General features: G+C 55.3%; 126 protein-coding genes, 6 tRNA genes and 3 pseudogenes (2 of these 135 only partly in view). 59 read left to right on the top strand and 76 right to left on the bottom strand.

Features of this window, described 5'->3' with window-relative positions; all coding sequences use genetic code 11:
- The 3 genes from fliS to amyA all read left to right on the top strand — a co-directional run.
- Positions 1-244, top strand: partial view of a flagellar export chaperone FliS gene (gene fliS, locus AB6V08_RS09050; protein ID WP_368542359.1) — the 3' portion only. The gene continues 167 nt to the left of window position 1, outside the view; only the last 244 of its 411 coding nucleotides appear in the window; its start codon lies off the left edge, out of view; its stop codon occupies positions 242-244.
- Positions 244-615, top strand: a complete 372-nt coding sequence (fliT, locus tag AB6V08_RS09055; protein WP_368542360.1) for a flagella biosynthesis regulatory protein FliT — start codon at positions 244-246, stop codon at positions 613-615. Before fliS ends, fliT begins: the two co-directional genes overlap by 1 nt.
- Positions 616-713: 98 nt before the next feature.
- Positions 714-2,201 (top strand): alpha-amylase, encoded by a 1,488-nt coding sequence (gene amyA / locus AB6V08_RS09060; RefSeq protein ID WP_368542361.1) that lies wholly within the window; start codon positions 714-716, stop codon positions 2,199-2,201.
- Between the two features lie 89 nt (positions 2,202-2,290).
- Here the strand turns inward: amyA and yedD are convergent, their stop codons facing one another.
- Complete coding sequence (yedD, locus tag AB6V08_RS09065) at positions 2,291-2,704, bottom strand: lipoprotein YedD (RefSeq protein WP_368542362.1); 414 nt, start codon at positions 2,702-2,704, stop codon at positions 2,291-2,293.
- 261 nt (positions 2,705-2,965) lie between these two features.
- On the opposite strand from yedD, the gene AB6V08_RS09070 reads away from it, so the two are divergent.
- On the top strand, positions 2,966-4,804 hold the full coding sequence (locus AB6V08_RS09070) for an acyltransferase family protein (RefSeq protein ID WP_368542363.1): 1,839 nt from the start codon (positions 2,966-2,968) through the stop codon (positions 4,802-4,804).
- Between the two features lie 252 nt (positions 4,805-5,056).
- On the opposite strand, the gene AB6V08_RS09075 is transcribed toward AB6V08_RS09070, so the two are convergent.
- Positions 5,057-5,446 carry a HumD family translesion DNA polymerase gene (locus AB6V08_RS09075; protein WP_368542364.1) on the bottom strand — a complete coding sequence of 130 codons (390 nt, stop codon included), beginning with the start codon at positions 5,444-5,446 and terminating at the stop codon, positions 5,057-5,059.
- A gap of 311 nt (positions 5,447-5,757) precedes the next feature.
- Here AB6V08_RS09075 and AB6V08_RS09080 point away from each other — a divergent pair, with 311 nt between their 5' ends.
- Genes AB6V08_RS09080 through AB6V08_RS09090 form a run of 3 tightly spaced genes read left to right on the top strand, consistent with a single transcriptional unit; the run spans position 5,758 to position 8,296 of the window.
- Positions 5,758-6,120, top strand: a complete 363-nt coding sequence (locus AB6V08_RS09080) for a GtrA family protein (protein WP_368542365.1) — start codon at positions 5,758-5,760, stop codon at positions 6,118-6,120.
- Positions 6,117-7,034: a glycosyltransferase family 2 protein gene (locus tag AB6V08_RS09085; RefSeq protein ID WP_368542366.1), complete on the top strand. Its 918-nt coding sequence runs from the start codon at positions 6,117-6,119 to the stop codon at positions 7,032-7,034. Before AB6V08_RS09080 ends, AB6V08_RS09085 begins: the two co-directional genes overlap by 4 nt.
- A complete protein-coding gene (locus tag AB6V08_RS09090) occupies positions 7,031-8,296 on the top strand; it encodes a DUF6056 family protein (protein ID WP_368542367.1) in 1,266 nt (421 codons plus the stop codon). The genes AB6V08_RS09085 and AB6V08_RS09090 overlap by 4 nt, the downstream gene beginning before the upstream one ends.
- A 36-nt stretch (positions 8,297-8,332) precedes the next feature.
- Here AB6V08_RS09090 and AB6V08_RS09095 read toward each other — a convergent pair whose 3' ends face one another.
- The 47 genes and pseudogenes from AB6V08_RS09095 to AB6V08_RS09330 all read right to left on the bottom strand — a co-directional run bounded on the left by AB6V08_RS09095 (position 8,333) and on the right by AB6V08_RS09330 (position 39,223).
- Positions 8,333-10,387 (bottom strand): pyocin knob domain-containing protein, encoded by a 2,055-nt coding sequence (locus tag AB6V08_RS09095; RefSeq protein WP_368542368.1) that lies wholly within the window; start codon positions 10,385-10,387, stop codon positions 8,333-8,335.
- 58 nt (positions 10,388-10,445) lie between these two features.
- A complete protein-coding gene (locus tag AB6V08_RS09100) occupies positions 10,446-12,923 on the bottom strand; it encodes a host specificity factor TipJ family phage tail protein (RefSeq protein ID WP_368542369.1) in 2,478 nt (825 codons plus the stop codon).
- A complete protein-coding gene (locus tag AB6V08_RS09105; protein ID WP_368542523.1) occupies positions 12,910-13,275 on the bottom strand; it encodes an NlpC/P60 family protein in 366 nt (121 codons plus the stop codon). Before AB6V08_RS09105 ends, AB6V08_RS09100 begins: the two co-directional genes overlap by 14 nt.
- 13 nt (positions 13,276-13,288) lie before the next feature.
- A complete protein-coding gene (locus tag AB6V08_RS09110; RefSeq protein WP_368542370.1) occupies positions 13,289-13,759 on the bottom strand; it encodes a hypothetical protein in 471 nt (156 codons plus the stop codon).
- Complete coding sequence (locus AB6V08_RS09115) at positions 13,759-14,256, bottom strand: hypothetical protein (RefSeq protein ID WP_063618534.1); 498 nt, start codon at positions 14,254-14,256, stop codon at positions 13,759-13,761. Before AB6V08_RS09115 ends, AB6V08_RS09110 begins: the two co-directional genes overlap by 1 nt.
- Complete coding sequence (locus AB6V08_RS09120; RefSeq protein ID WP_368542371.1) at positions 14,256-16,847, bottom strand: tape measure protein; 2,592 nt, start codon at positions 16,845-16,847, stop codon at positions 14,256-14,258. Before AB6V08_RS09120 ends, AB6V08_RS09115 begins: the two co-directional genes overlap by 1 nt.
- A 12-nt stretch (positions 16,848-16,859) precedes the next feature.
- Positions 16,860-17,531: a DUF6246 family protein gene (locus AB6V08_RS09125; RefSeq protein ID WP_368542372.1), complete on the bottom strand. Its 672-nt coding sequence runs from the start codon at positions 17,529-17,531 to the stop codon at positions 16,860-16,862.
- 57 nt (positions 17,532-17,588) lie between these two features.
- Positions 17,589-18,332 (bottom strand): phage tail tube protein, encoded by a 744-nt coding sequence (locus AB6V08_RS09130; RefSeq protein WP_368542373.1) that lies wholly within the window; start codon positions 18,330-18,332, stop codon positions 17,589-17,591.
- Between the two features lie 62 nt (positions 18,333-18,394).
- Complete coding sequence (locus tag AB6V08_RS09135) at positions 18,395-18,778, bottom strand: phage tail termination protein (RefSeq protein ID WP_368542374.1); 384 nt, start codon at positions 18,776-18,778, stop codon at positions 18,395-18,397.
- Positions 18,775-19,239: an HK97 gp10 family phage protein gene (locus AB6V08_RS09140; RefSeq protein WP_368542375.1), complete on the bottom strand. Its 465-nt coding sequence runs from the start codon at positions 19,237-19,239 to the stop codon at positions 18,775-18,777. The genes AB6V08_RS09135 and AB6V08_RS09140 overlap by 4 nt, the downstream gene beginning before the upstream one ends.
- Before the next feature lie 2 nt (positions 19,240-19,241).
- The gene (locus AB6V08_RS09145; protein WP_368542376.1) at positions 19,242-19,589 is read right to left on the bottom strand and encodes a hypothetical protein; all 348 of its coding nucleotides are present in this window, start codon (positions 19,587-19,589) and stop codon (positions 19,242-19,244) included.
- A complete protein-coding gene (locus tag AB6V08_RS09150; RefSeq protein ID WP_368542377.1) occupies positions 19,589-19,762 on the bottom strand; it encodes a hypothetical protein in 174 nt (57 codons plus the stop codon). Before AB6V08_RS09150 ends, AB6V08_RS09145 begins: the two co-directional genes overlap by 1 nt.
- Positions 19,759-20,142, bottom strand: coding sequence for a DUF7370 family protein (locus tag AB6V08_RS09155; RefSeq protein WP_368542378.1), 384 nt, complete (start codon positions 20,140-20,142; stop codon positions 19,759-19,761). The genes AB6V08_RS09150 and AB6V08_RS09155 overlap by 4 nt, the downstream gene beginning before the upstream one ends.
- A gap of 2 nt (positions 20,143-20,144) precedes the next feature.
- Positions 20,145-20,546: a hypothetical protein gene (locus tag AB6V08_RS09160; RefSeq protein ID WP_368542379.1), complete on the bottom strand. Its 402-nt coding sequence runs from the start codon at positions 20,544-20,546 to the stop codon at positions 20,145-20,147.
- Between the two features lie 9 nt (positions 20,547-20,555).
- The gene (locus tag AB6V08_RS09165; RefSeq protein ID WP_312284662.1) at positions 20,556-21,632 is read right to left on the bottom strand and encodes a major capsid protein; all 1,077 of its coding nucleotides are present in this window, start codon (positions 21,630-21,632) and stop codon (positions 20,556-20,558) included.
- 11 nt (positions 21,633-21,643) lie between these two features.
- On the bottom strand, positions 21,644-22,084 hold the full coding sequence (locus tag AB6V08_RS09170) for a hypothetical protein (RefSeq protein WP_368542380.1): 441 nt from the start codon (positions 22,082-22,084) through the stop codon (positions 21,644-21,646).
- 3 nt (positions 22,085-22,087) lie between these two features.
- Positions 22,088-23,473: a DUF2213 domain-containing protein gene (locus AB6V08_RS09175; protein WP_368542381.1), complete on the bottom strand. Its 1,386-nt coding sequence runs from the start codon at positions 23,471-23,473 to the stop codon at positions 22,088-22,090.
- 52 nt (positions 23,474-23,525) lie between these two features.
- Positions 23,526-23,798 carry a hypothetical protein gene (locus AB6V08_RS09180; RefSeq protein ID WP_368542382.1) on the bottom strand — a complete coding sequence of 91 codons (273 nt, stop codon included), beginning with the start codon at positions 23,796-23,798 and terminating at the stop codon, positions 23,526-23,528.
- 25 nt (positions 23,799-23,823) lie between these two features.
- Entirely contained in the window at positions 23,824-24,810 is a 987-nt protein-coding gene (locus tag AB6V08_RS09185; RefSeq protein WP_368542524.1) for a phage minor head protein, read from the bottom strand.
- Positions 24,764-26,215 (bottom strand): DUF1073 domain-containing protein, encoded by a 1,452-nt coding sequence (locus AB6V08_RS09190; protein WP_368542383.1) that lies wholly within the window; start codon positions 26,213-26,215, stop codon positions 24,764-24,766. The genes AB6V08_RS09185 and AB6V08_RS09190 overlap by 47 nt, the downstream gene beginning before the upstream one ends.
- An 11-nt stretch (positions 26,216-26,226) precedes the next feature.
- The gene (locus AB6V08_RS09195; protein WP_368542384.1) at positions 26,227-27,699 is read right to left on the bottom strand and encodes a terminase; all 1,473 of its coding nucleotides are present in this window, start codon (positions 27,697-27,699) and stop codon (positions 26,227-26,229) included.
- Positions 27,699-28,214, bottom strand: a complete 516-nt coding sequence (locus AB6V08_RS09200; protein WP_368542385.1) for a hypothetical protein — start codon at positions 28,212-28,214, stop codon at positions 27,699-27,701. Before AB6V08_RS09200 ends, AB6V08_RS09195 begins: the two co-directional genes overlap by 1 nt.
- A gap of 354 nt (positions 28,215-28,568) precedes the next feature.
- The gene (locus tag AB6V08_RS09205; RefSeq protein ID WP_368542386.1) at positions 28,569-28,781 is read right to left on the bottom strand and encodes a hypothetical protein; all 213 of its coding nucleotides are present in this window, start codon (positions 28,779-28,781) and stop codon (positions 28,569-28,571) included.
- A gap of 94 nt (positions 28,782-28,875) precedes the next feature.
- Entirely contained in the window at positions 28,876-29,061 is a 186-nt protein-coding gene (lysC, locus tag AB6V08_RS23230; protein WP_439649867.1) for an Rz1-like lysis system protein LysC, read from the bottom strand.
- Positions 29,045-29,422, bottom strand: coding sequence for a DUF2570 domain-containing protein (locus AB6V08_RS09210; protein ID WP_368542387.1), 378 nt, complete (start codon positions 29,420-29,422; stop codon positions 29,045-29,047). The genes lysC and AB6V08_RS09210 overlap by 17 nt, the downstream gene beginning before the upstream one ends.
- Positions 29,419-29,871: a lysozyme gene (locus AB6V08_RS09215; RefSeq protein ID WP_368542525.1), complete on the bottom strand. Its 453-nt coding sequence runs from the start codon at positions 29,869-29,871 to the stop codon at positions 29,419-29,421. The genes AB6V08_RS09210 and AB6V08_RS09215 overlap by 4 nt, the downstream gene beginning before the upstream one ends.
- A 55-nt stretch (positions 29,872-29,926) precedes the next feature.
- The gene (locus AB6V08_RS09220; protein ID WP_032141950.1) at positions 29,927-30,247 is read right to left on the bottom strand and encodes a hypothetical protein; all 321 of its coding nucleotides are present in this window, start codon (positions 30,245-30,247) and stop codon (positions 29,927-29,929) included.
- 179 nt (positions 30,248-30,426) lie between these two features.
- A tRNA-Thr gene (locus tag AB6V08_RS09225) sits at positions 30,427-30,501 on the bottom strand.
- A gap of 5 nt (positions 30,502-30,506) precedes the next feature.
- Positions 30,507-30,581, bottom strand: a tRNA-Asn gene (locus AB6V08_RS09230).
- A 98-nt stretch (positions 30,582-30,679) separates the two neighbouring features.
- Positions 30,680-31,369 carry a bacteriophage antitermination protein Q gene (locus AB6V08_RS09235; protein ID WP_368542388.1) on the bottom strand — a complete coding sequence of 230 codons (690 nt, stop codon included), beginning with the start codon at positions 31,367-31,369 and terminating at the stop codon, positions 30,680-30,682.
- Positions 31,370-31,468: 99 nt separating this feature from the next.
- Positions 31,469-31,669: a hypothetical protein gene (locus tag AB6V08_RS09245; protein WP_368542390.1), complete on the bottom strand. Its 201-nt coding sequence runs from the start codon at positions 31,667-31,669 to the stop codon at positions 31,469-31,471.
- Positions 31,666-32,271 (bottom strand): recombination protein NinG, encoded by a 606-nt coding sequence (locus tag AB6V08_RS09250; protein WP_368542391.1) that lies wholly within the window; start codon positions 32,269-32,271, stop codon positions 31,666-31,668. Before AB6V08_RS09250 ends, AB6V08_RS09245 begins: the two co-directional genes overlap by 4 nt.
- The gene (locus AB6V08_RS09255) at positions 32,264-32,434 is read right to left on the bottom strand and encodes a NinE family protein (protein WP_368542392.1); all 171 of its coding nucleotides are present in this window, start codon (positions 32,432-32,434) and stop codon (positions 32,264-32,266) included. The genes AB6V08_RS09250 and AB6V08_RS09255 overlap by 8 nt, the downstream gene beginning before the upstream one ends.
- Complete coding sequence (locus AB6V08_RS09260; RefSeq protein WP_368542393.1) at positions 32,431-32,868, bottom strand: recombination protein NinB; 438 nt, start codon at positions 32,866-32,868, stop codon at positions 32,431-32,433. Before AB6V08_RS09260 ends, AB6V08_RS09255 begins: the two co-directional genes overlap by 4 nt.
- A 211-nt stretch (positions 32,869-33,079) precedes the next feature.
- Entirely contained in the window at positions 33,080-33,313 is a 234-nt protein-coding gene (locus AB6V08_RS09265; RefSeq protein WP_368542526.1) for an eaa protein, read from the bottom strand.
- A gap of 31 nt (positions 33,314-33,344) precedes the next feature.
- Entirely contained in the window at positions 33,345-33,752 is a 408-nt protein-coding gene (locus tag AB6V08_RS09270; RefSeq protein ID WP_368542394.1) for a hypothetical protein, read from the bottom strand.
- A 286-nt stretch (positions 33,753-34,038) separates the two neighbouring features.
- A pseudogene (locus tag AB6V08_RS09275) lies at positions 34,039-34,257 on the bottom strand (hypothetical protein); the annotation flags it as partial.
- Positions 34,258-34,260: 3 nt separating this feature from the next.
- On the bottom strand, positions 34,261-34,665 hold the full coding sequence (locus tag AB6V08_RS09280) for a hypothetical protein (RefSeq protein WP_368542395.1): 405 nt from the start codon (positions 34,663-34,665) through the stop codon (positions 34,261-34,263).
- Complete coding sequence (locus AB6V08_RS09285) at positions 34,662-34,865, bottom strand: Lar family restriction alleviation protein (RefSeq protein ID WP_368542396.1); 204 nt, start codon at positions 34,863-34,865, stop codon at positions 34,662-34,664. The genes AB6V08_RS09280 and AB6V08_RS09285 overlap by 4 nt, the downstream gene beginning before the upstream one ends.
- Positions 34,862-35,092: a hypothetical protein gene (locus AB6V08_RS09290; RefSeq protein ID WP_196356837.1), complete on the bottom strand. Its 231-nt coding sequence runs from the start codon at positions 35,090-35,092 to the stop codon at positions 34,862-34,864. The genes AB6V08_RS09285 and AB6V08_RS09290 overlap by 4 nt, the downstream gene beginning before the upstream one ends.
- The gene (locus AB6V08_RS09295) at positions 35,089-35,535 is read right to left on the bottom strand and encodes a hypothetical protein (RefSeq protein WP_368542397.1); all 447 of its coding nucleotides are present in this window, start codon (positions 35,533-35,535) and stop codon (positions 35,089-35,091) included. Before AB6V08_RS09295 ends, AB6V08_RS09290 begins: the two co-directional genes overlap by 4 nt.
- Positions 35,532-35,876, bottom strand: a complete 345-nt coding sequence (locus AB6V08_RS09300; RefSeq protein ID WP_368542398.1) for a transcriptional regulator — start codon at positions 35,874-35,876, stop codon at positions 35,532-35,534. Before AB6V08_RS09300 ends, AB6V08_RS09295 begins: the two co-directional genes overlap by 4 nt.
- Complete coding sequence (locus tag AB6V08_RS09305) at positions 35,876-37,309, bottom strand: DnaB-like helicase C-terminal domain-containing protein (RefSeq protein ID WP_368542399.1); 1,434 nt, start codon at positions 37,307-37,309, stop codon at positions 35,876-35,878. Before AB6V08_RS09305 ends, AB6V08_RS09300 begins: the two co-directional genes overlap by 1 nt.
- The gene (locus AB6V08_RS09310; RefSeq protein ID WP_368542400.1) at positions 37,299-38,198 is read right to left on the bottom strand and encodes a DNA replication protein; all 900 of its coding nucleotides are present in this window, start codon (positions 38,196-38,198) and stop codon (positions 37,299-37,301) included. Before AB6V08_RS09310 ends, AB6V08_RS09305 begins: the two co-directional genes overlap by 11 nt.
- On the bottom strand, positions 38,191-38,337 hold the full coding sequence (locus AB6V08_RS09315) for a hypothetical protein (protein WP_015571544.1): 147 nt from the start codon (positions 38,335-38,337) through the stop codon (positions 38,191-38,193). The genes AB6V08_RS09310 and AB6V08_RS09315 overlap by 8 nt, the downstream gene beginning before the upstream one ends.
- An 83-nt stretch (positions 38,338-38,420) precedes the next feature.
- The gene (locus tag AB6V08_RS09325; RefSeq protein WP_368542401.1) at positions 38,421-38,966 is read right to left on the bottom strand and encodes a toxin YdaT family protein; all 546 of its coding nucleotides are present in this window, start codon (positions 38,964-38,966) and stop codon (positions 38,421-38,423) included.
- Positions 38,967-38,995: 29 nt separating this feature from the next.
- Entirely contained in the window at positions 38,996-39,223 is a 228-nt protein-coding gene (locus AB6V08_RS09330) for a hypothetical protein (RefSeq protein ID WP_033817243.1), read from the bottom strand.
- Positions 39,224-39,292: 69 nt separating this feature from the next.
- Between AB6V08_RS09330 and AB6V08_RS09335 the strand changes: the two genes are divergently transcribed.
- The 21 genes and pseudogenes from AB6V08_RS09335 to AB6V08_RS09435 all read left to right on the top strand — a co-directional run bounded on the left by AB6V08_RS09335 (position 39,293) and on the right by AB6V08_RS09435 (position 51,648).
- Entirely contained in the window at positions 39,293-40,015 is a 723-nt protein-coding gene (locus AB6V08_RS09335; RefSeq protein ID WP_230065601.1) for an XRE family transcriptional regulator, read from the top strand.
- 11 nt (positions 40,016-40,026) lie between these two features.
- Positions 40,027-40,614, top strand: coding sequence for a hypothetical protein (locus tag AB6V08_RS09340; protein WP_059347400.1), 588 nt, complete (start codon positions 40,027-40,029; stop codon positions 40,612-40,614).
- Positions 40,615-41,456: 842 nt separating this feature from the next.
- Positions 41,457-41,771: a hypothetical protein gene (locus AB6V08_RS09345; protein ID WP_063151430.1), complete on the top strand. Its 315-nt coding sequence runs from the start codon at positions 41,457-41,459 to the stop codon at positions 41,769-41,771.
- Between the two features lie 148 nt (positions 41,772-41,919).
- Positions 41,920-42,129 (top strand): hypothetical protein, encoded by a 210-nt coding sequence (locus tag AB6V08_RS09350; protein WP_368542402.1) that lies wholly within the window; start codon positions 41,920-41,922, stop codon positions 42,127-42,129.
- Position 42,130: 1 nt separating this feature from the next.
- A complete protein-coding gene (locus AB6V08_RS09355) occupies positions 42,131-42,289 on the top strand; it encodes a hypothetical protein (RefSeq protein ID WP_047727208.1) in 159 nt (52 codons plus the stop codon).
- Positions 42,286-42,492 (top strand): cell division protein FtsZ, encoded by a 207-nt coding sequence (locus AB6V08_RS09360; RefSeq protein ID WP_368542403.1) that lies wholly within the window; start codon positions 42,286-42,288, stop codon positions 42,490-42,492. The genes AB6V08_RS09355 and AB6V08_RS09360 overlap by 4 nt, the downstream gene beginning before the upstream one ends.
- Positions 42,493-42,568: 76 nt before the next feature.
- On the top strand, positions 42,569-43,540 hold the full coding sequence (locus AB6V08_RS09365; protein WP_368542404.1) for a hypothetical protein: 972 nt from the start codon (positions 42,569-42,571) through the stop codon (positions 43,538-43,540).
- Between the two features lie 7 nt (positions 43,541-43,547).
- Positions 43,548-43,832, top strand: coding sequence for a host nuclease inhibitor GamL (gene gamL / locus AB6V08_RS09370; protein WP_368542405.1), 285 nt, complete (start codon positions 43,548-43,550; stop codon positions 43,830-43,832).
- Positions 43,833-43,850: 18 nt separating this feature from the next.
- Positions 43,851-44,696, top strand: coding sequence for a phage recombination protein Bet (bet, locus tag AB6V08_RS09375; protein ID WP_368542406.1), 846 nt, complete (start codon positions 43,851-43,853; stop codon positions 44,694-44,696).
- On the top strand, positions 44,693-45,373 hold the full coding sequence (locus AB6V08_RS09380; RefSeq protein ID WP_232938078.1) for a lambda exonuclease family protein: 681 nt from the start codon (positions 44,693-44,695) through the stop codon (positions 45,371-45,373). The genes bet and AB6V08_RS09380 overlap by 4 nt, the downstream gene beginning before the upstream one ends.
- A complete protein-coding gene (locus AB6V08_RS09385) occupies positions 45,370-45,798 on the top strand; it encodes a regulator (RefSeq protein ID WP_368542407.1) in 429 nt (142 codons plus the stop codon). The genes AB6V08_RS09380 and AB6V08_RS09385 overlap by 4 nt, the downstream gene beginning before the upstream one ends.
- Entirely contained in the window at positions 45,795-45,947 is a 153-nt protein-coding gene (locus AB6V08_RS09390; protein WP_032619397.1) for a DUF1317 family protein, read from the top strand. Before AB6V08_RS09385 ends, AB6V08_RS09390 begins: the two co-directional genes overlap by 4 nt.
- Positions 45,944-47,359: pseudogene (dcm, locus tag AB6V08_RS09395) on the top strand (DNA (cytosine-5-)-methyltransferase); the annotation flags it as partial. The gene AB6V08_RS09390 and the pseudogene dcm, both read left to right, overlap by 4 nt.
- On the top strand, positions 47,348-47,950 hold the full coding sequence (locus AB6V08_RS09400; RefSeq protein ID WP_368542527.1) for a phage N-6-adenine-methyltransferase: 603 nt from the start codon (positions 47,348-47,350) through the stop codon (positions 47,948-47,950). The pseudogene dcm and the gene AB6V08_RS09400, both read left to right, overlap by 12 nt.
- Positions 47,947-48,165, top strand: a complete 219-nt coding sequence (locus AB6V08_RS09405; RefSeq protein ID WP_368542408.1) for a hypothetical protein — start codon at positions 47,947-47,949, stop codon at positions 48,163-48,165. The genes AB6V08_RS09400 and AB6V08_RS09405 overlap by 4 nt, the downstream gene beginning before the upstream one ends.
- Positions 48,162-48,548, top strand: a complete 387-nt coding sequence (locus tag AB6V08_RS09410; RefSeq protein ID WP_368542409.1) for a phage protein NinX family protein — start codon at positions 48,162-48,164, stop codon at positions 48,546-48,548. Before AB6V08_RS09405 ends, AB6V08_RS09410 begins: the two co-directional genes overlap by 4 nt.
- Before the next feature lie 91 nt (positions 48,549-48,639).
- Positions 48,640-48,855, top strand: coding sequence for a TraR/DksA family transcriptional regulator (locus tag AB6V08_RS09415; protein ID WP_368542410.1), 216 nt, complete (start codon positions 48,640-48,642; stop codon positions 48,853-48,855).
- Positions 48,855-49,259 carry a phage protein NinX family protein gene (locus AB6V08_RS09420; RefSeq protein ID WP_368542411.1) on the top strand — a complete coding sequence of 135 codons (405 nt, stop codon included), beginning with the start codon at positions 48,855-48,857 and terminating at the stop codon, positions 49,257-49,259. Before AB6V08_RS09415 ends, AB6V08_RS09420 begins: the two co-directional genes overlap by 1 nt.
- Positions 49,237-49,476 carry a DUF4222 domain-containing protein gene (locus tag AB6V08_RS09425; protein WP_368542412.1) on the top strand — a complete coding sequence of 80 codons (240 nt, stop codon included), beginning with the start codon at positions 49,237-49,239 and terminating at the stop codon, positions 49,474-49,476. The genes AB6V08_RS09420 and AB6V08_RS09425 overlap by 23 nt, the downstream gene beginning before the upstream one ends.
- A gap of 585 nt (positions 49,477-50,061) precedes the next feature.
- Positions 50,062-50,307, top strand: a complete 246-nt coding sequence (locus AB6V08_RS09430) for an excisionase family protein (protein ID WP_063308747.1) — start codon at positions 50,062-50,064, stop codon at positions 50,305-50,307.
- Between the two features lie 45 nt (positions 50,308-50,352).
- Positions 50,353-51,648, top strand: a complete 1,296-nt coding sequence (locus tag AB6V08_RS09435) for a tyrosine-type recombinase/integrase (RefSeq protein ID WP_368542413.1) — start codon at positions 50,353-50,355, stop codon at positions 51,646-51,648.
- Between the two features lie 26 nt (positions 51,649-51,674).
- Here AB6V08_RS09435 and fliE read toward each other — a convergent pair whose 3' ends face one another.
- Complete coding sequence (fliE, locus tag AB6V08_RS09440) at positions 51,675-51,989, bottom strand: flagellar hook-basal body complex protein FliE (RefSeq protein WP_368542414.1); 315 nt, start codon at positions 51,987-51,989, stop codon at positions 51,675-51,677.
- Between the two features lie 228 nt (positions 51,990-52,217).
- On the opposite strand from fliE, the gene fliF reads away from it, so the two are divergent.
- The 14 genes and pseudogenes from fliF to rcsA all read left to right on the top strand — a co-directional run bounded on the left by fliF (position 52,218) and on the right by rcsA (position 63,763).
- A complete protein-coding gene (gene fliF / locus AB6V08_RS09445; RefSeq protein WP_368542415.1) occupies positions 52,218-53,897 on the top strand; it encodes a flagellar basal-body MS-ring/collar protein FliF in 1,680 nt (559 codons plus the stop codon).
- Positions 53,890-54,888, top strand: a complete 999-nt coding sequence (fliG, locus tag AB6V08_RS09450) for a flagellar motor switch protein FliG (protein ID WP_089599455.1) — start codon at positions 53,890-53,892, stop codon at positions 54,886-54,888. Before fliF ends, fliG begins: the two co-directional genes overlap by 8 nt.
- A complete protein-coding gene (gene fliH, locus AB6V08_RS09455; protein ID WP_368542416.1) occupies positions 54,881-55,588 on the top strand; it encodes a flagellar assembly protein FliH in 708 nt (235 codons plus the stop codon). Before fliG ends, fliH begins: the two co-directional genes overlap by 8 nt.
- The gene (gene fliI, locus AB6V08_RS09460) at positions 55,588-56,958 is read left to right on the top strand and encodes a flagellar protein export ATPase FliI (RefSeq protein ID WP_368542417.1); all 1,371 of its coding nucleotides are present in this window, start codon (positions 55,588-55,590) and stop codon (positions 56,956-56,958) included. Before fliH ends, fliI begins: the two co-directional genes overlap by 1 nt.
- Before the next feature lie 21 nt (positions 56,959-56,979).
- The gene (gene fliJ, locus AB6V08_RS09465) at positions 56,980-57,423 is read left to right on the top strand and encodes a flagellar export protein FliJ (RefSeq protein ID WP_014170734.1); all 444 of its coding nucleotides are present in this window, start codon (positions 56,980-56,982) and stop codon (positions 57,421-57,423) included.
- Positions 57,420-58,661, top strand: coding sequence for a flagellar hook length control protein FliK (gene fliK / locus AB6V08_RS09470; protein ID WP_368542418.1), 1,242 nt, complete (start codon positions 57,420-57,422; stop codon positions 58,659-58,661). The genes fliJ and fliK overlap by 4 nt, the downstream gene beginning before the upstream one ends.
- A 106-nt stretch (positions 58,662-58,767) precedes the next feature.
- Positions 58,768-59,238, top strand: a complete 471-nt coding sequence (gene fliL / locus AB6V08_RS09475) for a flagellar basal body-associated protein FliL (RefSeq protein WP_368542419.1) — start codon at positions 58,768-58,770, stop codon at positions 59,236-59,238.
- A 4-nt stretch (positions 59,239-59,242) separates the two neighbouring features.
- A complete protein-coding gene (gene fliM, locus AB6V08_RS09480; RefSeq protein ID WP_368542420.1) occupies positions 59,243-60,247 on the top strand; it encodes a flagellar motor switch protein FliM in 1,005 nt (334 codons plus the stop codon).
- On the top strand, positions 60,244-60,657 hold the full coding sequence (gene fliN / locus AB6V08_RS09485) for a flagellar motor switch protein FliN (RefSeq protein WP_368542421.1): 414 nt from the start codon (positions 60,244-60,246) through the stop codon (positions 60,655-60,657). The genes fliM and fliN overlap by 4 nt, the downstream gene beginning before the upstream one ends.
- 2 nt (positions 60,658-60,659) lie before the next feature.
- Positions 60,660-61,034, top strand: coding sequence for a flagellar biosynthetic protein FliO (gene fliO, locus AB6V08_RS09490; protein WP_368542422.1), 375 nt, complete (start codon positions 60,660-60,662; stop codon positions 61,032-61,034).
- Entirely contained in the window at positions 61,034-61,771 is a 738-nt protein-coding gene (fliP, locus tag AB6V08_RS09495; RefSeq protein WP_368542423.1) for a flagellar type III secretion system pore protein FliP, read from the top strand. Before fliO ends, fliP begins: the two co-directional genes overlap by 1 nt.
- 10 nt (positions 61,772-61,781) lie before the next feature.
- Positions 61,782-62,051, top strand: coding sequence for a flagellar biosynthesis protein FliQ (gene fliQ, locus AB6V08_RS09500; protein WP_003859587.1), 270 nt, complete (start codon positions 61,782-61,784; stop codon positions 62,049-62,051).
- A gap of 7 nt (positions 62,052-62,058) precedes the next feature.
- A pseudogene (gene fliR / locus AB6V08_RS09505) lies at positions 62,059-62,851 on the top strand (flagellar biosynthetic protein FliR); the annotation flags it as partial.
- Positions 62,852-63,139: 288 nt separating this feature from the next.
- Positions 63,140-63,763 carry a transcriptional regulator RcsA gene (gene rcsA, locus AB6V08_RS09510; RefSeq protein WP_368542425.1) on the top strand — a complete coding sequence of 208 codons (624 nt, stop codon included), beginning with the start codon at positions 63,140-63,142 and terminating at the stop codon, positions 63,761-63,763.
- Between the two features lie 103 nt (positions 63,764-63,866).
- Here rcsA and dsrB read toward each other — a convergent pair whose 3' ends face one another.
- On the bottom strand, positions 63,867-64,055 hold the full coding sequence (dsrB, locus tag AB6V08_RS09515) for a protein DsrB (RefSeq protein ID WP_003859583.1): 189 nt from the start codon (positions 64,053-64,055) through the stop codon (positions 63,867-63,869).
- 128 nt (positions 64,056-64,183) lie between these two features.
- Here dsrB and yodD point away from each other — a divergent pair, with 128 nt between their 5' ends.
- Positions 64,184-64,411, top strand: a complete 228-nt coding sequence (gene yodD, locus AB6V08_RS09520; protein WP_368542426.1) for a YodD family peroxide/acid resistance protein — start codon at positions 64,184-64,186, stop codon at positions 64,409-64,411.
- 300 nt (positions 64,412-64,711) lie between these two features.
- A complete protein-coding gene (locus tag AB6V08_RS09525; protein WP_368542427.1) occupies positions 64,712-65,521 on the top strand; it encodes a mannosyl-3-phosphoglycerate phosphatase-related protein in 810 nt (269 codons plus the stop codon).
- Here AB6V08_RS09525 and dgcQ read toward each other — a convergent pair.
- The 3 genes from dgcQ to AB6V08_RS09540 all read right to left on the bottom strand — a co-directional run bounded on the left by dgcQ (position 65,506) and on the right by AB6V08_RS09540 (position 68,495).
- A complete protein-coding gene (dgcQ, locus tag AB6V08_RS09530; protein WP_368542428.1) occupies positions 65,506-67,206 on the bottom strand; it encodes a cellulose biosynthesis regulator diguanylate cyclase DgcQ in 1,701 nt (566 codons plus the stop codon). The genes AB6V08_RS09525 and dgcQ overlap by 16 nt on opposite strands.
- 116 nt (positions 67,207-67,322) lie before the next feature.
- Positions 67,323-67,505: a YodC family protein gene (locus tag AB6V08_RS09535; protein WP_368542429.1), complete on the bottom strand. Its 183-nt coding sequence runs from the start codon at positions 67,503-67,505 to the stop codon at positions 67,323-67,325.
- 78 nt (positions 67,506-67,583) lie between these two features.
- On the bottom strand, positions 67,584-68,495 hold the full coding sequence (locus AB6V08_RS09540) for a DUF808 family protein (protein ID WP_368542430.1): 912 nt from the start codon (positions 68,493-68,495) through the stop codon (positions 67,584-67,586).
- Positions 68,496-68,673: 178 nt separating this feature from the next.
- Between AB6V08_RS09540 and yedA the strand changes: the two genes are divergently transcribed.
- Positions 68,674-69,588 (top strand): drug/metabolite exporter YedA, encoded by a 915-nt coding sequence (gene yedA, locus AB6V08_RS09545; RefSeq protein ID WP_368542431.1) that lies wholly within the window; start codon positions 68,674-68,676, stop codon positions 69,586-69,588.
- Here yedA and AB6V08_RS09550 read toward each other — a convergent pair.
- From AB6V08_RS09550 to AB6V08_RS09560, 3 genes are all read right to left on the bottom strand, one after another.
- A complete protein-coding gene (locus tag AB6V08_RS09550; protein WP_368542432.1) occupies positions 69,548-70,051 on the bottom strand; it encodes a very short patch repair endonuclease in 504 nt (167 codons plus the stop codon). The two genes, yedA and AB6V08_RS09550, sit on opposite strands and share 41 nt — an antisense overlap.
- Positions 70,032-71,447, bottom strand: a complete 1,416-nt coding sequence (locus tag AB6V08_RS09555) for a DNA cytosine methyltransferase (RefSeq protein ID WP_368542528.1) — start codon at positions 71,445-71,447, stop codon at positions 70,032-70,034. Before AB6V08_RS09555 ends, AB6V08_RS09550 begins: the two co-directional genes overlap by 20 nt.
- A gap of 61 nt (positions 71,448-71,508) precedes the next feature.
- Positions 71,509-72,210: a phosphohydrolase gene (locus AB6V08_RS09560; protein WP_368542433.1), complete on the bottom strand. Its 702-nt coding sequence runs from the start codon at positions 72,208-72,210 to the stop codon at positions 71,509-71,511.
- Between the two features lie 531 nt (positions 72,211-72,741).
- On the opposite strand from AB6V08_RS09560, the gene AB6V08_RS09565 reads away from it, so the two are divergent.
- On the top strand, positions 72,742-73,815 hold the full coding sequence (locus tag AB6V08_RS09565; protein ID WP_368542434.1) for a porin: 1,074 nt from the start codon (positions 72,742-72,744) through the stop codon (positions 73,813-73,815).
- A gap of 55 nt (positions 73,816-73,870) precedes the next feature.
- Here AB6V08_RS09565 and AB6V08_RS09570 read toward each other — a convergent pair whose 3' ends face one another.
- Positions 73,871-74,734 (bottom strand): N-acetylmuramic acid 6-phosphate etherase, encoded by an 864-nt coding sequence (locus AB6V08_RS09570; protein ID WP_368542435.1) that lies wholly within the window; start codon positions 74,732-74,734, stop codon positions 73,871-73,873.
- A 165-nt stretch (positions 74,735-74,899) separates the two neighbouring features.
- Between AB6V08_RS09570 and AB6V08_RS09575 the strand changes: the two genes are divergently transcribed.
- Together AB6V08_RS09575 and dcuR are read left to right on the top strand one after the other, a co-directional pair.
- Positions 74,900-76,528 carry a sensor histidine kinase gene (locus AB6V08_RS09575; RefSeq protein WP_368542436.1) on the top strand — a complete coding sequence of 543 codons (1,629 nt, stop codon included), beginning with the start codon at positions 74,900-74,902 and terminating at the stop codon, positions 76,526-76,528.
- Positions 76,525-77,244, top strand: a complete 720-nt coding sequence (gene dcuR / locus AB6V08_RS09580) for a two-component system response regulator DcuR (protein ID WP_368542437.1) — start codon at positions 76,525-76,527, stop codon at positions 77,242-77,244. Before AB6V08_RS09575 ends, dcuR begins: the two co-directional genes overlap by 4 nt.
- On the opposite strand, the gene AB6V08_RS09585 is transcribed toward dcuR, so the two are convergent.
- Both AB6V08_RS09585 and AB6V08_RS09590 read right to left on the bottom strand, forming a co-directional pair.
- Positions 77,225-78,187 (bottom strand): FAD:protein FMN transferase, encoded by a 963-nt coding sequence (locus tag AB6V08_RS09585; RefSeq protein ID WP_368542438.1) that lies wholly within the window; start codon positions 78,185-78,187, stop codon positions 77,225-77,227. The two genes, dcuR and AB6V08_RS09585, sit on opposite strands and share 20 nt — an antisense overlap.
- Before the next feature lie 90 nt (positions 78,188-78,277).
- The gene (locus AB6V08_RS09590) at positions 78,278-81,058 is read right to left on the bottom strand and encodes a flavocytochrome c (RefSeq protein WP_368542439.1); all 2,781 of its coding nucleotides are present in this window, start codon (positions 81,056-81,058) and stop codon (positions 78,278-78,280) included.
- Positions 81,059-81,666: 608 nt separating this feature from the next.
- Between AB6V08_RS09590 and AB6V08_RS09595 the strand changes: the two genes are divergently transcribed.
- Complete coding sequence (locus tag AB6V08_RS09595) at positions 81,667-83,175, top strand: anion permease (protein WP_368542440.1); 1,509 nt, start codon at positions 81,667-81,669, stop codon at positions 83,173-83,175.
- 54 nt (positions 83,176-83,229) lie between these two features.
- A complete protein-coding gene (gene fumA / locus AB6V08_RS09600) occupies positions 83,230-84,879 on the top strand; it encodes a class I fumarate hydratase FumA (protein ID WP_368542441.1) in 1,650 nt (549 codons plus the stop codon).
- Positions 84,880-84,895: 16 nt separating this feature from the next.
- Here fumA and AB6V08_RS09605 read toward each other — a convergent pair whose 3' ends face one another.
- Positions 84,896-85,801, bottom strand: a complete 906-nt coding sequence (locus AB6V08_RS09605) for a LysR family transcriptional regulator (protein ID WP_368542442.1) — start codon at positions 85,799-85,801, stop codon at positions 84,896-84,898.
- Positions 85,802-85,907: 106 nt separating this feature from the next.
- On the opposite strand from AB6V08_RS09605, the gene AB6V08_RS09610 reads away from it, so the two are divergent.
- The 3 genes from AB6V08_RS09610 (at position 85,908) to AB6V08_RS09620 (ending at position 88,359) form a co-directional block, all read left to right on the top strand.
- The gene (locus AB6V08_RS09610) at positions 85,908-87,203 is read left to right on the top strand and encodes a serine hydrolase domain-containing protein (protein WP_368542443.1); all 1,296 of its coding nucleotides are present in this window, start codon (positions 85,908-85,910) and stop codon (positions 87,201-87,203) included.
- A gap of 182 nt (positions 87,204-87,385) precedes the next feature.
- Positions 87,386-88,183: a DgsA anti-repressor MtfA gene (gene mtfA, locus AB6V08_RS09615; RefSeq protein ID WP_368542444.1), complete on the top strand. Its 798-nt coding sequence runs from the start codon at positions 87,386-87,388 to the stop codon at positions 88,181-88,183.
- 100 nt (positions 88,184-88,283) lie between these two features.
- Positions 88,284-88,359, top strand: a tRNA-Asn gene (locus tag AB6V08_RS09620).
- A gap of 46 nt (positions 88,360-88,405) precedes the next feature.
- Here the strand turns inward: AB6V08_RS09620 and AB6V08_RS09625 are convergent.
- From AB6V08_RS09625 to nac, 4 genes are all read right to left on the bottom strand, one after another.
- Positions 88,406-88,708 carry a transcriptional regulator gene (locus AB6V08_RS09625; RefSeq protein WP_368542445.1) on the bottom strand — a complete coding sequence of 101 codons (303 nt, stop codon included), beginning with the start codon at positions 88,706-88,708 and terminating at the stop codon, positions 88,406-88,408.
- Between the two features lie 4 nt (positions 88,709-88,712).
- On the bottom strand, positions 88,713-89,066 hold the full coding sequence (locus AB6V08_RS09630) for a type II toxin-antitoxin system RelE/ParE family toxin (RefSeq protein WP_368542446.1): 354 nt from the start codon (positions 89,064-89,066) through the stop codon (positions 88,713-88,715).
- Positions 89,067-89,276: 210 nt separating this feature from the next.
- Positions 89,277-90,227, bottom strand: coding sequence for an HTH-type transcriptional regulator Cbl (gene cbl, locus AB6V08_RS09635; protein ID WP_368542447.1), 951 nt, complete (start codon positions 90,225-90,227; stop codon positions 89,277-89,279).
- A gap of 96 nt (positions 90,228-90,323) precedes the next feature.
- Positions 90,324-91,241, bottom strand: coding sequence for a nitrogen assimilation transcriptional regulator NAC (nac, locus tag AB6V08_RS09640; protein ID WP_234675498.1), 918 nt, complete (start codon positions 91,239-91,241; stop codon positions 90,324-90,326).
- Between the two features lie 320 nt (positions 91,242-91,561).
- Here nac and AB6V08_RS09645 point away from each other — a divergent pair.
- Positions 91,562-91,637, top strand: a tRNA-Asn gene (locus AB6V08_RS09645).
- A 66-nt stretch (positions 91,638-91,703) separates the two neighbouring features.
- Here the strand turns inward: AB6V08_RS09645 and ldtA are convergent.
- Positions 91,704-92,603, bottom strand: coding sequence for a L,D-transpeptidase (gene ldtA, locus AB6V08_RS09650; RefSeq protein WP_368542448.1), 900 nt, complete (start codon positions 92,601-92,603; stop codon positions 91,704-91,706).
- A gap of 229 nt (positions 92,604-92,832) precedes the next feature.
- Between ldtA and shiA the strand changes: the two genes are divergently transcribed.
- From shiA to AB6V08_RS09665, 3 genes are all read left to right on the top strand, one after another.
- On the top strand, positions 92,833-94,161 hold the full coding sequence (gene shiA / locus AB6V08_RS09655) for a shikimate transporter (RefSeq protein ID WP_368542449.1): 1,329 nt from the start codon (positions 92,833-92,835) through the stop codon (positions 94,159-94,161).
- 71 nt (positions 94,162-94,232) lie between these two features.
- Entirely contained in the window at positions 94,233-95,687 is a 1,455-nt protein-coding gene (locus tag AB6V08_RS09660; protein ID WP_368542450.1) for an AMP nucleosidase, read from the top strand.
- A gap of 18 nt (positions 95,688-95,705) precedes the next feature.
- Positions 95,706-97,478: an aminopeptidase P family protein gene (locus AB6V08_RS09665; protein ID WP_368542451.1), complete on the top strand. Its 1,773-nt coding sequence runs from the start codon at positions 95,706-95,708 to the stop codon at positions 97,476-97,478.
- A 139-nt stretch (positions 97,479-97,617) separates the two neighbouring features.
- On the opposite strand, the gene AB6V08_RS09670 is transcribed toward AB6V08_RS09665, so the two are convergent.
- Positions 97,618-97,693: transfer RNA gene (locus AB6V08_RS09670), tRNA-Asn, on the bottom strand.
- Positions 97,694-97,773: 80 nt separating this feature from the next.
- Positions 97,774-99,216 carry a multidrug efflux MATE transporter EmmdR gene (gene emmdR, locus AB6V08_RS09675; protein ID WP_439649869.1) on the bottom strand — a complete coding sequence of 481 codons (1,443 nt, stop codon included), beginning with the start codon at positions 99,214-99,216 and terminating at the stop codon, positions 97,774-97,776.
- A gap of 226 nt (positions 99,217-99,442) precedes the next feature.
- On the opposite strand from emmdR, the gene AB6V08_RS09685 reads away from it, so the two are divergent.
- A tRNA-Asn gene (locus AB6V08_RS09685) sits at positions 99,443-99,518 on the top strand.
- 114 nt (positions 99,519-99,632) lie between these two features.
- On the opposite strand, the gene AB6V08_RS09690 is transcribed toward AB6V08_RS09685, so the two are convergent.
- The 4 genes from AB6V08_RS09690 to dacD form a co-directional block, all read right to left on the bottom strand.
- Positions 99,633-99,968, bottom strand: coding sequence for a DUF496 family protein (locus tag AB6V08_RS09690; RefSeq protein WP_152081519.1), 336 nt, complete (start codon positions 99,966-99,968; stop codon positions 99,633-99,635).
- A gap of 247 nt (positions 99,969-100,215) precedes the next feature.
- On the bottom strand, positions 100,216-101,274 hold the full coding sequence (locus tag AB6V08_RS09695; protein WP_368542454.1) for an FUSC family protein: 1,059 nt from the start codon (positions 101,272-101,274) through the stop codon (positions 100,216-100,218).
- A gap of 92 nt (positions 101,275-101,366) precedes the next feature.
- On the bottom strand, positions 101,367-101,840 hold the full coding sequence (gene sbmC / locus AB6V08_RS09700; protein ID WP_368542455.1) for a DNA gyrase inhibitor SbmC: 474 nt from the start codon (positions 101,838-101,840) through the stop codon (positions 101,367-101,369).
- 131 nt (positions 101,841-101,971) lie between these two features.
- Positions 101,972-103,144: a serine-type D-Ala-D-Ala carboxypeptidase DacD gene (dacD, locus tag AB6V08_RS09705; protein ID WP_368542529.1), complete on the bottom strand. Its 1,173-nt coding sequence runs from the start codon at positions 103,142-103,144 to the stop codon at positions 101,972-101,974.
- Positions 103,145-103,336: 192 nt separating this feature from the next.
- On the opposite strand from dacD, the gene sbcB reads away from it, so the two are divergent.
- Positions 103,337-104,773, top strand: a complete 1,437-nt coding sequence (sbcB, locus tag AB6V08_RS09710; protein ID WP_439649872.1) for an exodeoxyribonuclease I — start codon at positions 103,337-103,339, stop codon at positions 104,771-104,773.
- A gap of 101 nt (positions 104,774-104,874) precedes the next feature.
- Here the strand turns inward: sbcB and AB6V08_RS09715 are convergent, their stop codons facing one another.
- The 4 genes from AB6V08_RS09715 to AB6V08_RS09730 form a co-directional block, all read right to left on the bottom strand.
- Positions 104,875-106,233 carry an APC family permease gene (locus AB6V08_RS09715; RefSeq protein ID WP_368542456.1) on the bottom strand — a complete coding sequence of 453 codons (1,359 nt, stop codon included), beginning with the start codon at positions 106,231-106,233 and terminating at the stop codon, positions 104,875-104,877.
- Positions 106,223-106,285 carry a membrane protein YoeI gene (yoeI, locus tag AB6V08_RS09720; RefSeq protein WP_099458931.1) on the bottom strand — a complete coding sequence of 21 codons (63 nt, stop codon included), beginning with the start codon at positions 106,283-106,285 and terminating at the stop codon, positions 106,223-106,225. The genes AB6V08_RS09715 and yoeI overlap by 11 nt, the downstream gene beginning before the upstream one ends.
- A gap of 220 nt (positions 106,286-106,505) precedes the next feature.
- On the bottom strand, positions 106,506-107,435 hold the full coding sequence (locus AB6V08_RS09725) for a LysR substrate-binding domain-containing protein (protein ID WP_368542457.1): 930 nt from the start codon (positions 107,433-107,435) through the stop codon (positions 106,506-106,508).
- A gap of 41 nt (positions 107,436-107,476) precedes the next feature.
- Positions 107,477-108,129: the 3' portion of an SDR family oxidoreductase gene (locus tag AB6V08_RS09730; protein WP_368542458.1), read on the bottom strand. 172 nt of this gene lie beyond the right edge of the window; 653 of the gene's 825 nt are visible here — the last part of the coding sequence; its start codon lies beyond the right edge, outside the window — the gene reads right to left on this strand; its stop codon occupies positions 107,477-107,479.

Genomic DNA, 108,129 nt, shown 5'->3' on the forward strand with positions numbered 1-108,129 from the left:
GGCGCTGTCGAAAGCCATCAACATTATTGAAAACGGACTGAAGCTTGGTCTGGTTGAAGGTAATGGCGATGAGCTGACCCAAAACCTGATTGCCCTTTATGCCTATATGGTAAGACGCCTTCTGCACGCCAACGTGAATAACGATGCCAGCGCCATTGAAGAGGTAGAAACCTTGCTGCGCAATATCGCTGACGGGTGGAAGGAGGTTGCCGGTTCGCCACAACTGATTCAGGACGCCGTCTAATGAGTAATGCACCGCAACTCTATACCCTTTATCAACAACTCCTCGAGCAGAGCCAGTTGATGCTGCGACTGGCTCGTCAGGGATTATGGGATGATCTGATCACCTGTGAGACCGACTATGTCAATGCGGTGCACTCGCTGGCTCGGCTGACCGAAGAAATTCAACCTTCTGCCCAGCTGCAGGAGCAGCTTCGCCCTACACTTCGCGTGATCCTTGAGAACGAAGGCCAGGTGAAGACGCTGCTGCAGAACAGAATGGATGAACTGGCTAAGCTGGTTGGTCAAAGTTCGATGCAAAAATCAGTGATGTCTACCTACGGCAATCAGGGCGGCCACGTTCTGATCCCGCAAAGTAATTTCGATTCAAATTAGCCACTTAACTGGCGAACGAACCCGTTCTCCTTCGTTCGCCAGGCATTTCTGCAAAAGCTACTCCATACTTGAGTTTCGCGACCTCATGGAGATGGTGCATGCGCAATCCAACCTTACTGCAATGTTTTCACTGGTATTACCCCACTGGCGGTGAGCTGTGGCCGGAAGTGACGGCCCTGGCCCCTAACCTCAATGAAATCGGTATCAATATGGTCTGGCTCCCTCCGGCGTATAAAGGCGCATCGGGCGGCTATTCCGTTGGCTATGATTCTTACGATCTTTTTGACCTCGGCGAGTTCGACCAGAAAGGATCGGTGGCGACCAAATACGGCGACAAGGCGCAGCTGCTGGAAGCCATTAACGCGTTAAAGAGCAACCAGATCGCGGTGCTGCTGGACGTGGTGGTGAACCACAAAATGGGCGCGGATGAGAAAGAGCCGGTTCGCGTCCAGCGCGTTAACGAGCAGGATCGTACCCAGATTGATGACGAGATTATCGAGTGCGAGGCGTGGACGCGCTATACCTTCCCAGCCCGCGCGGGTGAGTATTCGCAGTTTGTCTGGGACTACAAATGCTTCAGCGGTATCGATCATATCGAAAACCCAACCGAGGACGGCATCTTTAAAATCGTCAACGACTATACCGGCGAAGGCTGGAACGATCAGGTCGACGATGAGATGGGTAACTTCGATTACCTGATGGGCGAAAATATCGACTTCCGCAACCACGCGGTGACCGAGGAGATTAAATACTGGGCGCGCTGGGTAATGGAGCAGACCGGGTGCGACGGCTTCCGTCTGGACGCGGTAAAACACATTCCGGCGTGGTTTTATAAAGAGTGGATTGAGCACGTGCAGGAGGTCGCGGAACAGCCGCTGTTCATCGTCGCGGAATACTGGTCGCACGAAGTGGATAAACTGCAGACCTACATTCATCAGGTGGAAGGCAAAACCATGCTGTTTGACGCCCCCCTGCAAATGCATTTCCACGACGCCTCCCGCCAGGGCCGCGACTACGACATGAGCCAGATTTTTACCGGCACCCTGGTCGAAGCCGACCCGTTCCACGCCGTGACGCTGGTTGCCAACCACGACACCCAGCCGCTGCAGGCGCTGGAAGCCCCGGTTGAATCCTGGTTTAAACCGCTGGCATACGCCCTGATCCTGCTGCGTGAAAACGGCGTGCCGAGCGTGTTCTATCCGGATCTGTTTGGCGCAAGCTACGACGATACGGGCGGCGACGGCGAGACCTACCACATCGACATGCCGGTTATCGAACAGCTTCACGAGCTGATCCTGGCGCGCCAGCGCTTTGCGCACGGCGTTCAGACGCTGTTCTTCGATCATCCCAACTGCATCGCCTTCAGCCGCAGCGGCACCGACGACGCGCCGGGCTGCGTGGTGGTGATGTCCAACGGTGACGACGGTGAAAAGACGATCTGCCTTGGGGAAAACTACGGGGATAAAACCTGGCGCGACTTCCTCGGCAATCGCGAAGAGACGGTTACCACCGGTTCGGACGGCGAAGGAACCTTTACCTGCAACGGCGGAAGCGTGAGCGTGTGGGTTCTGGAGGATGTGTTGTAGATCGGGAAACGTGCGCCCTGAAGCCCTCACCCACAGGGAGAGGGCCAAACACTAAAAACGGCAACCCGGTTGCCGTTTTGCTTTTACACTCAGGGCAGCTTACTCTCCAGCGGGTTCTTGCTCAGATAATCCGCGCACTCCACCGTAGGGCGGTCCACCTTCTGCAGCTCCATCCCGTCGTACTCAAGGATTGAGCCCTCGCGCTCCAGCGGGTAGATATCCAGCTTGCGAGTCACGTTGTAATAGCTGTCTGAACGCAGCATGATTTTACCCGGCACCGCGAGCACGCGCTGCCACTGACGACAGTCCAGCGTATCCCCCTCTTCCGTCACCACCAGCGTGGCAATCGCCTCCGGGCTCACCATCTTGCTTTGCGGCCCTTTTGACTGCCAGTAACCCGCCAGGTGCGACGGAACAGGATGCTTAATCACGTCCTGATAGTTATCCACCTGAACACACCCGGTCAGCGCCAGCATCGCGCCAGCAATTGCTATCTTTTTCATCATCTTTCCTGCATGCGAAGAAAAAAAGATTGTGGCATTAAAGCGGTAGGGGTGCCAGTGGAAGATGGCATCGCACTCATGGCCTCAACGCTCAATATGTATGTTTCACTGCCTTATAAGTATAAACTGCCTGCCCAAACCGTGATTGTTGAGCTCATTATCAAATATATAATCAGCATTCGATCTGCAAACTATCTAATGCTAATATCCGCCGCCCTAGTAAATTAAATTACCCGCTAAACACATTCACCGGAATTATAAATGAATCACGAATCATTCAGGTATGATATTAATACCCTGAGGGCTGCATCTGTAATAATGGTTGTTTTATATCATTTTAAAGTGTCAGGATTTGCTTCAGGCTTCATGGGTGTGGATATATTCTTTGCCATATCCGGCTATTTAATGACCAACATCATCAATAAAGGCATCACGTGTAATAACTTAAGCATCATCGACTTTTACATCAGGCGATTTAAAAGACTTTACCCCGCGCTCATAGTCATGATTTCTGCAGTTATAGCCTTGGGATACTTTACACTCACCACAAACAACTACCTACTTCTTGCCCGGAATGCTCTTTCTTCTTCATTTTTTGTATCAAATATTTTTTACTTTCTTCACTCTGGATACTTCGACCAATCCTCCCTTCTTAATTGGTTACTTCATACCTGGTCTTTGTCAGTCGAATGGCAATTCTATTTGATATATCCTGTTTTATTATTTACCTATAGTAAAATATCAAGAAAACCTGTTTCCCTAATTGTTCTTCTGCTAGGCATTTCGATTTATTTTTCTTCGTCAATGACATTTGACACTAAAGATTCTGGCTACTATCTACTTCATACACGAGCCTGGGAAATGCTTGCGGGTGGACTGGCATACTTTATAAACACAAATCTTCCCAGCAACTTCAGATATGCAAAACTTGCATCGTATACAGGTTGGCTGTCGATCATCATTTCTTTGATAATGATTCCAGCAAATGCAATCTGGCCGGGCTACTTGGCATTGATACCTGTAACGGGAGCATGCGTCATACTCTCAACAAATGCCCAGCATAATGTTGTGTACAGGAATATAGCAACAATAAGGATAGGTCTCTATTCTTATTCAATTTATTTATGGCATTGGCCGATAGTCGTTTTTCTTTACTCGTCTGGGCTTCTCGGTAGTTGGATGTATGTTTTAGCTGGAATAATTCTTTCAGTACTTATGGGATTTTTGTCTTTCACATTCATTGAATCATCCACCAACAGAAAATTCATCATCACTTCCAGCGTGACTGCAATCCCTGTATTGCTCATTGCTTGTTTAATAATAATAAACACTGATGGGCTGAAGTTTAGAGTCGGTGACAAATTAAAAGATATATTATCCTATCGAATGAACTGGGATGCGCAGAGAAATGGAACGTGTTTTCTCACGCCAAATCAACACGCTGAAGATTTTATTAAATGCAAGGATAGTTTTGATGAACAATCAATTTTAATCTGGGGTGACTCCCATGCAGCTCAACTGATACCAGGTTTTGAAAAGCTGAATATCGGCAATAAGGACATAGTCCAAAGGACAGCAAGTATGTGTCCTCCTGTTGTTGACGTAGATTTTGAGTCCAGGCCTTACTGCAGAGGGATAAATAATTACATTCTACGAGAGATCAAAAATAACAGACCAGACACTGTGATTCTTGCAGCATCATGGACGGGATACTTAAACATTCCGATTGTTGGATATCTTGACAGAACAATTAAAAAAATTAAGGTTTTAGGCGTGAAGCACATTTATATTATCGGGACTGTGCCGATCTGGAAGGCGAATTTACCGACATTAATAGAATTGAACGGAATGTCATCCGTGCCCATGCTTAGCCGTGTCAATGTCGTAGAGTCTTCCTTCACGACAGATGAAAAAATGAGAAAATTTTTTAGTGAGTCTTCCGCCAGCTATATCTCGCTGATTGATTCAATGTGTGACCAGAAAGGGTGTTATACGGTACCAGAAGATTCAACCTCTGCACCTATGCAATGGGATATAGGACATCTTACCGAGCCAGGTTCTAACTACATTTCGAAAGTGATACTCCGCAGTATGAATTGAAAACCAGATGGCCGCAAAAATGCGGCCATATTTGGAAGTCAACAATCCAGTCTTGTCATAATTAGGGCTTTCAAAAACCTCATCCCTATGACAAATCAAACCTGCATCCCCATCACATGAGCATACATTTTTCATAATCGACAAAGATCGTCCAAGAGCGCACCAAATAACAGATGGTTAGAGTCGTCGAAAACATCAGTCGTCTAAGTTCACCTTAGAGCGAGTGCTGTTTTATGCCCCACCCATGCCCCATCACATCACTGGACAATCATCAAACTCCCCAGCTCGTGCATCGTTGATGATGTACGTTATCACTCCGAACACAGGCCGGTCTGAATCCGTTCCTTCATCGCCCGTCCTCAGCCTCTCTTTAAGACCGTTTTCAAGGTTTACCAGATGGGGCATGGGGTGAGTGCGGTATCGTTTAACGCGAAACTCGCCTTCAATACAACACACAAGCAGGGAGCCATCATTCGGTGTCAGAGAGCTATCCACTACGAGCAACGAGCCTGCAAGAATACCTTCGCGCCAGTATGTCGCCCCAGCTCGCATGAAGTACGTAGCCGATGGATGTGAGATCAAACGCTTATCGAGCGATATGCGTTCTTCAACGTAGTCTTGAGCTGGACTCGGGAATCCCATGATGCACCTCCGATAGTTACTGTATATACATACAGTATTACTGATCGGCGCTATCGATCAATGTGTTTTACAGTGTTACTATGTTTTCTGTTAATACGAAATCGCAAAATTGGTCATAAAATGGTTGATTTTATTGTACGTTTTGCCGCCTTAATCTCATTTCTGGGCCTGGTAACTGGTTTCAGCTCTGATAGCTCTTCGCTTCAAATTGCTGAAGTCGTGATGATAGCTATATGGTTTCTCTCAGATATGCATCACATAAAAAAATTAGCAGTGAAAATCAAAGATAAGTTTTAAGGGAAATCAGTCTGATGCTTCATATTTTTGGCAAGTATGCCTCGGTGGGCGTGATTAACACTGCCCTGCACTGGTTGTCTTTTGCCGTGCTGCTTCACTTCTTTGGCGCTAATCAGGCCGTTGCCAACGTTATCGCGTTCTGCATTGCTGTGACCTTTAGCTTCTTTGCAAATGCAAAATGGACTTTCAAGGCGCAGGCCACATCAGGACGCTACATCGCCTTTGTTGCATTCATGGGCATCATGGCAGCTTTGACTGGCTATATCGCTGACCTGATAGGTGCTCCACCTGTGGTCACCCTAATTGTGTTTTCTGGTTTCAGTCTTATCGCAGGTTTCCTGTACTCAAATTTCATTGTCTTTAGGGATGCGAAATGAAAATTTCTCTTGTCGTTCCAGTGTTTAATGAAGAAGAAGCAATTCCGATCTTCTACAAAACCGTCCGGGAGTTTGAAGGCCTTAAAAACCATGAAGTCGAAATCGTCTTCATAAACGATGGCAGCAAAGACGCGACAGAATCAATTATTAACGCGCTTGCTGTGGCTGATCCGTTAGTCGTTCCTCTTTCCTTCACCCGTAATTTCGGTAAAGAGCCTGCGCTGTTCGCCGGACTTGACCATGCGTCCGGTGAAGCGATTATCCCGATTGACGTAGACTTGCAGGACCCCATCGAAGTCATCCCGCACCTCATAGAGAAATGGCAGGCGGGAGCAGACATGGTGCTGGCTAAGCGCTCTGATCGTTCAACAGATGGCAGACTAAAGCGCAAGACTGCCGAGTGGTTCTATAAGCTGCACAACAAAATCAGCACACCCCAAATCGAGGAGAACGTCGGTGACTTCCGACTGATGTCTCGCGATGTGGTTGAAAACATCAAGCTGATGCCTGAGCGCAACCTGTTCATGAAAGGTGTTCTTAGCTGGGTAGGCGGGAAAACTGACATTGTTGAGTATGCCAGGGCTGAGCGTGTCGCAGGTGATTCAAAATTCAACGGCTGGAAACTGTGGAATCTGGCGCTTGAGGGGATCACAAGCTTCTCAACATTCCCCCTACGCATGTGGACTTATATCGGGCTTTTTGTCGCGGGGCTGTCGTTTCTTTATGGAGCCTGGATGATCTTCGACAAGATTGTATTTGGCAACAGTGTCCCAGGGTATCCATCATTGCTTGTCTCTATATTGTTCCTCGGCGGCGTTCAGCTTATTGGGATTGGTGTTCTGGGCGAGTACATTGGGAGAATTTACACCGAGGTCAAGAATCGGCCTAAGTATATTTTGAAGGGTAAAAAATGATGTCAATACAAAAGCAATCTGGAATATTAGCAGGGGCATCTGCTTTCCTGGTTGTTTTGTTATCTGCCGCGATTGCCCCTATGAATGGCGAAGATTTTGGACTTACCAGGAGATTCACCACAGAAACAGTTTTTGATAGGTTATCATTTGCATTCAGCAGATCTGGAGCTCAGATAGAAAACTGGAATGCGAGATTGGGAGAGCAGTTTGCGATCTTTAGCCTCAGCCTGCCAAATTGGTTCATGATCATTATTGCCATAATCTCGTTATTTGCTTTAACTAAAGTAATAGCAAAAATAGCAGATATCAAGTGTGATAATGTATTTGCTTTCTTAACCACATTTTCTATTATAATTTGCCTGCTGCCGAGCTTTGAGCTAATCACCTGGAAGACTATTTTAGCTGGTTACACAGTCCCGCTGATAATCACACTTTATGTTTCTACGGTTTTCCTAACCAAAGAGAAAATGATTACCGTAGTGATGTCAAAGCCAAGGTTGCTATTATTCGTTTCATTGGCATTTCTCGCTGGCGTTTCTTTTGAAAATGTTCCGGTAGCTATCGCTGTCTTTATGCTCTTATCTTTAACATTTAACAAGATGTTAAAGTCAGCACTCACGCTAGTCCCCCTGGCATGTCTGATTGGCTGGGCGCTTCTGATGTCTGCACCATCTACCGCAAATAGGGTAGCGCTTTACAAAAAAATGTATGGGTTTAAAGGATTTAGCGTAGACTATTTCATAAATAGAGCCTTGGATGTTTTGTTAAACTTTTACAATACAACCATATGGTTGTTTGTTATATCTGCTATATGCCTGCTCACTCTAGTTGCATATAAGAAAATAACTAAAGAGATAGTGTTTTTAATTATCGCTGCTCTTATGGTTGTCGGGTCAATGGTGGTTTCTCCTTATACCGAACCTAGATCATTTGCACTTGCCTGGTGCATTATGATTGCTGTAGTTACCAGAGCCATATTTAATTTTGGCCCTATAACAACAAAGGCTGCGGTATTTTTTGGCATTATCGGGTTGGCTACCAGCCTAAATTTATTTTCTATAACACTCAATTTTAATAATTTAATGACTGAAAGAGATAGTTACATACTTAGCAATCTCGGTAAATCTAGTTGCAAAGAAGGATTGTTTGTATCAACTCCTTATACAGTTAATGATTATAGATTCATTAACAATCGTGACATCTGGTACTTCAATAACATTTCTCAGATATCCAAGTATTACGGATGCAATCTTAAAAAGTAAAAAAAAGGCAGCCATTATGTTGGCTGCCTTTTCTGTTTATGCTATTTTGACCCAAGCACTCCAAACAGATGCCGATTGCACCCGGGTATAAATCCCTCCTGATGCTTTAAGTAGTTTCAGCTCTTGCACAACATACCCAGTTGATATGGAGTTAACTTCTAATTTAGCCGCCCCAGTGATACTAGAAGGCCCGTTTGTAAAAACTGTCACATCTGATGAGTAGTATTTTGAGGTGTTAATTAACGTATTAAGATCTGTCGTCGCGCTTACATTATTTAAATCATCTGACAAATCCAACCATGTCGTTCCGTTAGAATATTTAGACCGCCCTCCAAAAAGTATCACTTCACCGTAGCGGTTTTGTGCAGACGGTAACGTAGCTCCATAATCAAAACTTGTCTGATAACTACCGCCTGTGTTGCGCACCATCTGAGGATTGGTAACCGTTGCGCGTTGGTAGGTGGAGGAATACGCGCACTCGCCACCAGCGGAGCTTATTGGGAAACCTGTAGCTCCTGTAAGTACGTAAGGTTTGCCGAGGTTGACCCTTGTTGTGCCCGTTTTAGGTGCTGTTGTGTTCCTGTAGTGCGTGTTATCAATCTTCGAACCGAACATACTAGCGATGCTTATATCCGGCAGCCCGGCATCCGCGGCGTCACAATCGGAGAAGATGTTGCCCTGAATGGTCGTGTAGTTCGCCTTATTAAGGTAAATACCGCGCCCCCCCATTAAATCAAAGTTACATCCGATAATACGGGCACCAACAAGTCCAGTAGTCCCATCGGACTTAATAGCATCTCCTGTATAAAGTGTCGCATCTGTTGACCCATCAAAATAAACACCCATTATCTTTAAGGTGGCAATGTCATAACCGAAATCGCTGGTAAGGAAAATTCCGGATTCAGCTCCGGGCACAATCTGCGTACCTCCGTCAATCGTGCCGCCCCCCGTAATTTCTAATGTACGGTTTCTGAATGCCCCCCAAAGTTCACAGCTATTGATGTACCAGTCTGTCGTGTTAACCATCAGTGTGCCGTTGGTAATACGAGAGTCCCGCATGTGCGATACAAAGGCATAAGTGTTGGCGACAGTTGAATTTCTTGCTCTACCCAGAATCGCACCAAATCGGTCTGAGGTGATAATTCTGTTACCACTTCCATCAAAGTTACCAGGACAGTCAATCATACAACCATCAAGGCCATTACTATTTCCGTTTGTCAAATCAACGGTGTAGTAACTAACACGTGCTGCAGCCTGGTCTGTAATTCTCAAATCGTGCAAGCGTACGTTAGAGAAGCCCATTGCGTCTTTGTTGGAATATGTTGGTCTCGCGATTACTGGCAGGTCACCACCTGTCCACACCAACGATATTGCAGAACGGCCTGCACCATGAATAGACATGCTGCTCTGGTAAAGCAATGGTGAATTTACGCGCCTCGCTTTGTCATCCAGTTCAACGTTTTTTGCTCCAGATGAAAGCATAAGGTTTATTGCAGCAGCATTCGCCGCCGCCGCAGCCGGATCTTCCGCGTTGTCTCGCGGGGCATTCCATTTCGGGTTACGAATATTTACACGCCCAGTAATTATGCCAGGCGCACGCATTATCTCACCAACAGAAACGTTAATCGTAGTTTTAACTAAATCGGCTCCATTACCTGAAGCTGACGATGCCAGCTCCTGACGAAGAGTATCACCATCAATGAGTGAAAAATGAGTTACGTCTGAAGCCCAACTGGTTGCATCAGTGCCGGTAGTTGTAAACGGTATATCGGTTGCAGCATTCAGCTTCCAGTATTGCCCATCATATCGGATGTACTGATTTCTTGAGGTGAATGTCAGCGGGCCATCTTCATAGTCACCAAGAAATTCGTAACCTGAACTTTCAAGAAACTCCTGGAACAGGGCATTCCACTCTTCCATACGGGCATCAAAAAGCGCCTTCAGGCCTTCAATTGTGTAATGTTTCTGCCCGAACCTGTCGATGTACCACTCAGCAAACGATGTAATAACTTCGTCAAATTTTCCAGCATTAAACTTAAGATCGCGTGGTGATTCGCTTGGAACTGGCAAATTGGTAGGTTGCGTCGTCATATTGTTTCCATAAAAAAACCCGGCGCGGTGGCCGGGTATTGGTGGTCAGTGAAGGTTCTTATTCGTAAATGGCGTCGCTGTACTCTGCGACGGTCAGAGATACCGTGTTAACTGTGTTCGGTTTGATGCTGTTGACCGTCCATAGCTGACTGTCCAGCTCTTCAACAGTCGCTATGAGATAGCGTGACGGGAGCTGCACAGTTTCACCGTTCCATATGTTGAGCTGAATGTTTGGGATTGCCGCGGTGAAGCCGTATTTAGTGTCGGCGCGCGCGGTTGCCGGATAGCGCAGTGTCGGGTTGCCCAGGCTGTCGGTCACCAGCACATACATCGAACCGGTAAACGTGATCGGCTCGCTGGTATCAAAGTCATTACCGGATCGACCAGTGACGTAGCCACCCTGCTGGTTGCTGTCGTAGATGTCTGGCATCTGGATGACGCTGCCGACCTGGATAATGCCGTCTTCGAACACTTTGGCGTTCATCTTCACCCTGGAGTAAATAAGTCGCTTCGTTTCGCGCAAAGCGCGTTCCCGCGCCTGGTACTCGTTACGGAAACCAACGATCTCCAGCTTGTTCGGATTCTCCGCTTCCTGTTCGATGATAGCGCCATTCAGCACGTGGTAGTTGATGTACGTCTTGTTGTTCGTCGTCGGGTGAACGTAGGACACCTGCACACCGTCGTAACCGCCCGGAAGAGTGGCTTCGTACGTCATTTTGTACTCGTCCGTCTTCATGTTGGCCCGGTTGAATACGGCAGCCGGATAGTCAACCTTCTGGTCGCGAGTGAAGGTCAAAACGCCGTCATCCCAGTACGCCACCACCGACGCCGCATTGCAGATCGCCTGCACCCGGTCGCCGAGAGAGTCATTTTCATCGTCAAACGTGTAGTCGAAGTAACCCAGGCGTTCATCAGGCAGGCTTTCAGCTATTGAGTACAGCCCGTACAGGTCAATACTGCTTACCGGTTGCTCGCCCATAATCAGCCAGGTATGCGCCACCGCATCAGCGAACGAGCGAGACGGCCGAAGCGTGTAATCCACCGTCTGCGTGTCCAGGTCGTACGTGATGGTGTGCCGGGTCACCAGGGCGTTGTATTTACGGTCCCGGCTGCCCAGGGCGTTCTCCGTCGCCCTCACCTTCACGCGCACCAGCGTATCAGTTGGATGGACTACGTTTGTACGCACGTTTACGGCGTGAATTTCCTCAAGTTTGAGTATCGACGCGTCACCGGAGTTATCTGTACGCTGGAGGTTAATGGCGTACTTCCCGAAGCCGCCTGTCGGTACTATCTTGTCCGTCCGGTAGAACGTCTCGCTGTCTTGCTTGTGCCAGGTTGTTTGCTGGAACACCAGCGTCTGCTGGGTGCCAGGCACCATGTTGTAATCGTCATCGATTTTCCACAGCACAACCTTCCAGTTTGTCTGTTTCTTCGGCCCGAGGCTGCTTTGCGTGTGGATCCACAACTGTGTGGATTCGACTGGTGAAAAGAACGGACCGACGACCAACGCCTCGTTGTCGTTTAGCACGAACTTGGTTGTGTTGATCGTTGCGGTAGCGGGAATATCAGGCGGACCATCCAGATCGCCCATGGTGAAGGTGTACCAGCGGACTGGGTTTATCACAGCGCCGTCGTTTGTCTCTACAGCTGAAACAAGCGTGCCGGAGAACGTTGCATCAGTAGTTACCGAACCGGATGCTGTCGCGTAAGTGACGTTTATGTCGAAGGTGACAGCATGCGGCAACACCAGGCCCATGAAGTAGTCAAACTCCGCCTGTTTAACGATTTTCACCGCTATCTGACCACCGGCATACGTGCCGTTGACCACTGTGTTAGCTGTCGCGGTTTCAACAGGGAAAGACTCGCCCTGATTCGCGCCCGGGACTTCCTGCCCGTCTACGTCATCGAAGCTGTAGCCCTCGTTAATAGTCGGAATGACCTCGCCCGGCTGAATAAACTGATATTCAGCCCCCGCCATACTCCCCAGGCTCGACTCAGAGTAGCGTACAGACTCGTAATCGTATTTTCCGATCCCGATGCACATCCATTCTGTTACGTACTTCTTACCGCCGTCTTTGGTGCCTGTGCTGATGTACTCGAAAAGTGACTCCTGGATCAGGTCAGGGAAAGAGCGCACCTGTCCGTAAATGTCCGGTTTGGCTTTATAGACGCGGGCTGTGTTTGTCTGACCGGTCAGGCTATTGTTTGGCGAATCGACAGTGTTACCGCCGGTATTTGCGATGGCCGGCTTCGGCGCGAGAAACGAAAATACCGAGCCTACAACTTTGAAAATCGGGCTCAGGATGTCACTGACGATGCCCTTGGGCTGATCGAAAATCTGTATGGTGTCCAGCTCGCTCAGCTCAAACGTCAACTCGTCATCGTCGCCCAGCTTCACACCGTTGCGGACGATCAGCAGATCGCGGTGAAAATTAGCGTCATTTGCCTCCAGCCAGTCATAAAAAAGGGTGCCGTTTGGCACCCTGCAACGCAGCTTAGGCGTTCCTGGAAAGTTCGATATCTCAACCAGCGCCATATTCGAAAAACTCCACTTTGGTAAATGCCCGCTGAATGACCAGCACCGAGTCCATGCGAACGCTTCCATTCTCGCCACGGGAGTGCAGAGCCTGCCTGTTGAGCACCAGTCCAACGTGCGCTGGTTGCGCGCCGCGGTACCCGACGAATATCCCGCCCTCGACCGGCTTATCGACCTGGCGCCAGAAAACGACGTCACCCTGATAGCAGGTGAAGAAGTCAGCACCGGCTTCGTAGTCCGGTGTCTGGTGCAGTTCAGTTCCGATAACGTGCCGGTAATACAGCACCACCAGCCCCCAGCAATCCACCTTTTCGAACGAACAGGCCCTGTTAGCCCACGGCACGCCGATCATCCTGCTAATAAAATCAGAGGTACTGAAGGCCGGTGTATTCAGTTGGGTCATAGAGCCTTCCGATGTTGTTGTTCAGCGGGTTGGTGACGGACAGGGTTACCGATGCGGAGTCAGCGTCGATGTCCACCGTCTTGACGTATAACTGCCATGACTTAATCGGCACTGACACATCGCCGCTGTCGAAGATCTGCCGGGTGGCCGTGATAGCCGTCAGCCTGGCCGCCCCCTTCCACTGTTTCATTAGCGCTTTGATGTCCGACGACAGCCGCCCTAACTTCACGGTCGCGTCGATCACCGGCGTGCCGCTCTGCTGGCTTTCTTCGATTTCAAAACGCGCTGGCGTGAACGTCTGGCCGTCGAGCGTCTTCGGAAAGAACTGTTTATCGACCAGGCGCACATAGCCAAAGGATGGATGATAGAACGTAATGGTGTCGTACAGCCCACGCGTCGGGCGCTGCTGCTTATAAGCTCTAAAGGTAGGCATTACGGCACTCTCGGTAAAGATTCCGGGTCTCGCCCGTCTGGATAACCAGTGACCACGATATCCAGCCATGAATCCCACGGCGGCGGTAGCTCAACAATGATGTCGTCAAATTCGTCGTCAGCATTGTAGAGGTGGTTCGCGATAACGGTTCCTGTCCAGGTCACCACCCCGCCGTCGATACTGGTTTGCACCGGCATCTGCGTGAAGTGAAGTTCCTGCAACTGCAGGCCACTGCCGCCAAGGTTGATATTCATCCGAAACCAGTTAAGGCCGCGGTTGAGATAGTTAGGGCTGCGCAGCCACTGCTGAAAAGCGCGCTCTTGGTCAAGAGTGAAGATCCACGTGAGGGACCATGTCACTTTAAGGTCGTCTGTAAGGTTCTGGAAGATAGCCGGGCCGACCGCTGGCTGATCGGTCTGGAACCCGGTATCGAGCGTCATGTTTTTGCTGGCCTTCTGCGCCAGCGGCAGCCAGTCGGGATAGTCGATAATTGGCATCAGCCCTGCCCTCTTGGCGTGCGTTTAACGTTCATGTTGCTGGTTATGGCGTTACTGATTGGCCCGCCGCTGTTCAGGTCAGCGACAATTACATCCACAGTCACTCCACCATTAGCATCCGTACCGGCCTGCGCATCGACCGAGGATGACGTGTAGTTCTGGATGTTGATCACCACCCCGCCACCGCCGCCAGCAGTCATCTCCTTGTTGCTGATCACCCTGCCGTTGTCGCCCGGTATCATGTACTGTTTCCCGGTGCTGGCCTGGTAAATCTCCGGCATGCCGCCTTCGCCGACCTGATACATCCCGCCAGCACTCACCGGCCCGCCGTTCTTACGCTTGCCAGACAGAGCGAGGATGCCAGCCATAGCACCGATGCCGATCGCCACCGCACCACCGAATGACGCAATGGAGGACATGATGGCCGCCGGCGTCCATGCTGCAGTGGTTGCCGCCGCCGCCGCTGTAGACGTGGCAGTCGTAGTGGCTATGCCTGCAGCCTGAGCCGTGGTGGATGCTGCAACCGCAGCAGTAGTGGCCGTCTGCCCCATGATGGCCGACTTAACCCACTCAACGCCCATCTGAACGAACGAGTTAACTACGCTGTTCAGCACGGTCATGCCGATGCTACGCATTGCATCGCTGGCCGACATACTTCCGGTGACAATGCCGGTCAGGGCATTGCTGGCCACCGAACCAAGAGAGTCGAAAGCAGCAGCTGCTGCCTGCGTGGCCGCGTTCTGTTGCGCCCACTCTTCCCACATCGCCGCGTTACGCTGATCCCGATATTGCTGTTCGATAGCAGCGCGCGCAGCCTCAGCCTCGCCTATTTTCTGCGGGTAAAGTTGAGCATACTGCTGTATATCAGCAATATCTTTCTGGTACTGGTTATCCAGACCTGCGGTTTTGCTGGTCTTTCCCTGAATCGTCGTGAATTTATTGGCAGCGTCAGTACGTTCTTTTTCTGCTTTTGCCTGAGCGCGTAATGCGTTGGCGTTATCCCAGGCCTTTCCTGCGAGTTGCCCGGCTAGCAGTATCTGATCTTCTGTAGCGCTATTACCCAAGGACTGCTGGGCATTTAGCACGGCCTGCGCACGCGACAATTCGCCTACACTTCCAGCTGAAAGCTCAGCCTTTTGCCGCAACTCGTCAAGTTTTTGGTTAACGGACTCCTGCGCTTTTGCGTATTTTTCGGCATCCTTTTCCGCCTGGGTCTTTTTCTGTTTTCCAGTAGCCGCCGCCTTTATCTCGATGGGCTTTGTGTTTGCCGCTGTCTGGGATGCCTTTGAAACAGCAGCAAGATCGCCTACCAGCATGGCGGCTTTATTGCTCAACCCGGCCAACGCTTTGTTTTGTGCCTCCCAACCATCAAGCCCAAGCCAGGACCACGTCCGCGCACGTCGATTAAACATTTCTGCTGTGCTGTTCAGATCTGAGATCTGCGCATCGGCGGAAATTGCTTTACCCGCCAACCTATCCAACGCAGCCGCCAATGAATCAATCACTGTAACCATCCCAGAGCTTGCTCCGGTTGCCTGATTTACAGAGTCAATCATCGACAGGAATGAGTTTGTCAGTGCGGTATTGGCCTGGGAAAGCGTACGCGGGAGTTTCTCGAACTCCGCATTCACTGAACCGGTTTGTTTCTGGATGGCGTTCAGCGCATCCTCTGCCGTCAGTTTCCCGTCCAGCATGAGCTGGCGCAACTCGCCGATGCTAACGCCCATCCCGGCGGCAATCTGGCGCGCCAGTTCGGGCATCTGCTCGAGGATAGAGTTGAATTCCTCAGCCCTAACAGTGCCCGAAGAAATTGACTGGCCGAACTGGCGCAGCGCATTCGCCATCTCTTCAGAAGATGATCCGCCGATGCGCCCTATTTTCTGAAGTGTTTCGGTGAGCTGAATGATCTGGCCGTTCGTCGCGCCGGTGTCACGCAGAGCTGTACTGAGGGTTTCCCACAGCTTCGCTGTGTCCTGCAATGAGCCGCCGGTTTCCGAGCTGATACGCATCAACCCCTGCATCGTCTGGGTGGCGGCTGCGGCGCTGCCGGTTAACCTCTCGATTCTGGCCTGCATTTGAGACATGGCATCGGCCGCTTCAAGGAAGCGCTTACCATATTCGACTACCTGAGAGACAGCTATGGCTGAAGCAATTGCTGTCAGTCCTGTTTTTAAAAATCCTGCTGACGAAGATGTTTTATCTTGCGCCTGCTTCATGTCGTAAAGCTGACCAGTAAGCGCCGCAATTTCTTTTCTTTGTGATGCTGTTGCATTTGCGCCAGCGCGCAGCTCAGCAGCAAGGATCACAGCAGAACGAGCGCCTTTCTTTTCTCTTTCTTCGAGAATGGCTATTTCGTTACCCAGCGCTTCCATCATTCTTGCTGCAGTTGAACTGTCATCGGCAGCCCGGATGAATGATTTTGCGGTGGCTTTCGTGGATGTGTCTACGCGTTTAAATCCGGCATTGGCCCTATCCGCTGCTCTCTCCATTCCATCAAGTGAAGCGCTGGCCTGTTTGCCGCCCTGCAGCAGAGGCTCAACGTCGGCACTGATTTCATAAACGATGCTACCGGCGTTCTTCTCACCTGCCATGTCATTCTCCGGTTATTGCTTTGCTTTTGCCCTGCGTGCGGCCTGTTTAGCCAGGTACTCGTCGGCGATGCTGTCGTACTCATCGCGAGTGAAGCCTTTCTGATCCGGGTATTTAGCAGCCAGCAGCATCTGAAATTCGGTCATTGTTAACTGAGAGGCTTCGGCGCGGTTCATGCCAAAATGACTGCGTGCCGCGCTGATGTAGTCGAAGGCTTTAAATTGTGTTGTGCGCTCTCCAGTCTCGTGGCGCTGCAACTGGCGAACCTTTGCCTTTCCGACGACACCGTGCTTCATAAGGTGCTGCGCCAGTACGATGATATCGTTCTTCGGCATCTGGCCCGGGCGGTAGACGACGCAGTGCCGCCACCCTTTCCACTCTCCGATCATTGGCGTCAGGTCATCCTCGCAGCACGACTGCAGCACCAGCATGCACGTTGATAAAAGCTTCTCAGCGGCGCGGTTGAACGAAGAAGACAGCCAGTCCGGAAAGCACCCCAGCGTGCCAGCGCACACCTCAATGAGTTGAGCGACATCATTACCGTGGATGATGGCGTACGCCTGCACAATCTCTTCCGGAGTACCGATCCTCGTCATAGCCTCAAATGAAGGCCGTAACAGGTAGTCTTTCCCGCCGGTGCGGCTGTCGCTGACAGAGAGTTCGCCAATATCGGTTAAAGCAGTCATAGGCCTTCCAGTAAACGGTCATTATCAAGGGCAGCACGCCGCCCTTTGGAATGTCCGTTATGTAACGGTCTCCGTATGCACGGCCACAAAGTTGCCGTCTTCGGTGTTGATGATGATCTGCGCGCTGCCGGTGGCGACACGCGTCACGGTAACTGTGTTGCCGGAGGCGGTGGCCGTTGCTTTGGTCGCGTCGGTAGTCGCTACAGTGAAGTCTTTGTTGGTTGCGCCGGTTGGTGCGATATTCACCGTGAAGGTGCTGGTGCCGCCCGCCGTGCCGGTGCTTGTTGCCGGAGTTACCGTTACGCCAGTCACCGCTACAGCAGTCAGTTCGTTCACTTCGATGGTGGTTGCATCGCCGACCTTGAACTCGGTCGAGAACGTGACGATGTCGTTCGTGCCACCGTCAGAACTCAACGCGTTAATGTTCATGTAGCCGATGAATTCGATCGGACCGTAGTCCATGCGCACCCAGATGCCCGGCTGGCGTTTGGCTTTCAGCTCGTCGGCAAAATACTTGATGAACTTGCCGACGCCGTACTGATCCAGTTTGTCCTTCTTGCGCACTTCACCTTCAAAGCTCAGTGTGAAATCGCTGTTGGTGATGATGGTCTCGACATAGCCGCCGCCGTCATCCGCATCAGAGGTAACCGAGTTCGGGTTGAAGTCGAAGCCCTTCGACGTACCAGCGGCCAGCGCCATCCACTCATCTTCGAGTGGCTTGACGTCAGGGCAGCCATCAGCGACTTCCAGTACGACCGCACCGCCGAACAGGCGCTCGTTCGAGTTCTGGCAATTAGCCATGTGAAATTCCTCTTTGACGTATAAAAGAAAACCCGCCGGAGCGGGTTATTTGGTTGGGATGGCTATTCGCCGTAAGTGCAGGCGAACTGGAGTCGGAAGACTATTCGCCCTTCTTCTGTGAGCACCGGCGCGGGAATTGCGCCCATGTTCTGGATGTAGCCGACGCACTCGTCAGCCATGGGGTTGGCCTGGACATAATCTACGATGCGCTGCACGGCATTGAGCGCGTCTTTGCGCCTATCTTTCGCGCCGACAACGTCGACCAGGACGTGATACTCAGAGCCTAGGTCAGTTCGAATATTTGACCCACCGTTTGGCCTGAATACCATGATCGCCTTCGACAGATCGCCCGGGTCGTCGTACATCAACTGCTGCACCGTGAAACCGGTCGTTAGCCCGGCGTCACCGAACATGTTGCGCACCCGTTCGTACATCATGGGTGTCATAGCGAGAGCTCCTTGCGCATCACAGCGTCTACGTTATCGCGCTCGTCATTTGCGCCTTTGCTCAGGAATTGAGGCTCACCGTGAGGGTCCCAGTAGTTGCCCGTTCCTGTTCCGCCGCCGAACTCTTTCGGTTTCTGCGGGCCGAACTCAGACCGGTTACTGGTCACGCCGAAGTGCGCGCGCGGCTGGCCTTTCAGCTTGCCTGACGCTTCGTGGACGTACGCGGCATAGTTGGCCGAGTAACCGACTCTCCCGGTGATGAGCACGCCGCCAGCATCGATTTCACGAAATTGGCTGTTAATCAGCGTTGAGCTGTCGATCGGGGTGTAATAGGCCGCCCGGGTACCGATAAGCATCATCGCTGACTGCAACGCGCGGATTACCTTGCGCCCCTTCACGTCGTTGATGACATCGTTCAGGTGTTTTTTCGCTTGGCTGATGCCCTTCACTTTGATGCCCATGGCTACACTCCCGTCAAGATGGCGTAATCATCCGCCAGGCGCTCGAACGTGTCGGCGTAGCGGATAACCTGCCGCACCTCGTCGGCACCGGCCACAACCGGGTCGGATTCTGTTGACTGGCCAATCAGCAGGTAATCACCCGCCGCTGCCAGTGCATACTCAGACCAAACGGTATTCTTCACGACGATTTCAGAGCCAAGATTGCCGATGCGCTTTGACAGGCCGCCCTCGTAATCACAGAGAATCGACTCAGGAGGCGAGAAGCCTAGCGAATCGCCATATTCATCGTTGCCGAGATTCCGCCAGATTGTCGCCGTCGCGGTGTATGACCAGTTCGCTACCGATGACATCAGCCCTCCCTCCATCTCACCACCTTCGCGCCAGTCGCCCGGATGCGCGGGCAGTTAATGAACCACTCGCCGTCCGTTTTCACGTAGCCTGTAGTCTCCCGCCCGGTGTCGGTCATTACCCAGACGCGGGTGAACGCGCGCGGAAGGCCGTGCTTAACTGATTTGTACGTCATAAGCAGCCCCCGACCACCATGAACAGACCGACACTGTTACCAGCGCTGATCGGCAACTCACCAGTGCAGCCGCTGGTATCGAGACGGGCCAGCGAGTCGCGCAGCCAGGTAATGCTGTCATCGCTATATTCAAACGAGCGGGACGCGCCAGACGGCGCACCCTGCGATTTGATGCGGCGCGCGCCGGACGACGTTGCCATAAGCGCGGCGGCGTACATCAGAATCAGCTTCGCGGTGCACTCGTCATACCCGGCGCCATCGAGGCATGGGATAATCTTGTTCACCACGCAGAGAATCGGATCCAACAGCGCGCCCGGGATGGAGTAACCCAATTCACCGAGGAACGCCTGCACGTCTGCCGCTGTGATTGGGTCAGCCATGGTTATTTAGCCTTCTTGATTGCTTCTGCCAGTGCTGCTTCGGCTTCTTCAGCGCGTTTGTTCGCCGATTCCAGCTCAGCCGCATGCGCTTGCTTCAGCTGCTCAAGGGCATCAGCATGCTCTTTGTCTTTTGCATCAGCGTCTGACTGCGCCTGCTTCAGCTGCTCAAGGGCATCATTGAGTTTTGACTGCAGATCGGATGCACCGGATGCAACCGGCGCAGACGGCGTAGCCACTTCGAAGACTAGCTTTTCACCCTTCTTCTCAGTGGATTTCTCTACCTTGCCATGCTCAATCCACTTTTCAGCGATTGAGTCATCGACGTCATAAACCTGTCCAGCCTCCAGCTTTTGAAGGCTGGCACCGGCAAAGAGGTTTGCTACCAATACCTTTACGAGTGCCATGTTGTTTCCTTAGCTCGAAGCGTGAATAACAGAGTAGTGACCGTTGATGTCCTGCTTGACCATCAGGCCAGCAGCTCCCCAGGTGCGCCATACGTAATCTGAGTTGTAGTGCAGGCGCGGATCAGCGACGGTGCCGAACGCCTGGCCGACGATAGGAGCAATCACGCCAGCCTGCAGCGGTACGATTACGATTTCGTTACCAGTCAGCTCAGCATCTTCTTTGATTGCCGCAATGCCTGACAGTTTGGAGATCTCTTCCAGCACGGTGCGGAGAGAATTCACATCGAAGTACTGTTCCCAGTTGGACATGATTTCGCTGGAGACGTACCACGTCTGCTGGCCGTACTGCATGTTTTGCAGCTTGAGGACGTCACGCAGGGCGATCGCCGCTGCACGCATGGCTTTCGGGTCGGTGCTGGTTGCGAAGTTAACGGTCAATGTCACCTGCGCTACACGCTCATCGTGACGTAAACCTTTCCAGGTCTTGTCATCGAATTTGATGTAGTTACCAGCCGCATCACGGAAGCCTTCCCAGATGTAGTCCACATACTGGCGACGCACATCATCAACAGATCCGGCCTGAGCATCCGCCAGGGATGAGAGAGCAGATCCTTTGTTGAATACCGGGTCACGCCAGTTGAACTTAAAGCCGCTGTCGTGGATCGGCACCATGGTGCCATCGAAGGTGTAAGACTTCGCATCCAGCGCAGCACCAATCTGACCGGACATGGAAGTGTGCGCCCAGCCACGGCCGCCGGTGCGAGCGTATTCGTACACTGACTCTTCCAGGCGAACGGAACGAGACAGCGGCATCAGGTCGTTCAGCAGCGTGAATTCGGTGTTCGGCTCAAACTGCTTGAGCACAGTCTGGTCATAGGCCTTGTACAGTCGGCGGATATCGTCGACTGCGTTAACGGCATTGAGCTCTGGCGTGTCTTCCGCATCGCCACGCCATTTAGTGCGGGCAATGAAATCAGCGGCAGCCTGAGCGCTGGCATTGCGAGCTGATGTCAGCTTTTTGAATTGAGAGGAGTTAACCTCCAGGTTACCGGTTTCGGTCGCCTGCTTAGTGGAGAATACAAACATACAGGTGCTCCTTATTTAATTACAACGCGCAGGAGCTGGCCTGCTGTCGAGATGGTGTACGAACGGTCTTCTTCGACGAAGCAGCGGACCGATTCATCAGTGCCGACAGCTTTAACGCGACCGTTGGCGATAGAAAGCGGCTGGCCTTTGGTGTAAGTGCCTGCCACAGCTGGTACGTTGAAGAAAACACCTGGTGTCGGGTGCATGCCAACAACCCAGTCGCCAGCTTTGATGACGTCATCCACGGTTTTGCAACGCAGATAGTCATAGTTGGCTACGTAGAGGATCGCCGCCTCATTTCCATCCACGGATGCGGTGAATTTCTTCGTGGTGTTATCGAAGAATCCAATCGTGCCTGGAGGGGTATCAGCCGCCGCCGCACCTTCACGGTGAAGTTGTGGATTCGCGAAGATACCGCCCGCGTGAATTACGTGTTTTCCGTCTTTAGCCATTTTTTACTCCGGCATTTCGCTGACTGATTGGGTGTTGGTAGCCTGGCGGAATGCACCGTTCAGGCCGAAAGATGTCTGGCACTTGGCGTACATGGCGTCGAGAGCCTTACCATCCAGATCTGCGACTTCTTCATCGCTCATGTTCATCGCCAGCTTCACTGCCGCGCGCTTTTCGCCTTTCTCTTTGTCGGCGTTCGCGTTCAGGCTGTTGAAGACGACGTCCACGCGATCGGCGAGCGTTTTCGCCCACGCTGGCATTTCTTCGTTATTGGTGGCCTGCTCTTTTTTCTTGGGCTTGCCAGTTTCCGGGTCGATTTCTTCATCGCCTTTTTTCTTGGCGGTGGCTTCTTCGACCTTCATCTGGTTGTATGCGTCCATCAGCTCGGCGTCGGACTTGCCTTCAGTCGGCTTACCAGCGGCTTGCAGCGCATTGATAATCAGTTCTTTCATCGGATCGTTCTCTCCGTTGGTTTTAATCTCGTACTCAGTGGGTTTGCGCACGACTTCTACAGGTTCGCCGACGAACACGGCCTTGCCGTCATCATCGATGAGGTACTTCTGCTTCAGGTATTTGGTGTCATTGCGGTAGATGAAGCTGTCCGGCCACACCGTTTCAGGCCAAAGCCATTTATCTTCGGAATCACCCTCGCGCAGCTTGTCGCTGATAGCGCGGGAGATGTCGTCGAAAGAGAAGTTGGAGGCATTGGTGAAGAAAAATTTGGTCTTGTTGAGCAGGCCATCGCGGGTGCAGTCGATACCATCAGTCAGGCGGGCAACTTCGATCTGTTGCTCATCACCTTCTGAGTTAACGAAGATCCCCACGCCTTCCTCCGGCGTACCGGCGCCCGGCTCATCGAGCAGCACCGCCACATGGTCAAACATCATGTTTGTGGCGATCTCGTTGTACTTCTTGCCCTTCGATTCGCCGTTGGCGGCAATGCCGGAATACAGCAGGCCGGTGGAAATGTGTATAGGGTCGGAGTTGGTACCGGCCAGCATCTCATCCAGGCGGTTGATGAGGCGTTTGCCCTTGTCGCTCGACTCGGCGTACTGGCGGTTAACGTACATATCGCCCGTCACTTTCCCGTCGCTGTGGCTGACGTTCTGCAGCCAGGCCCCGACGTGGTACTCGTTCACCGCCCGGACATCGCGCGCCGACACATGCTTGCCGTCCACTTTCGGGTGGCCCAGCGGCATCGGGTTACGCTCGAGCGTGTTGTAGGCCTTTTCGATTTCTGCTGCCGGGTACAACTTCCGGTTCATCACGATATCGTCCACGACAGGCGTGATGCCGCGAACCACGATATGTGGCTTGCCGTCTATGGTTTCAGTGGTGATGTTTGAAGCGGAGTTGACGACGGTCAGCACGTTCACGCGGTTGCGTTTCATGCTGGGTCCTCGTTGGTGGATTTAAGGCATTAAAAAAGGCCGCCGGAGCGACCTATATGAGGTGTTTAAATTCCCATCGGAATGAGCTGTAAATATACTCTCCGCCATCCTCCCTATCGGTAAGCTTGGCGGTAATTTCAAATTGGCTGCCAATTGGATAAACATTCACATTTGACAACTTTTTAGAACACTCCACAGCAAGTAAGGTGCTAGCCCATTGCCCTGGGATCGGCCTGATATGAACTTTGCCCCTTCTCCCAGACGTGTTGGCAGGATAAAAGCTTTCAACAATCAACTTACGATACGGCTCTTCAGGTTTTGCCATAAATCCTCCGCAAAACCTTTTTGTATCATGCCGCTTCGTCAAGTTTCCACTGCTGACGCTCTTTCTTCAGCTTATCCGCCAGACCCTCATTGAAAATGCCGCCGTCGTCGTTAAGCAGCACCGGGATCTGGCTGCAGTAGCAGTTGTACCGGTTGCCGTTCTCAGCGTAGAAGTCCCGCACCTCTTCGGTGGTATAGACCTTCCCGTGACGGCTGGCGTGCCACGTGCGCGTCGTAGGTTTGAGCGCTGACAGCCACAGAAGGCCGGTATTGAGCCCAAGGCGGTCAGCGGCCCAGTCCGTTTCATTCCATTGTGCCTGCCGCAGCGCGCCGACCTGCTCAGTCTGAGCGATGGTCTTCGCCTTCGACATGCTGACATCGAGGCGCTTGCTGATAACGCTGGCCGTCTCGCGTGGATTCACTCCGCGCGCCACCGCATCGGTGATGATGTTCGTCAGGTCGCCGCGGGCTGTATCGCTGATAACCTTCCAGTCACTGAACGTTGTCAGCTTGGCCGCCGCTATCTGGTTCAGGTATCCCGGGCTGCTTAAAAGCTGCTGTAGCGTCGTCTGGCTGGCGTACACCTGCGACTGAACCGACAGGTTGGTGAAGGCGTTTAGCGTGCCGCGGTCATACTCCGCAATGACGTAGTCCATCGCCCACAGGTTCTGGCTGCCGCCATCGAGAAGCTCATCATCCAGAATCGACTGAACAACCTGCAGCAGGTCGGCCAGTTCAGCAGAGGTCATGTCATAGATGAACTTACCGGCATTGACCTGATACAGCGAAGGCTCTGCGCCCTCGTTGTTGCACATCACCCAGGACTGCTGTGCGTTCGCCTCACGCTGCTGCCCGGTCAGCCGCAGATCAAACATAGCCTTAAGCTTGCGCTTGATGTTCAGATACCTATCTTCGATATCATTGAACATCCTGCCGACCTGCCGCGAGGACTGCGTAGGGTCAGCTTTATTGCGCGGTACGATTGGCGTCCCGATTCTGGTTTGCGCTGTCATCATCATCTGTCAGCGGATCCTTATCGGTTTGCTTTACATCAGGGTTAGGTGGCTGAACGACCTTGCGAGGCTCCAGCTCTCCGACTGCGCGGATTTCGTTTTCATCGACCGCCGGTGTGCCGTATGCCTGCTGGGTATCTTTCGCCACGACAGCCATTGCCTGCATGTTGGCAATCTTCTCTTTTTCGCTCGGCGCGAGCAGGTCAGACCATGCCAGCGTGACCTCTCCGGATGATGGTGGGTCAATTACGCCTACTGTCCAGAAGCGCTCAAGGACGCTTTCTACAATCGTCGACTGGAATCCCCAGCGGCGGCCGTTACAGCGCTTCGCCCAGTCTGTTTTGTCCTCATCGGAGGCAAGGCGCCCCGTCTGTTGACCAAACAGTATGGTGAACGGGCACTGAATCGAAGATGCAAACTCGTTGGCGGCCACTGTCCAAGTTGGGGATGGGTCTGCCGCCGCAACGGAGAGAACAGACGGCGTGCCGGCCTGCATAACCAGTGCCGCATCCGTGCCACGGTTCATCTTGGCGACTTTGTCGTTAAGCGCCTCGCCCAGGTCTTTGTAGCCAGAGTCTGTGGCTTGCTTTGACAGGTTCGCAATGTTGGTTTCTTTGTCGAACGCAATCCCGAGCTGGCGACTGGCATTCTTCAGGAACCCTTCGGCACTACCGCCAGATACCTTTTCTAGGTCGAGCAGTTTGTTATATCCAGCGCGCAGGAATGGCACTCCAGACAGCATGTTTTCGTCTTCTGAGCCTTCGCAGAGGATGATGATTCGCTCGGGGTGTACGGTAACGCCTCGCACCGGGCCGTACGTACCATCATCACCTACTGGCTGCTCGTTGAAGTTGTACGAAACTGGCTGGCCGTACGTCTCTGAAAGCGTGTCGGTATCGAAGTTCCCTGGCTTGATCTGCGATTCCCACGCGGGAATCAGCTTAACAATGGCCTTGTCTTTCAGCCGAGCCACCACCGACCTGTCTACCGGCTCACTCCATTCCCTTCCGTCGCGGAACTGAATGAGCAAAGCCGAGTACCGGCCAACGAGATTGCGGCGATCAGCATCCTTAATTTTCGGCCAGTGCTTCTTCAGCAGCTTAGTGGCTGACTTTTCCCAGTCCGTTGTCTCGGTTGACTCCTTACCGTCGTCGCCGTCGATGATCGTCGGGTTATCAACCCAGCACGAATCAAGAAGCTTATGGACTGCGGCAAACGCTACCGCGTTGCGCTCGTATGCCCGGTAGTAGCGGTCGAACTCGAGACTGTTTGGATAGCCGAACTCATCCCACAACTTCGTGCGTTTGGTGTTTCCCGGCTGGCCTGCGTACAGCATGCGCTGCCGCCCGATAGCATCAGCAAGGGCATTAACGAGGAATGAAACCTCGCTTTGTTGTTCACTCACTGATGAGCTCCTTAGAAGAATACTGCGCCGACCTGCTTGTGGTTGTTCTTCGCTACTGCAAAGTAACGGAAGCCGTCAGCACCGTGTGATGTGAAGTCATGAAGCGGTTTGTCTTTCCAGCATCCGCGCTTGTCGTCCCACTCCTTGCGGTAGCCTTCGAGGTGAGATATGCCCTCGGCACATTTCTCCTCATCGAAGACGCAGGACGGGAGGATTTCGCGCACCGACTCAATGCCGGTATCGACACCCGTTTTCGGAACAACATTGAACGTCATCGAGTACACCTGGCCGTCGATTTCATAGCCTTCCTGCGCGAGCTCTTTGCGCGATTTTGCGTCGGCACCGAACTCGCGGTTCTCAATGTCGTGCGGCCCCCAGTGCTCGCCGTACTCGTAGCCGCGGTCTTTCAGCACCTTCATGTAGTGCCTCAGCCCCTCTCCGGAGTTTTCGTAGTAGTCGATGATGTGGAACTCTTCGCCGACCTCGCGAACGAACCAGATCGCCGTGGAGTCGCCCACGCCGATATCCCAGAACGTGTGCACCGGAAGGTGCGAGTTATCCGGAATTTGGCCGATCCGCTTGTTGGTGTAGAGCCATCGGAACTGTTTGGCGTAATACGCGCCCTCGACCGACTGCTGGAACGCCTCGGCCGGAATGGTCGGGTATTCGCGCTTCATGTCGTCGCCGAGCGTTTTCTCTTTGGCGTAGTACCAGGCTTTCTGGCGTTCATTGACTACTACGCCGTGCTTCGCTTCCATTTCAGCGAAGTACTCAAGCAGGCGCACCGGCAACGATTCGACCGGATCGATTGCGTACTGCGGGTTCTTCCACCAGGAGAAGAAGAAAAACTTCCAGTCCAGCGCTGAAAGGGACTTGCCCTGCAGCAACGCCTTCTCTGCCGCCTGGCAATAATCGAAGAAGTAACCCGCCCGGCCCTCTGCCGTGCTCTCGATAGTAGCGAAGCATCCAGTCGATACCGCCTCAAACGCACCAGTGACGATTTCACGGGCTTTGTCCGGATACTTGGCGCATATCTTCCCGAACTCTGAAACGTGCAGGTAACGCAGCGTACCTCCACGAAATGACGTGCTGACGTAGAGCGAGCCGCCCTTCTTGAAGACGAGCTCGCCGGAAGAGTCGTTACTGGCCGGGTTGGCCGCCTTTATCTCTGCCGGCAACTTGTCATATGCGAACTTCACCTTTTCGCGGAACAGGCGTTTTGCGTCATTCAGCGTGTGAGCAATCAGAGCGCATTTAGCCGACTCGAATAGAGCTGCGTCGAGCTGGATGATGCACACCTCAGTGGTGAAACCGAGCTGACGAGCCTTAAGGATGATGTTGCGGGTGTGGATCCCCTCGAAGTATTCCCGCTGCTCAGGTGTCATCCTGAACCGCGTTGGCTTTCCCTCTTTGTCGGTGATCCAGTAAAGATTGTTCAGCCGCCAGTCCTTGTCGGACAGCAGCTTGATGTGCTCAGGTTTCATTAAGCCCCCTGAGACAGTGAATCCATCAGGTTAGACAGGTCATCAACCGTCTTATTGCTTTCCTCGGTGTCGAGGTTATACGCCTTGCGCTCAGCATTTATCACTTTGATTTGAGCATCAACACCGGCAGTTATCGAACGAGACATTGAGGCGTGATTATCTTCCGTGATCTCTGCGTCTTCGAGGAAATCGCGCAGCTTATTAGTGATCCCGCGCCATGCCGCCAGACTTTCCCGATGAGCCATAACTACAGCAGCCGCCTCATCTGAGGCCTGGTCAATAATCTGCTCATCAGTAACCACTGGTGGCTGGTTACCGTCTTTGGTTACCGACTTGGTTACCTTGACTTTCGTTGCCGCTCTGACCTTTTCCGTCAGGTCACGCTGCCATCCTTCTTTGTTCGCTCTCTTCAGGATGGTTGCATGGTTAACGCCATGTTTTTCACCAATAGCCCTTACAGACAAAGAGCCAGCACGGTAAGCCGACTCGATGGCCTCCCAGTCCGGTTTTGCCATAATTTTTCATTCCTGTTTTGTACTGCCTTACCACTAGTCCGATGTGATTAACCAGACTTAGGTCGTAAAATTCCTAATTATTTATTTTCCGGAATCTCGACATGGAGAAGGCGATCGTAGTTAATCGCAAGGCGTTAACCTCCCGACCTCAAGCCGTTTTGATGGTTCATAGCGTGAACGGGTATACCGTTTGCGTTGTTCCTGCATCTTTCTCTGTGGTTGCCGGACAGGAGTTGTACAGACAAGAGCATTACCGTGGTGTCTGGAGAGTGTCAGGTACTGATGATTTGTTCCCGGCAAATATCACGGGAGCAATGACACTTGATGAGGCTGAGCGCGCTTTCACACAGATACTTAGCCTGTAGCGTTTTCATTATCTGTCTGTTCGGCCGGCACTGGCGTGAATTGCACGCGCTTCACATCGGCCGGAGCGAAATACAACCACTGACCCGATTCCGTCGCCAGCGGCACAAAGCCGTTAACCAGCTCAGGCTGACGTCGTGACATCTTGCCCGTGTACTCGCCGCCGTCGTTCGTAGTCAGTTTTATGTTGTAGATGTCGGACATAGTTACCTCTCTGCCTTTTCGCAGCTGTTGCCCTGCTTCTCAGAAGTGCTTAGCCACTTACGGCTTACCCGTCAGCAAGATGATGATCACCGCCTTATTGGGGTTGAGCATTCTTTCCTTGTCGGGAGGATTCGATTTTGCGGATGGCTGATTTATCGAGGTTGCACTGCCCCAGCGCCGTATAGAGTTGAGCGTTTAACTCCAGGCTTGCCTGCCAAGTGAACGGAACCACCATCCCCGGGATCGGCGTGTCAGCGGTCAGGTCAGCGCTTATCGGCACTACCGGGGCTGGAACGTAAACTGTCTGCGTATTCCCGCAGGCTGTCAGCAGCGACAGAAGGAACAGGCTGGTTAGCGCACGGATCGCCTTCAAGCGCCTGCCTGATGTAGACAATGCGTGTCTCGCTCTTTTGAGCCAGTTCGTTCTTTGCATTCTGGGTAGCCTGTGAGATGTCACGGATGAGGTTCATCGTGGTGATCACGTTGCTGGTGATCGCCTCTGATGCGTCTGCCCGGACCGTCGCCTTATCGCGCTGGTCTTTGTAGGTGATCGCGTTGTCGCGGTAGTGGTTAATCGCCCAGGCCATGGAAAACAGCAGGCAGATAACGACAGCGCAGATGATTGCGGTTAACCGACTCATTTCACACCATCCAGGCAAAGCGCCTTTTCTTTCCCGGCGCGAGTTACCAGACCCGGAAGAATCTTTCCGCCACCCCATACCCAGCGAGGAAACTGGTTGCATGCCGCCGTGATGTCCCCACTTCTGAGAAGAGAGAACATCGTGGAAGTGCTCATGTTTCCGCAGCCAGCACGAAACGTTACCGATACAGCTGCTGAGAAAGTATCGTCAGATAGCTTTCTGCCATTCCCGTAGCGGTTAACGCATGATTCAGCATCAAGGATGTTGCGCTCCCACTCGGCTGCGATCTGCTGGTCAGACTTAACGGTTCCGAGCTTAACGCCATGCGTATTACCCATGCCGTCAGTCAGCACACCTGCCGGGCACACATACGGATCACGCCGGCAAGACTCAGCGTTACCGATTAACTCCAGCCCGCGCTCGTTAGTCCGGACGTGTCCCGCATTCATCACAATAGCGATGATCGTTCCTACAGAGCAGACAATGCCCGCCGTGCCGCTTTTCTTACTCAGTTTCAACTGTGCCACCGGAAATTCTCCGCATTGCCTCCGTAACCACCTCGGCGGCAGCCGGACGATCGGAGTGAGGTTTTTTACCTACATCAGATAAGTAGTTTTCCAGCAGCTGGGTTCGTTTCCTTTCCTCAGCCATACGCTCACGTTCTTCTTTCCGTTTTGCGTAATAGGTTTTTATCGTGAAGAACGCTGATACCAGCGCGCCGATAATAAACACGTAATCCTGCAGGCTAAGTAAAGAGAACAGGCCCAAGGCCGCCGACCACCAGTACGGCAGATCGTGTCCATTTGTTGGGTTCATACGTTGCATTCCACACCTCCGGCTTCGGGGTGCTGTGTCGTAGTAAGAGAAAGGCCGTCAGACACGATAGCTACGTGGCATCTGGAATTGATTGTCTGCGGCCAAAATAAAAAAGCCCGCGACAAGCGGGCAATATGGGGGTAAGGCAATGTCGGCTCGTTGGCCGAAGGGTCCCAGGCATTGGGTTCTGGTGCCGGGCAAAGGAATCGAACCTCTGACGCGCAGCTTACAAGGCTGCCGTTCTGCCACTGAACTAGACCGGCGAATTTGGCGGGACAGGAAGGATTCGAACCTTCGACCATTCGGTTAACAGCCGAACGCACAACCGCTGTGCTTCTGACCCTGAAATAAAAAAGCCCCGCACGATGGCGAGGCTCTTAATTCTTTGTCGACCTACGAAGCTATGGCGACGATATCAGATTTACATGAAATATATGCGTTTCAGTTCGGTTTTGCAAGACTTACATCTAAATTTGTCGCCTTTTGTTGTGAACGTGATCGCGTTACGGAGATAAGCGCGCCACTATCGAGCCGCGCAAAGCTGTTACGCATTGCCAGCCAGTGAGGCAGATACGTTTCCGTCCAGGTGGATTTCGCAACGCCCGCCAGTTCTGCCAGTGCCTGGTATTCGTACGTCTCCCTACCAGCCAGCTCCGCTTTGACGTCCTGCGCCGCCAGCCAGATCAGCTTCTTCAGGCGCTCCATCGTCTTTCCAGCCACCTTCTTCGCGCCGAGCTGATCCCGGAACTCTCCCCACGCCCACTGGGTGATCGCCACCTGGTACTCAAAGTGAATATTCTCGCTGTAGTTCCAGAGCAGCCATGCTTTTTGGTGGTCTTCAAGAGACAGAACAGCGCGGCGCCAGGACGCGGTGCCGAACTCTATCGGGCTGACAAGCGCGATAGACGATCCCTTGGCGCGTGACTGGCTACCGCTCATCGCCGGGCCGTCCGGGTTAACTTTACGGCCGGTGACCGGATCGGTGATTTTCTTCCTCCCCCGACTTCGGGCCGTCGCGGTGAATTGCGCGTTTTCGGCGAAAGCTACCAGCTGCCCTTTCGTCGCCCCGCTCAGATCTGCGGTCGCCACAATGAGCTGCTGACGTACGTATTCCAGTTGCTGACTGTTCATGCGGCTTCCTTCTGTGGCTGATTGGTTTTGGTCTGGCTGTGCTTTGCTACTGGCGGCAGGTAGGCGCGCTTAACGCTTTCGGCCTGGTACTTTTCGAAATCAGCTCTGTTCATGATTCCACCACTCCCGTGCTGACTTTCTGTATTCAGGGTTTTCTGTCTGACAGATAATTTCCGCTCGATCGCCGCTTATCAGTTCGCGAGCTTTTGCATACAGCCTTTCTCTTTTAGAAAGCTGCGTCGTTTCATACCAAGTGCTGGCAACGAACTTTCTCGCTTCAGCTGGAGTAAATGCCTTCATGCAGCCTCCCGCTGTTTAAGTGCTTTTAGCTTCGCGCGGTACTCGTCACGAATGCGGATGTAATCTTCACGCTTCCATTTCGGTAGCTCGTGTGGGCCCATCAGCGCATCAAACCGAGCCTGCCCTATCTTCTGAATGAGTGCAGGTCGGTAGTTGATGAGGTTCCCTGAGAGATGGTTATTGCAGGGGGCACATTGCCGATGACAATTGTCTTCGTCGAAGCGTAACTCTGGATTAGCCCCGGTCGTGCGGAAGTGGCCGGCATGGTACTGGCCTTCGTGGTGGCGGCCACAGCTTATGCAAGGCAAATGGCGGTCGCGGTAGCGGATAAACTCGTTAAAAGCCTGCTGAGCCTGCTTGATGAAGTAGCTGAGCGGTTTAACCTGTTGCTTCTTCGCAGCAAGGCGCCGGCGATCTGCTTTCTCTGCTTCATGCTGCTCCTTAATGCGCTTGGCCTCGGCTTTCACCTTCTCCTTCTCGCGTTCTTCCATTGCGAGGATTGTGCCGTGTTCCGGGCAGCACCAGCGGATCCGGATGTCATGGAATTTCGGCACGAAGTATTCACCGCACACTTTGCACTTACGGCGGGATGGTTTACGCATGGTTCCTCCGTGCCGCGAGACGCAGCCATTTCTGATCCACCAGGCGGGCGGTATAGCCTTTCAAGGTCGGGATGTCGGACGGCTTAACCGCGGCCTTACGCTGACGGCGAGTCGGAACGCGGAATATTTCGTTAGTGATGACACGAGCGAGAGGGTTATTCATGCGAGCCTCCCGAAATAGTCGCCACGATAACGGACATCGCGCAGTTGGATGTTCTGGCTAACGGCGAAAGCCTGGGTGTACTCAATCAGACTGTTCATCCGCTTGATTCCCATCGATGAGGTGCTTTCGCGAATTGCCACCAGTTCTCCCTCAATTCCAGCAATGACCTTCCCCTGCCCGCCAGTGGCAATGGAGTGACCGGAAACCAAAATTGATTTCCACGACGGAAGCGACCACGCAGAGCCAGCCCACTGAATGCGATGCTTTGCCAGATCTCCGCAAAGCGCGTGGAACAATGAATTCTGAGGAATAGTGCGCTTAGGGTCGGCAAAACTCACTACGAGAGGGAAATCTGCGTTTACAGGCTGCTTGTTGATGTAGTCGATGAGGTTGCGGCGAACCTGCTCATCACGTAGGAAGAATTTGATACTCATACGCCACCCCCGAGAGGTAACGCAGAATAAAGAAAATCGCAGGTGCATTTCTGCATCTGTGACAAGGTGAGGAGTTCAGATTGTTGTCGCATTTAAGTCCCCTTAAATGCGCAGAAGTCACCGGAGTTGTTCAGGCTCCGGTGACTTAATTATGGATGGATGATTATTGGAAATCAAACGTTGTTTGACGTTTTGTTATGCGGCGAATTGGTTAGGCGTCGCGCTTCTCAAGCCTCCATACAGCCTGACCTATCCTGCTGTGGCCTAAGTCTTTTGTTACGAGCCCTTCCTTAGCCATCTCGGTTAAAATCTTGCGAAGCTCTGCTGACTTCCACTCTTCATCTGGGAATCTAGCCTCCATTGCCAGGCGAAGATTCCATGTAGCCATCCTGACTGGATATCTGCCGCCAAAGACTTTCTCTTCCTTAGCGGCTCTAGCTTGCATTACCTCTAAAATCTTTGTTTTCTCATCCACATCACACCTCCTGCTGCGGTGCTGCTGCGAGACCGCGAATGATGCGCTTGATACCCTCAATGCGGTCATCATCCACCGAGTCTACTGTTTCTATGCGATCGAGCATTATCAGTGCTGCGTTTGCTTCATCGCTTCTCGTCCAGCCATCCGGAATGACCAGAGAGTTGCTGCTGCGCGACTCGGCGTTTTTTGGCAAAGAATCCAGTGCTGGCGCGGTCTGGATGGTGCAGCGCGATTCGGCGTTTTCGGCCCCCTGAAGCATGGCGGCGCAGCCTTGCCACCCTTCCCACATTGCCGCCATCATCATGAACCAGACGTTTCCACAGCCAGTCTTTTTGTTATCAAAGAACCAGTCAGCAAACTCCCGACTCATGCCGTTTTGCTCTGCTATTTCGTAGCGATTATCCATTGATCTTCTCCTGATTAAGCATGGCGGCGCGGCAGGCGTTCCAGGCTTCGAACTGACCATCAATCCCATCATCACAATAACCTTCAGTCGTCCGTAATGAATCCCAGCTATCGAGGGGCGATCCGTGCTCAGATTCCCACCATTTTTCAAACATAGAGCGGTCAGGCACAGCTAGCGGCGCTGGCGAGGCGGTGTAAAACGGAAGGCAGCCTTCTCCCGATTCCGCATACACAGAGCATGATTCGATATGCCCTTGCTTTAGTAGCTCAGAGTATTCAGCGTCGACGTATCCAACAGGTTCAGCTTCGAGCGATGCCAGCGCGATACGCGCCAGCTCTCGCACAACTTCTGGCGGTGCATATCTGTCGTTCAGGTCATCCCAAAGGTCGCACATCTTCCTGCTATCCTCAGAATGAACATCCTCATTTGTTCCGGCTAGCGCGGTAATAACCTCATCGGCGGCTTCAATTATTTTCTGCGCCCGTTCTTTGGTAATTGTGCTCATGGGTTAGTCCTCTCCTTTGATGTGAATGCCTGCGGCACGGATTGCTGCCATATCGCCTGAACGGACTCCCTCCGCCGTTAGACGAAGAGCGCGATCAAGCGTTAGTTCAGTGACATCGGAAAGATAATTGTTGATATCAGGCAATTTCACTTCCCGCTTCTCCAGCTCAGCAATCCGCTTCTCTGCTGTTCCAAGCGCTCTGCCAAGCTCGCCATTTTTCTTCTCCAGCGATTCAATTCGGTCAGCCTGCTGGTTTATGTGGTCGCCCTGGGCTGACCATGCTTTGTCTTTGGCTTCCAGCTCATCCAGCAGCGCATTAGCTTCATCCTCACGAAGCACCACCGTGTCATAGCTTTCGGTCTGCTTTTTGATTTTTTCAATGAGAGCATGTTTTTCGATGTTGCTCATTGGGCGGCCTCCCCGACACGTTTATTCCATGCAGAAATAGCCATGTTGATTTTGTTCGCACCAACCATCTGAGCAGACTGCGCGTCACACGAGTGGCAGCGAACAATTGCCGACTGGTAAGGGCAGTCCTCTTCGTACTGCGCGAACGCCTCTACGTCTTTGCTGCCGCAGAATGGGCAGGGTTTGATTTGCGTACTCATTGGGCGGCTCCTTCTGCTTTCTTTTCGTCAACGCTCCAGGCTGTAGCCAGTGCGCTAGCCACCTGATAAAACGAGTGCTTAACCTTCACCGAGAATTTTTCGCCAGTAACTGATACCGTTTCGATGGTGGTCAGCTCGCCACCGCTTTCATGGTCTGGATAAAACTGCGTTACCTGGTTGCTATCGACAATCACTGATCCGTCCGGCGTGTGCATTTTCAGTTTCATGACTGCACTCCTTTGCGAAGCTCAAAGGCGAACTCATAGGCGGCATCGGGCAGAGAACGGTAATAAGCCTTAGCCTCAACAAACACCGCGTTTTCTTCACCGCAATAGGCAGCAAACATCTCCACACCGCTGGCCCGCACTTCAGCCAGGAAAGAGTCGGTGGCCGGGGTTTTGATGTCGAGCAGCATTCGAACGCTTTCAACATTCTCCGAATCGGTTGATTGCTGCCATCCGATAGTTGCGTCAATCGCTGCCTTCAGCCCCGCATTCTCCGCAGCCAGCGCCGCGCATCTGGCTTCGAGTTCCGCATTGCGCTTTTCTGCTTCTTCGACTTTTTCCGCAACCTGTTGCAGGCAATACTGGAGAGAAGCTACTCGCGGCGAGTTCTCTTCCATCTGCTGCATTAATTCAGCCATTTTTTCCACTGCGCTTACGTTTGTCATACCCCTACCCTCCCCCAAACCATCAATACTCGCTTCATAGCCGCGCTGTTGCGGCACTCCTGGCAGATCACGTTTGCCTCTGTACGCTGCACCAACTTCGAATTTCCCTTCGGCATCGCCGGTATGGTTTCCGGTGCGTATTTCATGCCGTAGCTGGTCAGCCGATAAAGCCGCTGGCCATGCTTGCCTTCGAAATCGATCAGGCCGTCTGCAAACAATGTGCTTAGCGGGCCGGAAATCTTTTTGGTGGTCATGCCGATCATGCTGGCAATACGAGCACTGTTCAGGCCCGGGTTATTACGCAGGGCTGCAAGAATCTGCCCACGGATTGTTATGGTCATCAGAACCCCCCTTTCTTTTTCGGCTGCTGCTCACGCCCGCGGCGTTCTGCGGCGGCGGCCTGCTGGTCTGTGTCGTAAATTGCCCCGTTGTTCTGATTGCAATAAACCGTTCCGGTACTGCCGTGGCGGTTGAGTCGCAGGATTAACTCGGTTTCTCCCGGCGGCACGCTGTCATCGAAAGCACCTTCCCGGTGGATACCAACCCAGTAGTCGCAGTCCTGCTCAATCTGTCCTGTGTCGCGGGAATCGCTCGGTAACGGGCGTTTATTCACTCGCTTCTCCAGTTCGCGGTTGAGCTGGGTCAGCAGCACGACGACGCAGCCAAGCTCTTTAGCGAGGTTCTTCAACCCTTTGGTGATCATCCCGTAGGCAAGGTCATTACGGTCGGCTTTTTCGGCGGTCATCAGAGTCAGGTAGTCAACCAAAATCATGCCTACGCAGCCCTTCTCGCGTTTGATTCGGCGGCTTTCGCTAACGATGTGCGCCAGTGACAGGCCCGGAGTGTCGTCGATGTACAGCATGTCGATTTCACTCAGCCGGCCAGCTGTAGCGATCGCCTTCTTAAAGTCGCCGTCGTAGTCTCCCTGGTACTGGTCGTCGGCGTCATCCGTGGCGGGCATGTAAAAAATGCTCGGGTTTACGCCGGACTTCTGCCCAACAAGCTTTTCGAGGATCTGGTCGCTGGGCATTTCCAGGCTAAACATCAGCGCTGGCTTTTTCTCGCGAATCGCGCAGTTGATCGCCATCTGTCCGTACAGGGTTGTCTTGCCCATCTTTGGCCTTGCGCCAATCACGAACAAAGAGCCTTTAACCAGACCTTTCGGCGCCAGCAGCCGGTCGAGTGACGGGATACCGGTACTCATGCCGCGCTGTTCGCCTGAAGGGTCAAACCGTTTCTCCAGATCCGCCACCCAGTCATCCATAACCTCGCCGAAAGACCGCAACCCCCGACGACTGCCGGTTTTTGAATGGTCTGCGAGCTGGGTGAAAATACCCTGAATGGCCTCGTACTTCTGCGTAGCGCTCATGCCATTGCGGGAATACAGCAGCTCAGTAGCTTCGGTAAGGCGGTTGATACCGTAGCGCTCCATTGCGGCTTCCCGGACTGATGCTGCGTATGCCACGATGTTTGCAGCGCTTGGAGTGTTCTTGGCGATCTCCGCCAGGTAAGCAAAGCCACCTACCTGCTCCGCGAGCCCTTTGCCTTCAAGCGCGTCGAACAATGTCAGACCATCGACTGGCTTGTTGTCGCGGAACATCTGGCGCATCTCGGCAAAGATAAGCTGGTGAGGTCGGCTGTAGAACGACTCAGGCTTGAGCATCGCCAGAACCTTCTGGACTCGCTCGCTGTTGTCATCATCCAGCAGCAGGCCACCGATAACGCTCTGCTCTGCTTCGAGGTTTTGTGGTACAGCCATGAATTCAGCGGTCATCACGATCCCCCTCGCGCACTTCGATGTAGAGCTTTTCGGTCAGGAACTTATCGAATTTCATGCGGCGCCAGGTCTTCCCGGATTTCTGGTCTGGTCGGTCTTCAAGCATCCAGCGGCAGTTCTGAGCGATGTAGCGCAGATAGCTTCTGAAACCGTCCATATCCATCGGCTTGCCGTCCAGGTTGCGGGCAATCTTGTTAGCCTTACCCCAGAAGGTGCGGATCAGATTGCGTCGCTCATCAGTGAGGCATCTCCATCCCCGGGCTTCAGGCAGTTCGTCTTTCAGGCATTGCCATACTTCATCGCATGACAAACGGGACTTTTTCTCTTCAGCGGGTTTCTGGTCATTTGCGACATACTTACTACCGTTAGGTAGTAAGTTATTTAATATATTGTTATCTGTGGACACTGGCTGGACATCGGCTGGACACTCCGCCTCCGCAGGCATTGATATAACTGCGTTTGCTCTGGACACCGGCTGGACATCGGCTGGACAAAAATTTGACTGATATTCGTCATATTTGACCACTTTTAGAACAGTAAAACGGTTGTTCGATTTGGTGGTGATCATGCCCAGGTTCTGGAATTTACGGAGCAGTGATTTAACGCGATCAGCGGTCAAACCCGTTTCCATTGCCAGTGTGTTTCTCCCGGTAATGAACTCTCCGCGCTCGCAGATCACATCGCCTACATCAGTCGAAACCATTGTCTGTTCGTGATTAGCGCGCAGGAGCAGGTGAACCCATAAATGAGCCGCCTCAGCGTCCTTGTAGAACGGCACATCCATAATTTTACGGTGCAGCAAGGCAAACCCCTTACCGTCATTCGTGCGCGGTTTCTGGAGCCTTCTGGCCTCTCTGGCTTCGGCTAAATTGGATACGTTACCCACGGCCACTCTCCTTACGTTTCAGTTCTTCCAGGATGGCGCGCATCTTCTCTGCCACAATCGGATTAACCGAGCGGATGAAGCGGTCGCGGGTTATGTTTTTATGTACAGCGGTATGGTAATAGCGTGGATTTTTTGCCATTATTGCTCCTGCAACTACTCTCGTTTTTGCACCAGAAAGTCGGTTCTGTTCGCGCAGACCGGCTTTCGCCATTTCTGTAGTTCTCACATGACCCCCAGCATCGATGTAACCATCGTCATCAACGGTCCTACCTGCTCCGGCATGAGGCGGAACAGCGAAGCTATACCTTCGCTTACCTCTTTCAGCTTTTGATGCTCTGGAGCGTCCAGCAGGACAGCCTGCTTAGCTTCAGCACACTCTTTCATCGCGGATGCGATTAGCGACATCGTGTCGTTCTGAGGCGCCAGGCGGTTGCGATACTCCAGCGGCAGGACCGACATGATTGCCGGCGCCAGCTGGCGAATGTTGTTGGCGGCGTATTCGGTATCGCCATCAATCCAGCGAAACACTTTCTGCATCTGGCGGTGCGAGTCAGTGGGGATATCCAGACCGGTGCCGCCGGTAGCCCGCCACTCTTCCACAATCAACGCTGCGACAAATTCACGGCTGCGGCAATCAGCTGCCCAGGCGCGAACAGCTGCGCGGATCCCATCGATGTTTAACGCCATGGAATCAGGTTCCCGGCGATTCTGGTAAATCATCGCCGTTGGCGAAAATTTGTTACCTTGTTGATACGCAAGTGAATGCATTGCTTTCCCTTTCGTTGTTAAGGCCGCCGTTAAGCGGCTTTTGGTTTACTGATTTCAAGAATCTGGTTTTCGGTAAACTGACCACCAGATGCAGCTGCGATTTTGGACGCATAGCCTGTTTCGCCTGTGTAGTCGGTGCGCGGCAGGCAACCGCTATTAATCCATTTGTAAATAGCGCGGGGAGTGCGCCCGCAAGCCTTCGCCACCACCGGTACACGGATTTGTTTGATGATGTCGCCAAGGTTTTTAGGTTGCATTTGTTAACCCTCAAAATTGAACTGTAAGTACATATTATGTCGGAACTGATAGTTCACGCAAGTGATATTATGATTGAACCTATGGTTCAAGAAGAAAAAGCGCGTACAGAGTTTTCCCAACGGCTAGCGCTGGCCTGTGATAAAGCTGGTTTACCTGCTCATGGTCGTCAGGCTGAAATTGCAAAGCGAATGAAGCTAACACCAAAAGCAGTAAGCAAGTGGTTCAATGGGGAGGCTATTCCAAGACGTGGCAAGCTGCAGGAACTGGCGGCTATAATTGGCACATCCTCGTCTTACCTATTAGGCGATAGTGCAGCAGATGGCATATCTGAAGGGCATATGGCAATGAGGGACGATTCTTTCCGTGTAGACGTTTTTGATATTCAAGCTAGCGCTGGGCAAGGAATTCTTGTGCGAGATGAGTTCATTGAAACAATCCGATCCATAGAGTATTCAACCGAAGAGGCTCGCGCCGTATTTGGTGGGCGCCCAGCTGACCACATAAAAATGATTGCCGTGAATGGCGATTCTATGTCTGGCACGTTCGAGCCGAGAGACCAGATCTTCGTCGACGTGAGCATCGACTGCTTTGACGGTGACGGCATATACATTTTCGTTCTGGACAATGATCTCTACATAAAGCGCCTTCAAAAGCAGCACAAAAAATTAGCTGTGATTTCAGACAACAAAAAATATGAGACCTGGTATATCGAGGATGGTGATTTTTCATCTCTCCGGATCTGCGCGAAGGTCCTGGTAAGCCAATCCAGAGCATATAGATTTCATAGCTGAGGAAGTTAAGCATGGAAGCAATTAAGGTTACAGATCTTAGTGATGGAAGCGTTTTGTACGAGCTTGGCGACCACTTCATCACCTGCAAATTAAGCCACGATAAACGTTGGCAACTAGGTGCTTTCAAACGTGATGAAAGCAAGCTCAGAGATGACACTCTGGCGGTTTTGAAGAATGAAAAATTCATGTTTATGGTTAAGCTCGGCGGACAGCTTTCTCCCAAGCCTCAATGCATAGCTGTTAACGGGCGTTTTTTATTTTCTGTCCATACCGGCAAAGACAACAACATGGCTGCAGCCATAGTCATGGATAACACCGGAAAAGAGTTATTCAAGATAGAAACTTCCACTCACCTCATCAGTTCGGCCATATCTGAATTTGGGCGCTACATCGCCCTATCGTTTGCCGGCAGCAAAAACAAAGATGATTTTTACGCGCACCGGCTTGAGGTCATAAACATTGATACCGGAGAGGTGTTGATGTCCGTTATCAAAACAGACTTCCTTCGATACGCTGAGCTTTCAGTTGTTGAGCCAGACGGCGGACTTTTCGCAACTTTCAATGGTCGCACAAGGCTTGTTGATGTGACGAACCTCTAATAAATCAAACCAGCCCCAACCCACCTCTCCCAATCAATAAAAAACTCAAAAATATTTCTCCTTAAAGTTCATAAAGTTAATCGTATATGAACTTTTCATTCACACATAATGTACTTCTGGTACTTTACATGAATGAACTATTGGTACATTATCAACCCATCGAAACGAAACATCGACAGCTGAGCGAAGTTAGCCAGCGGCGAAGTGGAGATTCGACCAGGCGAACGGCGCACCACTACCGATTCGTCATGCTCTTTAACAACATGCAGATTTACAGCGTCAATGACCTGTTTAGACCCCTACACGAGAAACGTGCTGTATCACCGGGTGCGATCCGGTCGGTGAGAGAGTATCCCCGCGCGAGAGCGAGAACGGCGTGAGAACGGGCAACACTGGCAGGGAGTTAGCGCTGATTCAACTTAGAGGAGTGATTCCCATGAAGCACTAAAGCGGATAGACCGCACTTTGTTGCCTCTTCAGGCAGCGTGACGACGGCGTTCATACGGTCGGGTTCCCACGGCGGCGTAGTGAGGGAAAGGAGGCATAAAGCATCACTGAGTAACCGGTTAGCGCCCGGTTAACGCGTAAGCAGCTTCAAATGTGACCGGGTGACCGGCGCTGGCCACTGCGAGAGTGTGGCGAAGTGCTTTTGGGTGAAGCGGCGTGGGAAATCGGTGACACGCACAGCGTCTACGTGAGCGCATCGTATTTCACGATTGGGCAGGCAGGTGGCCCAGAGAGTTCGGTTTCGTCCGACCTTGAACACATCGCCGGGGTAACGTCCGGCCTTCACCACCAAAGCATTTCTCCCGCATCAGCGGGTAACGACAGAGGGTAAGGTTATGGGATCTGGCGACATAAGCTTCAAGGAAAATCATCGCCTTAGCATTAAGGTTGATGAGTTTATTTCCATAATTCCCACGTTTCGTACCAAAAAAGAAGCTATCAGTGCTGGCTCAAAATTCGGTTGGTCCTCAGCTTTTTGCATCGAGCGCAGATTCGAAAAGGTATGGGCTGTGGGAACAAAGGATTTTCAGAACGATTATGTTGGAAAGGTTACGTTTGAGGTTTTTCGCCTTCCACTTTTGAAATGGGAAAAGGTAGACGGAATTACGCGATGCCCGGTTCTTTCCATTCGCAGATATCAAGCCGCCTAACCAGCGGCTTTTTTCATACCTCAGTCGCTTCACCGAGGCGGCTTAGTTATGACAACCGGCGGCCATCCACCGCCCATTGAAACACAGAAAAATGCGTTGAAGTCTTGTATTAACCGTTCCGTTCGCCGCGATAAGGCCAAGAGGATTTATGAGTGATTTGGTGTTGGGCTTAAAGATATACGCCTTATGGTTTGTTGGGATGTTTCTGTTCGGCATAGCAATCAACTTGCTCACGATAAAAGAACATCGCCAGACACTTTCAAAACTAGCCATTGACCATGTTCGCATGTCATCCGCAATAACCATTGTGGGCCTGATTGTGTGCGGTATGGGCTGGTTCTTATTCAAGGTGGTGTGAGATGACAGTCACACACAACGGCAAGCAGTACACCGCCAAAAAGCTCAACGATAACGAGTGGCAGCTGACGTCGGTATCGGCACCGCGCGACAAGCTGACGCTTAACCGCTGGCAGATGCATATCGCTGGCCTCCTGAAACAGGTTGAGGTGAAGGTATGATTGGAATGCACTACGGCACCGCATCAGTGCCACGTAGCGAGGTTTTACCGGGCACAATGCTGCAACACCACGGTAAAACTTATCGCGCCTCTGCGAACGTTGAGAAAGGCCTGTACGCATTCAACTTCTTCGAAAAAACCATCATCAAAAGTGATTCCGTCGTTGTGCTACTGAATGAGCGCGGCGAGCCAATGGTTCACTGATACCAAACACCCTATTCAACCGATCGGCCTGGCTAAAAGCGGGCGGGATCTGCACATCCAAATTTCAGGAGAAACCATGAGCGAAGTAACGGACTTAACTGTCATCGAAATCAAGCCGGAGCAGGCTCCAGTGCTTTACGTATCGGGCGGCCTTGACGCTTACCTTGAGCAAATCCGCCAGGCAGTAAACGAAGTGCCGGACCTGTCCACGAAGAAAGGCCGTGACCGTGTGGCCTCTCTTGCTGCGCAGGTGTCTCGCAGCAAGACGGCAATTGAAAAGCCAGGACGTGAGTACCTGAAGCGCCTGAAAGAAGCTGTGCGTCCGGCTGAGGCCGAAATTAAGCGATTCGTTGATGCCTGCGACGAGTTGCGCGATGCGACCCGCCGACCACTCACTGAATGGGAAGCCGAGCAGGAACGCATTAAGGCTGAAGAAGCTATGAACGTGCTACACGCCGAAGCGCTGGAGATGAACGAAGAGTTCGACCGCCAGCGTGCCGCGCAGATCGAGGCAGACCACGAAATGGCTCTGCTGATGAATGACAAGTTTGACCGCGACCGCGAAGAGCAGCGCCTCCTGGCGGAACAGGTTCAACGCGAGCATGACGAGCGGCTGAAGCAGGAGGCGGCAGAGCAAGCCCGCCGAGATGCAGAAGCGAAGCACAAAGCGGAGATTGAAGCCGCAGCGCGCCGTGAAGCAGAAGAGAAAGCCCGCGCTGAACTGGCAGAACGCCAGCGCATTGAAGCGGAACAGCGTGCGGCACGCGAGAAGCAGGAAGCAGAAGCCCGGGCGGAAAGAGAAAAAGCTGCGGCAGTGGAAGCTGAGCGCCTCAAAGCAAAACAGGCAGAAGAGAAACGCCTGGCAGAAGAGAAGCGAATCGCCGATGAGCAGGCAAAACGTGAAGCCGATGTGAAGCACCGCAAAACGGTCGGCACCAACATCGTTAACGCGCTCACCAGCCAAACCAGCTTAACCCGCAAGCAGGCTATCGAAGTGCTTGCCGCTCTGAAAGATGACCTGATCCCCTGCGCGAAAATTCATTACTGAGGCAACCATGAACGCATACCTCACTTACGACCGCATCGAAGATCGGCGCTGGGCTGAGCAGCAGATCACCGACGAGAAAGAGAAGTGGATCGACGACCGGGCGCAGAAAATCATCGACATGATGCCAAAAGAGCCGTCCGGCCTCTTCCATTTCTCAGTACCGATAGACTCCAGCCCATACGAAGGACTTCGTAGCGATAAAGCTGGCGTGGCCTACAACGATTTCATTTCGGCAGTTGCTTACGCCCAGGCGGAATACGACTGGGAACACCGTACCGGCTGCCCGTTTTAATTTTTGAGGGGATTAACGATGGCAAACGAATTAACAATCACAGCGACGTCGCTTCAGGAGATAGGCGTAGACGTCTCCACCTGGAGCGCGCTGAAGAACAGCATCTACCCTGGCGCCAAAGACGAATCGGTAATGATGGCGCTTGATTACTGCCGCGCCCGCCAGCTGGATCCTTTACTCAAACCTGTCCACCTCGTTCCGATGTACGTCAAAGACTCGAAAACAGGTAAAGGTGATTGGCGCGACGTGGTCATGCCTGGCATCGGGCTTTACCGCATTCAGGCAGACCGTTCCGGCGATTATGCCGGGGCTCGCGAGCCTGAGTTCGGGCCAGACACGACGCAGACACTTTCTGGTGTCGAGGTGACCTTCCCTCAGTGGTGCAAATACACCGTCTACAAGCGCATGCCCAGCGGGGAGATCGTCGAGTTCAGCGCCAAAGAATATTGGATTGAAAACTACGCCACCGGCGGCCGCGACACAACGGCGCCGAACGCGATGTGGAAAAAGCGCCCATACGGACAGCTGGCGAAATGCGCAGAAGCCCAGGCGTTGCGTAAGGCTTGGCCCGAGATCGGACAGCAGCCTACCGCCGAAGAAATGGAAGGCAAATCACTGGACGTTGATATCCGTGACGTCACGCCGCGCAACTCCACAGAAGCGCTTCCACCAGCAGCAAGCGAAGAAACGCTTCAGTCGATAACCGATCTCTTAACGACCCTGGATAAAGACTGGGAGAAAGACTTCCTCCCACTGTGCAGCGACATCTTCAAACGGCAAATTCTTGAGGCGTCAGAGCTCACTGAAGAAGAGGCACAGAAAGGGTTTGGCTTCCTTCAGAAAAGAGCTAAGGCGGCAGCATGACACCAGAAATTATCCTGGCCCGGACCGGCATTGACGTAACCACTATCCAGCAGGGCGATGAGGCGTGGCACCGGCTACGCCTAGGCGTCATAACCGCCTCTGAAGTGCATAACGTCATTTCCAAGCCGCGCTCCGGCACCAAATGGACGGGCATGAAGATGTCCTACTTCCACACCCTGCTCGCCGAGGTATGCACTGGCGTAGCGCCAGAGGTTAACGCCAAGGCACTGGCCTGGGGGAAGCAGTATGAGGAAGACGCCCGCACTCTCTTTGAGTTCACCACCGACGTGAAAGTCACGGAGTCTCCGATCCTGTTCCGTGACGAGAGCATGCGCACCGCGTGCTCCCCTGACGGCCTTTGCAGTAACAATTTCGGCCTAGAGCTGAAATGCCCGTTCACATCCCGCGACTTCATGAAATTCCGTCTCGGCGGTTTCGAAGCAATTAAGTCAGAGTACATGGCCCAGGTGCAGTACAGCATGTGGGTAACCGGAAAAGACGCCTGGTTCTTTGCCAACTACGACCCGCGCATGAAGCGAGAAGGCATTCACCATGTCATCGTTGAGCGGGATCCGCAGTACATGACCGATTTCAATGAAATGGTGCCGGAATTCATCGAGAAGATGGACGAGGCGCTGGCGGAAATCGGCTTCACGTTCGGGGAACAGTGGAAATGAAACGTACTCCATTCTACCGCAGGCCCGGGCGAACCGGGCAATTCTCCGGCCTTCGTGAGCGCGTTATCTGGATGATCCAGACGCGCGGCCGCCCGGTCACCGGCAGCGAAATCGCCGAGAAGTTTGGCGTAACGCTCATCGAGTTTAACCGGGTCGCCAACGGCATTACCCGCGGCTCCGGACAGATAGCGCAGATCGTTGAGTCAAAAAAATGGCTCAACGAGGACGGCATCTGCGACCGCACTTTCGACCTGGTCACGAAGCCAAAAGTTGTAACGCCGCAAGGGAAATCGCGGCTGTTCACCCGGCGCGCCATAGAACAATCGCAGGAAGGTAGACGGCAGGAGTGCAATGAACGTGCCGCCCGCCGTCGTCGCCTGATCGCTCAGGGCCTCTACATCGACGAAATGGAGTCCATCCTATGACTCACGCTCAAGACGACATCAGGGTTGGCACACTGTGCCTTCCCTTCATTGGTAACGGCTGGCTAATGCCATGGGGTGAAGTGGTCAGCAATCCATTAAAGGCGCAGAGACTCGCTGAGGAATATCGGGAAAGGCAGGAGGCGGCATGAAATACGGAAGCGTGTGCAGCGGCATCGAAGCTGCCAGTAAAGCGTGGGAACCTCTCGGCTGGAAACCTGCCTGGTTCTCTGAAATCGAACCATTCCCATCCGCAGTCCTCGCCAACCACTGGCCGGAAGTAACCAATCTTGGCGACATGACCAAAATTGCCGAGGCGGTGAGCGCGGGTGAAGTAGAAGCGCCTGATGTTCTGGTCGGCGGTACGCCTTGCCAGGCATTCAGCATCGCAGGCTTGCGTGAAGGCCTGTCTGACGACCGAGGCCAGTTAACACTCTCTTACGTGGAATTAGCCAATGCAATCGACGCAAAACGCCGCGAACGCGGTGAACCAGAATCAATTATCGTCTGGGAAAACGTCCCCGGCGTGCTCAGCAGCAAAGACAATGCCTTCGGGTGCTTTCTGGCGGGACTTGCCGGAGAAAGCAGTGAGTTGCAGCCAGCAGGGGGAAAATGGACGCACGCAGGTTGTGTGTCTGGACCAGAAAGGGTTATCGCCTGGCGTGTCCTTGATGCTCAATTTTTCGGAGTGGCCCAACGCCGCCGTCGTGTGTTCGTTGTCGCAAGTGCTCGAAAAGGATTCGATCCCACAGCGGTACTTTTTGAGCTCGACAGCGTGCGCCGGGATTCTGCGCCGCGCCGAGAAACGCAAAAGGCAGTTGCCGCCCTTACTGCGCGAGGCGCTGGAACGTGTGGCGCTGACGACAATCAGGCACAAGCAGGACACCTGATAGCTCAGTGCGCTAATGGTGACGTTAGCCACACATTAAAGGGTGAAGGGTTTGATGGCAGTGAGGACGGAACCGGGAGAGGTGTTCCAGTTGTAGCTTTCGGCGGCGGCAATACTGCCGGTCATATTGATGTAGCGACCGCCTGCACCGCGCATGGGATCAGGTTGGATTTTGATACTGAGACTTTCGCAGTGCACGGTACGCAGGATCCAGATACCAACCGAGAACTTGCACACACGCTCGGACGCAACAACGGGCAAGAAAACGCCTGCATTGCATTTAGCTACAAAGATAATGGAGCAGATGCGACGTCAGATCTGTCACCTACGATTCGCGCAGGAAACCACGATAAAAGTCATGCTAACAGCGGCCAGCCGCCAGCTATTGCGTATGCATTCAAGGCCGGACAGGGTGCTAAAGCCGGTGGAATTGGTTACGCGGAAGAGCAATCACCGACATTAACCAGCGCCAGCAGCGGAACCAATCTTGCACCGGCGGTAATGCATGGCGTGGCAGTTCGACGACTTACGCCGATTGAGTGCGAGCGGCTTCAGGGATTTACTGACAATCACACCATGATCAGCTGGCGCGGAAAGGATGCTACTGAATGCCCGGACGGCCCTCGCTACAAAGCAATCGGCAACAGCATGGCGGTACCGGTAATGCGTTGGATTGGTGAGCGCATCGCCGCAGCGCTGCCAGCAGAGAAGTTGAATGGTGATTATGGCGGAAGTAAAACACCGCTCGACCAGCGCGACCTATGGCGCACGCCGCCAGCCCTATTCTCTTCACTTAATGCTGAGTTCTGTTTCCAACTGGATGCAGCCGCAGCGCCGCATAACGCGCTGTGCAGGAAGTTCATCACCGCCGAGCAGAATACGCTGGAAACGCCCTGGGCTGATTACATGAGCATTCCCGGCTACGCCTGGCTGAACCCACCATACAGCGACATCACACCGTTCGTTAAAAAGGCCGCTGCCGAGAGCGCCAATCAGATTGGGACGGTCATGCTGGTACCGGCTGATACGTCGGTTGGCTGGTTCAAAGAGGCTATCCAGACCGCCAGCGAGGTACGCTTCATCACCGCAGGGCGGCTGGCATTTATCAACCCGGTCACCGGTAAGCCGGTAAGCGGCAACAACAAAGGGTCGATGCTCATCATCTGGCGACCGTATCCGCGTACACACTGCCACTTCGCAACTGTGGACCGGGACGAGCTTATGGCTTTCGGGGCGAAACTTCTCGCCCGGCGGGAGGTAGCATGACGCCAGAAATCGAAAATGCCATCCGCGCGCAGGGCCGCAAGTGCGTGGAAGAGATCAGGCAGGCCATGAAAGCCCGGCCAAAGCCGCGCTGGAATTCAGTGGCGCCTCCGATCCTCAAAAAGCATCACGCAAAGATAGAGCCGATGGGCGTCAGCCTTGTGGCATTCGTTAGCAGAATTGGGCGGATGACAGGCCGCTATGGAGTGGAATCGTGAAGGTTAGGACTGAAGATTTATCAGGCATCCAGCTTGATTATGCAGCAGCGCTAGCAACCGGTCAGAAGGTGGATTTTGAAGCTGATACCGGGTGTCTTTGGTTTGAAGAGCGTGATGTGTGGTTCACCTGGAGCCCTTCAACGGAATGGGCTCAATGCGGCCCAATGATGGAGATCTTATCCATCAGCTGCTACCAGTCGGCACATCCGGAAACAGGAAAGTTGTACCACTGGGTTGGGGTTAATGAACTAGTTTCGCCTAGCCGACGCCGTGGCCTGGTTGCTGACAATCCACGCACAGCCATTTGCCGCGCAGTTGTATTTGCAAAGCTCGGTAATGAGGTGGACATACCGGACGAGTTAGCCGAAAAGGAGCCAACATGAAGACACTAATAACCAGGTCGCTTAGTCGGCCTTTTTTATTGCTGGCGTTCACATTCAACCGAATTAACCGACAGTTCCGGGAGCATTGACCATGGACATCATCGACACAGCAGCAGAGATAGAAGAGCTTCAGCGTAACGCTGCCCTTTCCGCCCATCGTATCGACCGCAACGCCGTATCAGCTGAGCGTTGTGAAGAATGCGACGAACCAATTCCCGAGCCGCGACGCGCTGCCGTTCCTGGCTGCCAAACGTGTGCCAGTTGCCAGGCTGACCTAGAGCTTTTACGCAAGCAAAGGGGGTCTTGATGGACTACACCGGACTAAGCGACTTTGAGATTAATAACTTAGTTGCCATTTCTTTGGGGGCAAAGGTTACGGATAGCTACCGAGTAGGAGAAGAGCGGGAAACAGTTTACTACTCCCTTGGCGGTGACGAATTTGCAATAAGACGCGGCTTTGGAAATATAAACGATGATTTCGACCCATGCCAAAAGCCTAGTGATGCATGGCCAATCATAGCTGATAACCGAATCAGCATCATGTTTGATGGCACTCTTCCGGAGTATGAAGGTGTGTATCACGAGTGGTGCGACGCATTATCATCGTGTCGAAATTTCGGAATTCAGCATCAGTTAAATCCTCTCCGCGCCGGAATGATCGTGTTCCTCATGCTTCGGGAGCAAGCCAATGTTCAGGATAATACAGCCTAATACCTGGTACGCCGATCCCCACGGCTCGCCCTGCAAAATCCTCCGCTCTACCCACGAAGTAATCCACTACATCCGCAACGGTCGCACCTGTATCGCCAGCATGGGCCGCTTTAATCAGGATTTCGAGCCGCTGACCAAAGCAGAGGCCGAGCGAATCGCCGAAGAAATCGAAACAGCAGAACACCTGAAGAAGCTGCGCGCCCAGCGCGCGGCATGAGGAGATAATATGAAAAATAACGCAGCAGCTCGCCGGATGCTTGGCATGACACACTGGCGCAGCAATACGCAGCAGATGGAACTAATCGAAGGTCACCCTTCTGCAAGGACTGGGAAGCATGTATCGGCATGGATTGCACTTCGCACTCGATCCGGAAGCTTTTTCTACTTCCGCTGACGCAACTGATAGCCAGCTCATAACTGGCTATTGGCTTCCATGGCTGTGTAGATGCGTCGTTGAAAATACAGACGTGTTTATCTGGATCGTCTAATATAAGTCGCTTGAATCTGTTATTAAAGCGTCTTAGGAAAGTGGTTACATGTCGGAGTTATCGACTACGAGAACGATTGAGATAAATGGTGAGTCATGCACAGTAACATGTGTCCATAAATATCCGGTTTTATGGATTGCTACAGGAATATTCGATAGAAAGTTCATACAGCAAAATGGGAATAGTGAAGAATCAGCATTTGTAAACTGGGAGAATGAAGCAAAGAGTTTCATCTCCCCCCTCCTCTAGAAAAACTCAAACAGTCTCATCTTAATGACCGCCTCATGGCGGTTTCTTTTTGCCTGGAGAATACCATGAGCGAAATGACCTTAATCGTACCTAACGACTGGGTAACCGAAGAGAAACTCGTCGAGATTACCGGCCTTCGCCCGGGCACTATCGAGCGGGCCCGCAAAAAATGCTGGATGATCGGGCGGGAATACCTGCATGTTTCCCCAGACGGCGTCCCAAAGAAAAACAGCGAGTGTATGTACAACCGGAAGGCTGTCGACCAGTGGGTTGAGAGCATGTCAAAGAAACAGCCGGGTGCGCGCCAATGAAGATCCGTTTATGCTTAGCGGGCTCTTGGACGTCAGGAGGGAATAATGGCTAAGTCAGCATACCCAACAGGCGTGGAGAATCATGGCGGAACGCTCCGCATATGGTTCATCTATAAAGGCAGCCGGGTACGTGAAAGCCTCGGCGTGCCGGATACACCAAAAAACAGGAAAGTCGCTGGCGAGCTGCGCGCGTCAGTGTGCTTTTCGATAAAGACCGGAAACTTCAACTATGCAGCGCAATTTCCTGACTCGCCGAACCTGAAAAGGTTTGGGGTAGAGAGTAAGGAAATCACCGTGCTTGAGCTGGCGAACAAATGGCTTGAGCTGAAACGCATGGAAATCAGCACCAATGCGATGTCTCGCTATTCATCTATAGCGCGCAACATGGTGCCAAGGATCGGCGGGGACAGGCTGGTATCTGCGGTGACGCAGGAAGACCTACTGTTTATAAGAAAGGAATTGCTGACCGGTTATCACACGCTGAAAATCGGGCAGAAAACGCCGGTTAAAGGCCGCTCAGTAAGAACGGTCAACAACTACATGAAGATCATGGGCGGGATGTTTAAGTTTGCCTCTGACAGCGGGTATGTCCGGGTAAACCCGTTCACCGGGATCGCCATGCTTAAGCGGTCACGATGCGAACCCGACCCGCTGACGCGCGACGAGTTTGTCAGGATGATTAACGCTTGCGCCCACCAGCAGCTGAAAAACATGTGGTCGCTGGCCGTTTACACCGGTGTGCGCCACGGCGAACTCGTGTCTCTGGCCTGGGAAGATATCGACCTGAAAGCGGGTACGATGATGATCCGCCGGAACCATACGTTAACGAAGGAGTTCACCCTTCCGAAAACGGAGGCCGGGACGGACCGTATTATCAACCTCATTCAGCCGGCTATAGACGTGCTGAAGAGCCAGGCCGAATTAACACGCCTGGGTAAGCAATATCAGGTTGAGGTGAAACTGCGCGAATATGGCCGTATTGATGTGCATCCGTGCACGTTCGTGTTCAACCCGCAAATCGCATCACGTAATGGCCGTGCAGGGCATCATTACGCAGTGGGGTCGATTAACCAGTCGTGGGAAGCGGCAATGCGACGCGCCGGGATTCGCTATCGCAGAGCATACCAGTCCCGACACACGTATGCATGCTGGTCATTGGCTGCCGGCGCCAACCCTAACTTCATCGCGAAGCAAATGGGCCACACCGACGCGCAAATGGTTTACCGGGTGTACGGATCATGGATGGCTGAAAATAACCAGGACCAGGTACTCATCCTCAACCAGAAACTTAGCGAGTTTGCCCCATCCATGCCCCACGCAGTGGGATCGGATGGTTATTAATTATAAATTTCATTAGGTTAGTTAACCTAAACCTGCATGCCCATCACTTCCTGATAAGCCGACACCAGCTTATTCCTTACCTGGATCCCCATCTGCAGCGACACGGACGCTTTTTGCAAATCGGTCATCACATCGTTAAGCGCCACGCCCGGCTCGCCGAGGGTGAATTTTTCCGCCTGGGTGCGCGCCGCGGTCTGGGTGTCGCTGATGCGGTCAAGCGCCGCGTGCAGTTGTCCGGCGAAGCTGATGGTCGGCTGCTGCTCTGCCACGTTCTGATTGCGGGCCGTCATCGCCGTTGCCTGCAGCTGACCGATCACCCCTTCAATGCCCTGTATAGCCATGACTTTCCCCTGGATGGTTTTTTACGCGGTCAAGACTAACAGCTTGTCAATAAGATAAAGGCGGTAAATAGCGTTAAAAAACCAGGTTATTTGACGCATAGAAAATCCCGAATCGTCAAATAATGGCAGGGCCATAAGTATGGAACTTTTGTCGTGTTTGCCGACCCGGGAGTCAGTTTTGTTTCTCTACACGAATAACGTAAACCACCAGGATTTAAGAGGTGTGCAATGAGTGCGACAGCATCGACAGCACCGCAAAATAAATCACTCGAGTGGATGAACCGCCTTCGCGCGAACCCTAAAATCCCGTTGATCGTGGCAGGCGCTGCCGCAATTGCGATTCTTGTCGCGATGGTCCTGTGGGCGAAAAGCCCTGACTACCGCACCCTTTACAGCAATCTTTCCGATCAGGATGGCGGTGCCATCGTCACCCAGCTGACCCAGATGAACATCCCCTATCGCTTTGCCGATAACGGCGGTGCGCTGGAGGTTCCGGCGGATAAAGTTCACGAATTACGCCTGCGCCTGGCGCAGCAGGGTCTGCCGAAGGGCGGCGCGGTCGGTTTCGAACTGCTGGATCAGGAAAAGTTCGGTATCAGCCAGTTCAGCGAGCAGGTGAACTACCAGCGCGCGCTGGAAGGCGAGCTGGCCCGCACCATTGAAACGCTAGGCCCGGTTAAGAGCGCCCGCGTTCACCTGGCGATGCCTAAACCCTCTCTGTTTGTCCGCGAACAAAAGTCTCCGTCTGCGTCCGTCACCGTTAACCTCGAACCCGGCCGCGCGCTGGACGAGGGGCAAATCAGCGCGGTCACGCACCTGGTCTCCAGCGCCGTGGCCGGCTTACCGCCGGGCAACGTGACGCTGGTCGATCAGAGCGGGCATCTGCTGACGCAAAACAACAGCGCCGGCCGCGACCTGAACGATGCGCAGCTGAAATACGCCGCAGACGTTGAAGGCCGCCTGCAGCGCCGCATCGAAGCCATTCTTGGCCCGGTCGTGGGTAACAGCAACGTTCACGCGCAGGTGACCGCCCAAATCGACTTCTCGAATAAAGAGCAAACGGAAGAGCAGTACAGCCCGAACGGGGATGCGTCTCAGGCCGTGATGCGTTCGCGCCAGATCAACTCCAACGAGCAGATTGGCGGCCAGTATCCTGGCGGCGTGCCGGGCGCGCTCTCTAACCAGCCTGCTCCGGCCAACGCGGCACCCATTTCCACGCCTCCGGCTAACCAGCAGAACGGTCAGCAGGCCAACCAGCAGACGACGTCGACGGCGAACAACAGCGGCCCGCGCACCACCAGCCGCAACGAAACCACCAACTACGAAGTCGACCGTACCATTCGCCACACCAGGCTGAACGTGGGCGATATCCAGCGTCTTTCCGTCGCGGTGGTGGTGAACTACAAAACCCTGCCGGACGGCAAGCCGCTGCCGCTGACCGCAGATCAAATGAAGCAGATCGAGGACCTGACCCGCGAGGCGATGGGCTACTCAGAAAAGCGTGGCGATACCCTCAACGTGGTCAACTCGCCGTTCAGCGCGGTTGATGAAACCGGCGGTGAACTGCCGTTCTGGCAACAGCAGGCGTTTATCGATCAGCTGATGTCTGCCGGCCGCTGGCTGCTGGTGCTGATTGTCGCGTGGCTGCTGTGGCGTAAGGGCGTTCGTCCTCAGCTCCAGCGTCGTGCCGCCGCAGAGAAAGCCGCGCTTGAGCAGATGAACTCGCGTCAGGAAGTGGAAGAAGCCGTTGAGGTTCGCCTGAGCAAGGACGAACAAATGCAGCAGCGCCGCGCGAACCAGCGCATGGGTGCTGAGGTGATGAGTCAACGTATTCGCGAAATGTCAGATAACGATCCGCGCGTGGTAGCGCTTGTCATCCGCGGGTGGATGGGTAACGAACATGAGTAACACGCTTACAGGTACCGATAAAAGCGTCATCCTGCTGATGACCATTGGCGAAGATCGTGCGGCAGAGGTGTTCAAACACCTCTCCCAGCGCGAGGTTCAGATCCTCAGTGCGGCGATGGCGAACGTGCGCCAGATTTCCAATAAGCAGCTGACCGAAGTGCTGGCGGAGTTTGAGCAGGAAGCCGAACAGTTTGCCGCGCTCAACGTCAACGCCAACGAATACCTGCGCTCCGTGCTGGTCAAGGCGCTCGGCGAAGAGCGCGCTGCCAGCCTGCTGGAAGATATTCTGGAAACCCGCGATACCGCCAGCGGCATCGAAACGCTCAACTTTATGGAGCCGCAGAGCGCCGCCGACCTTATTCGCGACGAGCATCCGCAGATTATCGCCACCATTCTGGTGCATCTCAAACGCGGCCAGGCGGCGGATATTCTGGCCCTGTTCGAGGAGCGTCTGCGTCACGACGTGATGCTGCGTATCGCCACCTTCGGCGGCGTCCAGCCGGCGGCGCTGGCGGAGCTGACCGAAGTGCTGAACAACCTGCTCGACGGCCAGAACCTCAAGCGCAGCAAAATGGGCGGCGTGAGAACGGCGGCGGAGATCATCAACCTGATGAAAACCCAGCAGGAAGAAGCGGTTATCACCGCCGTTCGCGAGTTCGACGGCGAGCTGGCGCAGAAAATTATCGACGAGATGTTCCTGTTCGAGAACCTGGTCGAAGTGGACGATCGCAGCATCCAGCGCCTGCTTCAGGAAGTGGATTCCGAATCGCTGCTTATCGCCCTCAAAGGCGCCGAACAGCCGCTGCGCGAGAAGTTCCTGCGCAACATGTCCCAGCGCGCCGCCGACATCCTGCGCGACGACCTTGCCAACCGCGGCCCGGTGCGTCTGTCTCAGGTGGAGAACGAACAGAAAGCAATCCTGCTTATCGTTCGTCGTCTGGCGGAAACCGGCGAGATGGTAATCGGCAGCGGAGACGATACCTATGTCTAATGAGCTGCCGTGGAAGCGCTGGACGCCGGACGATCTGGCCCCTCCTCTCACCGAGTTCACCCCTGCCGTGATGGCGTCCGACGAGGGCGACGCCGAGGCAGAGCCCCCTGCGCTCAGCGAAGAAGAGCAGCGCGCGCAGATGCTGGCGCAGCTGCAAATGCAGGCCCACGAGCAGGGCTTTAACGCGGGGATGAACGAAGGACGGCAGAAAGGCCAGGAGCAAGGCTATCAGGAAGGCCTGGCGAAAGGCTTAGAGCAAGGCATTGAGCAGGCGCGCCAGCAGCAGGCGCCGCTTCATGCCCGAATGCAGCAGCTGGTCAGCGAATTTCAGCACACGCTGGACGCGCTGGACAGCGTGATTGCCTCGCGCCTGATGCAAATGGCGCTTGAGGCCGCGCGTCAGGTGATTGGCCAGACGCCAACGGTAGATAACTCGGCGCTGATCAAGCAAATCCAGGGCCTGCTCCAGCAGGAGCCGCTGTTCAGCGGCAAGCCGCAGCTGCGCGTTCACCCGGACGATTTACAGCGCGTGGAGGAGAGCCTCGGAGCTACCCTCAGCCTGCACGGCTGGCGGCTGCGCGGCGACCCGTCCCTGCACCACGGCGGCTGCAAAGTCTCCGCCGATGAGGGCGATCTCGATGCCAGCGTGGCCACCCGCTGGCAGGAACTGTGCCGCCTGGCGGCGCCGGGAGTCGTCTGATGACCGCGCGCCTCACCCGCTGGCTCAACACGCTCGATAACTTTGAAACCAAAATGGCGCAGCTGCCGTCCGTTCGTCGCTATGGTCGCCTGACCCGCGCCACCGGGCTGGTGCTGGAAGCCACAGGCCTGCAGCTTCCGCTCGGCGCGACCTGCGTGATTGAGCGCCAGGACGGGGTGGAAACCCGCGAAGTGGAAAGCGAAGTGGTGGGCTTTAACGGCCAGCGCCTGTTCCTGATGCCCCTTGAAGAGGTGGAAGGCATTCTGCCCGGCGCGCGCGTGTATGCAAAAAATTATGCTGGCGACGGTCTGCAAAGCGGCAAACAGCTGCCGCTTGGCCCGGCGCTGCTGGGGCGCGTGCTGGACGGCGGCGGTAAGCCCCTCGACGGCCTGCCCTCCCCCGACACCACCGAAACCGGGGCGCTGATCACCCAGCCGTTTAACCCGCTGCAGCGTACCCCTATCGAGCACGTGCTGGACACCGGCGTGCGCCCGATCAACGCCCTGCTCACCGTCGGTCGCGGGCAGCGTATGGGCCTGTTCGCGGGCTCCGGCGTGGGTAAATCGGTGCTGCTCGGGATGATGGCGCGCTACACCCAGGCCGACGTGATCGTCGTGGGGCTGATCGGCGAGCGCGGTCGCGAAGTTAAAGACTTTATCGAAAACATTCTCGGCGCCGAAGGCCGCGCCCGCTCGGTGGTGATTGCCGCGCCTGCGGACGTGTCGCCGCTGCTGCGTATGCAGGGCGCCGCCTACGCCACCCGCATCGCCGAAGATTTCCGCGACCGCGGACAGCACGTGCTGCTGATCATGGACTCCCTGACCCGCTACGCGATGGCCCAGCGTGAAATCGCGCTGGCGATCGGCGAACCGCCCGCCACCAAAGGCTATCCCCCGTCGGTGTTTGCCAAGCTGCCCGCGCTGGTTGAGCGCGCGGGTAACGGCATCAGCGGCGGCGGCTCGATTACCGCGTTTTACACGGTGCTGACCGAAGGCGATGACCAGCAGGATCCCATTGCCGACTCCGCGCGCGCGATCCTCGACGGCCACATCGTGCTGTCCCGCCGTCTGGCGGAGGCCGGGCACTATCCGGCTATCGATATTGAAGCCTCAATCAGCCGTGCGATGACGGCGCTGATTACCGAGAAGCACTACGCCCGCGTGCGTAACTTCAAGCAGCTGCTCTCCAGCTTCCAGCGCAACCGCGATCTGGTGAGCGTGGGCGCGTATGCCAAAGGCAGCGACCCGATGCTCGACAAAGCGATTGCGCTCTGGCCGCAGCTGGAGGCGTTTTTGCAGCAGGGCATTTTTGAACGTGCCGACTGGGAAGATTCGATTCAGGCTCTGGAGCTGATTTTCCCGCAGGTGTAACACAGGTGGAGGGCGAAGGTCATGGCGCAAAACAGCGCGTTATCAACGCTAAAAGATCTGGCTGAAAAAGAAGTTGATGATGCCGCATTGCAGCTTGGCGCAATGCGACGCGGGTGCCAGCAGGCTGAAGAACAGTTGAAGATGTTAATCGACTATCAGCATGAGTATCGCACCAACCTCAATACCGACATGACGCAGGGCATTGGTAGCCAGCGCTGGATCAACTATCAGCAGTTTATCCAGACGCTGGAAAAGGCGATCGAACAGCACCGCCAGCAGCTAAACCAGTGGACCCAAAAGGTCGATACCGCGCTGAACTTCTGGCGCGAGAAAAAACAGCGGCTACAGGCCTGGCAAACCTTACAGGACCGGCAGATAGCGGCAACGACCCTGGCGGAAAACCGCCTGGATCAGAAGAAAATGGATGAGTTTGCCCAGCGCGCATCAATGAGGAAACCTGAATGATCACACTGCAACAACTGCTGATGACCGACAGCGACGCGTCAGGCGGCACGCAGACCGGGAAAGGCGCCGAGGGTGCGCAAGACTTTCTCTCGCTGCTGGCGGGCGCCCTGACGGACGCCACCGGACAGGGCAAAGATGCGCCCCTCACGCTCGCCGACCTGAAGGCAGCCGGAGGCAAGCTGTCGAAAGCGGCGCAGGAAAAAAGCGGCGATACCACGCTGCAGGCGAAAATTGCCGACCTGCTCTCGCGTCAGACAACGCTCGCGACCGATGAGACCGCGCAGACGACGTCGCTGCAAAGCCTCGTGTCCGGCCTGATGCCCGCCACCCACGGCGATGCGCTGAAAAGCCTGACCTCCGCGGCGGCGAAAGAGGACGGCAAAACCGATCTCAGCGAAGAGGAGCTGGCGGGACTCAGCGCCCTGATGGCGATGCTGCCGCACCAGCAGGCTTCTGCTCCGGCAGCGGCAGCGGCGCAGACGACCAGCGTTGACGGGGTTTCACCGAAAACCCTCGCCGCCTCTGCCCTCGCCCAGACCGGCACCGGGCAACAGCCGGCGCTGAGCACCGCGGCGTCCGGGCATGAAAAAGCGCAGCCGCAGTTTCAGCCGCTGACGCAAAGCGCGGATAATACCCCTGCCAGCGCACCGCTGACGCCAGCCGTCGCCGTGACCGCGGAGAAACAGGATCTGGCCGCGCAGCCTTCGGCCACCAGCCCGACCGCCACGCTGGCCCCGATCCTCGGCAGCCATACCCCCTCTCAGCCTGCCGCCACGGTAGCCACCGCGCCGGTATTAAGCCAGCCGCTGGGCACCCACGAATGGCAGCAGAACCTGAGCCAGCACATCACGCTGTTCACCCGTCAGGGGCAGCAAACGGCGGAGCTGCGCCTGCACCCGGAAGATCTCGGCCAGGTGCATATTTCGCTTAAGCTTGACGATAACCAGGCGCAGCTGCAGATGGTCTCCGCGCACAGCCACGTGCGCGCCGCCCTGGAAGCCGCGATCCCGGTTCTGCGCACCTCGCTTGCGGAAAGCGGGATCCAGCTTTCACAGAGCAGCGTCAGCAGCGAGAGCTTCTCAGGCCAGCAGCAGCAGTCGGCTTCTCAGCAGCAGCACCAGGCCTCCCGCTCCGGCCAGCAGGGTGGATTTAACGAAGAAAGCGATGAGCTACTGCCCGTCCCTGCGTCACTGCAATCCGCCGCCCGTGGAAACGGTGCCGTCGACATCTTTGCCTAAACGCCAGAGGTAACGTGATTATCCCCGTCTTTTCCACGCTTTGAGATAGGGCGGACACGGGATAATCACTTTATTAAGCTGTACCGAAACAGGAAGCTCGTATCAGATGACTGACTCCGCTATCACCAAAAAAAGTAAGCGTTCCATCTGGATCCCGCTGCTGGTGTTGATCACGCTCGCGGCCTGCGCTACCGCAGGCTATAGTTACTGGCGAATGCAGCAGGAACCGAACACCGCTGCTGCCAAAGCTGAACCGCCACCGCCGCCGGTTCCGGTCTTCTTCCCGCTGGATACCTTTACCGTCAACCTGGGCGATGCGGATCGTGTACTTTACATCGGCATTACGCTGCGCCTGAAAGACGAAGCAACGCGTTCTCGTCTGAACGATTACCTCCCTGAAGTGCGTAGCCGCCTGCTGCTGCTGTTCTCGCGTCAGGACGCCTCTACCCTTGCCACCGATGTAGGCAAGCAAAAGCTGGTCGATGCCATCAAGCAGACGCTGGCCACGCCGCTGGTAAACGGTCAACCTAAGCAGGAAGTCACTGACGTTCTGTATACAGCCTTCATTCTGCGGTAACGACATGGGCGACAGTATTCTTTCTCAGGCAGAAATCGATGCGCTGCTCAACGGCGACAGCGATAAAAATGACGATCCGCAGCCGGGGCTGACGGGCGATGACAACATTCGTCCCTATGACCCGAATACCCAGCGTCGCGTGGTGCGCGAGCGCCTGCAGGCGCTGGAGATCATCAACGAGCGTTTTGCGCGTCAGTTCCGTATGGGGCTGTTTAACCTGCTGCGCCGTAGCCCGGACATCACTGTCGGGGCGATCCGCATTCAGCCGTACCACGAGTTTGCCCGCAACCTGCCGGTGCCGACCAACCTTAACCTGATTCATCTGAAACCGCTGCGCGGCACCGGGCTGGTGGTCTTCTCGCCAAGCCTGGTCTTCATCGCGGTGGATAACCTGTTCGGCGGCGACGGGCGTTTCCCGACCAAAGTCGAGGGACGCGAGTTCACCCACACCGAACAGCGCGTGATTAACCGCATGCTGAAGCTGGCGCTGGAGTCGTACAGCGACGCGTGGAAGGCGATTAACCCGCTTGAAGTGGAGTACGTGCGTTCCGAGATGCAGGTGAAATTCACCAATATCACCACCTCCCCGAACGATATCGTGGTTAACACCCCGTTCCACGTGGAGATCGGCAATCTGACCGGTGAGTTCAATATCTGTCTGCCGTTCAGCATGATTGAGCCGCTGCGCGAGCTGCTGGTGAACCCGCCGCTGGAAAACTCCCGCCATGAAGATCAGAACTGGCGTGAAAACCTGGTGCGCCAGGTTCAGCACTCCCAGCTTGAGCTGGTGGCGAGCTTTGCCGACGTTCCGCTGCGGCTGTCTCAGATCCTGAAATTACAACCCGGCGACGTTCTGCCGATAGAAAAACCCGACCGCATTATTGCCCACGTCGATGGCGTGCCGGTACTGACAAGCCAGTACGGCACCATAAACGGCCAGTATGCGTTACGCGTTGAGCACTTGATCAACCCGATATTGAATTCGCTGAATGAGGAACAGCCCAAATGAGTGACATGAACAATCCGTCCGATGAAAACAGCGGAGCACTGGACGATCTGTGGGCTGAGGCGTTAAACGAGCAAAAAGCACCGCCTGCCAAAAGCGCGGCGGATGCGGTCTTCCAGCAGCTGGGCGGCGGCGACGTCAGCGGCACGCTGCAGGATATTGACCTGATTATGGATATCCCGGTCAAGCTGACCGTGGAGCTGGGCCGTACCCGCATGACCATTAAAGAGCTGCTGCGCCTGACGCAGGGTTCCGTTGTGGCCCTCGACGGGCTGGCCGGTGAGCCGCTGGATATCCTGATCAACGGCTATCTGATTGCCCAGGGTGAAGTCGTGGTCGTCGCGGATAAATACGGCGTGCGTATCACCGACATCATCACCCCGTCCGAACGTATGCGTCGTCTGAGCCGTTAAGCATGAAAACCGAGGCAACAGTATCACAGCCCTCTGCCGTACCCGGTTCGCCCCTGCTCCAGGTGAGCGGCGCACTGGTAGGTATTATTGCCTTTATTCTTATCGCCGCGTGGCTGGCGAAGCGCTTCGGCCTGGCGGGTAAAACCGCCGCCGCGCGCGGCCTTAAGGTCAGCGCCAGCACCACCCTGGGCCCGCGCGAGCGCGTGGTCATTGTGGATGTGGACGACGCGCGGCTGGTGCTGGGCGTGACCGCCTCAAACATCAGCGTATTACACAAGCTGCCGCCTGCGCCCGCCACCGACGACGCCGGCGCAGAACCCCCAGCGGATTTCCAGTCCGTGATGAAGAGTTTGCTTAAGCGTTCCGGGAGATCCTGATGCGCCGTTTGTTATCCCTTACGCTTGCGGGCATCGCCCTGTTCGCACCTTCCGTCTATGCACAGCTTCCGGGCCTGGTCTCAACCCCGATTGCCGGGGGCGGACAGAGCTGGTCGCTGCCCGTGCAGACGCTGGTGTTTATCACCTCGCTGACCTTTATCCCGGCGATTTTGCTGATGATGACCAGCTTCACCCGCATCATCATCGTCTTTGGCCTGCTGCGAAACGCCCTCGGCACCCCTTCCGCACCGCCGAACCAGGTGCTGCTGGGGCTCGCGCTGTTTCTGACCTTCTTTATTATGTCGCCGGTCATCGACAAGATTTACACCGACGCCTATCAGCCATTCAGCGAAGACAAAATTTCAATGCAGGACGCCCTGGAGAAAGGCGCTCAGCCGCTGCGCGAATTTATGCTGCGCCAGACCCGCGAGGCCGATTTAGCCCTGTTTGCCCGCCTGTCGAACACCGGTGAACTCCAGGGGCCGGAAGCGGTGCCGATGCGCATCCTGCTGCCGGCCTACGTCACCAGCGAGCTGAAAACCGCATTCCAGATTGGCTTTACCATCTTTATTCCGTTCCTGATTATCGACCTGGTGATCGCCAGCGTGCTGATGGCGCTGGGGATGATGATGGTGCCCCCGGCAACCATCGCCCTGCCCTTTAAGATCATGCTCTTCGTTCTGGTGGACGGCTGGCAGCTGCTGGTCAGCTCGCTGGCGCAGAGTTTCTACAGCTGAGGAGCGCGCGATGACACCCGAATCGGTCATGATGATGGGCACGGAAGCGATGAAGGTCGCAATTGCCGTTGCCGCGCCGCTGCTGCTGGTGGCGCTGGTGACCGGCCTGATCATCAGTATCTTGCAGGCCGCCACGCAGATTAACGAAATGACGCTGTCGTTCATCCCGAAAATCATCGCGGTGTTCGTAGCGATCATCGTTGCCGGGCCGTGGATGCTGAACCTGCTGCTGGACTACATGCGTAACCTGTTCACCAACCTGCCGTACATCATCGGCTGATATCGCGATGCTGCACATCACCAGCGATCAATGGGTTCAGTGGGTCAGCCTTTACTTCTGGCCGCTGCTGCGCGTCATGGCGCTCATCTCCACCGCCCCGCTGTTAAGCGAAAAATCGATTCCGAAGCGGGTCAAGGTGGGGCTTGGGATCGTCATCACCGTGATTATCGCCCCGTCGCTGCCGCCGGTGGATATTCCCATTGTCTCCGCTAACGCCATCTGGGTGGCGATGCAGCAGGTGATGATCGGCGTTGCCGTGGGCTTTACCATGCAGCTGGCCTTTGCCGCCGTGCGTACCGCCGGGGAGCTTATCGGCCTGCAGATGGGCTTATCCTTCGCCACCTTCGTTGACCCGGGCAGCCACCTGAACATGCCGGTGCTGGCGCGCATTATCGATCTGCTGGCGATGCTGCTGTTTCTGTCGTTTAACGGCCACCTGTGGCTCATTTCAATGCTGGTGGACACCTTCCACACCCTGCCGATTGGCGAGTCGCCGGTTAACAGCAACGCCTTCCTGGCGCTGGTGCGCGCCGCGGGGCTCATTTTCCTCAACGGCCTGATGCTGGCGCTGCCGATCATTACCCTGCTGTTAACCGTTAACCTGGCATTAGGGTTATTGAACAGAATGGCACCGCAGCTATCGGTATTTGTTATCGGTTTCCCGGTCACCCTGACGGTCGGTCTTTTATTAATGTCATTGTTAATGCCGCTTATCGCTCCGTTCTGTGAACATTTATTCAGCGAGATATTCAACCTCTTAGCGGATATTGTCAGCGAACTGCCCCGCAAATAATAACCCGCACTATTCATATTGTTTCTCTGAGGATATTCCTAAAATAAAACTCGAAAAACATCTACCAGGATATATCTGACGCGGTTTAATTGTTTCTAACCACCTCACAATACTTAATATTTACTTTACTTTAAGATGATTCCTGGCAAATTATACGTAACTTTACGGGATAGTGAGTCCGCCTGAAAGACTTTGTCATGCTCACAGGTTTATTACGTTTTTCCATCCCGTATGGCTGTTTTTGAGCTCTCAGGCAGATGGTGAATTATCGTTACGCATTGAGTGAGGGTATGCCATGTCAACGATCATTATGGATTTATGCAGCTACACCCGGCTAGGGTTAACCGGGTACCTGGCAAGCAGAGGGGTAAGAAAGAGAGAAATCAACGATGCACACACCGTTGACGAACTTGCAGCCGCTTGTGAACAATTCAAGCCAGGCGTGGTGTTTATTAATGAGGACTGTTTTATTCACGATCCAGCCAACAGTCAGCAAATTAAGCAAATCATTAATCAGCATCCTGAAACCCTGTTTATTGTTTTTATGGCGATTGCCAATATTCATTTTGACGAATATTTGTTAGTCCGTAAAAATTTATTGATCAGTTCTAAATCGATTAAACCCGAGTCGCTGGATGACATTTTGGGTGATTATTTGAATAAAGAAGTCAAAAATGTAGGTGCGGTTAACTTGCCCACGCTATCATTAAGCAGAACTGAATCAAGCATGTTAAGAATGTGGATGGCAGGACAAGGGACAATTCAGATCTCTGACCAGATGAATATCAAAGCAAAAACCGTATCGTCACACAAAGGAAATATTAAAAGGAAAATTAAAACGCATAATAAGCAAGTGATCTATCACGTCGTCCGCCTGACCGATAATGTGACGAACGGCATTTTCGTCAATATGCGCTAGTCTGATTTTTACCTTCGTACCCTACCCTTGATCTCTGGCCTGGCCAGAGATTTTCGCTTTTAAGGACTGATGTCGGGCAGAGAGCGTGCCGCCCGACAGCCTGCTACTCCGCGGTTTCCACAAATATCCCATCCGGATGCCCCAGTTCGTTAAAGAACCAGATTCCGAGCGGGTAGTCTTCCAGCGACACCAGGTACATTGTGCCTTCATTAAACTCTTCTATTGCCAGCACCACGCCAGGGCGGCGCGGCCCACCGTCCGTTTTGACGGTTACCCGATCGTTGACCTTCATAGCTTCCTCCTGTGGTTTTGAGCCAGTGTAGAACAAATCTTAAAAAGTCACATCGCCGCCCCGCGCGAATGGCGTTTTTGTGTGCGGTCTATACTTACGGGTGGACACGAACGAACGAGGTATCCGCAATGAAGACCGACAAAGAGTACAGCGACACCATCAAACGCGAGGTTGAAGTGGACGTCGATGCCCTGCTTGCCGCCATTAACGAAATCAGCGAGGCCGACGTGCGTCGCGCTGAGGATGGTTCCGATAAAGTTATGGTTAACGGAAGGGATTACCACACCTACCGCGAGCTGGCCGAGGCCTTTGAACTCGATATCCATGACTTCAGCGTGTCTGAAGCGAACCGTTAGGCGAAAAAAATCCCGGTCATGGGGATGGCCGGGATCAAACTTGCTTATGCAAGAAGCACTTGAAAATTCGTTACACCAGGAAATCTGATGTGCCAACCACACTATCCTCAACAATTTTGCCTGACAAGTAATTATTCTCACTATCAATATTACTTTTAGGCGACATTTGTTTTGGTAATAAGTGTCACCGTGCGCAGACAGTGGCCTGTACGGGATCGGTTCCAAAACCACCCGTTTCGCTTGTTGTTGTTTTTTAGGAAAAATCTTAGAAGGATCGTTAATCTTTTTGCCGGAGTTTCTATGCCCTCATTACAGGACGCGCTGCTGGTATTTACCGATCTCGACGGGACGCTGCTGGATATTCACACCTACGACTGGCAGGCGGCCCTCCCCTGGCTGGACAGGCTGCAGGACCACCAGATACCGGTGATCCTCTGCAGCAGCAAAACCGCGGCTGAAATCACGGCTATCCAGCAGGATTTGGGGCTGGAAGGGCTGCCGTTTATTGCTGAAAACGGCGCGGTTATCCAACTGGACGTGCGCTGGGATACGCATCCCGACGCGCCGCGGCGGATTTCCGGCAAATCCCACCGCGAGATCCGCCAGGCTATCGAGGCGCAGCGCCAGGAGGCCGGCTACAAGTTCACCACCTTTGATGACGTGGACGAGCGCGTGATTAGCGAGTGGACCGGCCTGAACCGCACGCGGGCCGCCCTGGCGCGCAGGCATGAGGCCTCCGTCACGCTTATCTGGCGCGACAGCGACGAGCAGATGGCGCGCTTTGAAGAGAAGCTGGCGGACGGCGGGTTAAAGATGGTTCAGGGCGCGCGCTTTTGGCACATCCTGGACGCCCGCGAGGGCAAAGACCGCGCCGTGGCGTGGCTGACGGAGCAGTACCGCACGCTGGAAGGCTTAACCCCCACCACACTCGGCCTGGGCGACGGCCCAAACGATGCCCCGCTTCTCGACAGCGTGGACTTCGCCGTGGTGGTCAAGGGCATCAACCGCCTGGGCATCCAGCTTAAGGATGATAACCCCCGGCGGGCTTACCGTACCGCGCAACCCGGCCCGGCGGGCTGGCACGAGGGGCTGGATCACTTCCTGTCGTGATCGTCGTGGACTACCTGGTTGCGGCCGCGCTGTTTGGCCTGATAGAGCCGTGCGTCAGCAATCGACTGGAGCTGTTCAAACTGGTAGTTGCCCTTCTCCAGGGCGCAGCTCACCCCCAGCGACGCGCTGACGCGAACGGTGACGCTCTTTTTCACCAGGATCTCTTTGCTGTTGATGTGCGCGCGAATTCGTTCCGCTATGTCGACCGCCTCCGGCAGCGCAACGCCGGGCAGCACCACGCAAAACTCTTCCCCGCCCACGCGCCCGGCCACATCGTTCGGGCGCAGCGCGCTGGCAATCAGCCCGCCGGCGTGAGACAGCACCTTGTCTCCCGCCTGATGGCCAAAGCGGTCGTTAATGCTCTTGAAATGGTCGAGATCGATCTGCACCACCGAGAACGGCAGCCCCTGCTGCTCGCACTTCTTCGCCAGTATTTTCGCCCGTTCAAACAGCGCGCCGCGGTTGTTCAGTCGGGTCAGCGGATCGTGCCACGCCTGCCACTGTAAGGTGTGCTGAAGCGCATACATATTGCTGACCGTGCGGCGGATCACCAGCCAGGAGATCAGCAGCATGGCGGTAAACAGCGCCCACAGCAGCGCAAGGACAATGCTGATGCTGCCGAAATCGCCGCGCACGCCGTCGTGCAGGGTGTGCACGCGCAGCGCCACGCCGTCGAAGTGGTCGAGGCGCTCCCAGCTGATAAAACGGCTGCCCAGGCGAAGGCTGCCCTGGGTATCGCTCTCAATGGCGCTGGCAATCTGCGCCTGCTCGGGCTGGTCAAAACGGTTGATGAGGTTAGCGTCAGGCTCGGACGAGGCAATCAGGTTCAGCCGGGTGTCGTACAGCTGGTATTCGCCCTCCGTGCGGTCGGAGGTGGCATCCCGCAGCAGGCGCTTCATGGTTTTAAGCGTGAAGTCCATCGCCACCACGCCGTACCAGTGATGCTCATAATAAATGGGGACGCTGGCGGTGATCGCCTGCTCGTTGCCGTTCCAGGTTGACGGCGGCGTGATAAACCAGCGCACCGCACGGGCGCGGTTTTCCCGCTCGGACTGCCCGGTAAACCACTGCTGCGTGACCAGCTGGTAATAGCGCGGCACGATATCGTTCACCTGCCCGGCGGTGTCTGTGGCCAGATAAAATCCCGCCCGGGAAACGTACACCACCCGCGCTTCTCTGCGCACGTTGGCAGAGCCGAGGCGCAGCAAATACCCCAGCTCCAGCGCGGCGGACAGCTCGTTGTTCAGCAGATCTTCATCGCGGTTAAGCAGCGTGGTTTTATCGACAAACGCATCCGAAACCCCGTTGATGGGTAAGGTGCGGTTTTTATCCACCGCCAGCTGCCAGGAGGGGATGTTGCGCAGGCTGTTAAAGCGGGACACCGCCTCGTGCAGCACGGCGAAGGAGAGCGGCGTCTGGAGCGCATCGCGCATCCCGTTGCGGAAAAACAGCAGCTTGTCGACGCTGAACTGCAGCTGTCTGTCGAGGGAGTTGGCGACGGTTTCGAGATGATTACGCTGGCTGGATATATACGCCCCCTCCAGCACAACCACTTCGCGCCAGGTCAGGAGCGTGGAGAAAACAAGCACCACCAGAAAACAGAGATTAACAATCAGGCCGGGATTGCTTCGCTTATGCAGCCATTGCAGAAAAGATCGTTTTACAACATAGGTATCGCGCTGCACACACACTCCCTGATTACTACCCCACATCCTTCGCGCTGTCTTCGTGGCGCGAAAACATGCAGTACGATAAACCGGTTCACCCGTAAAAACGCCCGGCAGGACCGGGCGTTGCGTGATTAAGCCTTGTCGCGCTGCTGCCCTCTGTCGCCAGGCAATAGCTCGTCCTCACGAAAAGCCTCCCGCTTGATGCCGAAACCGTCATGCCACCGACACTCCACCATACCGCTTGAGTAACCGGTGACGATCATGCGTGGACCACCATTCTTGGGCTTAACTTCATCACTGACCACAAAGACCATACCTGCCTCCTGTATCAGGGTGAAACTTTTTCAATTTAGACGAGGAACGGCCATTTTGCACCCTAAAGCAGGTAACAATTAATGCGATGTTCCGCGCATTTTCTCGACAGCTTTAACCACCGCCACCACCGCCGCACCAATGATAAAGCCCAGCACCAGATTGACAAGCGTTGGCAGAATAGCCGCCACCACGGCACCCTGTGAAGAGGCGAAATGCTCGATGGCGTGATGCAGCGGCGCAACGCCGTGAACCACAATCCCGCCGCCCACGAGGAACATCGCCAGCGTGCCAACCACCGACAAAATCTTCATCAGCCACGGCGCCAGCACCAGCAGCCCTTTGCCCACCGCCTGCGCTACCGCGCTGGTTTTATCCGCCAGCCAGTAGCCGATATCGTCCAGCTTAACGATAAGCCCCACCAGGCCGTAAACGCCCACGGTTACCAGAATCGCGATGCCCGACAGGATCAGCACCTGGTTAAGCAGCGGAGATTCAGAGACAATCCCGAGGGTAATGGCCACGATTTCCGCTGACAGAATAAAGTCGGTGCGGATAGCCCCTTTGATCTTGTCGCGCTCGAACGCTTTAGGATCTTTCGCGGCCAGCGCCTCCAGACGCTGCTGGCGCGCCTGCGGGGACTCTTTTTCCTTGCGGGATTTAAAGGTCTCCAGCACTTTCTCTACCCCTTCAAAGCAGAGAAACGCGCCGCCGACCATCAGCAGCGGGGTGATGGCCCACGGAATAAAAGCGCTGATGAGCAGCGCCAGCGGCACCAGAATAACTTTATTGAGAAAGGATCCCTTTGCCACGCCCCAGACGACCGGCAGCTCGCGGTTTGCCCGCACGCCCGTCACCTGCTGCGCATTCAGCGATAAATCATCGCCCAATACCCCGGCGGTCTTTTTCGCCGCCAGTTTTCCCATGACCGAAATATCATCCAGCAAGGTGGCAATATCATCCAGCAATGTTAACAAGCTACTTCCTGCCAAAATCTCTATCCTTCTTTTTTTGGTAATTAAGTGAATAGTATGGAGCAAAAGCCAGAACCCGGAAACAGGCACTTCAAGTCAACATAAAATTCACATCAACTACACAATTAAAGGGCTCGCCAGCCAGATAGTTTTCACGTTTACTATCAGCGACCTTTTTATTACGTCGTGAGGGACTATGCGTTTCCGGCATTTATTACCGCTCATTGGAGCGCTTTTTTCGCTGTACATCATCTGGGGTTCCACCTATTTCGTCATCCGCATCGGCGTGGAGAGCTGGCCGCCGCTCATGATGGCGGGCATTCGTTTCCTCTCGGCGGGCGTCCTGCTAATGGCCTTTTTACTGCTGCGCGGGCACCGGCTGCCTCCCCTGCGCCCGATGCTTAACGCGGCCCTGATTGGCCTGCTGCTGCTGGCGGTTGGCAACGGCTTTGTCACCGTCGCCGAGCACCGCAACGTGCCCTCCGGCATTGCGGCGGTGGTTGTCGCCACCGTGCCGCTGTTTACGCTGTGCTTTAGCCGCCTGTTCGGCATCCGCACCCGCAAGCTTGAGTGGGCGGGGATCGGCATCGGCCTGGCGGGCATTATTCTGCTCAACAGCGGCGGCAACCTGAGCGGCAACCCGTGGGGCGCGGTGATTATCCTGATAGGCTCAATGAGCTGGGCGTTCGGCTCGGTGCTCGGCTCGCGTATACAGCTCCCGACGGGGATGATGGCGGGCGCTATCGAGATGCTGGCGGCGGGCATCGTGCTGATGATTGCCTCCACGCTGACGGGCGAAAAGCTGACGACAATGCCGGATCTGTCGGGTTTCCTGGCGGTGGGTTATCTGGCGCTGTTTGGCTCGGTGATTGCCATCAACGCGTATATGTTCCTGATCCGCAACGTCTCCCCTGCGGTAGCAACCAGCTACGCCTACGTGAACCCGGTGGTGGCGGTACTGCTCGGAACGGGGTTCGCCGGCGAAACGCTTTCGTCCGTGGAGTGGCTGGCGCTGGGCGTGATTATTCTGGCGGTGGTGCTGGTAACGCTCGGCAAGTATTTACTGCCCGCTAAGGCTGAGGCGGCCCCCTGTGGGGCAGAGAAACCGTAACCGGGTGAATGCCCTGAGTGTCGATCTGCGCGGCCTGACCGCCGCCGCAGATCCACTCCTCCAGCCGCTCCGTCAGGTCGACATCGCTCAGCTTCAGCCTGCCGCGCAGCGCGCACTCCCAGACCACCATCACCCGCCAGCCCGCCGCGAGCAGCGCGTCGATATCCCGCCTGTCGCGCGCCACGTTTTTGCCAATTTTCTCCAGCCAAAACGCGGTGCGCGTCGCGGGCACCTTAAACAGATAGCAGTCGTGGTGATGCCAGAAGCAGCCGTGGGTAAAGATGATGCACTGGTACTGGTCGATGACGAAATCAGGGCGTCCGGCAAGGGCGGCGTCCTGAACCCGAAACTCAAACCCGGCCTGACCGAGCAGCCCGGCCAGCCGTTTTTCTATCGCGGTATCACGCGTGCCTATTGCACGCATGTTTTTACTGCGCGTGGCCTTATCGTGGACGTCCGTCATTGACGGCCTCGCTCTGGCGCAGGGCCACGGCCTGCTTGATTCGCGAGGCCAGCAGTTTCGCCACCGCCGCAAATGCCGGCACCACCACCGAGTTGCCGAACTGGCGGTACGCCTGGGTATCGGAAACCGGAATGCGGAAGCTGTAGCCCTGCAGCGACTCAAACCCCATCAGGCGCGCGCACTCGCGCGGGGTCAGGCGGCGCGGTCGGTGGCGCTGGTTTTCCGGGTTATCGAAATCCTGTTCGCCCAGCGCTTTGTTCCAGCCCCGGTCGATGAGGATCTCTGCGCCATCTTTGTAATAGCGGGCCGATAAGGTGCGGGTCACGCTGGCCGGATCGTTCGGGTTCACCATGCCAAAGCCAAAGCCGTTGCCCTTGGCCTGATGCTTTTTGGCGTAGCGATAGAGGTATTTCCACAGCACCGGCGTCAGGATGAACTTCGCGTCGACGACCGGCTCCAGCAGGTCGGCCACCGTCGGGCGGCGCGCCGGATACAGGGACGGAAGATCGCGCAGGGTGAAGTCGCCCTTGAGATTCAGATCGCGGCGGAAGCCCACCAACACGATGCGCTCGCGGTGCTGGGGCAGGAAATGTTTGCCGTCGATAATTTTCGGATCGTCCGCGCCCATGTCCTGGGCGTCCGCCACGTCGTAGCCCAGCTCGTCCAGCGTTTGCATGATGATGCGAAACGTCTTGCCGCCGTCGTGGCTTTTCAGGTTTTTAACGTTTTCCAGCACGAAGATGGCCGGACGACGGGCGTCGATGATGCGCGCCACGTCGAAAAAAAGCGTCCCCTGGGTATCGCAGGCAAAGCCGTGGGCGCGGCCCAGCGCATTTTTCTTCGACACGCCAGCCAGCGAAAACGGCTGGCACGGGAAGCCCGCCAGCAGAACGTCATGTTCCGGGATGGTGTTACGAATATGCTCGGCGGCTTCGCTGTCCGTCACGCCCTCTTTATGGCTGAGCGTGGCCTCGCGGATATCGGCGTTAAACTGGTGGGTCTGCGGGTCGCAGTACCAGTTGGCTTTGTAGGTTCGCACCGCATGTTTGTTCCATTCGCTGGTGAACACGCACTGCCCGCCGATGGCTTCGAAGCCGTGGCGAATGCCGCCGATACCGGCAAAGAGATCGATAAAGCGGAAAGCATAGTGGGGATGCGCCGCCGGAGGACACGGAAGCAGAGTGTGCAGCCAGGCGAACTCGCCGTCGCTCATGCGGTGCCCGGCACGCTCGCTGGTGAGAAGTCTTTTGACGATCGCCGGACTCCAGTGGCTTTCACCGTATGCCTCCAGCTGATTTGCCAGGGTTTTAACATCATAGATATCCAGCAGATGACGCAGCAATGCCTGCACCGCTGCCGTTGATTTCTCAGCCTGCGCTGGCGCGGGCTCGGTCACTGATCGATTTTCCTGCATTCTCTTAACCGGACAATAAAGACTTGCAACAGATTACCACAGTTCAGGCGTTCGGACTGTGGCGGAAGCGGCGCTGTATACTGGCGTCGATGCCGAGGCAGTCGCCCTGCAGTTCGGCGCTCAGCTTCGCCATAAACTGAACCAAATAGTCGGCGTTGTGGATAGCCAGCTCGCGCCCGACGGCGGTTTGCATGGTGTCGGGCAGCCGCAGCAGCTTGGTCTGGAAATGATCCAGCGCATAGGCCCGGTCATCCAGGGGGCGCGAATCGGCAAAGGGATCGGCGGCATCAAACAGCGCCACGCCGAGCGCGCCCGACACGGCAAAGACCCGCGCCAGCCCAATCGCCCCCAGCGCTTCGAGCCGGTCTGCGTCCTGCACAATTTTGGCTTCCAGGGTTTGCGGCGCGATCCCGGCGCTGAAGCTGTGGGCTTCAATGGCGTGCGCGACGGCATCAAGGCGTTCCGAAGGGAAATCGGGGAAATCCTCGCGCAAAATCCGGCGCGTCTTTCTTGCGGCAAGCGTTGAGGACTGGCTGCGCTGCGGATCGTTTTTCGGCAGGCTGACGATGTCGTGGAAATAGCACGCGGTCAGCACCACCAGCGGGTCGACCGCCTCCTCCGCCGCGATCTTTTGCGCGGTCATCCACACGCGGCGAAAATGGGAGATATCGTGTGCGGCATCATCCGTAGCGTGATGCTGCGCCATCCAGGCTTCAAAACGCTGCTGCCACTGTGCGAGTTCCATAGTCACGTCCCGTTGCGAAAACGGCTACCATAGCAACTTTCCTCGCCCCTGGCACTGCCTGCCCTCGTCGCAATCGCATCAGTAGGTCGCGGCTGCGTGGCATTTTTTATTTAAACGCGCTTTCCGAAAGCTAGCCCTTCCTTTATTACGTTATTTTGTCGGTTAAAAATGCATTCTTTTTCATTTCAAACAATTATTCAAAATCGACGCGATAAATTGCCCGAAAATATATAAATAGCACAAATAGCTAATGCGAAAATATCGCTAAATGCATTTGCTCCCGGAATGGTTAGACAGAGAAGAAACAAACCTAATCAATTGAAAAACAGAAACATAACCTTGGTAAATGCTTTGCGTAGATTAATACAAATGAAAAATAATGAGATTCTTTGAAACAATTTGAAATAAAAATAATCATTTAATTACATTTATTTTTGAAACTAATTTACGCCACATAGAATAGTATCTGCCCTGTAATTACGGAGGGTGATTACGCATATTCATAGTATCTATATATATAGGGAATATATAATGAAAAGAAAAGTTCTGGCAATTATGGTACCAGCACTGTTAGTTGCAGGCGCAGCAAACGCAGCTGAAATTTATAATAAAAACGGTAATAAAGTCGATTTCTACGGAAAGATGGTTGGCGAGCGTATCTGGACCAACACCGATGAAAGCAACAGCGAAAATGCTGACACCTCCTATGCGCGTATCGGCATCAAAGGTGAAACTCAGATTAATAACGAGTTAACCGGTTACGGTCAGTGGGAATACAACATGAAGGCTAACACTCCAGAAGGTACTCAGGACGAGAGTACTCGTCTGGCCTTCGCTGGCCTGAAATTCTCCGACTACGGTTCATTCGATTACGGCCGTAACTACGGCGTAGCTTATGATGCAGCTGCCTATACCGATATGCTGGTTGAATGGGGTGGCGATTCTTTAGTTGCTACCGACAACTTCATGACTGGCCGTACAACTGGTGTTGCGACCTACCGTAACACCGACTTCTTCGGCCTGGTGGATGGCCTGAACTTTGCGCTTCAGTATCAGGGTAAAAACAACGATCGTGACCGTTTCAAGGCTAACGGCGACGGCTACAGCATGTCCGTAAACTATAACGTTGACGGTTTTGGCTTCGTGGGTGTTTATGGCAAATCTGACCGCACAAATGCTCAGGAAGCTGACGGCTATGGCGACAACGCTGAAGTTTGGTCACTGGCTGCTAAATATGATGCAAACAACGTCTACGCAGCTGTGATGTACGGCGAAACCCGTAACATGACCAAGGTTGGTTCTGGCGCCTTTGCTAACAAAACCAAGAACGTTGAAGCCGTTGTTCAGTACCAGTTCGACTTCGGCCTGCGTCCATCCCTGGGCTACGTCTTCTCTAAAGGCGAAGACCTGGGCGCGAAAAATGGTTATAAAGGCTTTGACGCTGACCGCGTAAACTACATCGAAGTGGGCACCTGGTACTACTTCAACAAGAACATGAACGTTTACACCGCGTACAAATTCAACCTGCTGGATGAAGAAGACGGCGCTAAAACTGGCAACTTCACTGGCGACGAGTTCGCTGTGGGTATCGTTTACCAGTTCTAATCCCCCAAAATATCAAAGCCCGCATACGCGGGCTTTTTTCGTTTTAGCGCCGACTCTACGGCGCCTCCTGCAGCGCCACGCGAATAAAGCCGTTGTTTTGCGCCAGCAGATCGTGGGCTTTCCACGCATCCAGACCGGTGAGCACCATCAGCACCGCGGTTTTACAGTTCTGATTGCAGCTTTCCAGCGCGGCTTTCGCCACCGCGCGGGAACATCCCCCCGCCTCCATCACGATAGCGATTTGCCGTTCGGCCCATTTGGTGCTGCTGGCCTCCAGATCCACCCGCAGGTTGCTGTAAACGCGCCCGGATCGGATCGCAAGCCCCGTCGCGACCATATTGAGGATCATTTTCTGGGCGATCCCCGCTTTGGTGTTCATGTACCCCGCCACCACGTCCGCACCCAAGTCTGGCGCAACGACCATGCTTGCCAGCTGCGCGGCTTCGCTTTGCGCATCACCCGTCACCACCGCCACCGGCGATCCCAGCGACCAGGCGTGACGCATCGCCCCCCACACCCACGGCGTTTTTCCGCTCACGGTTAGCGCCAGCATCATGTCGTGCTCGCCAAATTTCGCCGCCTGCAGCGCAGCCACGCCGCGCTCATAGTTCCCGGCATCGTCAGCCGTCGTCATGGCGATGACGGGATGCTTGCCGGGGGCAAACTCCTGCACCGCCTGCTCCGCCACGCGTCCGGACGGGCCGGCACCGACAATAAACAGGCGTCCACCGTGGCTCAGGGTTGCCGTTGCGGTGTCCACGACGCGGGCCAGAGTGTTTAAGAAGGGGGTGATTGCAGAGGAGATGAGTGCATCGTCCTGGTGAATAACTTTCAGCATGTCCAGCGTCGCTAATCTGTCGATGTCGACAGTGCTGGCATGGCGTCTTTCCTTGACTGAACCGGTAAGCATAGTGCTCATAAACTGCCTCCTTATTATGAGTTCCCACACACTATAAAGTGTTTTATATGGATGACCTGCGAGGCGGTTCACGAAAAGAGGAGTGCAAAAGCAAGTTTTACATGGCTTTTAGAAACACGCGTCATCAGCGATAATTAGCCCTTTCTTATTCATCGCGGAGCCTTGATGAGCGATTTGCAGCCCTTCCCCCCGACGCGCAAGCGCCCCATGAAGCTGAATACGCTGGTCACGCTGATGGTATGCGCGATTATCGGCTCGGTTTTGCTGGTGGTTTTTGCGCTCTACTCTGTGCAAATTACCCGCGCCACGCGCGATGATGTCAAAGATACCGCTCTCGGAATTGCCAGAACGCTGGCGGACAGCCCGGAAATCAAAAGCGGGCTGATGCAGTCCCCGCAGGCCGATATCATTCAGCCGATCGCTCAGGCGGTGACCACGCGCAACGATCTGCTGTTTGCCGTCGTTACCGATATGCGCGGCGTACGCTACTCTCACCCGAACGAAGCCCTGATCGGCCTGCACTTTATCGGCGACGACCTCACCCCGGCGCTGGAGGGCAAAGAGAATGTCTCCGTCAACCGGGGTGCCCTCGCCGAGGCGCTGCGCGTCTTCACCCCAATTTACGACGCCCAGCACGACCAAATCGGCGTGGTGGTCGTCGGGATCTCGCTCAACAAAGTCGAAGAGCAGATTGCCCGCGGGCGTCTGAACGCGGTGTGGACGGTGCTGTTCAGCGTCCTGATAAGCTCAATTGGGATCTGGGTGGTGGTTCGCGTGCTGAAACGCATTCTGTTTGGGCTGGAGCCCTATGAAATTTCCGCGCTGTTCGAGCAGCGTCAGGCGATGCTCCAGTCCCTGCGCGAGGGCGTTGTGGCGGTAGATATCCACGGGCGCGTGACGATGATTAACCACGCCGCGCGGGAAATTTTGCTGCTGCCCTCCGGCCATCACGCGGGGCCGTCGGGCGAGCCGCCCCACGCGCCGCTGCTGGAGCGCCTGCGCAACGTATCGCAGACCGGCGTAGCGCTTAAGGATCAGGAGATCAGCTGCAACGGGCGTCTGCTGCTGTGCAACATGGTGCCGGTGAAAAGCCAGAATCACGTGATCGGCGCCATCACCACGTTCCGCGATAAAACCGAGGTCAGCCATCTTCTTCAGCGCATGGACGGCATGGTCAACTATGTGGATGCGCTGCGGTCGCATACCCACGAGTTTATGAACAAGCTGCACGTGATCCTGGGCCTGCTGCACATGAAGCGCTACGACAAGCTGGAAGAGTACATTCTCCAGACGGCGCATAATTACCAGACCGATATCGGCGCCATCCAGCGCAAGGTTAAGTCGCCGGTGATCGCGGGCTTTTTGCTGGGGAAAATCAACCGCGCCAAAGAGGCGGGCTTCACCCTGACGCTGGCGGATGAAAGCCAGGTTCCGGATACCGCAAATGAAGAACAGGCGGCGGTGCTGATCACCGTTCTCGGCAATCTAATTGAAAACGCGCTGGATGCGATGACCGATCAGCCGGAAGGGGAAATCACCCTGCTACTACACTATCAAAATGGCTGGCTCAGCTGTGAAGTCAGCGACGACGGCCCCGGCATTGATCCGGTGCGGCTCGAAGATATCTTTACCAAGGGCTACTCGACGAAGGGTGAAAACCGCGGCGTCGGGCTGTTCCTGGCTCGCCAGCAGATCCACAACCTCGGCGGAGAAATCACCGTCGAGTCGGAGCCTGGCGTCTTTACCCAATTTTTTGTTCAGATCCCCTGGGATAGCGAGAGGAATATCGCGTGATAAATGTATTAATTGTCGATGATGACGCCATGGTCGCCGACCTCAACCGTTTGTACGTCAACCGCGTTGAGGGATTTAGCTGCTGCGGCGTTGCGTCCACGCTCAACCAGGCCGAGGCATACATAAACAATCCGGCGCAGCCTGTCGATCTGGTGCTGCTGGATGTCTACATGCAGCAGGATAACGGGCTGGATCTGCTGCCGATTATCCGCGCCTCGGGTCGTCCGATTGACGTGATCATGATTTCATCGGCGTCCGACGCGGCGACGATCCAGACCTCAATGCACTACGGCGTGGTGGATTACCTGATCAAGCCTTTCCAGTTCCCGCGTTTTGAAGAGGCGCTGAACGGCTGGAAAGCCAAACACAGCCTGATGGGCTCGCACCAGTATTACGAGCAGGCGGACGTCGACAGGCTGCTGCACGGCGGCGCGCCGGAGCTGGCGGACAGCAAGCGCCTGCCAAAAGGGCTGACCCCGCAGACCCTGCGCACCATCTGCCAGTGGATCGACGGGCATCCGGAGATGGAATTCTCCACCGACGATCTGGCAAACGCGGTGAATATTTCGCGCGTGTCCTGCCGCAAATACCTGATCTGGCTGGCGCAAATCAATATCCTGTTCACCAGCATTCACTATGGAGCAACCGGCCGCCCGGTGTATCGCTATCGCCTCCAGCCGGAGCAGATTGGCCTGCTCAGGCAGTATTGTCAGTGACGCGGTAATCGTCGTCGAGCAGCGTGAAGCGGAAGAGGTGGGCCGATGAGAGGACCACCTCTTTTGTTTTGGTTACAAAGATGGCCTCGATATCCGGACGGGCGCGCAGCGCAGCACAGCCTTTTTCAACGCCCATACCGTAGGCAAGCGTGGTCCAGATATCCCCGTCGATGGAGTTTTTAGAAATGATGGTCACGCTGTCCAGCTCGTTATCCAGCGGATAGCCGGTACGTGGGTCAAGGATATGGTGATAGCGCTTGCCGTTGTGTTCGAAAAAGCGCTCGTAGGTTCCCGACGTCACCACGGACATATTCTCCACCTCCAGCGCGCCAATCAGCGCATCGGGGGCAAAGGGTTTTTTCAGCCCGACGCTCCAGCCGCCCTGCGGCGATCCGAGCGTCTGGACATTGCCGCCCAGGTTAATCAACCCCAGCTCCGCCCCCTCTTTTCGCAGGTAATCCCGCACGCGGTCGGCGATGTAGCCCTTGGCGATGGCCCCTAAATCAATCTCCATGCCGGGCCTGGTGAGAAACACGCTGCACCTGTCGTCGTCGAGCAGCACATCTTCAGGCCGGGTGATGGCAAGCAGGCGGGCAATCTCGTCGGCAGGAGGAACCGTGTCGCCTTTGAAACCGATTTTCCAGCGCTTGACCAGCGGCCCAATCGCCAGATTGAAGGCGCTGCCGGGAAACGCGCTGGCGGCTTTTGCGCAGCGAATCAGTTCATATACCGGACGGCTGACGCTCACCGGATGGCTTCCGGCGGCATGGTTGATATCCATCACCTGCGAGTCAGCGCGATTCACGGTGAGCAGATCTTCGTACTGTTTGATTAAGCGGAAAACGCGGGACGCAAGGGCTTCGTCGTGGGAGAAGAGTTTCAGCAGAATGGGCGAGCCCATCAGAACGGCGGAGTAACTGTAGACGCGATCGTCATCGGACATGGCATGTTCCTCAGGTGTTGCCCCGGCAGGCACCGCGCCGCCGGGGTAATAGCCGGAAAGCGATGTGCTTATCCGGCTGGAACAGGAGACTTATGCCTTTTTCGCGCGCATCGCCGCCTGATGCCCGGCAAGAGTACCAAAAATAATGATATCTGCCACCGCGTTACCGCCGATACGGTTGCCGCCGTGGATACCGCCCACCACTTCACCCGCCGCGAATGCGCCCGGAATGATGCTGTGGGTGCTATCCAGCACGCAGGTGTCGGTGTTGATGGTCACGCCGCCCATGGTGTGGTGGACGCCCGGCGCAATCTGAATGGCGTGGAACGGCCCTTCGTTGATTGGCGCACGCAGCGCGGTGGTACGGCCAAAATCATCGTCGTGCTGTTTCTCAACGAAGCCGTTGTAACGCTCCAGGGTGGCGAGGAAGGCGTGATAATCCATGCCTAACGCCTCCGCCAGGGCTTTCGGCGAGCTTGCGCTGGTCACGAAGCCTTTCGCGATGTACTCGTCAGCGGCTTTGTTTTTCGCCCGGACGTGCTCATCAAAGACGATGTACGCGTATTTCTCCGGCAGCGCGATGATTTGCGCGGACACTTTGTCGCGGGTCTCCATCTCGTTGAAGAAGCGGTTCCCCTGCTGGTTCACCAGAATCGCCCCGCCGCCGCGGATGGATTCGGAAATCAGATACGAGGTTTTCTGCTCAACGGTTGGGTGGATTTGGATCTCGCCCATATCAACCGTGCCTGCACCGATACGCTCCAGCAGCGCGATACCGCCGCCGGTCGCCCCTTTGTGGTTGGTGGTCACGAAGCCTTCCAGGTCAGGGCGGTATTTCACCACCATCTGGCTGTTGGCGCTGAAACCGCCCGTTGCCACAATCACGCTTTTGGTTGCTACGGTCAGGGTTTCGTTTTCTTCAGTGGTCAGACGCACGCCGGTCACTTCGCCATTTTCGAAGATGATGTCGCTCACGGAGGTGTCGAGCATCACGTCGATGTTGCGTTTGGTCACGTTGCGCACCAGGCCGCTGATCAGGTAGCCGCCGACCGCAGAGCCGTCTTTTGGACGGTGGGTACGGTCGATGCTCATCCCGCCGGTGGTGGTGATGTCGTTCAGCATGATGCCGCGCGTTGCCAGCCACTCAATCGCCTGCGGCGCGTTTTCAACGAAGCGGCGCAGCAGTTCAGGGTTGTTCTTGTTACCGCCGCCTTTGAGCGTCTCTTTGTAGAACAGCTCTTTGCTGTCGTGAATCCCTTTCACGCGCTGGAAGCGGGTTTCCGCGGCGTTCATCCCGGCGGAGGCTTTAATGGTGTTACCGCCGATGGTAGGCATTTTCTCGACGATCAGCACGCTTGCGCCTTCGTCGTGGGCCTGAATCGCCGCCGCCAGGCCCGCGCCGCCGCTGCCGACCACGACCACATCAACGCTTTTGGTTTCGTTCGGGTCAGCGCCCTCTTCCGCCGCCAGCGCTTTGCTGGATTTCAGCATCGCTTTGGATACCGCTTTCTTCACCGCTTCGCTCTGGCTGGTTGCGCCGGTAATGGCATCCACGTGCGGGGTGTTGGCATCCAGAATGCGGGAGCGAATTTCTTCGAAGCTGGTCACGAACTCCACGTCTTCACTCGGGCCGGACGCCAGCTCAATGTCGGCAATGCGGTCGGTTTCAAGGCTGACGTTAATCACCAGCTCGTTGGCGTCGTCCTGCACTTTTTCAACGAACGTGCCCGGCTTGAATTTCGATTCGCCCATGCTCATGTCGCGGATCATCGCTTCCACCAGCGAGAAGCGCCACAGCGGTTCAGGGATGTTCAGCGCTTCACGCTGGGTGCTGTCCATAAACAGCTCGAGGTTTTCACCGGCAGCGATGCGGTCGGTCCAGTCAGGATAAGCAATGGTTGCCCGGCCTACGGCAATCAGGTCGTAGCCATGATCCAGCGCCTCGTTCACGTCGGACGCGTTCACCACGCCGCCCACGCCCATCACCGGCACCTGCGCCAGAGTTTCAGAGCGCATCGCGCAGTATTTTTCAATCAGCGGGGTTGGGTCCTGGGTATCGACAATGGAAGGACGCAGGGTTGCGCCCACGGAGAAGTGGAGATAATCCACGCCGCGCGCCGCCAGTTTTTCCAGCAGATACATGGTGTCTTCAAAGCGGATCCCCGGGACTTCCAGCTCTTCCGGCGAGAAGCGGTAGCCGATGATGAAGGCGTCATCCGCGTACTGGCGAACCATTTTGTGGGTAATATCCAGAACGGCCAGCGGGAACTTCGCGCGATTGTCGCGGCTGCCGCCCCACTCGTCGTCACGCTGGTTGGAGTTTGGCGAGTAGAACTGCTGGATAAGATAGGTATTGGCGCCGTGGATTTCCACGCCGTCGAAGCCTGCCTGAATAGCGCGGCGCACGGCTTCACCAAACTTACCGACCATTCCTTCCACTTCTTCGGTGGTCAGCGCCACCGGGGTGGCGGCACCGTCGCGCGGCGCGGCGATAGCGCTTGGGCCAACCGGGGTGCGGCCACCGATCAGCTTCGGTTCAACCATGCGGCCGCCGTGGTAGATCTGCAGCAGCGCTTTAGAGCCTTTAGATTTAATCGCCTCTGCGATCTTCGCCAGACCGGCGATTTTTTCGTCGTTGTCGATACCGATAGCGCCCGGGAAGGCGAGGCCGAGATCGTCAACAAAGCAGCATTCAACAATGATGGTGCCGATGCTGCCGGAACGCGCCCGATAGTACTCCACCAGCTCGCTGGTCACGGTGCCATCGTAATAACCGGTGCAGGTGGTCATGGGCGCCATTAATAAGCGGTTTTTAAGCTCGGTACCGTTCGGCAGTGTGAAGGGGCTTAAAATACGTTCGTTAGTGCTCATAATAGAAACTCCAAACTTTAAAAATTAAGAATTCGTTATCGGGACTGTTTTTTATTTCGATTTCTTTGCCGATGTCATGATATTAATATAGCGATTTTTTTAGTTACCAAAGTAATTACGTTAGTTAAAAAACTATTTAATCCCTTCGATAACATTAATAACACATTGGTGTTAGCGACAATAATTCATCCATTCACAATAATTTAAAATCCGTTAAATTCAGAATGGTCTTACCATTGTCATCACCATGACAATATCCCAATAAATTCAAACACATAAACAGATACCATGATTAGACATGTTATCAATATGATAAATTTTACAACAAAAAACGCTAATACCCACATACGCCAGAGTGGTTATTTAAAAAAGAATAAAAATAACGCTGCAATTCTGTTTTTTTGATCGCGATCAATTGTAATGGCATCCAAAGGCGCAATATATAAACATCATATTTTTTAATTTAGCGCACCACAATAAGCGTTAAACGATTATTACCGAAACGACAAAAACGCACCTTAAATAACTAAAAAAAGCAAAGTAACTAAAGAAATCGAATTTGTCTTTTCGCCGTAGCCAGAATTCCTAACAACTTAAGACGTGAAACTATGAATACAAAAACTGCTGTAACGCCTCCTGCGGCGAATCAGACATCAAACGGGAATGCAAAACGCCTGCTGATGATGGCGCTGCCCATCATCGTCGCCGTCCTGCTGCTGTTTGTTCCGGTCCCGGATGGGCTGCCTCCTTACGCATGGCACTACTTCGCCATCTTCGTGGGCGTCATCGTCGGGTTAATCTTCGAACCGCTGCCGGGTGCCGTGATTGGCCTGACCGGGGTCGTCGCTATCGCCCTGTGCAGCCAATGGGTGCTGTTCAGCCCGGAACAGCTGGCCGACCCGAAATTCAAGCTGGCGGGCGCCTCCTTTAAATGGGCCGTTAGCGGTTTCGGTAACTCTACCGTCTGGCTGATTTTCGGTGCCTTTATGTTCGCGGCGGGCTATGACAAAACCCGCTTCGGCCGCCGTCTGGCGCTGATTCTGGTGAAGTATCTGGGTCGTCGCAGCCTGACGCTCGGCTACGCTATCACCTTCGCCGACCTGCTGCTGGCACCGTTTACCCCGTCCAACACCGCGCGTAGCGGCGGGACAATCTACCCGATCATCGCTAACCTGCCGCCGCTGTACGGTTCAAAACCTAACGACCCGAGCGCGCGTAAAATTGGTTCGTATCTGATGTGGGTGGCAATCACCTCCGCCTGTATCACCAGCTCCATGTTCCTGTCGGCTCTGGCACCTAACCTGCTGGCGCTGGCGCTGGTGAAAAGCATCGTGGGCATCACCATCTCCTGGGGCACCTGGTTCCTGGCCTTCCTGCCGCTGGGTATCCTGCTGATCCTGACCATGCCGCTGCTGGCCTACTGGTTCTACCCACCAGAAGTGAAAGTGAACGACGAAGTGCCGCTGTGGGCGAGCCGTGAGCTGGAAAAGCTGGGCAAACTGTCCCGCAATGAAATCCTGCTGATGGTCTTCGTGTGCTGCGCCCTGCTGATGTGGATCTTCGCTGCCGCCTGGATTGAACCGGCGCTGGCTGCCCTGCTGATCGTTGCCCTGATGCTGTGGACCGGCGTGCTGGAGTGGAACGACATCACCGGTAACAAAGCCGCGTGGAACACCTTCGTCTGGTTCGCCACGCTGGTTGCCCTGGCGGACGGCCTCTCCTCTACCGGCTTTATCGGCTGGCTGGGTAAAGAAGGCGGTCTGCTGATGAGCGGCATCTCCCCGGGTACAGCGACTGTCGTTCTGCTGCTGGCGTTCTACCTGCTGCACTACCTGTTTGCCAGCACCACCGCGCACACCACCGCGCTGCTGCCAGCGATGCTGACTATCGCCGCCACCATTCCGGGTATGAATATGGAAGTGTTCGTCCTGCTGATGGTGACCTCGCTGGGTATCATGGGGATCATCACCCCGTACGGTACTGGCCCAAGCCCGATTTATTACGGTAGTGGCTACCTGCCAACCAAAGACTACTGGCGCCTCGGCACTATCTTCGGTGCCATCTTCCTGGCGGCCCTGCTGCTGATTGGTTATCCGTGGATGTCCATGATGTTCTGATCCCCAACCGCCGGACTTAGCCCCGGCGGTTTAATTTTTATGGAGCAAGAGATAATGTCGAACAAACCGTTTTACTATCAGAACCCCTTCCCGCTCTCCCATGACGACACTGAATACTATCTGCTGACCAAAGAGCACGTTTCCGTTGCCGAATTCGACGGTCAGGAAGTGCTGAAAGTGGAGCCAGAGGCGCTGACGCTGCTGGCACAGCAGGCCTTCCACGATGCGGCCTTTATGCTGCGCCCGTCGCACCAGAAACAGGTTGCCGCTATTCTTCACGATCCGCAGGCCAGCGAAAACGACAAATACGTCGCGCTGCAGTTCCTGCGCAACTCGGAAATCGCCGCCAAAGGCGTGCTGCCTACCTGCCAGGACACCGGCACCGCCATCATCATGGGTAAAAAAGGCCAACGCGTCTGGACCGGCGGCGGCGATGAAGCCGCGCTGAGCCAGGGCGTGTACAACACCTATATTGAAGACAACCTGCGCTACTCGCAAAACGCGGCGCTGGATATGTATAAAGAGGTGAATACCGGCACCAACCTGCCCGCGCAGATTGACCTCTACAGCGTGGATGGCGACGAGTACAAGTTCCTGTGCATGGCAAAAGGCGGCGGCTCCGCCAACAAAACCTACCTGTATCAGGAAACCAAAGCGCTGATCACCCCGGCGAAGCTGAAAAACTACCTGGTAGAGAAGATGCGGACCCTGGGCACAGCCGCCTGCCCTCCGTACCACATCGCCTTTGTGATCGGCGGGACGTCCGCTGAAAGCACGCTCAAAACCGTCAAGCTGGCCTCAACCCGCTACTACGACGCGCTACCAACCGAAGGCAACGAGCACGGCCAGGCGTTCCGCGACGTTCAGCTCGAGCAGGAACTGCTCCAGGAAGCGCAGAACCTGGGTCTCGGCGCGCAGTTCGGCGGCAAGTACTTCGCCCACGATATCCGCGTGATCCGTCTGCCGCGCCACGGCGCCTCCTGCCCTATCGGCATGGGCGTCTCCTGCTCCGCTGACCGCAACATCAAAGCGAAAATCAACCGCGACGGCATCTGGATCGAGAAGCTGGAACACAATCCGGGCCAGTACATTCCTGAATCTCTGCGCCAGCAGGGCGAAGGCGACGTGGTGAGCATTAACCTGAACAAGCCGATGACCGAGATCCTGGCGCAGCTGGCCGCGCATCCGGTTTCGACCCGCCTGTCGCTGAACGGCACCATCATCGTCGCGCGCGATATCGCCCACGCGAAGCTCAAAGAGCTGCTCGACAACGGCGAAGCGCTGCCGCAGTACGTGAAAGATCATCCGATCTACTACGCGGGCCCGGCGAAAACGCCTGAAGGCTATGCGTCCGGCTCCTTAGGCCCGACCACCGCGGGACGTATGGACTCCTACGTGGACTTACTGCAATCCCACGGCGCGAGCATGATCATGCTGGCGAAAGGCAACCGCAGCCAGCAGGTAACGGATGCCTGCCACAAGCACGGCGGCTTCTACCTCGGCAGCATCGGCGGCCCGGCGGCGGTGCTGGCGCAAAACAGCATCAAGAGCCTGGAGTGCGTGGCCTATCCTGAACTGGGGATGGAAGCTATCTGGAAAATCGAAGTGGAAGACTTCCCGGCGTTCATCCTGGTGGATGACAAAGGAAACGACTTCTTCCAGCAGATCCAGAACAAACAGTGCGCGGGTTGCTCCCAGCGCTAAGTCTGGCCGTACTCTTCTAAAGCCCGCATTCGCGGGCTTTTTTTCGCCACAGCGCCGGCAGGAGCGTAAGCAGTTCTTCAATCATGGCCCGCTTGTCGCTTCCGGGTTTCCAGATGGTCACCATCGTCTGCCCAATTCCCTGATTCCCCACCTCGGTGCGCAGCGCCCTGACGTTACGCCAGGTTTCGGCGGCAAAATGGGTGGGTAAAAACCCCCAGCCGCATCCCTGCTCCACCAGCTCACGCAGCATTCCCGGCTCGCTGGTAAACAGGGTATGCCCGGAAATTTGCAGCCGACGCGCCACGGGCTCGTCGGACGCGGAGTGCATGATCACCTGCGGCACCAGCGAGAGATCGAGCAGTGACAGCGGCTGCCCGGCGCCCGGGAAAAGCGCCGTGGAGGCATAGAAATCCATGTCTATCGCCCCCAGCGCGCGCCACTCCATCTCATTCCCCACGCTGCGGTTTCGCGCCTGAAAAATCCCCAGGTCGGCCTGACCCTTTGCCAGCAGCTCCTCCGCGACGTCGCGCGAGGCGCCGATCAAGCTTAACCGCGTGCCGCGCTCTGCCATTACGCCAATCAGCGCCCGCAAAAAGGCGCGCGGGGTAAAGGGATCGTAGACAAGAGTGACCTGCTGGCTGGCACCGTCCGGCACGCTTCTGGCAAACGCCTCGAACGCCTTCACCTGGCGCATCAGCAGGTGCGCCTGACGCTGGAGCTGCTCGCCCTCCGGGGTGAGGCGCAGGGTGCGCCCTTCCCGGGTAAACAGCGGATATCCCAGGCCGTCTTCCAGAAAATCAATCAGATCGCGAAGCGTGGTGCGATCTTTCCCCAGCCTGATGGCCGCCTGCATCAGGCTTCCGTGCTCAACCACCGCGGTAAATGCCTCAAGCTGGGCAAAAGAATAGAGCAACGATGACACAGCGCCTCCCGTCTGTTTTTGGGGGGATTTTCCCCCATTACGCGTTTTTTATTATAGGGCGCGAGTTCTTAAACTGAAGGCGTTCCTCATCCATACGAGAAAAAACATGAAAAACAAATCGTTAAATCGCGCCCTGCTGGCGGGTATCGTTTTTAGCCTGTTATCCCCCGTCGCCATGGCCGCCTGCGAAGGCACCGACCTCAGCGCCTGCCCCGCCCCTTTTGACCGCACGCTGCCGGATCCCCATCAGATGCTCACCTGGAGCCAGGCCGACCGCGTGGTGGGCTTTCGCAACGACTATCGCAACTATGCGGGCGATGTCTTCCGTCACGGCGCGGCGACGCCTTTGAAGCAGGCAGAAAAGCCGCTGACGGACGCCCGCTATCGGGTTAACGGCAAAACTTACGGGCTGCAGGATTACCTGAAGCGACAAAACGTTAGCGGAATGCTGGTGCTGAAAGACGGCAAAATCGCCTGGAAATACCTCGGCGAAGGCAATACCGATTCCACGTTGTGGACGTCCCGCTCGGTGGGCAAATCGGTGGTGTCCGCGCTGGTTGGGGTCGCCATCAAGGAGGGGAAAATTCACTCGCTGGACGATCTTATCACCCGCTACGAGCCGGATTTAAAGGGCACGGCATGGGACGGCGTCACCCTGAAGCAGCTCATCACGCACACGTCCGGCGTGGCCTGGAATGAGGATTATACGAATCCGGAGTCGGATTTCGCGAAGCTGACCGAATGCGAAGCGAAGCCCGGCACCTACGACTGCGTGCGTAAGCTGGTTTCCGGCCTGCACCGTGAACACCCTGCCGGACAAAACTGGTCGTATTCCTCCGGCGGCGCGTGGCTGCTGGGGGATGTGCTGGAGCGCGCCACCGGCATGACGCTCGCGGCGTATCTGGAGAAAAGCATCTGGCAGCCCTACGGGATGGCAAGCGACGGCGTGTGGCACGCCTACAGCAAAGGCGAGCACGACGTGGGCGCGCACGGCTTCAACGCCACGCTGGAAGACTGGGGACGCTTCGGGGAGTTCATTCTGCACAACGGCACGCTGCCTGACGGCAAAAAAATCCTGCCGGATAACTGGGTGAGCAACTCTTCTGACTGGACGCGTGCCGCCGGGTCGGTTTCCGCCGCGCACCCGAACGGCCTGTACGGCTATCAGTGGTGGAATAATGAAGTTCCGGCTAATGCCAAAAACGTCGAGCCAGCCGCGCAGGCGTCCCTGAAAGAGTCGCTGTGGGCGCTGGGTATTTTCGGACAGATGATTATGGTGAACCGCGCGGAGAATCTGGTCATCGTGCAGTGGTCAACCTGGCCGCAGGCGGAGCCGTCGTTTAGCGCGCAGCCGCTGGAGGCATCGCTGATGTTTAGCGCCATCGCGCAGGCGCTGCGCTAAGTTTTACAGCCAGGCCGATGCCTGGCTTTTTTATTTCAGCTGCGGATAAAATGCGCCACCGCATTGTTGTTAATTGTGTGAACTCAAAGAGATGAAAGTGGATGCCAAGCCGTTTTGGGCGTGATAAAAATGTCCCCCTGACCTTTCAATTCTGTTCTGGTAACGAGTTTGCGAGCAAAGCGATGATTAAGTGGCCCTGGAAATCGAATGACGCTGGTCGAAATACGGCTCTGCCCTGGGAGGAAGCGATAGCTATTCCCGTCCTGGCTAATCTCCCGCCAGAGGATCAGTCAAAACTGGTTCAGCTTGCCGATCGCTTCTTACAGCAAAAGCGCCTGGTTCCCCTTCAGGGATTCGAACTAGATGCGCTTAAAAGTTCACGTATTGCCCTGATCTTCTGTTTGCCCGTTCTCGAGCTGGGTATCGAGTGGCTGGACGGCTTCCACGAAGTGCTGATTTATCCGGCGCCGTTCGTGGTTGACGACGAGTGGCAGGACGATATCGGGCTGGTACACAACCAGCGCGTGGTGCAATCAGGGCAAAGCTGGCAGCAGGGGCCAATTATTCTCAACTGGCTCGATATTCAGGACTCGTTCGACGCGTCCGGCTTTAACCTGATTATTCACGAAGTGGCGCATAAGCTTGATACCCGCAACGGCGACCGCGCGAGCGGCGTGCCGCTGATCCCCCTGCGCGAGGTGGCCGGCTGGGAACACGACCTGCACGCGGCGATGGACAACATTCAGGATGAGATTGATTTAGTCGGGGAAAGCGCGGCGAGCATTGACGCCTACGCCGCCACCGATCCCGCCGAGTGTTTTGCCGTGCTGTCAGAATACTTCTTCAGCGCGCCAGAACTTTTCGCCCCCCGCTTCCCGGCGCTGTGGCAACGTTTTTGCCATTTCTATCAGCAAGACCCGCTCCAGCGTTTACGTAAAAATGGCGAGCATGGCGGCTATTCAAGCACTCAAGTACACTAAAACAACAGTTTGAAGCAAAATTAATCATTTGAATCAGCACGTTAATTTTAGTGTTGACACAAATTAGCGAGGCCATTAACATGCGCCTCGTTCACACGATTCCTCTGTAGTTCAGTCGGTAGAACGGCGGACTGTTAATCCGTATGTCACTGGTTCGAGTCCAGTCAGAGGAGCCAAATTTGAAAAGCCTGCTTTTACAGCAGGCTTTTTGCTTTTCTGCGTTCAGAGAACAAAATCGTAGTGAGAGCCGTCCGGCAGTTCCACGTCAAGACGCAGCTTACCGCCCGCCGCCTCAACGTAGCGCTTAAGGGACGAAAGCTTCAAATCACGGCCAGGCTTTTCCATGACGGCAACGGTAGGCTGTCTGATACCGAGCGCCTGAGCCATTTCGACCTGCGTTTTCTGCACTTTCTCGCGCAGCTCCGCAAGGTGGATGTTGAGCAAGATATCCGTCGCTATCGCCTGAGCGTCAGCCACAACCTCAGGTTTTTCGTCCGCAATAAGCTGCTCCAGCGTTCTGCCCATCGCGTTACTCCTTCTTTTCTAATGTATTTAGCCATCGGGTAAATTCCCGATCGGCAATCGGAAGCATCTCTTTATAGAAGCGAATTTCGTTTCCCACCTTATTTCCGGCGCAAAGCACTATTCCGCAGCGGTAGGGGTCAAAGGCGAAAAATGCCCGTAACGGATCGCCCCTGCTCTGAATTCGCAGCTCTTTCATGTTGGTGTAGCGCGAGCCCTTAACAGTATCAGCATAGGGCCTGCACAGCCCTGGCCCCTTCTCACGCAGCACGAGGAGTGCCGCAAGTACGCTGGCGCGATCGGTGTCCTTGAGGCGGGTAAACCAGCTATCGAACACGTCCGTTGTTCTAATTGCCCACACGGGACCTCCCTGAATATAGATTAAATACTATATAGATGTAAAGCTATAGGGGGAGTATGCAGGAGAGTTTTACGTGGGGCATTTGCCAGTGTTAAAAAGCGGAAGGCGCATTCAGAAAATGTTGAAGATGCTCGCCGGGCGGTAATACCTCCTTACCCGGCACAATAACCCTTTTGCCCGGTCAGCAACGCGCCGCCAGGCAAACGCAGACTAAATCTGATAATCGATCGCCACTTCTTCTGGCTCCATCACCTGACGCTTGATTTCATCCACCGACAGCCCCGCATTGCAGAGCTCGATAAAGCGCCAGACGTAGTTGCGCTGCAGCTGCCCGCGCTTGAGGCCGAGCCAGACGGTGTTGGCATCGAACAGGTGGCGGGTATCCAGACGCACCAGATCTCCCGTTTCGCGCTCGCCGCCCGACTGTTCCGCCACCAGCCCAATGCCGAGCCCGAGTTCGACGTAGGTTTTAATCACATCCGAGTCCTGGGCGCTCAGCACGATATCCGGCGTCAGGCCCTTGCGGTTAAACGCCTCGTCGATGCGGGAACGTCCGGTGATGCCCTGCCGATAGGTGATGAGCGGCCATTTGCCGATCTCCTCGAGGGTCAGCGGAGTGACCTGAGTGAGGGGGTGATCGACCGGCAGCAGCAGGCTGTGGTGCCAGCGGAACCACGGGAAGGCCACCAGCAGCGGATCGTTGCTCAGTCGCTCGCTGGCGATGCCAATATCCGCCCCGCCGTTTTGCAGCAGCACTTCGATCTCCTGCGGCGTGCCCTGGATCAGCTCCAGACGAACGTCGGGGAAAAGCTCGCGAAAGGCTTTGATAACCGGCGGCAGGCTGTAGCGCGCCTGAGTATGGGTCGTAGCGATGGTCAACACGCCGGACGCGTCATTGGTGAACAGATCCGCCAGTCGGCGGACGTTGCTGGCCTCGTTGAGAATACGCTCGGCGATGGTCAGCAACGCTTTGCCTGGCTCCGTCATGCCAAGCAGGCGCTTGCCGCGACGAATGAAGATCTCGATCCCAAGCTCCTCTTCCAGCTCGCGAATATGGCGGCTGACGCCCGACTGGGAGGTATAAAGCATGTTGGCGACTTCGGTGAGGTTATAGTCCCGCCGTGCCGCCTCACGGATAATTTTAAGTTGCTGGAAATTCACGATTCACTCCGGCGCATCTGACATGGCTCTATTGTTAGAGTCAGCCGACCTGGAGAACAAATAATAAAAACCAGCATCTTATGCTTTTATGGAATATCAGCTGACGAGCTGCAGCTCGCGATTTTCCAGCGACGGCTTGCTGACCAGCGACATCAGGATCTCTTTTACCGCCTGCGCCTGTGGCGTCAGCGACCCGCGTGCCGACATGTTCAGCGACAGCGGCAGGCTCATTGATGGCGTGGTGATCCGCGCCATCCAGCCGTTTGCAGCGCTGCACAGCGAGCGCGCCGCCGATTCTGGCAGTACGGTCACGCCCATTCCGCTGGCGATAGCCGCGGTCAGCGTGGAGATAGAGTCAATTTCACCGATGATTTTTGCCGTCAGGCGGCGCAGGGAAAAGGCCTCATCCACGCGCACCCGCACGGCGCTGTAGTCGCGCGGCAGGAAGAGATTCATCTCCGCAACGGCGGTCAGGTCGATACTCTGGCCCGGACAATCGCGGGTGCCGACCAGGTAGAGGTCCTCTTTCAGCAGCGGCTGGCTGGTGATCCCGGCCACCGGAGAGCGGTCGTACAGCACGGCCATATCCAGCTGTCCGCCGAGCAGTTTTTCGTTCAGCACCGACCCGCTGTTTTCATGCAGATACACCAGCACGTCCGGCAGCTCCGCGCGTACCGCCTGCAACAGCGGCATGGTAATAGACGACGCCGCCGTTCCCGGGGCGAGGCCAATAGAAACATGCCCGCTCAGCGTCTGCCCGACATTGTTCACCGCCAGCTGCGCCTGTTCGCACTGACGCAGAATGGTTCTGGCGTGGGTATAGAGAATTTTGCCGGCTTCGGTCGGCGTTACGCCACGCTTCGTGCGGATCAGCAGCTGCTGATCCATTTCACCTTCCAGAGTGGCCACCTGCTGGCTCAGCGCAGGCTGCGCGATATGCAAGACTTCCGCGGCCTGGGTCAGGCTGCCGATATCGACGATTTTCACGAAGTATTTCAGTCGTCTTAAGTTCATTTTGCCCCCTGTTCGAAATGCAGTGCCAGTACTGGCTCTAATTGTGAAAGGGTTTTTGCAATATGAATGCCAGTTTTGAGAAGAGGTCTGATTAGTCCCCTAACCGCCTGAAAATAAGGAAATCTAATCGCCAGGGCGGGTTTTATTATCGAAACAGCGGTTTATGATCTGCCCCATAAGAGGTATTCACGCACCATTAGGGTGCATTCCGTTGTGAAAAACGCCATTTTGCTGATTTTGTCAGCAAACGATCAAAAGGTTGCGATCCACCCTTTGACAAGCGTAACTGACGTCGATAATATGCGCCCCGTTCACACGATTCCTCTGTAGTTCAGTCGGTAGAACGGCGGACTGTTAATCCGTATGTCACTGGTTCGAGTCCAGTCAGAGGAGCCAAATTTAAAAAGCCTGCTTTTATAGCAGGCTTTTTGCTTTTCTGCGTTCAGCAGGCGTACCGCCAGGTCACATCCCTATTCTTACCGGCATCCCCGAGCGACGCTCCAGAGCCGCCTCGCCGCCTGCGCTCACAAGCTGCGCCCGCAACGCGGGAGCTATCGGCAGCGGCACTTTTTTGGTGGATTCAAATTCCGCGCGGTTACGCGACAGCGGTTCGTGAACTTCGAGCCAGCGGCTGCCGTCGGGTTCGGTCGTTGTCTTCACCGGCTGATCGATAAGCTGGACGCGCGTCCCGACCGGAATATTGTCGAACAGATATTTAATGTCGTTATTGCGCAGACGAATACAGCCTTGACTCACCCGCAGCCCGATGCCGAAGTTCGAGTTGGTGCCGTGAATGGCGTACAGCCTGCCGATATAGATGGCATACAGCCCCATCGGATTATCCGGCCCTGCCGGGACAAACGCAGGCAGCGTTTTGCCCTCCTGGGCATAGGCTTTACGCGTGTTCGGCGTGGGCGACCAGGTTGGCCCCGCCAGCTTGCGCTCCACGTGCGTCACCCAGTTTCGCGGCGTTTCGCGCCCGGCCTGGCCGATGCCAATCGGGAAAACCTCAACGCTTTGACCGTCTTTGGGATAGTAGTACAGGCGCATTTCCGCCACGTTCACCACAATGCCCTCGCGCACCGTATCCGGCAGGATCAGCTGCTGGGGGATAATCAGCTGCGTTCCCGGCCTGGGTAAAAACGGATCGACGCCCGGATTGGCCTCCAGCATATTGCTCAGCCCCAGCTCGTGCCGCGCGGCGAAGGCCTCCAGCGGCAGGGTATTGCCCTCCGGCACGGTGATAACCTGCGTGCTTCCCACCAGACGGCTTCCCTCCGGGGGCAACGGGTAGCGGGTGGCCAGCACGCTCTGGCTAACCAGTAATGCAGCAATACACCCCAACAGACTCAGACGACGCATCTTCCCTTCCTCAGTCGCGTTACGTATCGGATAAGCATAGCCTTTTTCGCCATTCATACCGGGAGATGGAGCCGTAAACGGACCGATTTTTATCCGCGAACGGGAAATAAAATCAGTTTCCTCCCGCCCCCTGTCGCGGTAGTCTCATAGGTTCCGCCGATACGACGGACGCAACGTGAGTAACCTTTTCTTATACCAATAATTAAAAATCAGTACAGACAGGATAACTATGGACTCCACCCTCATCTCCGCACGTCCTATAGAGGAGACACCTTCGCTCAATCGCGCCCGCCGCGCTGCCCTCGGCAGCTTCGCTGGCGCCGTCGTCGACTGGTATGATTTTCTGCTCTACGGCATCACTGCCGCGCTGGTGTTTAACCGCGAATTCTTCCCCCAGATAAGCCCCGCGATGGGCACCCTGGCCGCCTTTGCGACCTTTGGCGTGGGATTCTTGTTCCGCCCGCTCGGTGGCGTGATCTTCGGCCATTTTGGCGACCGCCTCGGACGCAAGCGAATGCTGATGCTGACGGTGTGGATGATGGGGATCGCCACGGCGCTGATCGGCATTCTGCCGTCGTTCGCCACCATTGGCTGGTGGGCGCCAGTGCTGCTGGTGACGCTTCGCGCCATTCAGGGATTCGCCGTGGGTGGTGAATGGGGCGGCGCGGCGCTGCTGTCCGTGGAAAGCGCGCCCAAACACAAGAAAGCCTTCTACAGCAGCGGCGTGCAGGTGGGCTATGGCGTTGGCCTGCTGCTCTCCACCGGTCTGGTATCGCTCATTAGCCAGCTCACCACCGACGAGCAGTTCCTCAGCTGGGGCTGGCGCATTCCCTTCATCTTTAGCATTGTGCTGGTGATCGCCGCCCTGTGGGTGCGCAACGGCATGGAAGAGTCCGCCGAGTTTGAAAAGCAGCAGCAGGAAGCGCCCGTGGTTAAAAAACGCCTTCCGGTGATGGAAGCCCTGACCCAGCACCCTGGCGCTTTTCTGAAAATTATCGCCCTGCGCCTGTGCGAACTGCTGACGATGTACATCGTGACCGCGTTCGCCCTGAACTACTCCACGCAGAATCTGGGCCTGCCTCGCGAGCTGTTCCTGAATATCGGCCTGCTGGTGGGCGGCATTAGCTGCCTGACCATCCCCTGCTTCGCCTGGCTTGCAGACCGCTTTGGCCGTCGGCGCGTCTATATCACCGGCGCGCTGATTGGCACCCTGAGCGCCTGGCCGTTCTTTATGGCGCTGGAGGCCCAGTCGGTGTTCTGGATCGTCTTCTTTGCCATCATGCTGGCAAATATCGCCCATGACATGGTGGTCTGCGTCCAGCAGCCGATGTTCACCGAGCTGTTTGGCGCGCGCTATCGCTACAGCGGCGCGGGCGTGGGTTACCAGGTGGCGAGCGTGGTGGGCGGCGGCTTCACGCCGTTTATCGCCGCCGCGCTGGTGACGTTCTCCGGCGGTAACTGGCACAGCGTGGCGATTTACCTGCTGGCGGGCTGCCTGCTCTCTGCCGCCACGGCGCTGTTCATGAAAGAGGCACCTCACGCCGGGCCCGCCTCCTGATCTCTTTTGTTTCACAGGCGTGTGACATACTATCGGGTAACGCCGCACACCTGTGGAACAAGGAGACAGAGATGAATAATAAGGGCTCCAGCCTGACCCCGGCTCAGGCACTGGAAAAACTCGATGCGTTATACGAACAGTCCGTTAACGCATTGCGCAGTGCCATCAGCGAGTACATCGAAACCGGCAAACTTCCCGACGATAAGGCCAGAAGCAGTGGCCTTTTTGTTTATCCGTCACTCTCCGTGACCTGGGACGGCAGCGCCAGCACCACGCCAAAAACCCGCGCCTACGCCCGCTTCACCCACTCAGGCTGCTACAGCACCACCATCACCCGCCCTGCACTGTTCCGCCCTTATCTCGAAGAGCAGCTCACCCTGCTGTATCAGGATTACGGCGCGCACATCAGCGTTGAACCCTCAATGCACGAAATTCCCTATCCTTACGTGATAGACGGGTCTGCGTTGACGCTGGACCGGTCGATGAGCGCCGGGCTGACGCGCCACTTCCCGACCACCGAGCTGTCGCAGATTGGCGATGAAACCGCAGACGGTATTTATCACCCGGCCGAGTTTTCCCCGCTGTCGCACTTCGACGCGCGGCGCGTGGATTTCTCCCTCGCGCGCCTGCGTCACTACACCGGCACGCCCGCCGAGCACTTCCAGCCGTTCGTGCTGTTCACCAACTACACCCGCTACGTCGACGAGTTCGTGCGCTGGGGATGCAGCCAGATCCTGGATCCGGACAGCCCGTACATTGCGCTCTCCTGCGCGGGCGGGATCTGGATCACCGCCGAAACCGAAGCGCCTGAGCAGGCCATTTCCGATCTGGCGTGGAAAAAGCATCAGATGCCCGCCTGGCACCTGATCACCGCGGACGGTCAGGGGATCACGCTGATTAATATCGGGGTTGGCCCGTCGAACGCCAAAACCATTTGCGACCATCTGGCGGTGCTGCGCCCGGACGTCTGGCTGATGATCGGCCACTGCGGCGGCCTGCGCGAAAGCCAGCTGATTGGCGACTACGTGCTGGCCCACGCCTATCTGCGTGACGATCACGTGCTGGACGCGGTGCTGCCGCCGGATATCCCGATCCCAAGCATTGCCGAAGTGCAGCGCGCGCTGTACGACGCCACCAAAGAGGTGAGCGGAATGCCGGGTGAAGAGGTGAAGCAGCGCCTGCGCACCGGGACGGTCGTCACCACCGACGATCGCAACTGGGAGCTGCGCTATTCCGCCTCTGCGCTGCGCTTTAACCTGAGCCGCGCGGTTGCCATTGATATGGAGAGCGCCACCATCGCCGCCCAGGGCTACCGCTTCCGCGTCCCGTACGGCACCCTGCTGTGCGTGTCGGACAAGCCGCTGCACGGTGAAATCAAGCTCCCGGGTCAGGCCAACCGCTTCTATGAAGGGGCCATTTCCGAGCACCTGCAAATTGGCATCCGCGCCATCGATTTACTGCGTGCAGAAGGCGACAAGCTCCATACCCGCAAGCTGCGCACGTTCAACGAGCCGCCGTTCCGCTAATAACAATAAGGAAGAACAATGCACAACACGTCACCGCTCTCTGCCCTGCGCCAGTGGCTCGGGGAAAACCATCTCGACGGGATGATCGTCCCCCGCGCCGATGCCTGGCAGAGCGAATACTGCGCGCCCTATGATGAAAAGCTGGCGTGGCTGACGGGCTTTGACGGCTCCGCCGGGCTGGCGCTGGTTTTGAAAGACAGAGCCCTGCTGTTCGTTGACGGGCGCTATCAGGTGCAGGCGCGTGTTCAGGTCAATATGGATGAGGTGGAAATCCACCATCTGCACAACGAGCCGCTGGCAGACTGGCTGGCGCACAACGTCGCCCCGGGCACCCGCATCGGCTTTGAAGCGCTGCTGATGACCAACGCCGAGTACGCGCAGCTGTCGGCCACGCCCTGTGAACTGGTGCCGCTGAAGGCCTCTCCGTTCGATACGCTCTGGACCGATCGCCCTGCGGCGCCGGCCGGGGCAATCCGCGAGATGCCCGTTGAGACCAGCGGCGAAAGCAGCGCGGACAAGCGCCAGCGTGTGGCGCAAATTCTCGCTGAGAAAGGCGCGGATTATCTGGCGATTACGCTGCCGGACAACATCGCCTGGCTGCTGAACGTCCGCGGGTCCGATATCCCGACCAGCCCGGTTCCGCTCTCTTTCGCCCTGCTCAGCCGCGACGGCGGCGTGGAGTGGTTTGTAAACGACAACAAGCTCCACGCGCTGCCGCAGGCGGTGCGCGACGCCTTTACCCTGGCGCCGCAGGATGCGTTTATCGACCGCTGCAAGCAGCTTTCACAGGGCAAACGGGTGCTGGTCGATGCGGATTCCGCCCCCGTCGCGCTGCGTTTCGCCATTGAACCGCAGGGGGAGATCGTCTGGCATACCGACCCGATCACCCTGATGAAGGCCAATAAGAACCCGACGGAGCTGGCGGGCTACCGCGAATGCCATCATCAGGACGGCGCGGCGTGGGTGAACTTTCTCGCGTGGCTGTCCCGCGAAGTGCCGCAGCGGGCAGAGGCCGGCAATCCGCTCACCGAGCTTGAGGTTCAGGCGCAGCAGCTTGCGTTCCGCGAGCGGCAGCCGGGCTTTATCGAGCAGAGTTTTGCCACCATTTCCGCTGCCATGAGCAATGCGGCGATGTGTCATTACCACTCCAGCGATGCCAGCAACAAGCCGCTGCTCCAGGATCATTTTTATCTCAACGATTCCGGCGGTCAGTACCAAAACGGCACCACCGACGCCACGCGCACCCTGGCGTGGGGCAAGGTCGATCCGCAGCAGCGTTTGCACTACACCGCCGTGTTAAAAGGCTTTTTGTCGCTGATTACGCTGCAGTTCCCGTCCGGGACGCAGGGACACCAGCTCGACGCCTTCGCGCGCCGTCCGCTGTGGGAGATGGGGCTGGATTACGATCACGGAACCGGGCACGGCGTGGGGCATCAGCTGTTGATCCACGAAAACCCGCACCGTATCGCGAAAAAGGTGAACCCGTGGCCGCTGGTGGCCGGGAATATCATGACCATCGAGCCGGGGTATTATCTGGCCGACAGCCACGGCATTCGTATTGAAAATCAGGTGGAAATCGTTGAGAGCCGTCCGGGCTTTTGCAAGTTCGCCTCCCTGACGCTGATCCCGATTGACCTGAGCCAGGTGGAGCTGAGCTTGCTGAACGACCAGGAGAAGCAGTGGCTGGACGAGTACCACCAGCAGGTGCGCGAGGCGATCTCCCCGCTGGTGGACAGCGATGCGCGCCCGTGGCTGTTTGAGGCGACCGCGCCGATCCGGGTTAATCGCTAACCCACTGAATTGCCGCGTGGCGGCGGCACCTTACCCGGTCTGCTATCGAATCGCAGGCCGGGTAAGCGAAGCGCCACCCGACAATTTTACCGAATCCAGAAAAGCAAAAAGCCTGCTGTAAAAGCAGGCTTTTCAAATTTGGCTCCTCTGACTGGACTCGAACCAGTGACATACGGATTAACAGTCCGCCGTTCTACCGACTGAACTACAGAGGAATCGTGTGAACGGGGCGCATATTATCGATGCTCCCCGGTGTTGTCAAAGGCAGATTGCAGATTTCCGATCGTTTGCCGATTTATTCTCCACTTCGCGCATTTGCTACGCATTCCGCGGCTTCGGCGTCGATAATCTCAGGTTTTTTCCGCGGATATTTCCACAGCCAGCGCCCGCTGACCATTCGCCAGTAGAACAGCGCGCCGCGCACGGCCCAGTCGAGGAACATCCCCAGCCAGACGCCGACGACGCCCATTCCGAGGATAATCCCCAGCGTATAGCCCGCCACCACGCGGCAGCCCCACATGCCCAGCATCGTGACCCACATGGCAAATCGCGCGTCGCGCGCGCCCTTAAGCCCGGCGGGCAGCACCCATGAGGCGGCCCAGATCGGCATAAACGCGGCGTTAAGCCAGATAAGCACCTTCACAACCTCTTTTACGTCGTCTTCGTGGGTGTAAAACGACGCCATCAACCCGGCAAATGGCGCGGTGCCCCAGGCGATTGCCGTGAGCCCAATAGTCGAGAGCCAGAATACGTGGCGCAGCTGACGCTCAGCCTGCCCTATCTGCCCTTTCCCGAGCCGTTTGCCCGTGATGATGGTTGACGCCGACCCCAGGGCGTTGCCCGGCAGGTTGATCAGCGAGGCGATAGAAAACGCAATAAAGTTACCCGCAATCACGTCGGTTCCCATGCCCGCCACGAACATTTGCGTCAGCAGCTTGCCGCCGTTAAACAGCACCGATTCGATACTGGCCGGGATACCTATCCCCATCACTTCCCAGATGATGGCGAAGTTGAACGGGCGGAAATAGCTTTTCAGCGTGAGCCGCAGCGACGGCGTAATCCCGGCCATCAGCACGCCGATAATCGCCGCAGCGCCGATGTAGCGGGAGATGGTCAGCCCCAGCCCTGCGCCGACAAAACCGAGTCCGTCCCAGGAGAACACGCCGTAAATCAGGATGCTGCTGATGATGATATTCAGGATGTTCATCCCGCCGTTAATCAGCAGCGGGATTTTGGTATTCCCGGCTCCGCGCAGCGCACCGCTGCCGATGAGCGCAATCGCCGCCGCCGGATAGCTCAGCACCGTCATTTCCAGATAGGTCAACGCCAGCTCTTTCACTTCGCCGGTGGCTTCCCCCGCCACCACGTCGATGATCTCCCTGCCGAAGTAGTGGATCACCGCCGCGAGAATGGCGGAGAACACGGTCATGATCATCAGCGACTGTCTGGCCGCCTCGCGGGCGCGTTTGGGATCGAGTTTGCCAAGGCTGAACGCAACGACGACCGTGGTTCCCAGATCGATAGCCGCAAAGAAGGACATCACCACCATGTTAAAACTGTCGGCCAGCCCTACCCCGGCCATCGCCTCTTTACCCAGCCAGCTCACGAGGAAGGTACTCAATACCCCCATCAGCAGGACGCAGGTATTCTCCAGAAAAATAGGTACGGCAAGGGGGGTGATTTCACGCCAGAAGAGAACACGGTAGCTTTTACGCTTTGCATACCAGGGCGTGCGCATAATCGCCTGGCGTATGGGGGCAGTGACGTTCAAAATGGACCTTAGCGAGAAAGTTGAAACTCCATTTCAAATGATGATTGAGAAATGCGTATCCTGCAAAGTATTTTCCATAAAAATATGTTTGGAATTACAACAAACTGACGACAGTTTCGGCAATCGAACCATTTTCGCTAAGATGAGGTTTGACAAAAGTTTTTTCGCCGCTAAGATAAGCCTCCACAACGATTCCTCTGTAGTTCAGTCGGTAGAACGGCGGACTGTTAATCCGTATGTCACTGGTTCGAGTCCAGTCAGAGGAGCCACATTTAGAAAAGCCTGCTTTTACAGCAGGCTTTTTGCTTTTCTGCGTATGGCCTTCTCGGGCCATAAAAAAAGGCCCTCTGTTGCCAGAGAGCCTCTTCACAATTCAAGCGCGATTATTCGCCTTTCACTTCCGCGTTTTTAATCTCGCCCATCACTTTCAGTTTTTTAGAGATGTCGCGACGCTCTTTAGACAGCTCAGCGTTCTTAATGATGTAGTCGTCAACGCGGTCTTCGTAGTCGCTCTTCATGCTGGCGATGATGCCCTGAATGGCTTCAACGCTCATACCAGGCTTGATGTAGTCGCTCAGGTTGTCGAGCAGCAGAACACGTTTCTGGTTGTCACGGATCTTCTTCTCAACGTCCTGGATTTCACGCTGCAGCTTGTTTTTGCGGCGGAACAGGCGGACGAATTCCAGAACATCCTGGAACGAAGGCTTGGTAGTTTCCATTTTTACACCCCTGATAATGTGAGATTCGGATTCGTTAAAGCAACCGTTGTAACAGTAACCTTACTGACAGCGGCCGCGAATGGCAATGAGTATACCCGTCATACTTCAAGTTGCCTTTGCGAGGGCTTCCTCGCACATCACCTTCACGCAACTCGACCGATCTTAGGTAAATATCGTTTAAAGCTATCATAACCCCAAATGCTGCTGAATCGAAGCAGCAGCCGTCACATATGGCGATGGCTGCTTTTTATTTGCGCAGCGCACGGCAGATCAGATGCGACAAAAGCTCCAGCTGCCGCGCCAGCTCCATGCTCAGCCAGACGTAGCCATGTATCGGCGTTTCAGCCACGTTATCGCTCTGGCGTTCGTTGATAAGCTGCTTTAGCTCGGCAACGATCTCATTCAGCCGCTCGCTGTTTGCCAGAATGGGCTGCGGGTTCCCCTCATAAAGCGCGTGCGCGATGGTGAGCAACGTCTGCTGGGTCATCTGCTGCGTCTCTTTTAGCGTATGCGCGTTAAGCATCAGCAGATGGCTCGGACGGGACGCCCAGTGGGCGTTGATTTGCAGTTCCACAATACACACCAGATTGCGGCTGACCGTCTGGATAGCTTCAAATATTGCCTTCTGAATGTGGGTCTCTTTGCTGGCAGGCGTGATCAGGCCGCGCATTTTCACCACGTCATTGAGAATTTTTTGCAGATGCTTTTCCAGCCGCGGGCGCTCTACCAGGTTAGGCGAAAACCCGGCCTGATAAACCCGGTTGAATGCCGTGACGTAGTTCGCCATCTGGATGCGCCAGTGCAGAAACGCGCGCTGCGGCCAGATGCCGGTAAACAGCATCGCCAGCAGCGAGCCGAGGATCACATCCCCGCTTCGCCACAGCGCCGTGGTCATATCCCCCGCCGGGGCACCGACGACAACCGACAGCGTGATGCCAATCAGCAGCGCCTGATACGGTTTTTTGCCGAGCGCCAGCCAGCCGCAGAGGAACATCGCCGCGGCGCACCACAGCAGCATGATCGGGAACGAGATCAGCTCAAGCTTAAGGGCAATCAGCCCGAGCGCAGAGCCCAGCACCGTGCCGCCGATACGCTCGAAGGCACGCGGCACAACGTTTCCCCAGAAGGAGATTGGCCCCATGATGACCACCAGCGTGATCAGCGGCCAGGTGCCCTCCGGAACGTTCAACAAGCGAACCAGCACAAAGGTGAGAACAAAGGCCAGCGCAATGCGACATCCATGCACTACGCGGTAATGTTGATACAGCCGAATTTCAAACGGCGTTAAAGATTTGTCGGGACGCACACCCGCTCTCCAGCTACACGGCAAAGCACAATTGTACTGTGTTTTCAGCCGGGCGGATCGCTCCCGGCTGAAAAACCCTGCTGATACCAGGATTAACCGGCTTTATGCTCTACCGCGACGTACATCTCGATATCCCAGTATCCGTCAGCGTTGCCGTCGTTCAGGTAGCGTTCGAAGCAGGGTTTCGGCGCGCACTGGTATCGGTTGTCCTGCAAAAGCGAGTTGAAGAATTGATACCAGGGCGTGGCGAAATCATGATTTTCGACCCGGGCGGTGGCGACGGCGTAATCGCCAGCCGCGATTTCGGTGAGCATCACCCCTTCGCTGTTGTCAGGAATAACGAAGTCTTCCGGCACCGTGACCGCCGTATCACAGCGCAGTTTTTCCGCCGGGACAACGTCGGGGTTATCGTAATACACCGCCACCCACTCCAGCGGCTGGATCTGACGGCCATCGACCCACATCATCAGTTGTTCAAAGCCCTTTTTGACGGTCTTTTCCCAGGGGCCGACGAGGTGGAAACCGGCTATTTTACGTTTCTGCTGCTGCTTAATGCTGTAGTCCATGCTGCCTCCGTTTATTACTGTATATTCATACACTGTAAAGCAGGTTTTCAATGAACGGCAAATGAGGAATGCTTATTATGCGAGCAGACTCGCATCCCTGCCAGTCTGCTGATGGCGGCCTGCTAACGCAGTTAGATTTTGTGGTGCAGATAATCGCCAAGACGGGAGAAAAGCCCGCCTTTATCAACGTTTTCCAGCGTCACCAGCGGCCAGTGAGCCACCACTTTGTCGCGGTCGTAGAGCTGGATTTCCCCGACGCGCTGGTGCGCGGCAAGCGGCGCTTCCAGCTCTTTTTTATCCAGCACGTATTTGGCCTTGATGTTAGGGACTTCCGCTTTAGGCAGCGCCAGCCAGAAGTCCTGATCGGTGCCCAGTGCGACCTGCTCTTTATCTCCGTACCAGATGCGCTCGGTTCCGACCTTCTTACCGCTGTGCAGGATCTGCACGGTATCAAAATTCTGCTGTCCCCAGTGCAGCAGCTTGCGGGCCTGATCTTCACGGCCTTTCGGGCTATCGGCGCCCATCACCACCGCGATCAGGCGGCGCTGGCCGTCTACCGCAGAGGCAATCAGGTTAAAGCCAGCCCCGGAGGTGTGGCCCGTTTTCAGCCCGTCCACGTTCATGGTTTTGTCCCACAGCAGGCCGTTGCGGTTCTGCTGGGTGATCCCGTTCCAGGTGAGGCTTTTCTCGCTGTACATGTGGTAGAACTCAGGCTCACCGTGAATGATCGCCCGGGACAGCACCGCCAGGTCGTAGGCCGAGCTGTGCTGCCCCGGCGCATCCAGGCCATGCACCGTTTCGAAGTGGGTATCGCGCAGGTTCAGCTTCTGGACGTAGTCGTTCATCATGTTGACGAACTGCGGCTGTCCGCCCGCCACGTGGTCGGCCAGCGCCACGCAGGCATCGTTACCGGAATCGACAATCAGACCGCGGCTCAGGTCGCGCACCGTCACGCGATCGCCTTGTTTCAGGAACATCAGAGAAGAACCATCAAACACCGGGTTGCCCTTCGCCCACGCGTCGCGGCCTACGGTCACGACATCGTCAGGCGTGATGCGGTGGCTGTCGATCGCGCGGTCGACGACGTAGCCCGTCATCAGCTTTGTCAGGCTCGCCGGATTGCGCTGCTGATGTTCGTTGCCCGCCGTTAAAATTTGACCAGTGGTGTAATCCATCAGAACCCAGGATCCCGCCTGGATAGCCGGAGGCTGCGGTGAAAAATCCAGCGGATCGGCAGCCAGGGCAGATGAGATACTCGAAGCGAGTAAAGAAACAGCAATAAACAGACGGCGTTTCAACGGTATATCCTCAGGTCATTAAAAATCGTTGACCTTTTTACGGGAGTTCTTATGTCGTTACCTGGCTTAATTGCAAAAAAATGTGACAGGCAGCATATTTTTTCCTGAAGCAGCCTCGCAATTTTCACCCTTAATGGCGCTTTTTATTCGGTCTGTTCCCCGCGATCGTTTACCATAGTGGCGTCAATTTTTAACAGGATGGTATCACTGGTGTCTGACTCTGCCGCGCGCCCTACATTTTTATTCCACGATTACGAAACCTTTGGCACCCACCCGGCTCTGGACAGGCCTGCCCAGTTTGCCGCCATCCGCACAGATGAAGATTTCAACATCATTGGCGAGCCTGAAGTCTTTTACTGCCGTCCCGCCGACGACTACCTGCCTCAGCCCGGTGCCGTGATGGTGACGGGCATTACGCCCCAGGAAGCGCGTGAGAAAGGCCTCAACGAGGCGGATTTCGCGCGTCGTATCCACGACCTGTTTACCGTGCCGAATACCTGCGTGGTGGGCTATAACAACATCCGTTTCGACGATGAAGTGACGCGCAATATTTTCTACCGCAACTTCTACGATCCCTACGCGTGGAGCTGGCAGAACCGCAACTCGCGCTGGGACCTGCTGGACATCATGCGCGCGTGCTATGCGCTGCGCCCGGAAGGGATTAACTGGCCGGAGAACGAGGAAGGCCTGACCAGCTTCAGGCTTGAACACCTTACCCGCGCCAACGGTATTGAACACAGCAACGCCCACGACGCGATGGCCGACGTGTACGCCACCATTGCGATGGCAAAGCTGGTGAAAACCGCCCAGCCGCGCCTGTTTGAATACCTGCTGAGCCACCGCAGCAAGCATAAGCTCACCACGCTCATCGATGTTCCGCAGATGAAACCGCTGGTGCATATCTCCGGAATGTTTGGCGCCTGGCGCGGAAACACCAGCTGGGTCGCGCCGCTGGCGTGGCACCCTGACAACCGCAACGCGGTGATTATGGTCGACCTGGCGGGAGACATTTCGCCGCTGCTGGAGCTCGACAGCGATGCCCTGCGCGAGCGCCTTTATACCCCGAAAAGCGAGCTGGGCGACCTGCCCGCCGTCCCGGTGAAGCTGGTGCATATCAATAAGTGTCCGGTGCTGGCGCAGGCCAACACGCTGCGTCCGGAAGATGCCGACCGTCTGGGCATTAACCGCCAGCAGTGCCTGGACAACCTGAAGGTGCTGCGCGACAACCCGCAGGTGCGCGAAAAAGTGGTCGCCATTTTTGCCGAAGCCGAGCCGTTTGTGCCGTCGGACAATGTCGATGCGCAGCTTTATAACGGCTTCTTTAGCGATGCCGACCGGGCGGCCATGAATATCGTGCTGCAAACCGAGCCGCGTAACTTGCCCGCGCTGGACATTACCTTTGCCGATAAGCGTATCGACAGGCTGATGTTCAACTACCGGGCGCGCAACTTCCCCGGCACGCTTGATGAAGCCGAGCAGGAACGCTGGCTGCAGCATCGCCGGAACGTCTTTACGCCGGAATATCTGCAAAGCTACGCCCAGGAGCTGGAAATGCTTTATAACCAGCATGAAGGGGATGCGGAGAAGCAGGCGCTGCTGAAAGCGCTGTTCCAGTACGCGCAGGAGATTGTCTGAATTCAGGGCATAAAAAAACCGGAGGCGATGTTCTCCGGTTTTTTTTGCCCGCTTACGCGGGACTTAAACGTCGGGCACGCAGTGCGCGACCCGACTCAATGTTATGCAACGTCTTCGTACTGAGGAACCGGGTTGCGGAAGCTTTTGGTTACGCAGGCCAGGTAAATCAGACCGATACCGCCCCAGATCAGACCCAGAACCATTGAGCTTTCTTCCAGGTTGATCCACAGTGCGCCAACGGTCAGCGCGCCGCACACTGGCAGTACCAGGTAGTTGAAGTGGTCCTTCAGCGTCTTGTTGCGCTTCTCACGGATCCAGAACTGAGAGATCACGGAGAGGTTAACGAAGGTGAAGGCCACCAGCGCGCCGAAGTTGATCAGCGCCGTTGCTGTTACCAGGTCGAATTTAATCGCCAGCAGCGCAATTGCGCCAACCAGCAGCACGTTCCACGCCGGAGTACGCCATTTCGGATGAACGTAGCCGAAGAAACGGGTTGGGAACACGCCGTCACGGCCCATTACGTACATCAGACGAGACACGCCCGCGTGTGCCGCCATGCCGGATGCCAGTACGGTGACGCTGGAGAAGATCAGCACGCCCCACTGGAAGGTTTTACCTGCAACGTACAGCATGATTTCAGGCTGTGACGCGTCCGGATCTTTGAAGCGAGAGATGTCCGGGAAGTACAGCTGCAGGAAGTAGGAAGCACCGATAAAGATCAGGCCGCCAATCAGCGCCGTCAGGAAAATCGCTTTCGGGATCACGCGCTCGGCGTCTTTGGTCTCTTCAGACAGGGAAGAGATACCGTCGAAGCCCAGGAACGAGAAGCACAGGATGGTCGCACCGGTAATCATCGGCACAACGTGCGCCCCTTCAGACCAGAACGGACGGGTGCTGGTCAGCGTACCCGCGCCTTCACCGTGCATTACGCCGTAAATAATCAGACCGACGATAACCGCAACGATACCCATCTGCAGGATAACAATCAGGGTGTTAAAGTTGGCAACGGTCTTGATGCTGCGCAGGTTAGAGATGGTCATGAAGGCCACCAGCGCAACAACGAAAATCCACGATGGTACGGAAGGCACCAGCGCTTCGAAGTAAATTTTAGCCAGCAGAATGTTGATCATCGGCATGAACAGGTAGTCCAGCAGAGATGACCAGCCCACCATAAAGCCAACAGCCGGGCTAATGGATTTCTGAGCATAGGTGTAGGCAGAGCCGGCGGACGGGAAACGGCGAACCAGTTTACCGTAGCTCAGCGCTGTAAAGAGGATGGCGACCAGCGCAAAGGCGTACGCCGTTGCAACGTGACCGTCAGTAAGGCCTGATACGATACCGAATGTATCGAACAGCGTCATTGGTTGCATATAGGCAAGGCCCATCATAACAACCGGAATCAACGTAAGCGTTTTACGTAATTCCACGCGAGAGGTTTTTGGAGTTGCGTTATGCGACATAGTTATTCTCCTTTACGGTGATAACCGCCACGTAAGCGAAAAATTGCCCCATTTTCTGTATTCCTCAGCGACAACAACTGTCGGATTTTAGTAAATATCTATCCGGTACGAAGCCCGGCCTCTTGGTTTTTAGTTTCGTTTCGTACATGCAAAAAAAAATAACCGACGCCTTTTATATCGTCGATTATTCATTTGTTTGCAGCGGCGGCATTTTGCCCTAATCCAGACACAAAAGGCAATAGATTGAGAAAGCTATCAATAAATTAAATTTCCTAAACGCTTGATTTCTCAACATCGGGCGGAGTGTAAACGGCGGCGATAGCACTATTTGCTAAAATTTCTGCCCGCCACCAGGCACTCGCCAGCCCGGCGGTTTGTTCGTTCCAGCCAACCCATACCGATTCATCTTTGCTTTCGACCATCACCTGCTTTTCAACCAGCGCGCCGCTTTCAATAAAACGCTGCGCTAAATAACGCGGAATATATCCGCATCCCAGGCCGCTAATTTGCAGCTCCAGCTTGGTTTTAAAATCGAAAACCGTAATCGCTTCCTGACAATCAAGCTGCTGGGAAGGACTCGGATATTCAGGGTGAGCGCTGTCGCCCACCACAATGGCGCGAAAGCCTCGTATGGTGCGGCGGTTAATCGGCTCAGGCTCCTGCGCCAGCGGGTGATGGGGCGCAACGGCAAAGACCTGTTCCAGCACACCGAGCCGGGCGAAGCCGAAATCGCTCAGCTGCGGCGGCTCGTGCAGGGCGCCCACGATGATGTCTGCCCTGCCCTGGGTCAGCGCTTCCCACGACCCGCCCAGCACGCCGTTAATAAAGACCAGCCGGGTTACGCTGTGGCTCTGGTAAAACTGTTCGATAAGCGGAGTTAACAGCGAAAAGGGAAAGGTGTCATCAACGCCAATCACCAGCTCGTTTTCCCAGCCCTGATGAAGCTTAACGGCCTGCTTTTCCAGCTCCCGAACCGTGTGGAGCACCTCCCGCCCTTTTTCCAGCAGCATTTGCCCGGTGCGGGTAAAGCGTGCGCGGTGGCCTGAACGGTCGAGGATCTGGATGTTCAGATCGCTTTCAAGCTTATGGACGGTATAGCTCAGCGCCGAGGGCGTTTTGTAGAGCTTCGCCGATGCAGCCGCGAAGCTCCCCTCTTTTTCAAGCGCATCCAGGATAATCAGGACATCCAGCAACGGTTTCATATTCGCCCCCAAACGGTGTGCGATTGATTCCGCTGATGGAATTATTCCATGGGCATCACCAGCGGATCGGGATACTGATACTCAAATCCCAGTTCATGACAGATACGATTGCCATCAACAATTTTGCCTTTTCCCTCCCCCTGCGCGTTGCCAAAGACCGGCGGAGCCAGGCCAAGCTGTCGCGCCATCAGCGGGTAGAAGGTGCTCCGCGATGGATGGGAAGGCGCACATATATTATAGATGTGCCCCCCTTTCGGAGCCTGGAGCAATAGCTCAATTGCGCCAATCACGTCTTCGAGATGCACAAGATTGACGCCGTGCTGCCCGTCCGGCGCCGATTTTCCGGCGAAAAAGCGCCCCGGATGACGCCCCGGCCCGACCAGGCCCGCCAGACGCAGAATGTCGACCTGCGTTCCCGGAAGATTGTGCAGCCAGTCTTCAAGCTCTTTCAGCACCCGCCCGCTGGCGGTCACCGGGCGGCGTTCGGTGATCTCTTTGACCGTACCGTCGGCATCGCCATACACCGAGGTGGAGCTGGTAAAAATAATGCGCGGCACATGGTGCGCCAGCGCGCTATCGACAATTTCCTGCACCGCCTGCAAATAGAAGGTGTCTCCTGGACCACTGCGCCTTGCCGGCAGGGTGATCACCAGCGCGTCAACCCCCATCAGCACGTCCAGGTCGTCAGCATCGC

Source organism: Enterobacter soli (assembly GCF_964208575.1).
GTDB lineage: Bacteria > Pseudomonadota > Gammaproteobacteria > Enterobacterales > Enterobacteriaceae > Enterobacter > Enterobacter soli_A.

Excerpts from the sequence above, each read along its gene's own strand:
- fliT (WP_368542360.1), top strand. The coding sequence starts at position 244 with ATGAGTAATGCACCGCAACTCTATACCCTTTATCAACAACTCCTCGAG.
- amyA (WP_368542361.1), top strand. The coding sequence starts at position 714 with ATGCGCAATCCAACCTTACTGCAATGTTTTCACTGGTATTACCCCACT.
- yedD (WP_368542362.1), bottom strand. The coding sequence starts at position 2,704 with ATGAAAAAGATAGCAATTGCTGGCGCGATGCTGGCGCTGACCGGGTGT.
- AB6V08_RS09070 (WP_368542363.1), top strand. The coding sequence starts at position 2,966 with ATGAATCACGAATCATTCAGGTATGATATTAATACCCTGAGGGCTGCA.
- AB6V08_RS09075 (WP_368542364.1), bottom strand. The coding sequence starts at position 5,446 with ATGGGATTCCCGAGTCCAGCTCAAGACTACGTTGAAGAACGCATATCG.
- AB6V08_RS09080 (WP_368542365.1), top strand. The coding sequence starts at position 5,758 with ATGCTTCATATTTTTGGCAAGTATGCCTCGGTGGGCGTGATTAACACT.
- AB6V08_RS09085 (WP_368542366.1), top strand. The coding sequence starts at position 6,117 with ATGAAAATTTCTCTTGTCGTTCCAGTGTTTAATGAAGAAGAAGCAATT.
- AB6V08_RS09090 (WP_368542367.1), top strand. The coding sequence starts at position 7,031 with ATGATGTCAATACAAAAGCAATCTGGAATATTAGCAGGGGCATCTGCT.
- AB6V08_RS09095 (WP_368542368.1), bottom strand. The coding sequence starts at position 10,387 with ATGACGACGCAACCTACCAATTTGCCAGTTCCAAGCGAATCACCACGC.
- AB6V08_RS09100 (WP_368542369.1), bottom strand. The coding sequence starts at position 12,923 with ATGGCGCTGGTTGAGATATCGAACTTTCCAGGAACGCCTAAGCTGCGT.
- AB6V08_RS09105 (WP_368542523.1), bottom strand. The coding sequence starts at position 13,275 with ATGATCGGCGTGCCGTGGGCTAACAGGGCCTGTTCGTTCGAAAAGGTG.
- AB6V08_RS09110 (WP_368542370.1), bottom strand. The coding sequence starts at position 13,759 with ATGCCTACCTTTAGAGCTTATAAGCAGCAGCGCCCGACGCGTGGGCTG.
- AB6V08_RS09115 (WP_063618534.1), bottom strand. The coding sequence starts at position 14,256 with ATGCCAATTATCGACTATCCCGACTGGCTGCCGCTGGCGCAGAAGGCC.
- AB6V08_RS09120 (WP_368542371.1), bottom strand. The coding sequence starts at position 16,847 with ATGGCAGGTGAGAAGAACGCCGGTAGCATCGTTTATGAAATCAGTGCC.
- AB6V08_RS09125 (WP_368542372.1), bottom strand. The coding sequence starts at position 17,531 with ATGACTGCTTTAACCGATATTGGCGAACTCTCTGTCAGCGACAGCCGC.
- AB6V08_RS09130 (WP_368542373.1), bottom strand. The coding sequence starts at position 18,332 with ATGGCTAATTGCCAGAACTCGAACGAGCGCCTGTTCGGCGGTGCGGTC.
- AB6V08_RS09135 (WP_368542374.1), bottom strand. The coding sequence starts at position 18,778 with ATGACACCCATGATGTACGAACGGGTGCGCAACATGTTCGGTGACGCC.
- AB6V08_RS09140 (WP_368542375.1), bottom strand. The coding sequence starts at position 19,239 with ATGGGCATCAAAGTGAAGGGCATCAGCCAAGCGAAAAAACACCTGAAC.
- AB6V08_RS09145 (WP_368542376.1), bottom strand. The coding sequence starts at position 19,589 with ATGTCATCGGTAGCGAACTGGTCATACACCGCGACGGCGACAATCTGG.
- AB6V08_RS09150 (WP_368542377.1), bottom strand. The coding sequence starts at position 19,762 with ATGACGTACAAATCAGTTAAGCACGGCCTTCCGCGCGCGTTCACCCGC.
- AB6V08_RS09155 (WP_368542378.1), bottom strand. The coding sequence starts at position 20,142 with ATGGCTGACCCAATCACAGCGGCAGACGTGCAGGCGTTCCTCGGTGAA.
- AB6V08_RS09160 (WP_368542379.1), bottom strand. The coding sequence starts at position 20,546 with ATGGCACTCGTAAAGGTATTGGTAGCAAACCTCTTTGCCGGTGCCAGC.
- AB6V08_RS09165 (WP_312284662.1), bottom strand. The coding sequence starts at position 21,632 with ATGTTTGTATTCTCCACTAAGCAGGCGACCGAAACCGGTAACCTGGAG.
- AB6V08_RS09170 (WP_368542380.1), bottom strand. The coding sequence starts at position 22,084 with ATGGCTAAAGACGGAAAACACGTAATTCACGCGGGCGGTATCTTCGCG.
- AB6V08_RS09175 (WP_368542381.1), bottom strand. The coding sequence starts at position 23,473 with ATGAAACGCAACCGCGTGAACGTGCTGACCGTCGTCAACTCCGCTTCA.
- AB6V08_RS09180 (WP_368542382.1), bottom strand. The coding sequence starts at position 23,798 with ATGGCAAAACCTGAAGAGCCGTATCGTAAGTTGATTGTTGAAAGCTTT.
- AB6V08_RS09185 (WP_368542524.1), bottom strand. The coding sequence starts at position 24,810 with ATGACAGCGCAAACCAGAATCGGGACGCCAATCGTACCGCGCAATAAA.
- AB6V08_RS09195 (WP_368542384.1), bottom strand. The coding sequence starts at position 27,699 with ATGAAACCTGAGCACATCAAGCTGCTGTCCGACAAGGACTGGCGGCTG.
- AB6V08_RS09200 (WP_368542385.1), bottom strand. The coding sequence starts at position 28,214 with ATGGCAAAACCGGACTGGGAGGCCATCGAGTCGGCTTACCGTGCTGGC.
- AB6V08_RS09205 (WP_368542386.1), bottom strand. The coding sequence starts at position 28,781 with ATGTCCGACATCTACAACATAAAACTGACTACGAACGACGGCGGCGAG.
- AB6V08_RS09210 (WP_368542387.1), bottom strand. The coding sequence starts at position 29,422 with ATGAGTCGGTTAACCGCAATCATCTGCGCTGTCGTTATCTGCCTGCTG.
- AB6V08_RS09215 (WP_368542525.1), bottom strand. The coding sequence starts at position 29,871 with ATGAATGCGGGACACGTCCGGACTAACGAGCGCGGGCTGGAGTTAATC.
- AB6V08_RS09220 (WP_032141950.1), bottom strand. The coding sequence starts at position 30,247 with ATGCAACGTATGAACCCAACAAATGGACACGATCTGCCGTACTGGTGG.
- AB6V08_RS09235 (WP_368542388.1), bottom strand. The coding sequence starts at position 31,369 with ATGAACAGTCAGCAACTGGAATACGTACGTCAGCAGCTCATTGTGGCG.
- AB6V08_RS09245 (WP_368542390.1), bottom strand. The coding sequence starts at position 31,669 with ATGAAGGCATTTACTCCAGCTGAAGCGAGAAAGTTCGTTGCCAGCACT.
- AB6V08_RS09250 (WP_368542391.1), bottom strand. The coding sequence starts at position 32,271 with ATGCGTAAACCATCCCGCCGTAAGTGCAAAGTGTGCGGTGAATACTTC.
- AB6V08_RS09255 (WP_368542392.1), bottom strand. The coding sequence starts at position 32,434 with ATGAATAACCCTCTCGCTCGTGTCATCACTAACGAAATATTCCGCGTT.
- AB6V08_RS09260 (WP_368542393.1), bottom strand. The coding sequence starts at position 32,868 with ATGAGTATCAAATTCTTCCTACGTGATGAGCAGGTTCGCCGCAACCTC.
- AB6V08_RS09265 (WP_368542526.1), bottom strand. The coding sequence starts at position 33,313 with ATGCAAGCTAGAGCCGCTAAGGAAGAGAAAGTCTTTGGCGGCAGATAT.
- AB6V08_RS09270 (WP_368542394.1), bottom strand. The coding sequence starts at position 33,752 with ATGGATAATCGCTACGAAATAGCAGAGCAAAACGGCATGAGTCGGGAG.
- AB6V08_RS09280 (WP_368542395.1), bottom strand. The coding sequence starts at position 34,665 with ATGAGCAACATCGAAAAACATGCTCTCATTGAAAAAATCAAAAAGCAG.
- AB6V08_RS09285 (WP_368542396.1), bottom strand. The coding sequence starts at position 34,865 with ATGAGTACGCAAATCAAACCCTGCCCATTCTGCGGCAGCAAAGACGTA.
- AB6V08_RS09290 (WP_196356837.1), bottom strand. The coding sequence starts at position 35,092 with ATGAAACTGAAAATGCACACGCCGGACGGATCAGTGATTGTCGATAGC.
- AB6V08_RS09295 (WP_368542397.1), bottom strand. The coding sequence starts at position 35,535 with ATGACAAACGTAAGCGCAGTGGAAAAAATGGCTGAATTAATGCAGCAG.
- AB6V08_RS09300 (WP_368542398.1), bottom strand. The coding sequence starts at position 35,876 with ATGACCATAACAATCCGTGGGCAGATTCTTGCAGCCCTGCGTAATAAC.
- AB6V08_RS09305 (WP_368542399.1), bottom strand. The coding sequence starts at position 37,309 with ATGACCGCTGAATTCATGGCTGTACCACAAAACCTCGAAGCAGAGCAG.
- AB6V08_RS09315 (WP_015571544.1), bottom strand. The coding sequence starts at position 38,337 with ATGGCAAAAAATCCACGCTATTACCATACCGCTGTACATAAAAACATA.
- AB6V08_RS09325 (WP_368542401.1), bottom strand. The coding sequence starts at position 38,966 with ATGCATTCACTTGCGTATCAACAAGGTAACAAATTTTCGCCAACGGCG.
- AB6V08_RS09330 (WP_033817243.1), bottom strand. The coding sequence starts at position 39,223 with ATGCAACCTAAAAACCTTGGCGACATCATCAAACAAATCCGTGTACCG.
- AB6V08_RS09335 (WP_230065601.1), top strand. The coding sequence starts at position 39,293 with ATGATTGAACCTATGGTTCAAGAAGAAAAAGCGCGTACAGAGTTTTCC.
- AB6V08_RS09340 (WP_059347400.1), top strand. The coding sequence starts at position 40,027 with ATGGAAGCAATTAAGGTTACAGATCTTAGTGATGGAAGCGTTTTGTAC.
- AB6V08_RS09345 (WP_063151430.1), top strand. The coding sequence starts at position 41,457 with ATGGGATCTGGCGACATAAGCTTCAAGGAAAATCATCGCCTTAGCATT.
- AB6V08_RS09350 (WP_368542402.1), top strand. The coding sequence starts at position 41,920 with ATGAGTGATTTGGTGTTGGGCTTAAAGATATACGCCTTATGGTTTGTT.
- AB6V08_RS09355 (WP_047727208.1), top strand. The coding sequence starts at position 42,131 with ATGACAGTCACACACAACGGCAAGCAGTACACCGCCAAAAAGCTCAAC.
- AB6V08_RS09360 (WP_368542403.1), top strand. The coding sequence starts at position 42,286 with ATGATTGGAATGCACTACGGCACCGCATCAGTGCCACGTAGCGAGGTT.
- AB6V08_RS09365 (WP_368542404.1), top strand. The coding sequence starts at position 42,569 with ATGAGCGAAGTAACGGACTTAACTGTCATCGAAATCAAGCCGGAGCAG.
- gamL (WP_368542405.1), top strand. The coding sequence starts at position 43,548 with ATGAACGCATACCTCACTTACGACCGCATCGAAGATCGGCGCTGGGCT.
- bet (WP_368542406.1), top strand. The coding sequence starts at position 43,851 with ATGGCAAACGAATTAACAATCACAGCGACGTCGCTTCAGGAGATAGGC.
- AB6V08_RS09380 (WP_232938078.1), top strand. The coding sequence starts at position 44,693 with ATGACACCAGAAATTATCCTGGCCCGGACCGGCATTGACGTAACCACT.
- AB6V08_RS09385 (WP_368542407.1), top strand. The coding sequence starts at position 45,370 with ATGAAACGTACTCCATTCTACCGCAGGCCCGGGCGAACCGGGCAATTC.
- AB6V08_RS09390 (WP_032619397.1), top strand. The coding sequence starts at position 45,795 with ATGACTCACGCTCAAGACGACATCAGGGTTGGCACACTGTGCCTTCCC.
- AB6V08_RS09400 (WP_368542527.1), top strand. The coding sequence starts at position 47,348 with ATGCGTTGGATTGGTGAGCGCATCGCCGCAGCGCTGCCAGCAGAGAAG.
- AB6V08_RS09405 (WP_368542408.1), top strand. The coding sequence starts at position 47,947 with ATGACGCCAGAAATCGAAAATGCCATCCGCGCGCAGGGCCGCAAGTGC.
- AB6V08_RS09415 (WP_368542410.1), top strand. The coding sequence starts at position 48,640 with ATGGACATCATCGACACAGCAGCAGAGATAGAAGAGCTTCAGCGTAAC.
- AB6V08_RS09420 (WP_368542411.1), top strand. The coding sequence starts at position 48,855 with ATGGACTACACCGGACTAAGCGACTTTGAGATTAATAACTTAGTTGCC.
- AB6V08_RS09425 (WP_368542412.1), top strand. The coding sequence starts at position 49,237 with ATGTTCAGGATAATACAGCCTAATACCTGGTACGCCGATCCCCACGGC.
- AB6V08_RS09430 (WP_063308747.1), top strand. The coding sequence starts at position 50,062 with ATGAGCGAAATGACCTTAATCGTACCTAACGACTGGGTAACCGAAGAG.
- AB6V08_RS09435 (WP_368542413.1), top strand. The coding sequence starts at position 50,353 with ATGGCTAAGTCAGCATACCCAACAGGCGTGGAGAATCATGGCGGAACG.
- fliE (WP_368542414.1), bottom strand. The coding sequence starts at position 51,989 with ATGGCTATACAGGGCATTGAAGGGGTGATCGGTCAGCTGCAGGCAACG.
- fliF (WP_368542415.1), top strand. The coding sequence starts at position 52,218 with ATGAGTGCGACAGCATCGACAGCACCGCAAAATAAATCACTCGAGTGG.
- fliG (WP_089599455.1), top strand. The coding sequence starts at position 53,890 with ATGAGTAACACGCTTACAGGTACCGATAAAAGCGTCATCCTGCTGATG.
- fliH (WP_368542416.1), top strand. The coding sequence starts at position 54,881 with ATGTCTAATGAGCTGCCGTGGAAGCGCTGGACGCCGGACGATCTGGCC.
- fliI (WP_368542417.1), top strand. The coding sequence starts at position 55,588 with ATGACCGCGCGCCTCACCCGCTGGCTCAACACGCTCGATAACTTTGAA.
- fliJ (WP_014170734.1), top strand. The coding sequence starts at position 56,980 with ATGGCGCAAAACAGCGCGTTATCAACGCTAAAAGATCTGGCTGAAAAA.
- fliK (WP_368542418.1), top strand. The coding sequence starts at position 57,420 with ATGATCACACTGCAACAACTGCTGATGACCGACAGCGACGCGTCAGGC.
- fliL (WP_368542419.1), top strand. The coding sequence starts at position 58,768 with ATGACTGACTCCGCTATCACCAAAAAAAGTAAGCGTTCCATCTGGATC.
- fliM (WP_368542420.1), top strand. The coding sequence starts at position 59,243 with ATGGGCGACAGTATTCTTTCTCAGGCAGAAATCGATGCGCTGCTCAAC.
- fliN (WP_368542421.1), top strand. The coding sequence starts at position 60,244 with ATGAGTGACATGAACAATCCGTCCGATGAAAACAGCGGAGCACTGGAC.
- fliO (WP_368542422.1), top strand. The coding sequence starts at position 60,660 with ATGAAAACCGAGGCAACAGTATCACAGCCCTCTGCCGTACCCGGTTCG.
- fliP (WP_368542423.1), top strand. The coding sequence starts at position 61,034 with ATGCGCCGTTTGTTATCCCTTACGCTTGCGGGCATCGCCCTGTTCGCA.
- fliQ (WP_003859587.1), top strand. The coding sequence starts at position 61,782 with ATGACACCCGAATCGGTCATGATGATGGGCACGGAAGCGATGAAGGTC.
- rcsA (WP_368542425.1), top strand. The coding sequence starts at position 63,140 with ATGTCAACGATCATTATGGATTTATGCAGCTACACCCGGCTAGGGTTA.
- dsrB (WP_003859583.1), bottom strand. The coding sequence starts at position 64,055 with ATGAAGGTCAACGATCGGGTAACCGTCAAAACGGACGGTGGGCCGCGC.
- yodD (WP_368542426.1), top strand. The coding sequence starts at position 64,184 with ATGAAGACCGACAAAGAGTACAGCGACACCATCAAACGCGAGGTTGAA.
- AB6V08_RS09525 (WP_368542427.1), top strand. The coding sequence starts at position 64,712 with ATGCCCTCATTACAGGACGCGCTGCTGGTATTTACCGATCTCGACGGG.
- AB6V08_RS09535 (WP_368542429.1), bottom strand. The coding sequence starts at position 67,505 with ATGGTCTTTGTGGTCAGTGATGAAGTTAAGCCCAAGAATGGTGGTCCA.
- yedA (WP_368542431.1), top strand. The coding sequence starts at position 68,674 with ATGCGTTTCCGGCATTTATTACCGCTCATTGGAGCGCTTTTTTCGCTG.
- AB6V08_RS09550 (WP_368542432.1), bottom strand. The coding sequence starts at position 70,051 with ATGACGGACGTCCACGATAAGGCCACGCGCAGTAAAAACATGCGTGCA.
- AB6V08_RS09560 (WP_368542433.1), bottom strand. The coding sequence starts at position 72,210 with ATGGAACTCGCACAGTGGCAGCAGCGTTTTGAAGCCTGGATGGCGCAG.
- AB6V08_RS09565 (WP_368542434.1), top strand. The coding sequence starts at position 72,742 with ATGAAAAGAAAAGTTCTGGCAATTATGGTACCAGCACTGTTAGTTGCA.
- AB6V08_RS09570 (WP_368542435.1), bottom strand. The coding sequence starts at position 74,734 with ATGAGCACTATGCTTACCGGTTCAGTCAAGGAAAGACGCCATGCCAGC.
- AB6V08_RS09575 (WP_368542436.1), top strand. The coding sequence starts at position 74,900 with ATGAGCGATTTGCAGCCCTTCCCCCCGACGCGCAAGCGCCCCATGAAG.
- AB6V08_RS09585 (WP_368542438.1), bottom strand. The coding sequence starts at position 78,187 with ATGTCCGATGACGATCGCGTCTACAGTTACTCCGCCGTTCTGATGGGC.
- AB6V08_RS09590 (WP_368542439.1), bottom strand. The coding sequence starts at position 81,058 with ATGAGCACTAACGAACGTATTTTAAGCCCCTTCACACTGCCGAACGGT.
- AB6V08_RS09595 (WP_368542440.1), top strand. The coding sequence starts at position 81,667 with ATGAATACAAAAACTGCTGTAACGCCTCCTGCGGCGAATCAGACATCA.
- fumA (WP_368542441.1), top strand. The coding sequence starts at position 83,230 with ATGTCGAACAAACCGTTTTACTATCAGAACCCCTTCCCGCTCTCCCAT.
- AB6V08_RS09610 (WP_368542443.1), top strand. The coding sequence starts at position 85,908 with ATGAAAAACAAATCGTTAAATCGCGCCCTGCTGGCGGGTATCGTTTTT.
- mtfA (WP_368542444.1), top strand. The coding sequence starts at position 87,386 with ATGATTAAGTGGCCCTGGAAATCGAATGACGCTGGTCGAAATACGGCT.
- AB6V08_RS09625 (WP_368542445.1), bottom strand. The coding sequence starts at position 88,708 with ATGGGCAGAACGCTGGAGCAGCTTATTGCGGACGAAAAACCTGAGGTT.
- nac (WP_234675498.1), bottom strand. The coding sequence starts at position 91,241 with ATGAACTTAAGACGACTGAAATACTTCGTGAAAATCGTCGATATCGGC.
- ldtA (WP_368542448.1), bottom strand. The coding sequence starts at position 92,603 with ATGCGTCGTCTGAGTCTGTTGGGGTGTATTGCTGCATTACTGGTTAGC.
- shiA (WP_368542449.1), top strand. The coding sequence starts at position 92,833 with ATGGACTCCACCCTCATCTCCGCACGTCCTATAGAGGAGACACCTTCG.
- AB6V08_RS09660 (WP_368542450.1), top strand. The coding sequence starts at position 94,233 with ATGAATAATAAGGGCTCCAGCCTGACCCCGGCTCAGGCACTGGAAAAA.
- AB6V08_RS09665 (WP_368542451.1), top strand. The coding sequence starts at position 95,706 with ATGCACAACACGTCACCGCTCTCTGCCCTGCGCCAGTGGCTCGGGGAA.
- emmdR (WP_439649869.1), bottom strand. The coding sequence starts at position 99,216 with ATGCGCACGCCCTGGTATGCAAAGCGTAAAAGCTACCGTGTTCTCTTC.
- AB6V08_RS09690 (WP_152081519.1), bottom strand. The coding sequence starts at position 99,968 with ATGGAAACTACCAAGCCTTCGTTCCAGGATGTTCTGGAATTCGTCCGC.
- sbmC (WP_368542455.1), bottom strand. The coding sequence starts at position 101,840 with ATGGACTACAGCATTAAGCAGCAGCAGAAACGTAAAATAGCCGGTTTC.
- sbcB (WP_439649872.1), top strand. The coding sequence starts at position 103,337 with ATGGTATCACTGGTGTCTGACTCTGCCGCGCGCCCTACATTTTTATTC.
- AB6V08_RS09715 (WP_368542456.1), bottom strand. The coding sequence starts at position 106,233 with ATGTCGCATAACGCAACTCCAAAAACCTCTCGCGTGGAATTACGTAAA.
- AB6V08_RS09725 (WP_368542457.1), bottom strand. The coding sequence starts at position 107,435 with ATGAAACCGTTGCTGGATGTCCTGATTATCCTGGATGCGCTTGAAAAA.